General features: G+C 66.7%; 113 protein-coding genes and 1 pseudogene (2 of these 114 cut by a window edge). 52 read left to right on the forward strand and 62 right to left on the reverse strand.

Annotated elements, in window-relative coordinates; translation table 11 throughout:
• The 3 genes from rho to hemE all read right to left on the reverse strand — a co-directional run.
• A protein-coding gene (gene rho / locus PRN20_RS01655) for a transcription termination factor Rho (protein ID WP_273955253.1) crosses the window boundary here: on the reverse strand, positions 1-153 show its start. 1,113 nt of this gene lie to the left of the window's left edge; only the first 153 of its 1,266 coding nucleotides appear in the window; the start codon lies at positions 151-153; the stop codon falls past the left edge of the window.
• A gap of 304 nt (positions 154-457) precedes the next feature.
• Positions 458-883 (reverse strand): protoporphyrinogen oxidase HemJ, encoded by a 426-nt coding sequence (hemJ, locus tag PRN20_RS01660; RefSeq protein WP_273955255.1) that lies wholly within the window; start codon positions 881-883, stop codon positions 458-460.
• 2 nt (positions 884-885) lie between these two features.
• A complete protein-coding gene (gene hemE / locus PRN20_RS01665; protein ID WP_273955256.1) occupies positions 886-1,923 on the reverse strand; it encodes a uroporphyrinogen decarboxylase in 1,038 nt (345 codons plus the stop codon).
• Between the two features lie 426 nt (positions 1,924-2,349).
• Between hemE and PRN20_RS01670 the strand changes: the two genes are divergently transcribed.
• The 5 genes and pseudogenes from PRN20_RS01670 to PRN20_RS01690 all read left to right on the forward strand — a co-directional run bounded on the left by PRN20_RS01670 (position 2,350) and on the right by PRN20_RS01690 (position 5,978).
• Positions 2,350-2,859: a Maf family protein gene (locus PRN20_RS01670; protein ID WP_273955257.1), complete on the forward strand. Its 510-nt coding sequence runs from the start codon at positions 2,350-2,352 to the stop codon at positions 2,857-2,859.
• 83 nt (positions 2,860-2,942) lie between these two features.
• On the forward strand, positions 2,943-3,776 hold the full coding sequence (locus PRN20_RS01675; RefSeq protein WP_273955259.1) for a shikimate dehydrogenase: 834 nt from the start codon (positions 2,943-2,945) through the stop codon (positions 3,774-3,776).
• The gene (coaE, locus tag PRN20_RS01680; protein ID WP_273955261.1) at positions 3,773-4,375 is read left to right on the forward strand and encodes a dephospho-CoA kinase; all 603 of its coding nucleotides are present in this window, start codon (positions 3,773-3,775) and stop codon (positions 4,373-4,375) included. Before PRN20_RS01675 ends, coaE begins: the two co-directional genes overlap by 4 nt.
• A complete protein-coding gene (gene dnaQ / locus PRN20_RS01685) occupies positions 4,372-5,082 on the forward strand; it encodes a DNA polymerase III subunit epsilon (RefSeq protein WP_273955263.1) in 711 nt (236 codons plus the stop codon). Before coaE ends, dnaQ begins: the two co-directional genes overlap by 4 nt.
• A 239-nt stretch (positions 5,083-5,321) precedes the next feature.
• Positions 5,322-5,978 (forward strand): annotated as a pseudogene (locus PRN20_RS01690) (AraC family transcriptional regulator).
• A gap of 131 nt (positions 5,979-6,109) precedes the next feature.
• On the opposite strand, the gene secB reads toward PRN20_RS01690, so the two are convergent.
• Both secB and PRN20_RS01700 read right to left on the reverse strand, forming a co-directional pair.
• Positions 6,110-6,607, reverse strand: a complete 498-nt coding sequence (gene secB / locus PRN20_RS01695; protein ID WP_273955266.1) for a protein-export chaperone SecB — start codon at positions 6,605-6,607, stop codon at positions 6,110-6,112.
• Positions 6,608-6,681: 74 nt separating this feature from the next.
• The gene (locus PRN20_RS01700; protein ID WP_273955267.1) at positions 6,682-7,134 is read right to left on the reverse strand and encodes an FxsA family protein; all 453 of its coding nucleotides are present in this window, start codon (positions 7,132-7,134) and stop codon (positions 6,682-6,684) included.
• A gap of 171 nt (positions 7,135-7,305) precedes the next feature.
• Here PRN20_RS01700 and PRN20_RS01705 point away from each other — a divergent pair, with 171 nt between their 5' ends.
• The 5 genes from PRN20_RS01705 to PRN20_RS01725 all read left to right on the forward strand — a co-directional run bounded on the left by PRN20_RS01705 (position 7,306) and on the right by PRN20_RS01725 (position 11,567).
• A complete protein-coding gene (locus PRN20_RS01705; RefSeq protein ID WP_273955270.1) occupies positions 7,306-8,022 on the forward strand; it encodes a Tim44/TimA family putative adaptor protein in 717 nt (238 codons plus the stop codon).
• Between the two features lie 21 nt (positions 8,023-8,043).
• Positions 8,044-8,631 carry a Smr/MutS family protein gene (locus PRN20_RS01710; protein WP_273955272.1) on the forward strand — a complete coding sequence of 196 codons (588 nt, stop codon included), beginning with the start codon at positions 8,044-8,046 and terminating at the stop codon, positions 8,629-8,631.
• The gene (locus PRN20_RS01715; protein WP_273955273.1) at positions 8,628-8,987 is read left to right on the forward strand and encodes a helix-turn-helix domain-containing protein; all 360 of its coding nucleotides are present in this window, start codon (positions 8,628-8,630) and stop codon (positions 8,985-8,987) included. The genes PRN20_RS01710 and PRN20_RS01715 overlap by 4 nt, the downstream gene beginning before the upstream one ends.
• 129 nt (positions 8,988-9,116) lie before the next feature.
• Positions 9,117-10,481: an arylsulfatase gene (locus PRN20_RS01720; protein WP_273955274.1), complete on the forward strand. Its 1,365-nt coding sequence runs from the start codon at positions 9,117-9,119 to the stop codon at positions 10,479-10,481.
• A 165-nt stretch (positions 10,482-10,646) separates the two neighbouring features.
• On the forward strand, positions 10,647-11,567 hold the full coding sequence (locus tag PRN20_RS01725) for a SphA family protein (protein ID WP_273955275.1): 921 nt from the start codon (positions 10,647-10,649) through the stop codon (positions 11,565-11,567).
• A 57-nt stretch (positions 11,568-11,624) separates the two neighbouring features.
• Here the strand turns inward: PRN20_RS01725 and PRN20_RS01730 are convergent, their stop codons facing one another.
• Positions 11,625-12,023 (reverse strand): BA14K family protein, encoded by a 399-nt coding sequence (locus PRN20_RS01730; RefSeq protein ID WP_273955277.1) that lies wholly within the window; start codon positions 12,021-12,023, stop codon positions 11,625-11,627.
• A 335-nt stretch (positions 12,024-12,358) separates the two neighbouring features.
• Between PRN20_RS01730 and PRN20_RS01735 the strand changes: the two genes are divergently transcribed.
• Positions 12,359-13,300, forward strand: coding sequence for a DUF2092 domain-containing protein (locus PRN20_RS01735; RefSeq protein ID WP_337956204.1), 942 nt, complete (start codon positions 12,359-12,361; stop codon positions 13,298-13,300).
• A complete protein-coding gene (locus PRN20_RS01740) occupies positions 13,297-13,509 on the forward strand; it encodes a hypothetical protein (protein ID WP_273955278.1) in 213 nt (70 codons plus the stop codon). Before PRN20_RS01735 ends, PRN20_RS01740 begins: the two co-directional genes overlap by 4 nt.
• A 69-nt stretch (positions 13,510-13,578) precedes the next feature.
• Here the strand turns inward: PRN20_RS01740 and PRN20_RS01745 are convergent, their stop codons facing one another.
• On the reverse strand, positions 13,579-14,760 hold the full coding sequence (locus PRN20_RS01745) for a pyridoxal phosphate-dependent aminotransferase (protein ID WP_273955280.1): 1,182 nt from the start codon (positions 14,758-14,760) through the stop codon (positions 13,579-13,581).
• 143 nt (positions 14,761-14,903) lie between these two features.
• Positions 14,904-15,785: a lipid kinase gene (locus PRN20_RS01750; protein WP_273955281.1), complete on the reverse strand. Its 882-nt coding sequence runs from the start codon at positions 15,783-15,785 to the stop codon at positions 14,904-14,906.
• A gap of 269 nt (positions 15,786-16,054) precedes the next feature.
• On the opposite strand from PRN20_RS01750, the gene PRN20_RS01755 reads away from it, so the two are divergent.
• Together PRN20_RS01755 and PRN20_RS01760 are read left to right on the forward strand one after the other, a co-directional pair.
• Positions 16,055-17,206 carry an FIST signal transduction protein gene (locus tag PRN20_RS01755; protein ID WP_273955283.1) on the forward strand — a complete coding sequence of 384 codons (1,152 nt, stop codon included), beginning with the start codon at positions 16,055-16,057 and terminating at the stop codon, positions 17,204-17,206.
• Complete coding sequence (locus tag PRN20_RS01760; protein WP_273955284.1) at positions 17,203-19,125, forward strand: putative bifunctional diguanylate cyclase/phosphodiesterase; 1,923 nt, start codon at positions 17,203-17,205, stop codon at positions 19,123-19,125. The genes PRN20_RS01755 and PRN20_RS01760 overlap by 4 nt, the downstream gene beginning before the upstream one ends.
• Before the next feature lie 35 nt (positions 19,126-19,160).
• On the opposite strand, the gene hslU is transcribed toward PRN20_RS01760, so the two are convergent.
• The 4 genes from hslU to irrA form a co-directional block, all read right to left on the reverse strand.
• Positions 19,161-20,471: an ATP-dependent protease ATPase subunit HslU gene (hslU, locus tag PRN20_RS01765; RefSeq protein ID WP_273955286.1), complete on the reverse strand. Its 1,311-nt coding sequence runs from the start codon at positions 20,469-20,471 to the stop codon at positions 19,161-19,163.
• A gap of 7 nt (positions 20,472-20,478) precedes the next feature.
• Positions 20,479-20,988 carry a GNAT family N-acetyltransferase gene (locus PRN20_RS01770; RefSeq protein ID WP_273955288.1) on the reverse strand — a complete coding sequence of 170 codons (510 nt, stop codon included), beginning with the start codon at positions 20,986-20,988 and terminating at the stop codon, positions 20,479-20,481.
• Positions 20,985-21,548, reverse strand: a complete 564-nt coding sequence (gene hslV, locus PRN20_RS01775; RefSeq protein ID WP_273955305.1) for an ATP-dependent protease subunit HslV — start codon at positions 21,546-21,548, stop codon at positions 20,985-20,987. Before hslV ends, PRN20_RS01770 begins: the two co-directional genes overlap by 4 nt.
• Before the next feature lie 309 nt (positions 21,549-21,857).
• Positions 21,858-22,301: an iron response transcriptional regulator IrrA gene (gene irrA / locus PRN20_RS01780; protein WP_273955306.1), complete on the reverse strand. Its 444-nt coding sequence runs from the start codon at positions 22,299-22,301 to the stop codon at positions 21,858-21,860.
• A 159-nt stretch (positions 22,302-22,460) separates the two neighbouring features.
• On the opposite strand from irrA, the gene fabA reads away from it, so the two are divergent.
• On the forward strand, positions 22,461-22,967 hold the full coding sequence (fabA, locus tag PRN20_RS01785; protein WP_273955308.1) for a 3-hydroxyacyl-[acyl-carrier-protein] dehydratase FabA: 507 nt from the start codon (positions 22,461-22,463) through the stop codon (positions 22,965-22,967).
• 31 nt (positions 22,968-22,998) lie between these two features.
• Complete coding sequence (fabB, locus tag PRN20_RS01790) at positions 22,999-24,222, forward strand: beta-ketoacyl-ACP synthase I (protein WP_273955309.1); 1,224 nt, start codon at positions 22,999-23,001, stop codon at positions 24,220-24,222.
• Between the two features lie 35 nt (positions 24,223-24,257).
• Here the strand turns inward: fabB and PRN20_RS01795 are convergent, their stop codons facing one another.
• From PRN20_RS01795 to miaB, 4 genes are read right to left on the reverse strand one after another with little or no spacing between them, the layout of a single operon-like run.
• The gene (locus tag PRN20_RS01795) at positions 24,258-25,304 is read right to left on the reverse strand and encodes a hemolysin family protein (RefSeq protein ID WP_273955311.1); all 1,047 of its coding nucleotides are present in this window, start codon (positions 25,302-25,304) and stop codon (positions 24,258-24,260) included.
• A gap of 44 nt (positions 25,305-25,348) precedes the next feature.
• Positions 25,349-25,825 carry an rRNA maturation RNase YbeY gene (ybeY, locus tag PRN20_RS01800; RefSeq protein ID WP_273955313.1) on the reverse strand — a complete coding sequence of 159 codons (477 nt, stop codon included), beginning with the start codon at positions 25,823-25,825 and terminating at the stop codon, positions 25,349-25,351.
• Positions 25,826-25,827: 2 nt separating this feature from the next.
• Positions 25,828-26,850 (reverse strand): PhoH family protein, encoded by a 1,023-nt coding sequence (locus PRN20_RS01805; protein ID WP_273955315.1) that lies wholly within the window; start codon positions 26,848-26,850, stop codon positions 25,828-25,830.
• Positions 26,851-26,889: 39 nt separating this feature from the next.
• Entirely contained in the window at positions 26,890-28,302 is a 1,413-nt protein-coding gene (gene miaB, locus PRN20_RS01810; protein ID WP_273955317.1) for a tRNA (N6-isopentenyl adenosine(37)-C2)-methylthiotransferase MiaB, read from the reverse strand.
• Positions 28,303-28,444: 142 nt separating this feature from the next.
• Here miaB and PRN20_RS01815 point away from each other — a divergent pair, with 142 nt between their 5' ends.
• Positions 28,445-28,816 (forward strand): VOC family protein, encoded by a 372-nt coding sequence (locus tag PRN20_RS01815; RefSeq protein ID WP_273955319.1) that lies wholly within the window; start codon positions 28,445-28,447, stop codon positions 28,814-28,816.
• A gap of 63 nt (positions 28,817-28,879) precedes the next feature.
• Here the strand turns inward: PRN20_RS01815 and PRN20_RS01820 are convergent, their stop codons facing one another.
• Genes PRN20_RS01820 through tsaB form a run of 4 tightly spaced genes read right to left on the reverse strand, consistent with a single transcriptional unit; the run spans position 28,880 to position 31,229 of the window.
• Positions 28,880-29,680: a lysophospholipid acyltransferase family protein gene (locus PRN20_RS01820; protein ID WP_273955321.1), complete on the reverse strand. Its 801-nt coding sequence runs from the start codon at positions 29,678-29,680 to the stop codon at positions 28,880-28,882.
• Positions 29,677-30,114 carry a Fur family transcriptional regulator gene (locus tag PRN20_RS01825; protein ID WP_273955323.1) on the reverse strand — a complete coding sequence of 146 codons (438 nt, stop codon included), beginning with the start codon at positions 30,112-30,114 and terminating at the stop codon, positions 29,677-29,679. Before PRN20_RS01825 ends, PRN20_RS01820 begins: the two co-directional genes overlap by 4 nt.
• Before the next feature lie 36 nt (positions 30,115-30,150).
• Positions 30,151-30,627, reverse strand: coding sequence for a ribosomal protein S18-alanine N-acetyltransferase (rimI, locus tag PRN20_RS01830; protein WP_273955325.1), 477 nt, complete (start codon positions 30,625-30,627; stop codon positions 30,151-30,153).
• On the reverse strand, positions 30,624-31,229 hold the full coding sequence (gene tsaB, locus PRN20_RS01835; protein WP_273955326.1) for a tRNA (adenosine(37)-N6)-threonylcarbamoyltransferase complex dimerization subunit type 1 TsaB: 606 nt from the start codon (positions 31,227-31,229) through the stop codon (positions 30,624-30,626). Before tsaB ends, rimI begins: the two co-directional genes overlap by 4 nt.
• Before the next feature lie 144 nt (positions 31,230-31,373).
• On the opposite strand from tsaB, the gene PRN20_RS01840 reads away from it, so the two are divergent.
• From PRN20_RS01840 to PRN20_RS01860, 5 genes are read left to right on the forward strand one after another with little or no spacing between them, the layout of a single operon-like run.
• Positions 31,374-32,543 carry an MFS transporter gene (locus tag PRN20_RS01840; RefSeq protein ID WP_273955328.1) on the forward strand — a complete coding sequence of 390 codons (1,170 nt, stop codon included), beginning with the start codon at positions 31,374-31,376 and terminating at the stop codon, positions 32,541-32,543.
• A complete protein-coding gene (locus tag PRN20_RS01845; protein WP_443112519.1) occupies positions 32,543-33,727 on the forward strand; it encodes an MFS transporter in 1,185 nt (394 codons plus the stop codon). The genes PRN20_RS01840 and PRN20_RS01845 overlap by 1 nt, the downstream gene beginning before the upstream one ends.
• Positions 33,720-34,181 (forward strand): MmcB family DNA repair protein, encoded by a 462-nt coding sequence (locus PRN20_RS01850; protein WP_273955329.1) that lies wholly within the window; start codon positions 33,720-33,722, stop codon positions 34,179-34,181. The genes PRN20_RS01845 and PRN20_RS01850 overlap by 8 nt, the downstream gene beginning before the upstream one ends.
• Positions 34,171-35,214 (forward strand): GNAT family N-acetyltransferase, encoded by a 1,044-nt coding sequence (locus PRN20_RS01855; RefSeq protein WP_273955331.1) that lies wholly within the window; start codon positions 34,171-34,173, stop codon positions 35,212-35,214. Before PRN20_RS01850 ends, PRN20_RS01855 begins: the two co-directional genes overlap by 11 nt.
• Entirely contained in the window at positions 35,211-36,350 is a 1,140-nt protein-coding gene (locus PRN20_RS01860; RefSeq protein ID WP_273955332.1) for an MFS transporter, read from the forward strand. Before PRN20_RS01855 ends, PRN20_RS01860 begins: the two co-directional genes overlap by 4 nt.
• Before the next feature lie 19 nt (positions 36,351-36,369).
• Here the strand turns inward: PRN20_RS01860 and PRN20_RS01865 are convergent, their stop codons facing one another.
• The 3 genes from PRN20_RS01865 to PRN20_RS01875 all read right to left on the reverse strand — a co-directional run bounded on the left by PRN20_RS01865 (position 36,370) and on the right by PRN20_RS01875 (position 40,105).
• Positions 36,370-38,040, reverse strand: coding sequence for an MBL fold metallo-hydrolase RNA specificity domain-containing protein (locus PRN20_RS01865; protein ID WP_273955334.1), 1,671 nt, complete (start codon positions 38,038-38,040; stop codon positions 36,370-36,372).
• A gap of 160 nt (positions 38,041-38,200) precedes the next feature.
• A complete protein-coding gene (locus PRN20_RS01870; protein ID WP_273955336.1) occupies positions 38,201-38,752 on the reverse strand; it encodes an ActR/PrrA/RegA family redox response regulator transcription factor in 552 nt (183 codons plus the stop codon).
• A 51-nt stretch (positions 38,753-38,803) separates the two neighbouring features.
• Complete coding sequence (locus PRN20_RS01875) at positions 38,804-40,105, reverse strand: ActS/PrrB/RegB family redox-sensitive histidine kinase (RefSeq protein WP_273955337.1); 1,302 nt, start codon at positions 40,103-40,105, stop codon at positions 38,804-38,806.
• A 200-nt stretch (positions 40,106-40,305) separates the two neighbouring features.
• Here PRN20_RS01875 and PRN20_RS01880 point away from each other — a divergent pair, with 200 nt between their 5' ends.
• Positions 40,306-40,740, forward strand: coding sequence for a DUF2852 domain-containing protein (locus PRN20_RS01880; protein ID WP_273955339.1), 435 nt, complete (start codon positions 40,306-40,308; stop codon positions 40,738-40,740).
• Between the two features lie 95 nt (positions 40,741-40,835).
• Positions 40,836-41,579: a M48 family metallopeptidase gene (locus PRN20_RS01885; protein WP_273955341.1), complete on the forward strand. Its 744-nt coding sequence runs from the start codon at positions 40,836-40,838 to the stop codon at positions 41,577-41,579.
• Between the two features lies 1 nt (position 41,580).
• Here the strand turns inward: PRN20_RS01885 and PRN20_RS01890 are convergent, their stop codons facing one another.
• Both PRN20_RS01890 and PRN20_RS01895 read right to left on the reverse strand, forming a co-directional pair.
• On the reverse strand, positions 41,581-41,958 hold the full coding sequence (locus PRN20_RS01890) for a DUF4189 domain-containing protein (protein WP_273955342.1): 378 nt from the start codon (positions 41,956-41,958) through the stop codon (positions 41,581-41,583).
• 2 nt (positions 41,959-41,960) lie between these two features.
• Positions 41,961-44,129 (reverse strand): transglycosylase domain-containing protein, encoded by a 2,169-nt coding sequence (locus tag PRN20_RS01895; protein WP_273955343.1) that lies wholly within the window; start codon positions 44,127-44,129, stop codon positions 41,961-41,963.
• A 285-nt stretch (positions 44,130-44,414) separates the two neighbouring features.
• On the opposite strand from PRN20_RS01895, the gene PRN20_RS01900 reads away from it, so the two are divergent.
• Together PRN20_RS01900 and PRN20_RS01905 are read left to right on the forward strand one after the other, a co-directional pair.
• Positions 44,415-44,927: a hypothetical protein gene (locus PRN20_RS01900; protein WP_273955345.1), complete on the forward strand. Its 513-nt coding sequence runs from the start codon at positions 44,415-44,417 to the stop codon at positions 44,925-44,927.
• Positions 44,924-45,820 carry a hypothetical protein gene (locus tag PRN20_RS01905; protein ID WP_273955346.1) on the forward strand — a complete coding sequence of 299 codons (897 nt, stop codon included), beginning with the start codon at positions 44,924-44,926 and terminating at the stop codon, positions 45,818-45,820. Before PRN20_RS01900 ends, PRN20_RS01905 begins: the two co-directional genes overlap by 4 nt.
• Here the strand turns inward: PRN20_RS01905 and gyrB are convergent.
• From gyrB to PRN20_RS01950, 9 genes are all read right to left on the reverse strand, one after another.
• On the reverse strand, positions 45,817-48,273 hold the full coding sequence (gyrB, locus tag PRN20_RS01910) for a DNA topoisomerase (ATP-hydrolyzing) subunit B (RefSeq protein WP_273955348.1): 2,457 nt from the start codon (positions 48,271-48,273) through the stop codon (positions 45,817-45,819). The genes PRN20_RS01905 and gyrB overlap by 4 nt on opposite strands.
• A gap of 160 nt (positions 48,274-48,433) precedes the next feature.
• Positions 48,434-49,558, reverse strand: a complete 1,125-nt coding sequence (recF, locus tag PRN20_RS01915; RefSeq protein WP_273955350.1) for a DNA replication/repair protein RecF — start codon at positions 49,556-49,558, stop codon at positions 48,434-48,436.
• Entirely contained in the window at positions 49,555-50,142 is a 588-nt protein-coding gene (locus PRN20_RS01920; protein WP_273955352.1) for a HEAT repeat domain-containing protein, read from the reverse strand. The genes recF and PRN20_RS01920 overlap by 4 nt, the downstream gene beginning before the upstream one ends.
• A complete protein-coding gene (dnaN, locus tag PRN20_RS01925) occupies positions 50,139-51,257 on the reverse strand; it encodes a DNA polymerase III subunit beta (RefSeq protein WP_273955354.1) in 1,119 nt (372 codons plus the stop codon). The genes PRN20_RS01920 and dnaN overlap by 4 nt, the downstream gene beginning before the upstream one ends.
• Before the next feature lie 141 nt (positions 51,258-51,398).
• Complete coding sequence (locus tag PRN20_RS01930) at positions 51,399-51,596, reverse strand: hypothetical protein (protein WP_273955355.1); 198 nt, start codon at positions 51,594-51,596, stop codon at positions 51,399-51,401.
• Positions 51,597-51,711: 115 nt separating this feature from the next.
• Complete coding sequence (gene dnaA, locus PRN20_RS01935; protein ID WP_273955358.1) at positions 51,712-53,169, reverse strand: chromosomal replication initiator protein DnaA; 1,458 nt, start codon at positions 53,167-53,169, stop codon at positions 51,712-51,714.
• 857 nt (positions 53,170-54,026) lie between these two features.
• Positions 54,027-54,293, reverse strand: coding sequence for a 30S ribosomal protein S20 (gene rpsT / locus PRN20_RS01940; protein WP_273955360.1), 267 nt, complete (start codon positions 54,291-54,293; stop codon positions 54,027-54,029).
• A 161-nt stretch (positions 54,294-54,454) separates the two neighbouring features.
• The gene (locus PRN20_RS01945; protein WP_273955362.1) at positions 54,455-54,976 is read right to left on the reverse strand and encodes a hypothetical protein; all 522 of its coding nucleotides are present in this window, start codon (positions 54,974-54,976) and stop codon (positions 54,455-54,457) included.
• A 94-nt stretch (positions 54,977-55,070) separates the two neighbouring features.
• Entirely contained in the window at positions 55,071-55,685 is a 615-nt protein-coding gene (locus tag PRN20_RS01950; RefSeq protein ID WP_273955363.1) for an HD family hydrolase, read from the reverse strand.
• A gap of 205 nt (positions 55,686-55,890) precedes the next feature.
• Between PRN20_RS01950 and PRN20_RS01955 the strand changes: the two genes are divergently transcribed.
• The gene (locus PRN20_RS01955; RefSeq protein WP_273955365.1) at positions 55,891-58,083 is read left to right on the forward strand and encodes a heavy metal translocating P-type ATPase; all 2,193 of its coding nucleotides are present in this window, start codon (positions 55,891-55,893) and stop codon (positions 58,081-58,083) included.
• 27 nt (positions 58,084-58,110) lie between these two features.
• On the opposite strand, the gene PRN20_RS01960 is transcribed toward PRN20_RS01955, so the two are convergent.
• From PRN20_RS01960 to PRN20_RS01975, 4 genes are all read right to left on the reverse strand, one after another.
• Positions 58,111-58,497: a hypothetical protein gene (locus PRN20_RS01960; RefSeq protein ID WP_273955367.1), complete on the reverse strand. Its 387-nt coding sequence runs from the start codon at positions 58,495-58,497 to the stop codon at positions 58,111-58,113.
• Positions 58,498-58,675: 178 nt separating this feature from the next.
• The gene (locus PRN20_RS01965) at positions 58,676-58,876 is read right to left on the reverse strand and encodes a hypothetical protein (RefSeq protein ID WP_273955369.1); all 201 of its coding nucleotides are present in this window, start codon (positions 58,874-58,876) and stop codon (positions 58,676-58,678) included.
• A gap of 88 nt (positions 58,877-58,964) precedes the next feature.
• Positions 58,965-59,636 (reverse strand): response regulator transcription factor, encoded by a 672-nt coding sequence (locus PRN20_RS01970; protein ID WP_273955370.1) that lies wholly within the window; start codon positions 59,634-59,636, stop codon positions 58,965-58,967.
• Complete coding sequence (locus PRN20_RS01975) at positions 59,633-61,066, reverse strand: ATP-binding protein (protein ID WP_273955371.1); 1,434 nt, start codon at positions 61,064-61,066, stop codon at positions 59,633-59,635. The genes PRN20_RS01970 and PRN20_RS01975 overlap by 4 nt, the downstream gene beginning before the upstream one ends.
• Positions 61,067-61,236: 170 nt before the next feature.
• Between PRN20_RS01975 and mutS the strand changes: the two genes are divergently transcribed.
• The 6 genes from mutS (at position 61,237) to PRN20_RS02005 (ending at position 70,521) form a co-directional block, all read left to right on the forward strand.
• Complete coding sequence (mutS, locus tag PRN20_RS01980; RefSeq protein WP_273955372.1) at positions 61,237-63,912, forward strand: DNA mismatch repair protein MutS; 2,676 nt, start codon at positions 61,237-61,239, stop codon at positions 63,910-63,912.
• Positions 63,893-66,691, forward strand: coding sequence for a [protein-PII] uridylyltransferase (locus PRN20_RS01985; RefSeq protein ID WP_273955373.1), 2,799 nt, complete (start codon positions 63,893-63,895; stop codon positions 66,689-66,691). Before mutS ends, PRN20_RS01985 begins: the two co-directional genes overlap by 20 nt.
• A 193-nt stretch (positions 66,692-66,884) precedes the next feature.
• The gene (gene murJ, locus PRN20_RS01990; protein WP_273955374.1) at positions 66,885-68,447 is read left to right on the forward strand and encodes a murein biosynthesis integral membrane protein MurJ; all 1,563 of its coding nucleotides are present in this window, start codon (positions 66,885-66,887) and stop codon (positions 68,445-68,447) included.
• A gap of 60 nt (positions 68,448-68,507) precedes the next feature.
• Positions 68,508-69,551, forward strand: coding sequence for a tryptophan--tRNA ligase (gene trpS / locus PRN20_RS01995; RefSeq protein WP_273955375.1), 1,044 nt, complete (start codon positions 68,508-68,510; stop codon positions 69,549-69,551).
• A 68-nt stretch (positions 69,552-69,619) separates the two neighbouring features.
• A complete protein-coding gene (locus PRN20_RS02000) occupies positions 69,620-70,096 on the forward strand; it encodes a universal stress protein (RefSeq protein ID WP_273956759.1) in 477 nt (158 codons plus the stop codon).
• Positions 70,096-70,521, forward strand: a complete 426-nt coding sequence (locus PRN20_RS02005) for a DUF6869 domain-containing protein (protein ID WP_273955376.1) — start codon at positions 70,096-70,098, stop codon at positions 70,519-70,521. The genes PRN20_RS02000 and PRN20_RS02005 overlap by 1 nt, the downstream gene beginning before the upstream one ends.
• On the opposite strand, the gene PRN20_RS02010 is transcribed toward PRN20_RS02005, so the two are convergent.
• Entirely contained in the window at positions 70,518-70,835 is a 318-nt protein-coding gene (locus PRN20_RS02010; protein WP_273955377.1) for a DUF3817 domain-containing protein, read from the reverse strand. The genes PRN20_RS02005 and PRN20_RS02010 overlap by 4 nt on opposite strands.
• Before the next feature lie 103 nt (positions 70,836-70,938).
• Here PRN20_RS02010 and PRN20_RS02015 point away from each other — a divergent pair, with 103 nt between their 5' ends.
• Positions 70,939-71,496 carry a NifU family protein gene (locus PRN20_RS02015; RefSeq protein ID WP_273955378.1) on the forward strand — a complete coding sequence of 186 codons (558 nt, stop codon included), beginning with the start codon at positions 70,939-70,941 and terminating at the stop codon, positions 71,494-71,496.
• 178 nt (positions 71,497-71,674) lie between these two features.
• Here PRN20_RS02015 and PRN20_RS02020 read toward each other — a convergent pair whose 3' ends face one another.
• Together PRN20_RS02020 and PRN20_RS02025 are read right to left on the reverse strand one after the other, a co-directional pair.
• Positions 71,675-72,199, reverse strand: coding sequence for a hypothetical protein (locus PRN20_RS02020; protein ID WP_273955379.1), 525 nt, complete (start codon positions 72,197-72,199; stop codon positions 71,675-71,677).
• Between the two features lie 64 nt (positions 72,200-72,263).
• On the reverse strand, positions 72,264-73,151 hold the full coding sequence (locus tag PRN20_RS02025) for a LysR family transcriptional regulator (RefSeq protein WP_273955380.1): 888 nt from the start codon (positions 73,149-73,151) through the stop codon (positions 72,264-72,266).
• A gap of 206 nt (positions 73,152-73,357) precedes the next feature.
• On the opposite strand from PRN20_RS02025, the gene PRN20_RS02030 reads away from it, so the two are divergent.
• The gene (locus PRN20_RS02030; protein WP_273955381.1) at positions 73,358-73,507 is read left to right on the forward strand and encodes a DUF1127 domain-containing protein; all 150 of its coding nucleotides are present in this window, start codon (positions 73,358-73,360) and stop codon (positions 73,505-73,507) included.
• Positions 73,508-73,541: 34 nt separating this feature from the next.
• The gene (locus PRN20_RS02035; RefSeq protein WP_273955382.1) at positions 73,542-74,519 is read left to right on the forward strand and encodes an aldo/keto reductase; all 978 of its coding nucleotides are present in this window, start codon (positions 73,542-73,544) and stop codon (positions 74,517-74,519) included.
• 61 nt (positions 74,520-74,580) lie between these two features.
• On the opposite strand, the gene rhaI is transcribed toward PRN20_RS02035, so the two are convergent.
• Entirely contained in the window at positions 74,581-75,873 is a 1,293-nt protein-coding gene (rhaI, locus tag PRN20_RS02040) for an L-rhamnose catabolism isomerase (RefSeq protein ID WP_273955383.1), read from the reverse strand.
• Between the two features lie 168 nt (positions 75,874-76,041).
• Positions 76,042-78,141 (reverse strand): bifunctional rhamnulose-1-phosphate aldolase/short-chain dehydrogenase, encoded by a 2,100-nt coding sequence (locus PRN20_RS02045; protein ID WP_273955384.1) that lies wholly within the window; start codon positions 78,139-78,141, stop codon positions 76,042-76,044.
• A gap of 171 nt (positions 78,142-78,312) precedes the next feature.
• Between PRN20_RS02045 and PRN20_RS02050 the strand changes: the two genes are divergently transcribed.
• Both PRN20_RS02050 and PRN20_RS02055 read left to right on the forward strand, forming a co-directional pair.
• A complete protein-coding gene (locus PRN20_RS02050) occupies positions 78,313-79,116 on the forward strand; it encodes a DeoR/GlpR family DNA-binding transcription regulator (protein ID WP_273955385.1) in 804 nt (267 codons plus the stop codon).
• A gap of 26 nt (positions 79,117-79,142) precedes the next feature.
• On the forward strand, positions 79,143-80,510 hold the full coding sequence (locus tag PRN20_RS02055; protein WP_273955386.1) for an FGGY-family carbohydrate kinase: 1,368 nt from the start codon (positions 79,143-79,145) through the stop codon (positions 80,508-80,510).
• Between the two features lie 3 nt (positions 80,511-80,513).
• Here PRN20_RS02055 and PRN20_RS02060 read toward each other — a convergent pair whose 3' ends face one another.
• Together PRN20_RS02060 and PRN20_RS02065 are read right to left on the reverse strand one after the other, a co-directional pair.
• The gene (locus tag PRN20_RS02060; protein WP_273955387.1) at positions 80,514-80,723 is read right to left on the reverse strand and encodes a hypothetical protein; all 210 of its coding nucleotides are present in this window, start codon (positions 80,721-80,723) and stop codon (positions 80,514-80,516) included.
• A 449-nt stretch (positions 80,724-81,172) separates the two neighbouring features.
• Positions 81,173-81,808 carry a hypothetical protein gene (locus PRN20_RS02065; protein WP_273955388.1) on the reverse strand — a complete coding sequence of 212 codons (636 nt, stop codon included), beginning with the start codon at positions 81,806-81,808 and terminating at the stop codon, positions 81,173-81,175.
• 193 nt (positions 81,809-82,001) lie between these two features.
• Here PRN20_RS02065 and PRN20_RS02070 point away from each other — a divergent pair, with 193 nt between their 5' ends.
• Positions 82,002-83,000, forward strand: coding sequence for a LacI family transcriptional regulator (locus tag PRN20_RS02070; RefSeq protein WP_443112538.1), 999 nt, complete (start codon positions 82,002-82,004; stop codon positions 82,998-83,000).
• A 163-nt stretch (positions 83,001-83,163) separates the two neighbouring features.
• Here the strand turns inward: PRN20_RS02070 and PRN20_RS02075 are convergent, their stop codons facing one another.
• The 7 genes from PRN20_RS02075 to PRN20_RS02105 form a co-directional block, all read right to left on the reverse strand.
• Positions 83,164-84,195, reverse strand: coding sequence for an aldo/keto reductase (locus PRN20_RS02075; protein WP_273955390.1), 1,032 nt, complete (start codon positions 84,193-84,195; stop codon positions 83,164-83,166).
• A 64-nt stretch (positions 84,196-84,259) separates the two neighbouring features.
• Entirely contained in the window at positions 84,260-86,068 is a 1,809-nt protein-coding gene (locus tag PRN20_RS02080; RefSeq protein ID WP_273955391.1) for an ABC-F family ATP-binding cassette domain-containing protein, read from the reverse strand.
• Positions 86,069-86,429: 361 nt separating this feature from the next.
• Entirely contained in the window at positions 86,430-86,906 is a 477-nt protein-coding gene (gene rirA / locus PRN20_RS02085) for an iron-responsive transcriptional regulator RirA (RefSeq protein WP_273955392.1), read from the reverse strand.
• A gap of 101 nt (positions 86,907-87,007) precedes the next feature.
• Positions 87,008-88,117, reverse strand: coding sequence for an aldo/keto reductase (locus PRN20_RS02090; protein ID WP_273955393.1), 1,110 nt, complete (start codon positions 88,115-88,117; stop codon positions 87,008-87,010).
• 101 nt (positions 88,118-88,218) lie between these two features.
• Complete coding sequence (locus PRN20_RS02095; RefSeq protein ID WP_273955394.1) at positions 88,219-89,316, reverse strand: ATP-dependent DNA helicase; 1,098 nt, start codon at positions 89,314-89,316, stop codon at positions 88,219-88,221.
• Complete coding sequence (locus PRN20_RS02100; RefSeq protein ID WP_273955395.1) at positions 89,316-90,002, reverse strand: fumarylacetoacetate hydrolase family protein; 687 nt, start codon at positions 90,000-90,002, stop codon at positions 89,316-89,318. Before PRN20_RS02100 ends, PRN20_RS02095 begins: the two co-directional genes overlap by 1 nt.
• Positions 90,003-90,070: 68 nt before the next feature.
• Complete coding sequence (locus PRN20_RS02105; protein WP_273955396.1) at positions 90,071-90,964, reverse strand: dihydrodipicolinate synthase family protein; 894 nt, start codon at positions 90,962-90,964, stop codon at positions 90,071-90,073.
• A 149-nt stretch (positions 90,965-91,113) separates the two neighbouring features.
• Here PRN20_RS02105 and PRN20_RS02110 point away from each other — a divergent pair, with 149 nt between their 5' ends.
• From PRN20_RS02110 to PRN20_RS02125, 4 genes are all read left to right on the forward strand, one after another.
• Positions 91,114-92,148 (forward strand): proline racemase family protein, encoded by a 1,035-nt coding sequence (locus tag PRN20_RS02110; RefSeq protein ID WP_273955397.1) that lies wholly within the window; start codon positions 91,114-91,116, stop codon positions 92,146-92,148.
• Positions 92,148-93,404 carry an NAD(P)/FAD-dependent oxidoreductase gene (locus PRN20_RS02115; RefSeq protein WP_273955398.1) on the forward strand — a complete coding sequence of 419 codons (1,257 nt, stop codon included), beginning with the start codon at positions 92,148-92,150 and terminating at the stop codon, positions 93,402-93,404. The genes PRN20_RS02110 and PRN20_RS02115 overlap by 1 nt, the downstream gene beginning before the upstream one ends.
• 114 nt (positions 93,405-93,518) lie before the next feature.
• Positions 93,519-93,707 (forward strand): DUF4089 domain-containing protein, encoded by a 189-nt coding sequence (locus tag PRN20_RS02120; protein ID WP_273955399.1) that lies wholly within the window; start codon positions 93,519-93,521, stop codon positions 93,705-93,707.
• The gene (locus PRN20_RS02125; RefSeq protein ID WP_273955400.1) at positions 93,704-95,116 is read left to right on the forward strand and encodes an AtzE family amidohydrolase; all 1,413 of its coding nucleotides are present in this window, start codon (positions 93,704-93,706) and stop codon (positions 95,114-95,116) included. Before PRN20_RS02120 ends, PRN20_RS02125 begins: the two co-directional genes overlap by 4 nt.
• Here PRN20_RS02125 and PRN20_RS02130 read toward each other — a convergent pair.
• Complete coding sequence (locus PRN20_RS02130; protein WP_273955401.1) at positions 95,113-95,844, reverse strand: SDR family oxidoreductase; 732 nt, start codon at positions 95,842-95,844, stop codon at positions 95,113-95,115. The genes PRN20_RS02125 and PRN20_RS02130 overlap by 4 nt on opposite strands.
• A gap of 137 nt (positions 95,845-95,981) precedes the next feature.
• Between PRN20_RS02130 and PRN20_RS02135 the strand changes: the two genes are divergently transcribed.
• On the forward strand, positions 95,982-96,743 hold the full coding sequence (locus PRN20_RS02135; protein WP_273955402.1) for an IclR family transcriptional regulator: 762 nt from the start codon (positions 95,982-95,984) through the stop codon (positions 96,741-96,743).
• Between the two features lie 3 nt (positions 96,744-96,746).
• On the opposite strand, the gene PRN20_RS02140 is transcribed toward PRN20_RS02135, so the two are convergent.
• Complete coding sequence (locus PRN20_RS02140) at positions 96,747-97,940, reverse strand: penicillin-binding protein activator (RefSeq protein ID WP_273955403.1); 1,194 nt, start codon at positions 97,938-97,940, stop codon at positions 96,747-96,749.
• A gap of 131 nt (positions 97,941-98,071) precedes the next feature.
• Between PRN20_RS02140 and rsmI the strand changes: the two genes are divergently transcribed.
• From rsmI to gshB, 3 genes are read left to right on the forward strand one after another with little or no spacing between them, the layout of a single operon-like run.
• Entirely contained in the window at positions 98,072-98,953 is an 882-nt protein-coding gene (gene rsmI, locus PRN20_RS02145) for a 16S rRNA (cytidine(1402)-2'-O)-methyltransferase (protein ID WP_273955404.1), read from the forward strand.
• Positions 98,922-99,326 carry a YraN family protein gene (locus PRN20_RS02150; protein WP_273955405.1) on the forward strand — a complete coding sequence of 135 codons (405 nt, stop codon included), beginning with the start codon at positions 98,922-98,924 and terminating at the stop codon, positions 99,324-99,326. The genes rsmI and PRN20_RS02150 overlap by 32 nt, the downstream gene beginning before the upstream one ends.
• Positions 99,327-99,329: 3 nt before the next feature.
• The gene (gshB, locus tag PRN20_RS02155; RefSeq protein WP_273955406.1) at positions 99,330-100,274 is read left to right on the forward strand and encodes a glutathione synthase; all 945 of its coding nucleotides are present in this window, start codon (positions 99,330-99,332) and stop codon (positions 100,272-100,274) included.
• A 13-nt stretch (positions 100,275-100,287) separates the two neighbouring features.
• Here gshB and PRN20_RS02160 read toward each other — a convergent pair whose 3' ends face one another.
• Entirely contained in the window at positions 100,288-100,854 is a 567-nt protein-coding gene (locus tag PRN20_RS02160) for an SH3 domain-containing protein (RefSeq protein ID WP_273955407.1), read from the reverse strand.
• A 92-nt stretch (positions 100,855-100,946) separates the two neighbouring features.
• Between PRN20_RS02160 and PRN20_RS02165 the strand changes: the two genes are divergently transcribed.
• On the forward strand, positions 100,947-101,963 hold the full coding sequence (locus tag PRN20_RS02165; RefSeq protein WP_337956205.1) for a 2-hydroxyacid dehydrogenase: 1,017 nt from the start codon (positions 100,947-100,949) through the stop codon (positions 101,961-101,963).
• Positions 101,964-101,969: 6 nt separating this feature from the next.
• On the opposite strand, the gene PRN20_RS02170 is transcribed toward PRN20_RS02165, so the two are convergent.
• Positions 101,970-103,214, reverse strand: a complete 1,245-nt coding sequence (locus PRN20_RS02170) for an RNA polymerase sigma factor (RefSeq protein WP_273955408.1) — start codon at positions 103,212-103,214, stop codon at positions 101,970-101,972.
• Positions 103,195-103,569: a YciI family protein gene (locus PRN20_RS02175; protein ID WP_273955409.1), complete on the reverse strand. Its 375-nt coding sequence runs from the start codon at positions 103,567-103,569 to the stop codon at positions 103,195-103,197. Before PRN20_RS02175 ends, PRN20_RS02170 begins: the two co-directional genes overlap by 20 nt.
• A 255-nt stretch (positions 103,570-103,824) precedes the next feature.
• Between PRN20_RS02175 and PRN20_RS02180 the strand changes: the two genes are divergently transcribed.
• On the forward strand, positions 103,825-105,564 hold the full coding sequence (locus tag PRN20_RS02180) for a GGDEF domain-containing protein (RefSeq protein ID WP_273955410.1): 1,740 nt from the start codon (positions 103,825-103,827) through the stop codon (positions 105,562-105,564).
• Here the strand turns inward: PRN20_RS02180 and PRN20_RS02185 are convergent, their stop codons facing one another.
• Positions 105,565-105,852 carry a hypothetical protein gene (locus tag PRN20_RS02185; RefSeq protein ID WP_273955411.1) on the reverse strand — a complete coding sequence of 96 codons (288 nt, stop codon included), beginning with the start codon at positions 105,850-105,852 and terminating at the stop codon, positions 105,565-105,567.
• Between the two features lie 36 nt (positions 105,853-105,888).
• Positions 105,889-106,944 (reverse strand): LacI family DNA-binding transcriptional regulator, encoded by a 1,056-nt coding sequence (locus tag PRN20_RS02190; protein ID WP_273955412.1) that lies wholly within the window; start codon positions 106,942-106,944, stop codon positions 105,889-105,891.
• 159 nt (positions 106,945-107,103) lie between these two features.
• Between PRN20_RS02190 and PRN20_RS02195 the strand changes: the two genes are divergently transcribed.
• A complete protein-coding gene (locus tag PRN20_RS02195) occupies positions 107,104-107,289 on the forward strand; it encodes a hypothetical protein (RefSeq protein WP_273955413.1) in 186 nt (61 codons plus the stop codon).
• A gap of 45 nt (positions 107,290-107,334) precedes the next feature.
• On the opposite strand, the gene PRN20_RS02200 is transcribed toward PRN20_RS02195, so the two are convergent.
• The 3 genes from PRN20_RS02200 to hrcA all read right to left on the reverse strand — a co-directional run bounded on the left by PRN20_RS02200 (position 107,335) and on the right by hrcA (position 109,689).
• Entirely contained in the window at positions 107,335-107,757 is a 423-nt protein-coding gene (locus PRN20_RS02200; RefSeq protein ID WP_273955414.1) for a YciI family protein, read from the reverse strand.
• Between the two features lie 127 nt (positions 107,758-107,884).
• Entirely contained in the window at positions 107,885-108,511 is a 627-nt protein-coding gene (gene grpE / locus PRN20_RS02205; protein ID WP_273955415.1) for a nucleotide exchange factor GrpE, read from the reverse strand.
• A gap of 92 nt (positions 108,512-108,603) precedes the next feature.
• A complete protein-coding gene (hrcA, locus tag PRN20_RS02210; protein ID WP_273955416.1) occupies positions 108,604-109,689 on the reverse strand; it encodes a heat-inducible transcriptional repressor HrcA in 1,086 nt (361 codons plus the stop codon).
• Positions 109,690-109,800: 111 nt separating this feature from the next.
• Here hrcA and rph point away from each other — a divergent pair, with 111 nt between their 5' ends.
• Together rph and PRN20_RS02220 are read left to right on the forward strand one after the other, a co-directional pair.
• On the forward strand, positions 109,801-110,514 hold the full coding sequence (gene rph / locus PRN20_RS02215; RefSeq protein WP_273955417.1) for a ribonuclease PH: 714 nt from the start codon (positions 109,801-109,803) through the stop codon (positions 110,512-110,514).
• Positions 110,514-111,124 carry the 5' portion of a non-canonical purine NTP pyrophosphatase gene (locus PRN20_RS02220; RefSeq protein WP_273955418.1) on the forward strand. Its footprint extends 52 nt past the window's final position, so the window shows 611 of its 663 coding nt (coding positions 1-611); it begins with the start codon at positions 110,514-110,516; its stop codon lies beyond the right edge, outside the window. The genes rph and PRN20_RS02220 overlap by 1 nt, the downstream gene beginning before the upstream one ends.

A 111,124-nucleotide genomic window follows, 5' to 3' on the forward strand; every position in this document is an offset into this window, starting at 1 on the left:
GTCCACTTCGCGCGCCGCCAGTTCCTTGAGGATGGCGAACATCAGTTCCTGCTTGCGCAGCGTCGAGGCGCTCTCGACGTCATAGGTCTCGGCGAACTCGAGCAGTTCGGCAGGCGTCTTGGCCTTGAGTTCGCTGAGCTTGATACTTTCCATTGCGCGTACGGACCCTTGGGGATGCGAAGTGACAGAGATGTCAGGAAGGGGAAGAGGGTGCCCGGAAAGCGCCGGGGAGGCGCCCATCGATCAGGCGGTGCCATGAGATAGCTAAAACTACGGTTACATTCAAGAGCGGAACGGATTCACGTGGAACAGTTCGGTCGTGGCGGGGTGAAAACCGGCACCCGCGGATGCAGGTATCGAAGGCACCGCCAGTGCTGGCGGCGAGATGGTCCCCTGCTTTCGCAGGGGTGACACCGAGCAGGAGGGAAGGCCCGCCAACGGGCCCACCTCATTGGTCTCAGAACGGCTTCACCACCACCGAGATCACGATGATGATGGCGACGACGAACGGGATCTCGTTGATCGCCCGGAAGAACTTCGAGCTCCTGGTGTTCCGGTCGTTGGCGAAATCCCTGAGGATCCGGCCGTACCAGCCGTGGATGCCGCTGAGGACGATGACCATCAGCGCCTTCACCCACATCCAGCCCTGGCTGAAATCGACGATGCCGAAGCCGAAGGCGAGCCACAGGCCGAAGATCCAGCTCGCGATCATCGCCGGCGTCGTGATGCCGCGATAGAGCCGGCGCTCCATGACCTTGAACGTCTCGGACTGCACCGAGCCCTTCTCGGCATCGGCGTGGTAGACGAAGAGGCGCGGCAGGTAGAGCATCCCCGCCATCCAGGCGATGATGCTCAGGATGTGCAGCGCCTTGACCCATTCCATTTTCAGTAAGCTCCCCGCGCCACCGCGATCAGCCGCTCGACATGCGCGATCGGCGTTTCGGGCACGATGCCGTGCCCGAGGTTGAAGATATGGGGCCGGTCCCGGAATGCGGCAACGATCTCGCGGACCCGGACGTCCATCTGCTCGCCGCCAGCGAGGAGCCGTAGCGGATCGAGATTGCCCTGGACGCCGAGGCCGGCCGGCAGCTCACGGGCAAAGCCGAGCGGCGTCCCGTAGTCGAGGCCGAGGAGGTTCACGCCCGTCTGCCGCGCATAGGCCGGCAGGTTCCCGGCGGCACCACGCGGGAAACCGATCACCGGGGCGTCCGGGATTTCTCTCCGCAGCCCTTCGACGATCCGGCGGTTGGGTTCGATCACCCAGTCGCGGAACGCCACTTCGTCGAGATTGAGGGCCCAGCTCTCGAACAGCTGCACCACATCGGCGCCAGCCCGGAACTGCGCGGCGAGATAATCAATGCTCGCCTCGATGAGAATGTCGATGAGACGCGCGAATGCCTCGGGCTGCGTCAGGGCGAACACCCGCGCCGCTGCCTGGTCGGAGGAGCCGCGCCCGCCGATCATGTAGGTGGCAACCGTCCAGGGCGAACCGCAAAACCCGATCAGGGTCTTTTCCGAACTGAGACCCGCACGAACCCGGCGAACGGTCTCGATGACCGGGCTGAGCTTCTCCAAAGCCCTCTTCGGATCGAGCCGCCCGATGCTATCGGGGGTCACGGGCTCGAGTCGGGGACCTTCACCCACCTCGAAGCGCACGGATTGTCCGAGCGCATCGGGAATGACCAGGATGTCCGAAAACAGGATCGCAGCATCGAGATCGAAGCGCCGGAGCGGCTGGAGGGTCACCTCCGAAGCCAGTTCCGGATTGTAGCAGAGATCGAGGAAGCTTCCCGCCCTGGCGCGAAGCTCGCGATACTCGGGCAGGTAGCGACCGGCCTGGCGCATGATCCAGATCGGCAGCCGCTCCTGGCGCCGACCGAGCACTGTCTCGAGCAGGGGTTTGGTCACCGGCGTAGCGGTCATGCCCCCACCCAATCCAAGAAAGATTCTAGATTCTTCATCTTTATTATCATGGCGGTGTTTTGCAGGAATTCACGACTGCCCACAACGCAATAGGCGGCGACAGAAGCGCACGGGCCGTGGTGTCCCGGAGGCTGTGAATCCGCGACGGGTGGAAGGCCGGGACGACAGCCGGAGTCGGCTGGATTAACGGGGCGTTAACCATGCCACATTCGTTGACGTTTCGTTAATGGAGGTGTGGATGACCCACCCGTTCGCGCAATGGGTTATCCCCACAACTCACCTTAATCGTTTGTTAACCCGTGGGCCGCCTCGGCCTGTTGATGGATCGGGACCGAGCGGGGAGAACTCGGCCTCACCGGCTCGGCAGACGGTTTTCCACGGCCCGGGAACTTGAGTGAACAAGGACAGTGTGGAAAACGAAGGTCCATGCTGATCCTTGCCTCCCAGAGCCAGGCGCGAAAGGCCCTGCTTGCGGGCACCGGGCTCCGATTCGAAACGAGTCCAGCGCAAATCGACGAGCGTAGGCTCGAAGCCGAAGTGCTGGGGAAAGGCGGCGATGCCGCCGCGGTAGCCATGCGGCTGGCGGAAGCCAAAGCCTTGACCGTCGCGCAGAATCGGCCGGGCGATGTCGTCATCGGCGCCGACCAGGTCCTCGCCTCGGAGGGTGAGTTGTTCCACAAGCCCGGAACGATCGCGGAGGCGGCCGAACAGCTCGACCGGCTGCGTGGACGAACCCACGCCCTCCATTCCGGGCTCGCGCTGGCCCGGGGCGAGGTGATCCTGTGGTCGGGGACGGTGACGGCCCGGCTGACCATGCGGGCGTTCGAGCCGACCGAGCGCGACGCCGTCCTGGCGCTCGAGGGTGAGGACGTGCTGGGATCGGTCGGCGGATACCGGCTCGAGGGGCCGGCGATCCGGCTGTTCGAAGCCATCTAGGGCGACTATTTCACCATCCTCGGCCTGCCGCTCTTGCCTTTGCTGGCCGCGTTGCGGCTCCATGCCCCCGACGTTTTCGAGAAATGATTCACGTGAAAAAAGCCTTCGTCATCGGCCACCCGATCAAGCACTCGCGCTCTCCGCTCATCCACGGCACCTGGCTGGCGGCGCACGGCATTGCCGGCAGCTATGAGGCGATCGACGTGGCGCCGGCGGAGCTGACGCAGTTCGTCGAGCGCATCCGCGCGGGCGAGTTCGCCGGCGGCAACGTGACGATCCCCCACAAGGAGGCCGTGTTCGGTCTCGCCGACAGCGTCGATCCGCTGGCGCGGACCATCGGGGCGGTGAACACCCTGGTCCGTGAGGGCGACGGCCGCATCCACGGCTTCAATACCGACTACATGGGCTTTCTCGGCAATCTCGACCAGAACGCACCGGGCTGGAGCAATGGGCTGGAGCGCGCCATCGTGCTCGGGGCCGGCGGCGCTTCGCGCGCTATCCTCGTCGCGTTGCGCGAGAGGGGGATCAAGGAGGTCGTCCTTCTCAACCGCACCGTCGACAAGGCCGGGGCACTGGCCCGGGAGATCGCCGGACCGTTCATTCCGGGCCCACTCGCCGACTACGCCCGCTACGCGCCGACGGCCGGCCTCGTCGTCAACACCACCTCGATCGGCATGCACGACAGCCGCTTCGAGGATCTCGATCTGTCGCTGCTGCCCCGGACGGCGCTCGTCACCGACATCGTCTATGTGCCGCTGGTCACTCCGCTCCTCGCCGATGCGCGGGCGCTTGGCTTGAAGACGGTCGACGGGCTGGGCATGCTGCTCCATCAGGCCGTGCCCGGTTTCGAAGCCTGGTTCGGCGTCAGGCCGGCAGTGACGCCCGAGCTCAGGGCGAAGGTAGAGGCGACGTTGTGACGATAAAGCTCGGACTGACCGGCTCGATCGCGACAGGCAAATCCAGTGCCCTGCGCGCCTTTGCCGATCTGGGCATCCCGACCTTTTCCTCCGACGACTACGTGCACGAACTCTACCGCGGCGAGGCGGTGGCGCCGGTCGAGGCGGCTTTCCCCGGCGTGACCGTCGAGGGCGTCATCGATCGCGAAAGGCTCAGCCGGCATGTGGTCGGCGACCCCGTGCGGATCCGGCAGCTCGAAGCGATCGTCCATCCGTTGGTGCGGGCGGGGATCAGGCGCTTCCTCGCCGGGGCCGAGGCGAGCGGGGAGGCAATCGCCGTCGTCGACATTCCGCTCCTGTTCGAGAACGGCGTCGACTGGGGGCTCGACGGGGTGGTTGTCACCACGGTCGACGAGGCCGAGCAGCGCCGCCGTGCCCTGGCGCGACCCGGCATGACGGTGGAAAAGCTGGACGCCATCCTTGCCCGGCAGATGCCGCAGGCTGAAAAGGTGAAGCGCGCCACATACATCCTCGACACCTCCGGCCCCATTGCAGCGACGCGAAACGACGTTGCCGCACTGGTGGCAAAGCTCAGGGCAGAAGCCGAATCCCGCCGATGAACCGTGAAATCGTCCTCGATACCGAAACCACCGGCCTGTCGCCGGTGACGGGCGACCGCATCGTCGAGATCGGCTGTGTCGAGCTGCTCAACCACATCCCGACCGGCCGGCACTTCCACGTCTACCTCAACCCCGAGCGGGACGTTCCGGACGAGGCCTTCCGGGTGCACGGGCTGTCGACCGAGTTCCTGCGCGACAAGCCGCTGTTCTCCGCCGAGGCCGACGCTTTCCTCGAATTCATCGGCGATGGCACGCTGGTCATCCACAACGCGCCGTTCGACATGGGCTTTCTCAACTTCGAGCTCGAAAGGCTTGGCAAGCCCAGGCTCACCAACAAGGTGATCGACACCGTGATGGTGGCGCGCGAGCGGCATCCGGGCGCGCGCGTCAGCCTCGATGCGCTGTGCAAGCACTACGGCATCGACAATAGTAAGCGCGTGCTGCACGGCGCGCTGCTCGACAGCGAGATCCTCGCCGACGTCTACCTGGAGCTGATCGGCGGCCGCCAGGTGGCGCTGGCGCTGGTCGCCGACATCCACGCCGAGGCCCGCTCCGCCGTGGCCTTCGCGCCGGCCCGGCAGCGCCCGGTCCCGCTCGCGCCGCGGCTGAGCGATGCCGAACTCAAGGCGCACGCGGTCATGGTCGGCACGCTCGGCGCCGACGCGATCTGGGTGAAATACTCGGAAGTGTCGGTGGCGGCCGAGTAGGGCTCCACGGTTGCGCGTCCTGCGTCTCTCTTCCCCCGAGGGAGAGATCGAGGGAGAGGGTGGTCCGGTGATCACCGATGGACCCCCACCCCCAGCCCCTCCCCGCAAGGGGGGAGGGGAGCCGACCGGGGACTTGGTGCCGGCTTCAGTTCCACTCCCGCTTCAAGAATCGCAAGATCGGTCGAGCACGGTGCCGTTCCTGGCGGCTAGATCGCGTTGCCACGGAGAACGAGGGAACGGTGACGACGGCGCGGCAGAAGCATGATGACCGGATGCGGAGGGTGCTGGACCATATCGACCGGCACCTCGACGACGATCTGGCCTCGAGGCGTTGAGCCGGATCGCCGCCTTCTCGAAATACCACTTCCACCGGCAGTTCACGGCGACCTTCGGGCTGTCCGTCTATCGCTATGTCCAGCTGGCCCGCATGAAGCGGGCGTCACACCAGCTGGCCGCCGCTGCCGGTGGCGATCCTCGAGCATCGGGGCGAGCGGACGCTGATCGCGGAGACACGGGGGCGGTTGATGGCCTGGAGCAAGGCTGCGGGCCTCGCCGCCGGGAGCAGCCCGACCTACATGGTCTTCCGGTCGGAGAGACAGCCGGCGAACCCGGCCGACTACAGCATGGATCTGTGCGTGGAGACGGACCTGCCTATCGCGGCCAATGACCAGCCGGTGCAGGCCGGCGTGATCCCCGGCGGACGCTGCGCGGTGCTGCGCTATCCCGGCAACACCAACAATCTCGAACCGGCAGCGCTCTATCTTTATCGCGACTGGCTTCCGGCCAGCGGCGAGGAGGCTCGGGACTTTCCGATCTATTGCCGGCGGCAGTTGGCGCGCATCCCCCAGGTCGAGGCGCACGAAGTCGTCGTGGAGCTGTTCCTGCCGCTGAAGTAGCGCCTGGCGCTTCCCTCCCCCTCTGAGGGGAGGGATAGAGGGTGGGGATGGTTCAGTGGTCCGCTGATGGACCCCCACCCCCTGCCCCTCCCCTCAGGGGGGAGGGGAGCCCGTCGGGGCTCGTCTTAGTCTCAGTTCGGCTGCGGAGCCGTGCCGCCCTGCTGGGCCTGCATGCTCTTCATGTTCTGGACGTATAGCGCCATGAAGTCGACCGGCTCCATCATCAGCGGCGGGAAGCCGCCGAGCTGGACGACGGTCGCCAGCACGTGGCGGGCGAACGGGAAGATCATGCGCGGGCACTCGACCATCAGCAGCAGCGGCAGCTGCGCCTCGGGCACGTTCTTGACGCGGAACACGCCGCCATAGACGAGCTCGACGTTGAACAGGACGTTCGTCTCGCGCTGGGCCTTGGCGTTGAGGCTGAGCTCGACCGCATAGAGGTCGTCGGCCTGCTTCTTCACACCGACATTGATGCCGACGTTGAAATTGGGGTTCGGGCCACCGAGCAGCACCGAGGCCGGCGCGCCGGGGTTCTCGAAGCTCAGGTCGCGCGTGTACTGGCCCACCAGGCTGTAGCTGGGCTGGGCGGCAGCAGTCGGGGCCACACCGGCCGGGGTCTCGTCAGCCATAATCGAAATTCCTCGAGCTTTCGGTCGGCGCGCTGGCTAGCACCTTTGGCCCCTTGCCACAAGCTCGGGCATGCTCAGCGCGGCCGCCACTCGTCCGAATCGAGGTCGATCGTGCCATCTTCGACGCGGCGCGGGCCGGAGGTGAACCCGCTGGCGCCGGTCGCCGTCGCCACGACCTTCACCCGCGAGCGCAGGTACGCGTAGATTGCGCTCCGCACCGGCGGGATGAGGAGGAGCAGGCCGAGCAGGTCGGTGAAGTAGCCCGGCGTCAGCAGCAGGATGCCGGCGAGGCCGATCATCATCGCATCGGCGAGCGCCCGGGCGGGCAGCTGGCCGTGGCCGACGCTCGAGCGGATCTCGTTGATGATCGACAGGCCCTGCCAGCGCAGGATCAGCGAGCCGGCCACCGCCATGATGAGGACGCCCGCAAGGGTCGGCCACAATCCGATGGCCCCGCCGATCACCACGAAGAAGGCGATCTCGATCAGTGGAACAAGGAGGAACAGCAGAAACAAAAACCGGCCCAACGGCGTAACCCTTTCGAAAGCGCTGCGTCATAAAGGCCCGTGCAGCGTGCCTCAGCCAAACGTGAACTGGTTTCTGGCTGAGCGTTTCCCTATATATAGGACACGATCGTCGGCTTCCCAGCGATCCGACCCGACCCGGACCCCATTTCTTCCTCGCGAGACCCCTGCCTGATGGACGAATTCCTCGACATTCCCACGCTCATCGTGATCGGTCTCGCGATCGTGGTGCTGTTCCGCCTGCGCCAGGTGCTGGGCACCCGGACCGGTCGCGAGCGCACGCCGCTCGAGCGCCAGCGCGAGGCTGCAGCGGCCAAGGGCGCAGAGGAGAACGTCGTGCAGATGCGCCCACGTCCGGTGAACCCGAGCAACGAGGACCAGGAGCGCCTGCAGCGCAGGCTCGAGACCGAGATCACCCAGCTCTCGAACGGCGATGCGAATATCGCCGAGGGCCTGAAGGCCATCGCCGAGGCCGATCCGAGCTTCTCGCCCAAGACCTTCATGGAAGGCGCCAAGGCCGCCTACGAGATGATCGTCACCGCCTTTGCCTCCGGCGATCGCCAGACGCTGAAGAACCTGCTCGAAAAGGACGTCTATGACGGCTTCGAGCGCGTCATCCGCGAGCGCGAGGCGGCCGGCCGCACGGTCGACTTCACCTTTGTGGGCCTGCCCAAGGTCGATATCTCGGAAGCCGAGCTCGACAAGCGCAATGCGCTCGTCACCATCCGCTTCCATGCCGAGGTGGTGTCGGCCACCCGCGACAAGGACGGCACCCTCATCGAGGGCAATGCCGACCAGGTGACCAACATCGCCGACGAATGGACCTTCGCGCGCAGCACCAAGTCGCGCGACCCCAACTGGAAGCTCGTCGCCACCAGCCAACTCGAATAGGGCCGGGTCGGGGGCGATGTCATGGCCAAGCGCCGTTCGGACGGGAAGGGCCAGCTCCCTGACTGGCACCTTTGGCACGCGGTCAAAGAGACCGTCTCGCCCCTCCACCCGCCCAAGCGGCCGCTCGTGAACCTCGAGAGCGAGCCGCTGCCGATCCCCGCCGCCCCCGTGGTGAAGCCGCACCGGCTGTTTCCGGCGATGCCGGCCTACCAGTCCAGCGGCCGGCCGCAGCAGCAGAAGGCGCCGCGTCCGGGGATCGAACCCAATCTCAAGCAGCGCCTGCAACGCGGCCGCGTCGAGATCGACGGCACGATCGACCTGCATGGCATGCGCCAGGTCGAGGCCCATGCCGCGCTCATTCGTTTCATCTATGCCCGTGCCGCCCGCGGCGACCGCACGCTCCTCGTCATCACCGGCAAGGGGCTGAAAAAGGTCGGCGACGATGCCGCGGTGATCATCGAGCGCGGCGTGCTGCGCGCCATGCTGCCGATCTGGCTCACCGAACCGGATCTCGCCCCGCTGGTCGCCGGCTGGGACACCGCCGCCCAGGGCCATGGCGGCGATGGCGCCTTCTATGTCCGCCTGCGCCGGGAGCGCGACTATCGATGACGCCGCTGGGGATGAAGCTGCGCGCCATGCGCGATGAACGCGGCATTACGTTGAAGCAGATGGCGCGGGCCCTAGACGTGTCGAGCGCCTATCTCAGCGCGCTGGAGCATGGCCGGCGGGGCAAGCCGACCTTTGCGCTGCTCCAGAAGATCATCCAGTATTTCAACGTCATCTGGGACGATGCCGAGGAGCTGCAGCGCCTCGCCGAGATGAGTGATCCGCGCATCACCATCGACACCGCCGGCATGCCGCCCGAAGCGACCGAGCTCGCCAACCGCCTCGCCCGCGATATCGGCAAGCTCGAGCCCGAGGATCTCGTCTTCCTCCGCACCGAGATGATGCGCCGGCTGAAGTAAGCCGCGGCTCCGCCGCCAATTTGGCTAAAACAGCAGGCCGGGCCTGAAGGGGAGCGCAACCGGGCGGCGCGAAAGTGCCGGTGGCCTCACTCCGGTGGCGCGTCACGGCGCCCAGCTTCGAGTGCCGCCATGTCCCCGCGTCCGCCCAACATCCTCTACTTCCTCGTCGACAATCTCGGCTATGGCGAGCTTGGCTGCTATGGCGGCGGTGTGCTGCGCGGCGCCGACACGCGGCGGATCGACGCCTTTGCCGCCGAAGGAACGAAGCTCCTCAATTTCGCGCCCGAGGCGCAATGCTCGCCCTCGCGCGCCGCGCTGATGACCGGCCGCTACGCTATGCGCTCGGGGAACCACACCGTCGCCCTGCCGGGCGATGAAGGCGGGCTCGTCGCCTGGGAGAGGACGCTCGGCGATATCCTCTCGGAAGCGGGCTATGCGACGGCCTGTTACGGCAAGTGGCACATCGGGGCCTCCGAAGGGCGCTGGCCCACGGACCATGGCTTTGACGAGTGGTATGGCCCGCCGCGCACCTGGGACGAGAGCTTCTGGCCCGAGGACCCCTGGTACGTTCCCGACCGCGACGGCGTGACCAACATGCTCGAGGCGCGCCGGGGCGAAGTCCCCGCGGCGGTGCGGCAGCTCGATCTCGAGACCCGGCGCGAGGTGGACGCCGAGTTCCTCGCTCGCGCCGAGGCTTTCATCCGGAGGAGCGCCACAGCGGGCCAGCCCTTCTTCGTCTATTTCAACCACTCGCTCATGCATATGCCGACCATCCCCCGGGCCGCGTTTCACGGGCGGTCTGGCGCCGGGGACTGGGCTGACTGCCTGCTCGAGCTCGACGCCGATTTCGGTACCCTGCTCGACCTCCTGGGCGAACTCGGCATCGCCGACGACACCATCGTCGTCTTTTCCGGCGATAACGGTCCCGAACAGGCCGAGCCGTGGCGCGGCACGCCCGGGTTCTTCGATGGCTCCTACTTCACCGCCATGGAGGGCTCGCTCCGCACGCCCTGCCTCGTGCGCTACCCCGGCGAAGTCCGGGCGGGACGGCAGAGCAACGAGATCGTCCACATCACCGACATGTTCACGACGCTCCTCGGCTGGGCCGGAGTGCCGCCTCCCGCCGACCGCGAGATCGATGGGCTCGACCAGCGCCGGTTCCTCTCGGGCGCGAGCGAGGCGTCGGCGCGAGACGGCTTCCCGTTCTGGATGGGCTCGACGCTGCACGGCGTGAAGTGGCGGAACTTCAAGCTGAAGCTCTACCTGCAGCAGAACTCGTTTGCGCCAGCGCTGCCGCTCGCAACCCCGCACATCATCAACCTGATCACCGACCCCAAGGAGCAGAACGCCATCGACCTGCCTTACATGCACTCGTGGACGGCCGCTCACTTCGGCCGCATCCTCAAGGACTATGCCGAGAGCATCCGGCGCGAGCCTCTGGTCCCCGCCGGCGCTCCGCTTGATTTCGTACCGAAGCGTACAAATAACGCTTAAGTCATCTGCGAAGTACGATTGCGTACAGACTGATCGTGTATTCAGCGTTGCTGCAATAGGAGGCATGCACGAAAGCAACTAGCCGAATCAGATCCGAGTAATGACACTGACTGCGGCCGGTGTGGTCTTGGCAAGCGGTTCCTTGCGGGGGAGGACAGAGTGCGCATGAAGTTTCTCGCCATCTGGCTGGCCCTTGCGGGGGTCTCCGGCCCTGCGCTCGGCGCCGAGGCGGGATTCAGCGTCTATGCGCTGGGCGGGTCCGGCTTCAACGCCGGCATCACCCCGCCGGCAGGCACCTATGTCACCCCGCTCGTCGGCTATTATGCCGGCTCCATCGATGGCACCGTCACGCTGGGCGACGTCGACCTCGCGGCGGGCGCCGATGTCGGCTTCTTCCAGTCCGGCATCAACTTTCTCTATGTGCCCGAGTTCGAGGTGCTGGGCGGCACGCTCGGCCTCAGCATCACGCCGATGATCGGCCATATCGACCTCGAGGCCAACGTCTCGGTCGGCGGTGGGCCGGGCATCAACCGCGAGGTTGCCGGCTGGGGCCTCGGCGATACCTGGATAAAGGCCCAGGTCGGCTGGTCCGAGGGCACATTCTTCTACACAGGCTACGTGCAGGGCCTGTTGCCGACCGGGACGTACGAGACGGGCTTTTTTCCAAGCACCGGCCTCAATCGCCCGGCTATTGACGTCGGCGGGGCGTTCACCTGGATCGAGGCGACCTCCAAGATTCAGCTGAACGCCCAGGCCGGCTTCACCTTCAACTTCGAGAACCCCGCCACCGACTACCAGTCGGGCGCCGAGTTCCACCTCGATTGGGCCTTCGGCAAGGATTTCGGCAATGGCCTGACGGCGGGCATCGTCGGCTACAACTACCGCCAGCTCACCCCCGATACCGGCGACGGCGCCGTGCTGGGCGATTTCATGGGCCGCGTCGATGCCGTCGGCGTCGGTGGGCAGTACAGCACCAAGCTGGGCGAGACGCCGAGCACCTTCGCGCTGCGCTACTACCACGAGTTCAACGCCGAGAAGCGCTGGGAAGGCAGCACTACGCTCGCCACGGCGACGTTCGCCTTCTAGGACGCGAACCGCAAGACAGGGCGAGGGGCGCCACAGCGGGCACCCCTCATCTTCGTCCTAGAGGTTGCACCGGTGGTACTGACCATCATAGCCGAGGAACATGTCGGTCTGGGCATTGTAGGACCGATACTTGGCTTCGCAGGCCGCCACATGGTTGTCGTCGATCACGACCATGTTGTTGTTGTAGTAGCGGTCATTCGCGATGGCGGCGCCCACACCGAGCCCGACCGCGCCGGCCCCTATCCCCCAGCCGTAGGGACGGTAGCCCCAGCGGTTCATGTATCGGTTGCCGTTCCAGTAGTTGTTGTATCGCCGGTTGTTCCAGCCTCCATCCCAACGATTGCCCATCCCGGGACTGTAACCGTACCCGAGGCGTCCTTGCGCCTGGGCCGGCATCGAGGTTGCCATCAGTCCCAAAACTGCGGCCGCGACGGCTGCAAGAGCGAGCTTTCGCATCGCCTTCTCCCTTCCAAGTGAAGTGAGGCACAACGGAAATCCTCCACCCGCGTCATGGTTGCGCGCAGCACACCTGCGGGCACCGTCGCAGTCGAGGATATCCCTCGAACATGCGGGGCTCGGCCGCCAGCCACGACAGTTAACTCCCGCGGCGCATTCTCATCAAACTGGATGCGTACAGGACCGAGCTGGAAGAGGGGGGGAGTGCGTGGGCTATCTGCTTGATAGCCTTGGGATCGGTCCGCGAGTTTCCTGGAATGTCACGGGAGGAATCTCTCACGGGCGACCCTGCAGAGTTGACGTGAATAGACCGATCGAGGGTCCGGATTTGTTAAATGTCGGGACCGATTGCCTGTGTACCGCCCCGGGACATCAGCCGTAGCTTGGTTCGACCTGGCGGCGTTTTGGCGACGCAGGCTGGGCCGTTTCCAGGAGCCGGAGGCAAGACGTTCAACCTTATCCAGGAGGACAGATTGTCAGCAAAGTTCACGTTGAAAGTGACCTCCAGAACGGTCGCCATTGCCGGAATTGCCGCGTTGGCCGGACTGGCCGGCGCCATACCGTCGCAAGCCGACGAGGCTGATGCCAAGACGCTGCTCAAGCAGATGTCGGACTACCTGGCGGCCCAGAAGGCATTCTCGTTTGACTACGACAGCGACCTGGAGGTCGTGACCAAGGATCAGCAGAAGCTTGCGTTGGCGAGCTCGGGCAACATGGCCGTCGAGCGGCCGGACAAGCTGCGGGCCGAACGCGTTGGCGGCTTCACCGATGTCGAAGTCGTCTATGACGGGAAAACGCTCTCGATCCTGGGCGACCAGAAGAGCGCCTACAGCCAGGCGGAACTGCCCGGGACCCTCGACCAGCTATTCGACACCCTGCGCGACAAGTACGGCCGCCCGATCTCTGGAGCCGATCTGCTCTTGTCCGACGTCTACGATGCGCTGATGCCGGAGGTGAAGGATGTGAAGGACCTGGGGAGCGGCGTCATCGGCGGTGTCGAGTGCAATCATCTCGCGTTTCGAACGGACGAGGTCGATTGGCAGATCTGGATAGCCACCGGAGCCGATCCCTATCCATGCCGCTATGTCGTCACCAGCAAGGAGGTGCCGGGCTCTCCGGAGTACCGGGTCGACCTGAGAAACTGGAAGGCGGGCGACAAGGTGGCGCAGGCCGATTTCGGGTTCCAGCCGCCTGCCAACGCCAAGAAGGTCGAAATGTCCGATCTCCCGGAGACGGATGAGCTACCGAAATCGTTCGCGGTCGGAGGCACGAAATGACACTCAGTCGAAAGCTCGGAATAGCAGTACTGGCCACGGTGATTGGCATTTGCGGCCTCGAGATCGGAGTGAGCATTGGTGTACCGGGCGTGCCCGGGGTCGTGTCGGAGGCCTATGCCAAGGTGGGGCGGCCGCTGACACCGGTCAGCGCTGCCGGGGCGGCCCGGCGTACGGCCCGTCGGTGCGCGACAGGCGTCTACGCCTGCTAGCCCTCATCGCTCCCTGAACCCCGTACCTCCGGCGGCCTGTTGCTGTCTCAAGGATTCACGTGGAACATCTCACGCGAGGAAGGTGCGCAACCGCCTTGTGCCTTCGCGCAGCTTCTCCGCGCTGACGGCATGGCACCAGCGCAGCCAGCCGTCGCCCTCGGGGCCGAAGGCGCCGCCGGGGGCGAGGCCGAGGCCGGCTTCTTCGACGAGGCGCCTGGCGAGTTCGAGCGTATCGTCCTGGCCTTCGATGCGGAAGAAGACATACATCGCGCCGCCGGCATCGGGCACGACCACGCCCGGCATGGCGGCGAGTTCATCGACGAGGAGGCGGCGCGTCGTGGTCAGCTGCTGCCTGAGGCGGGCGACTTCGGCTTCGCCCTGATCGAGCGCCACCGTCGCGGCGCGCTGGATGGGCTCGAGGATGCAGGACGTGTTGAACTCGATGATCTTGCCCAGGTCCGTCGCCAGCGCCTCGGGGGTCACGATCCAGCCGACGCGCCAGCCCGTCATCGACCAGGCCTTCGAGAAGCTGTTGACCGAGAGGATCCGGTCGCCCGGCTCGTAGCGGCGGAGGAAGGACGGCGCCGATGGCCGGGCGGGGTCGTGCACCAGCCGCTCGTAGACATCGTCGCTGAGGACCCAGATGCCGTGCTTGCGGCAGTGGGAGAGGATGGCGTCGACCTCGTCTTCCTCGATGGTCCAGCCGGTCGGGTTGTTGGGCGAGTTGATGATGACGAGGCGGGTGTCGGGCGTCAGCGCCGCAAGCAGCCGGTCGAGGTCGAGCCCCCAGCGGCCGTCCGTCACCGCCAGCGGCACGCGCGTCACTTCGGCCCCGAGGATGCGCGGGATCTCGACGATGTTGGGCCAGAGCGGGGTGACGGCGACGACCTTGTCGCCGGCCGAGACGATGAGCTGCATGGCGAGCATCAGGCCCGAGACGCCCGAGCCGACCGCGGCGATCCGCTCCGGCCCGACCGGGCGGCCATGGAGGCCGGAGAGGTAGCGCGCGATCGCTTCGCGGAGGTACGGCCGCCCCAGGTTCTGCGAATAGAAGGTCTCGCCCGAGCCGAGCGATGCGATCGCCGCCTCGCGGATGAACTGCGGCGTCGGCTGGTCGGATACGCCGAACCAGAAGGCCAGCACGTCGTCCCGTCCCATTGCCGCATTGGCAACGTCGCGGATCAGCGAACTCTTGAGATCGCGTACCGCGTCGCGCGCGGCAATGGGGAAGGGGAGGGTGGAGAGGTCCATGGCGGGCTCGGCGTTCGGGATAACCGTTCGTAGAGCATTGGTGGCCGTTGAGCCAGCTGGGGACGGGCTCCCGGTTCCCGAGCCGCACCACCCCCACCCACGGTCCGTCCCCTCAGGGGGGAGGGAGGCGATAGGGGATGGCCCTACGGCGCGAACACTTCGATCGCGGCCGGGCGGATCAGGAAGTGCGCCGGGGTGTAGGTGACGATGTCGCCGTCGGTGTTCACCGGCATCGGCTCCCTGGTGCGGATGTCGAACTCGACCGATTTGTCGGTGCGGACCTCTTCCCAGGCCCCGTGCGTGCCGCGCCGGAAGTGGCCGAAGAGCAGCAGGAGCTTGAACACATTGTCCTGCTCGAGGCTGTAGAGGTCGAGGTGCCCGTCGTCGATCGCGGCATTCTCCTCGATCACCGTGCCGCCGCCATAGTGCCGGCCATTGCCGACCGCGATCTGCAGCGTCTTCACCTTCTCCTCGCCGCGCGCCGAAATGATCGTCGCCCTGAACGGCCGCGCCCGCGCCAGCACCTTGAGGGCTGCCAGCGCATAGCCGAGCTTGCCCCAGCGGCGCTTGGCCTCGCGGGTGAGCCCGTTTGCGAGGTCGGCGCTGAGCCCGATGCTTGCGACGTTGAAGAACGGGTGCCTGTTGACCTCGCCCAGGTCCACCCGCCGCGTCCTGCCGGCGATGATCACGTCGGCGGCGCTGAGCAGGTTGTCCGAGATCTCGAGGGTGCGGGCGAGATCGTTGGCCGTCCCCATGGGGAGGATGCCCATCGGCAGGCCCGTCGCCAGCACGCCCCTGGCCGCCGAGTTGAGCGTGCCGTCGCCGCCGCAGACGATGACGAGGTCGAAATCGTCGCCGCGCCGGATGATGTCGCTGCTCACTTCGTCAGCCGAGTTGAAGCGCTCGACCGAGACGCTGATTCCGCCTGCCTGCAGGCGTTCGATCACCGGCTCGAGCGCCGCCGTGCCGCGGCGCGCATTGGGATTGACCAGCATCAGGGCGCGTCTGGTGCGAGGTTCGATCATCGGCGGTCGGTATCCCCAAACTGGGCATCACATGGGGCAGAACGCAGCCGGGCGCAACAGCGACCGCGTTAACTCTTGGCGAGGTTCGTGACGTGGGCCGTCGCGGCCGAGATTTGCGCCAAAAGGCACAAATCTCGGCGGAGAAGCGGGAAGACGTGGCCCGTCGCCTAAGTCTGGCTTGCAAGCAAACGCATAGGCCTGTCTCGGCAGAAAGTTAAGATTTACTGCTCACAATGAGTAGATGAGCTGGAGCGTGGAGAAAAAGTTTCGTGCGTGCCTCGCGACTGTTCTGGGATGAGACTTCGCACTGGTCGATGGAGGGGGCCCAACTCGACGACGCAGGACTGGTGCTTTACTTCGGCACGCGCCGGATGCTCGCTGGTGGCCAGCTCTACGAGGCATTGCAGGAGCGCTTCCCCGAGGCGCATGTACTCGGGTGCTCGACCGGCGGTCAGCTGTCGGGCCTCGATGTCAGCGATGACCGGCTCAGCGCCGTCGCCATCGCCTTCGACGATACGCACCTGCGCGCCGCCACGGCCCCGATCGAGGGCGCCGCAGGCTCGCGCGCCGCGGGCGCCGCCATCGGTGAGGCCCTCAAGGCCAGGAACCTCGCGGGCGTGTTCGTCCTGTCGGACGGCATCAACGTCAACGGCAGCGCCCTCGTCGAGGGTATCGCCGGCGAGGTCGGCAGCCATGTGCCGGTGAGCGGTGGCCTCGCCGGGGACGGAGAGGCCTTCGTCGCGACGCTGGTCGGCTGCAATGGTCCGCCGGTATCCGGCCAGGTCGCAGCCATCGGCTTTTATGGCGGCGCGATCCGCCTGGGCTACGGCAGTGCCGGCGGCTGGGACGTGTTCGGCCCCACCCGGCGCATCACCCGCTCGGTCGGCAACGTCCTCTTCGAGGTCGACGGCAAGCCGGCGCTGGACCTCTACAAGCTCTATCTCGGCCCCGAGGACAGCCAGAACCTGCCCGGGTCGGCACTGCTGTTTCCGCTCCGCATCTTCAATTCGCGCCGCCCCGAAGAGGGGGTAGTCCGCACCATCGTCGCCGTCGATCACAAGGCGGCCTCGATGACCTTTGCCGGCGATATGCCGGAGGGCTGGTCGGCGCAGCTGATGCGCGGCAGCTTCGATCGCCTGAGCGCCGGCGCCGCCAAGGCGACGCATCTCGCGGTCACCGGGGCACGGCTGCAGCAGGATACGCCCAGCGTCGCCATCTTCGTTTCCAGCGTCGGTCGCCGCCTGCTGATGGGGCAGCGGATCGCCGATGAGATCGAAGCGGCCAATTCCGAGCTCACGCCGAACTGCCTGTCGGTGGGCTTCTACTCCTACGGCGAGTTCTCGCCCAACGAGGTTTCGGGCTTTGCCCAGCTGCACAACCAGACCATGACCGTCACGGTCCTCGCCGAAGAGGTGGTGTGACCGTGCGCAGACTGTTCGAGAGGCAGCTCAGAAAGGCGACCGATGACGATGGCAACATCGACATCGAGGCCCTGGGTCGCCTCGTCAGTGCTGCCTATGAAGAAGCCGAGCACGACCGGACGCGAACGGATCGCTCGATCGAGCTGATGGTCGAGGAACTCACCGCCTTCCAGGCCGGCCTCGAGGAGGAGATCGGCAAGCGCACGGCCCAGCTGCGGCTCAGCCAGCAGAAGCTGCGGACGCAGAATACCCGCTTCTTCACGGCGCTCGAGAACATGTCGCAGGGCCTTGCCATGTTCGACCGCAACCAGCGCCTGCTGATCTGCAACCAGCAATACCTCAACATGTACGACCTGCCGCGTCGCTACGGCCGGCGGGGCACCACCCTGACGGCCATCATCAAGGCCCGGATTGCGGCGGGGACCGCACCCGATATCGATCCCGGCGCCTATATCGAGGAGCGTCTCTCGACCGCCGCCGAAGGCCTCGATTCGAGTATCACCCACCATTTGAGGAACGGTCGCGTGATTTCGGTCAGTCATCGCGCCATGCCCGATGGCGGCTGGGTCACCATGCACATGGACATCACCGAGCTGCACCGCATGCAGGCCGAGCTGGCCTACCAGGCCTATCATGACGTACTGACCGGCCTGCCCAATCGCAACAAGCTCCACCAGGAGCTCGAAACCGCCTTCGAGAGCCTCGACACCGACGACTGCTTCGCCGTGCTCTGCCTCGACCTCGACAGCTTCAAGGCGATCAATGATACGATGGGGCACGCGGCCGGCGACGAACTGTTGCGGCAGGTCGCCAACCGGCTGCGCCGTAGCGTCGGGGACCGGGGGATCGTCGCCCGCATGGGGGGCGACGAGTTCGCCATCATGCTGCGCGATGCCGGCGAAGAGCAAGCGGCAGGGCTGGCGACGACCGTGCTCGACGCCATCCGCCAGCCGCTCGACATCGAGGGGCACTCCGTGCTCGTCGGCGCCAGCGTCGGCGTGGCGGTTGCGCCGCGCGACGGCAATACCCCGGACCGGCTGCTCAACAATGCCGACCTGGCGCTCTATTCGATCAAGCGCGGGCGGCGCGGCGGCTATCGCCTCTACGAGCCCGGCCTCGCCGGCTCGACCCGCGGGCGCGTCCAGCTCGAGAACGACCTGAGGCGGGCGCTTCCCAATGGCCAGCTCGAGCTCTGGTACCAGCCGATCCTCGATCTCGAATCGGGCGCGCTGAGCGGCTTCGAGGCGTTGCTGCGCTGGCAGCACCCGACGGAAGGCACGATCCTCCCCTCGCTCTTCATACCGCTCGCCGAGGAGACGGGACTGATCGGGCCGATCGGCGAATGGGTGATCCGCGAGGCCTTCGCCGAAGCCGCCAGCTGGCCGCATCCCCTCGGCATCGCCGTCAACGTGTCCTCGAGCCAGTTCGATCGCGGCAACCTTGTCGGCATCGTTGCCAACGCCCTGGGGGCGAGCGGCCTGGCGCCCGGTCGGGTCGAGATCGAGATCACCGAGACGATCTTCCTCGAGAACAACTCGGCCAACCTGAGCGTCCTCCACCAGCTGCGCGAACTCGGCCTCAAGATCGCGCTCGACGATTTCGGCGTCGGCTACTCGGCCCTGAGCTACCTGTTGGCGTTCCCGTTCGACAAGCTCAAGATCGACGGCTCGTTCGTCCGCGCGCTGGACCACAATCCGGGGGCGGAGGCCATCCTCAAGGCGGTCGCCGATGTCGCCGCTCGCATGGGCATCGTCGCGACGGCCGAGGGCATCGAGACCGACGCGCAGTTCAGCAAGGTACGCGAGCTCGGCTACGGCGAAGGCCAGGGATTCCTGATCTCGCGACCCCTCAACCGCAAGGGGGTGTACGAGCTTCTGCACTCGGACGCGGCCCCCGACCTGCGCAAGGCGGGGCCATAGGCAAAGGGCCGGGATCGCTCCCGGCCCTTCAAGCTTCAGAGCACGAAGCGGCTGAGGTCGGTGTCCGCCGCCATCTTGCCGATGCGGTCATCCACATAGGCTTTGTCGATGGTGATCGTCTGGCCTGACCGGTCGGGCGCATCGAACGAGATGTCCTCGACCAGCCGCTCGAGGATCGTGGCGAGGCGCCGCGCGCCGATATTCTCGATCGTGGCGTTCACATGCACCGCCGCATCGGCGATGGCCTCGATCGAGTCGGGGGTGAAATCGAGCGTCAGCCCCTCGGTCTTCATCAGCGCCACATACTGCTTGATGAGGCTCGCGTCGGTATCGTTGAGGATGCCGATGAGGTCCTCGCGCGTCAGCGCCTTGAGCTCGACGCGGATCGGCAGGCGCCCCTGCAGCTCGGGGAGGAGATCGGAGGGCTTGGCCACGTGGAAGGCGCCCGACGCGATGAACAGGATATGGTCGGTCTTGACCGGCCCGTACTTGGTCGAGACGGTCGTGCCTTCGATGAGCGGCAGGAGGTCACGCTGCACGCCCTCGCGCGAGACGCCGCCGCCATAGCCGCCTTCGCGGTTCACGATCTTGTCGATCTCGTCGATGAAGGCGATGCCGTGGTTCTCGACGAGGTCGACCGCTTCCTTGGCGAGCGCATCCTGGTCGACCAGCTTGTCGGCCTCCTCGGCCATCAGCGGGGCGTGCGCGTCCTTGACCTTGACCTTGCGCTTGACCCCGCGCCCGCCAAAGGCCTTGCCCAGCATGTCCTGGATGTTGATGACGCCGATATTGGCGCCCGGCATGCCGGGGATCTCGAAGCCGCCCGGATTGCCCGCCGGCTGCATCTCGATCTCGATCTCCCGGTCGTCCAGCTCGTTGGTCCTGAGCTTGGTCCGGAAGCTGTCGCGGGTCGAGGGCGAGGCGGACGAGCCGACCAGCGCGTCGAGCACGCGCTCCTCGGCATTGTGGTGGGCCTGCGCCTGCACCTCGGCGCGCTTCTTGTCGCGCAGCAGCGAAATGCCGGCTTCCACCAGGTCGCGCACGATCTGCTCGACGTCGCGGCCGACATAGCCGACCTCGGTGAACTTGGTGGCCTCGACCTTGACGAACGGCGCCTGGGCCAGCTTGGCGAGACGCCGGCTGATCTCGGTCTTGCCGACACCCGTCGGCCCGATCATCAGGATATTCTTGGGCGTCACCTCGGCGCGCAGGTCGTCCGAAAGCTGCTGCCGCCGCCAGCGGTTCCTCAGCGCCACGGCCACCGCGCGCTTGGCGTCGTGCTGGCCCACGATGAACCGGTCGAGCTCGGAAACGATCTCGCGCGGCGAAAAATTGGTGTCAGTCATTGGTTCATCACTTTCCGCTGCCCTCATCGAGGCGCAGCACCATGAGATAGTCATCGTAGAAGAGCCCATCGACCCTGAGGCCGCGGGGATCTTCGCCGTAGATCGTGAAGCCGTGCCGCTCGTAGAGCCGGCGGGCCCGGTCATTGTCCTGCGTGACCGCGAGGTGCAGCTGCAGGACGTGGTTGCGCGCTTCCGCGATAACCGCGCCGACGAGGAGGTCGGCGCCGCCCCGGCCGCGGGCGGCGGGACGCAGATAGACCCCGACGAGGTGCCCGCGATGCGCCGACTTGAGGATCGCCTCGCGGTAGAACCCGGCCGCGCCGACCAGCGCCCCGGTTTCGAACAGGCCGAACACGAAGCCCTTGTCGAGCCGGTCGACCCAGGCCGCAGCCGGCTTGTCGATCTCCTCGGCGAGACTCGAGCCGAACGAGGCGGGCGAATCCGCGAGCCCCTCGATCCGCAGGGCCCGGTAGGCCTCCGCGTCGGAGGCGATCAGCCGCCGCGCCGCGAACGTCACTTGTCCGTCTCGATGATTTCGACGGTCACGTTTTCGTTAGTGTAGATGCAGACCTCGGCGGCGATCTTCATCGCCTTGCGGGCGATCTCTTCGGCATCGAGCTCTGTGTTCTCGCTCAGCGCCAGGGCGGCCGAATAGGCATAGTTGCCGCCCGAGCCGATGGCGATGCTCGCGTGGTCCGGGGTCAGCACGTCGCCCGTGCCGGTGAGCACGAGCGTGTCATCCTTGTCGGCGACGATCATCATCGCCTCGAGGCGGCGCAGGTACCGGTCGGTACGCCAATCCTTGGCGAGTTCGACCGCGGCCCGCATCAGCTGGTCAGGATACTGCTCGAGCTTGTTCTCGAGCCTTTCGAACAGGGTGAAGGCATCGGCCGTGGCGCCGGCGAAGCCGCCGATCACCTTGCCGCCGGCGAGGCGCCGGACCTTCTTTGCCGTGTGCTTCATCACGGTGTTGCCGACCGAGACCTGACCGTCTCCGGCGACCACCACCTTGTTGCCCTTGCGGACCGCCACGATCGTCGTGCCGTGCCAGCCGGGGAAGCTATCGTCTTGCGACATGGGGGAAAACTCCGAGAAGTGTCCCGCCCTATTTAGGCGCGCGCGCGCCGATTTCAAACGGGGGGTGGTTCTGGTCCAGTCGCCGCTCCTGCGCTCAACCACCGTCATCCCCGGGTCAAGCCCGGGGACTCATGAATGTTGCGGCCAACAAATTGGTCTATGTCTGCGCGCGGAGAGCGCGGCAAACGCTGGTGCGGAGGAGAGATCGCTGGGTCCCCCGGTCAAGCCCGGGGATGACGGTGCGTGTGTGGCGCGTTCGGTGCGTGGATGGAGACTGGCGCGCGCCCATGCTGGCTCGCCCGAAACCGCTCAGCGGCTCTTCTTGACCCGCACCACCACGTCGACATGCGTGATGTCCATGCCCTTGGGGGGCTCGGGCAGGTTCTGGATGACGATCGAGGAGGAGGGGATGTCGATCACCCGCTGCTCGTCCTCGAGGTAGAAATGGTGGTGGTCCGAGGTGTCGGTGTCGAAATAGGACCGCGACGCGTCGATCGCCACTTCGCGCAGCAGCCCCGCTTCGCGGAACTGGTGCAGGCTGTTGTAGATCGTCGCCAGCGACACGTTGACCTTGGCGATGGCCGCCTCGTCATGCAGCTGCTCGGCGCTCACGTGCCGGTGCGGGCCGCCGAACAGCAGCTCCGCCAGCGCCACGCGCTGCCGCGTCGGCCTGAGGCCCGCCATGCGCAGGACGGCCGTCAGGCACGGTCGGCGCGACGGAATCGGACGGCTCTGGAGGCTGCGGTCGGTCATATGGTCCTTTGGTGACAGGCCGTGTCAGGTTCCGACGCTTATAACTTCCGCCACTTTAGCACACAAGCGGCGCTCGGTCGCGGGACCGCGCCGCTTGACCCCTTTACGCCCGCTCTCTAGTAACGAACCCCAAAGTAGGAACGGAGAAAGCCCCTGCCCATGGCGGAGCGCAAGAACGCATACGGATATGACGACCTCATCCTGAGCGGCAAGGGCGAGCTGTTCGGCCCTGGACGGGCCCAGCTTCCCGCCCCGCCGATGCTGATGTTCGATCGCATCACCCGGATCGATTCCGACGGCGGCGCCCACGGCAAGGGGCAGGTGCGCGCCGAACTCGACGTCAATCCGGACCTGTGGTTCTTCAAGTGCCACTTCATCGGCGACCCGGTGATGCCGGGCTGCCTCGGCCTCGATGCGCTGTGGCAGATGCTCGGCTTCTTCCTGTGCTGGGACGGTTCGCCCGGCAAGGGCCGCGCACTGGGCGGTGAAGTAAAGTTTACCGGCCAGGTCACTGATGATGTCAAACTCGTCGAGTATGGCATCGACCTGAAGCGCGTGATGAAGTCCAAGCTGGCGCTCGGCATCGCCGACGGCTGGGTCAAGGCCGACGGCAAGGTGATCTACGAAGCCAGCAGCTTGCGCGTCGGTCTGTTCACGGAAGTCTGATCGGCTCTGCCGGTCCTGCCAAGGAGGCAATATGAGGCGCGTCGTCATCACCGGCATGGGGATCGTTTCCTCTATCGGAAACAATCTCGATGAAGTGGTCGTGAGCCTCAGGGAGGCCAAGTCCGGCATCGTCTTCGCCGAGGACTATGCCAAGTACAACTTCCGCTGCCATGTGCACGGCGCGCCCAAGATCGATCCGTTCGAGGTGCTCGACCGCCGCACGACCCGCTTCATGGGCAAGGGCGCGGCCTGGAACTACCTCGCCATGCAAGAGGCGATCGCCAATTCCGGGCTCGAAGAAAAAGACATCAAGAACCCGCGCACCGGCATCATCATGGGCTCGGGTGGTCCGTCCACCCGCACCGTGATCGAGGCCGGCGACATCACCCGCGAAAAGGGCCCCAAGCGCATCGGGCCGCTGGCCGTGCCCAAGGCGATGAGCTCGACCGCTTCGGCGACGCTGGCAACGCCGTTCGGCATCCAGGGCGTGAACTATTCGATCACCTCGGCCTGCGCCACGTCCAAGCACTGCATCGGCGCCGGCTACGAGCAGATCCAGTGGGGCAAGCAGGACATCGTCTTTGCCGGCGGCCACGAGGATCTCGACTGGAGCCTGTCGAACCTTTTCGACGCCATGGGCGCCATGTCCACCGACTTCAACGCGACGCCCGAAAAGGCCTCGCGCGCCTATGATGCCAAGCGCGACGGCTTCGTCATCGCCGGCGGCGCAGGCGTGGTGGTGCTCGAGGAATACGAGCACGCCAAGGCGCGCGGCGCGACCATCTACGCCGAGCTGATCGGCTATGGGGCCACTTCCGACGGCTACGACATGGTCGCTCCCTCGGGCGAAGGCGCCATCCGCTGCATGCAGCAGGCGCTGGAGACGGTGAAGGGCAAGATCGACTATATCAACCCGCACGCCACCTCGACGCCCGTTGGCGATCTCAAGGAGATGGAAGCGATCCGCGCCGTCTTCGGCACCGGCGACGATTGCCCGCCGATCTCGGCCACCAAGTCGCTCACCGGCCACTCGCTGGGCGCCACCGGTGTCCAGGAATCGATCTACTGCATCCTCATGATGCGGGAGCGGTTCCTGTGCGAAAGCGCCAATATCGAGGAACTGGACCCGGCCTTCGCCGACATGCCCATCCTCCGCCAGCGCCGCGACAACGTCGATATCGGCATTGCGCTGTCGAACAGCTTCGGCTTCGGCGGCACCAACGCGACGCTCGTCTTCAAGCATCCCGACGCCTGATACGTCAGCGGGGCCTTTCGGCCCCGCTGGATCTGCTACTCGGCGGCCGGAGCCGTCGTATCCTCGGGCGCGCTCGGCGCCGGAGGCTTGGGCGGACGCGGCTTGGGCTGCTTCTGGCGCTTGATCTTGACGCGCTTGACCTGCCGGCTGTCGGCCTGCAGCACCTCGAACTCGAAACCCTTGATGCCATTGACGTGCTCGCCCTTTGCCGGCACGTGGCCAGCGAGCTCGAAAACGAGGCCGCCCAGCGTATCGACTTCGTCGGCATGGCTGCCCGGATCGAAATCGGGGCCGATGACCTCGCGCACTTCCTTGAGCTCGGCCCGGGCCGAAGCGATGAAGACGTTCGAATTGACCTTGCGGACCAGCGCGACGTCGTCGTCATGCTCGTCCTCGATCTCGCCGACCACGGCCTCGAGCAGGTCCTCGATGGTGACGAGCCCGTCGGTGCCGCCATACTCGTCGATCACCACGGCCATGTGCACGCGCTTGAGCTGCATCTGCTGCAGCAGGTCGCCCACCGGCATCAGCGGCGGCACGAACAGCACCTGGCGGGCAAGATCGAGCTTTTCGATCCTCGAGCGCAGCGGGGTCGAGACGAGCTTGACCGGCTGGGTGGCCTCCGGATCGGTCGCCGGCTCGGTGATCCGGCGCAGCGCGTCCTTGACGTGGATGAAGCCGGTGATGTTGTCGAGGCTGTCGTTATAGACAGGCATGCGCGAATGGCCGACCTGGCGGAAGCGGGACACCAGCGTCCCGAGTGTCTCGGTCGATTCGATCGCCTCGATGTCGGCGCGCGGCACCATCACGTCCTCGACACGCTTCTCGGCGAGATCGAGCACGTTCTTGAGGATGGTGCGTTCGGATTGGCTGAAATCGGCGGTGCCGCCGGATGCCTCGTTCTCGAGCGCGACCTCGAGGTCGTCGCGCAGCGAAACGGTACGCATGGCGAGCAGGCCGCGCACGCGGTTCCAGATTTTCTGCCCCCACGTCAGCGTGGGGGCGGTACTAGAGGGAGGCTCGCCGCTGGGTTTCGGAGCCGGCTTCTTGGCCGGGGTAGACTGACTGTCGGTCTCGTTCATCAAATTGGCCGCATCGCGGCCTTCCATGGATCGGAGCGCGTAATTTAGCTGTCGGCATAGGGATCGGCAATGCCGAGGGTGCGAAGGATCTCGGTTTCGAGCCCTTCCATTTCCTCGGCCTCGTCATCATCGAGATGGTCGTAGCCCAGAAGATGCAGGAAACCGTGCACCATCAGGTGGGTGAAATGGTCATTGAAGCTGATGCCCATCTCGTCCGCTTCGCGCTGGACCGTGCCCAGGGCGAGGGTGATATCGCCCAGCAGCCCCCCGACCGGACCAAACGGCTCGATCTGCGGGAAGCTCAGGACGTTAGTCGATTTGTCGAAGCCGCGCCACTGCCTGTTGAGCTCGCGCTGCTCCTCGTCGTCGGTGAGCACCACCGAGACCTCGGCAACGCCCGTGACCTTGGCTTCCGACTGCTTCAGCGCCTCGAGGATGGCGCGTTCGGCCACGGCCTCAAGACCATCGGGCCAACCGTCGGCGTTCACCGAGAAGGCGATGGAAAGCGGAGATTTGGGCAAGTTCAGGCCTTGTTGTTCTGTTCCGCGAGCCGACGCTGCGTGTCGGCCTCGTAGGCGCGGACAATACGCCCGACCAGCGCGTGGCGCACCACGTCCTTGTCGGAAAAGCGCGAGATGTGGACGCCCTCGACGCCGTCGAGCAGTTGCACCGCCTCGATCAGGCCGGATTTCTCGCCGCGCGGCAGGTCGACCTGGGTCGGATCGCCCGTGACGATCATCTTGGAGTTCTCGCCCAGGCGGGTGAGGAACATCTTCATCTGCATCGAGGTGGTGTTCTGCGCCTCGTCGAGGATCACCACGGCATTGGCGAGGGTACGGCCGCGCATGAAGGCGAGCGGCGCCACCTCGATGATGCCGGAGGTGATGCAGCGCTCCACATGCTCGGGGCGCATCATGTCGTAGAGCGCGTCATAGAGCGGACGGAGGTACGGATCGACCTTGTCCTTCATGTCGCCGGGGAGGAACCCCAGGCGCTCGCCGGCTTCGACGGCCGGACGGGACAGGATGATGCGGTTGATGTCGCCGCGCTCGAGCAGCGTCGCCGCATGGGCAACCGCGAGATAGGTCTTGCCGGTGCCGGCCGGGCCGACGCCGAAGACCAGCTCCGAGCGGTCCATGGCACGCATATAGGCGTCCTGCGCCGGCGTGCGGGCAACGATGGTGGCCTTGCGGGTCGCGATCTGGGCCATGCGCACGCGGCCCTTCTTTTCGAGGGTTGGAAGCGTGAGCTGGCTGTCTTCGGTCTCGATCATGCGGATGACGCCGTCGACGGTGGCGACATCGATCGACTGACCCTCGTCCAGCTGCTCGTAAAGCGATTCGAGAACGCGCCGCGCCTGGTCGACCGAACTGGCGCCGCCCTTCAGCATGACGTGATTGCCGCGCGGCGTGGCCTGCACGGAAAGACGCTGCTCGATCAGGGCGAGGTGCTGGTCGAAATCGCCGTAGAGTTGTGCGGCGAGCTTGTTGTCTTCGAAGGCGAGTTCAAGCTGTGAGGATGGGCCTTGGTCAATAGACGGGGGCAAATGCCTGCTCAAATCTCTGTTGGCTCCGTTGTTGCAGCCTCAGATATGGGCCGCGCTGGCTCGAGACTCAATCACGCTAGCAGGATTCGGTTCCGCCACTGTGACAATCTTGCCAGTCAGTGAATTATTCCCGGCCGCGACGATCTCGACCGGGACGATCTGCCCGATGAGCCGCGTCGGCCCGTCCATGTGCACGGCCTGCAGGTAAGGCGAGCGCCCGCCGACCTGTCCCGGCTGCCGCCCCGGCTTCTCGATCAGCACCGGCAGGGTACGGCCGACGACCGAGCGGCCGAAGTCGCGCATCTGGGTGGTGATGAGCGCGTTGAGGCGCGCGAGGCGCTCCGCTTTCACCGGCTCGGCGACCTGGTCGTCCATGGCGGCGCCGGGCGTGCCGGGGCGGATCGAGTACTTGAAGGTGAAGGCCGAGGCATAGCCGATTTCGGCGACGATCTGCATCGTCTCCTCGAAATCGGCATCGGTCTCGCCGGGGAAGCCGACGATGAAATCGCCCGAAAGCGCCATGTCGGGCCGCGCCGCCTTGATGCGCTCGATCACCGAGCGATACTCGGCCACCGTGTGCCGGCGGTTCATGGCCTTGAGGATGCGGTCGGACCCCGACTGGATGGGCAGGTGCAGGTACGGCATCAGCGCATCGAGGTCGCGATGCATCTCGATCAGCTCGTCCGTCATGTCGAGCGGGTGCGAGGTGGTGTAGCGGATACGGGCGATCCCGGGGATCAGCGACAGCCGGTAGCAGAGCTCGCCCAGCCCGACCGTACGGCCCCTGGCATCGAGCCCGTGGTAGGCGTTGACGTTCTGGCCGAGCAGCGTCAGCTCGCGCACACCGGCCTCGGCGAGCGTCTGCGCTTCGCGCAGCACCTGCTCGAGCGGGCGCGAGGTTTCCGAGCCGCGGGTGTAGGGGACGACGCAGAACGAGCAGAACTTGTCGCAGCCCTCCTGCACGGTGAGGAAGGCGGTGAGCCCGCGCGCCAGCGTCACTTCCTTCCGGGCCGCCGGCAGGTGCTCGAACTTGTCTTCCTCGGGGAAGTCGGTGTCGACGACCTTGCTGCCATTGTGGGCGCGCGCGATCAGCTCGGGCAGGCGGTGGTAGCTCTGCGGGCCGAAGACGAGGTCGACGGCAGGGGCCCGGCGCACGATCTCGTCGCCCTCGGCCTGCGCCACGCACCCGGCGACGCCGATCATCAGGTCCTGCCCGTTGGCCCGGCGCTCTTCGCGCAGGTCGCGCAGCCGGCCGAGTTCGGAGAACACCTTCTCCGAAGCCTTCTCGCGGATGTGGCAGGTGTTGAGGACGACGAGGTCGGCGTCTTCCATCACCTGCACCGGCTCATAGCCGTGCGGCGCCAAGGCATCCGCCATGCGGTCGGAGTCGTAGACGTTCATCTGGCACCCGTAGGTCTTGATGAACAGCTTCTTGGGCGTGTGCTCGGTCATGGGGGCGGGAAATACACCGAACCGGCCGCGAGTGCAAAAGTTGGGGAGCGGTGGAAGGCGGAAGCCCAACCTCCGCACCGTCATCCCTGCCTTGACCCGCGGACCCGTGGGGCCACACGCTGCGGCCGAGGGAGATCAGCAAATGGCCGGACTGCTCAAGGAGATCGTGTTCGACTGCCATCGCGCGGCGCCGCTGGCGCGGTTCTGGGCCGGCCTGCTCGAGGGCTATGCGGTGCGGGCCTATGATGACGAGGAGATCGCGCGGCTGGCCGCGCTGGGATTCACGCCCGAGACCGATCCGGTGGTGATGGTCGATGGGCCAGGCCCGACGCTGTGCTTTCACGAGATCGAGCGCGGGCGGGTGCAGGGGCGGATCCACCTCGACGTGAAGGTGGTCGATCGGAACGTTGAGAAGGCCCGGCTTCTGGCACTGGGGGCTTCGGTGGTGCGGGAAGCTGAGGGGTATACGGTGATGGCGGACCCGGAGGGGAACCACTTCTGCCTGGTGGACTGACCCCTCATCCGGCGCTACGCGCCACCTTCTCCCCGACGGGGAGAAGAATCCCGATAGTCCGGGTTACTCCGCCGCGATCGGCAGTGGCGTGCCGCGGTTGAGGGCGACCAGCATGCGGCGCACTTCGTTCTCGGTTTCCCGGGCGAGGAGCTTGCGGTCGGCGCCGGCAGACAGCGGGCGCGGCGTGCCGAAGGCGAGGGTCACCTCGCGGGTGCCGCCGGTGAGGATTTCCTTGACGTTCTGCTTGACCGACTTTGACTTGATCCAGGCGATCAGCGAGCGGTCGGTCCGGCCGACCGGCAGGCCCTGGAGCTTGGTATAGGCGATGGTCAGCGGCTGGATCATCACTTCGCCCGCGCCCGCCTCTTCCATTGCGTGCTGGGCCGCGCCGATCAGGGCCGAGCGGAACGGCAGGACGTGCGTGCCGATATCCGACTGGCCTTCGCCGAAGAGCAGCACCGCGCCGCCCGAGGCCATGCGCTTGCCCATTTCCTTGCTCGCCCGGTGCGCATCGGAACGGCGCTTGCGGTCGACATAGAGGGTGCGCTGGAGCGAAGCCATGAAGCCGACGAAGGGCCACTTGGCGATCTCGGACTTGGCGACGAACGTGACGTCGGCCTTCGAGCCCACCGCGACGATGTCGGTCCACGAGATGTGGTTGGAAACGATCAGCGTCGCCCGGTCGTGCGAGGGCTCGCCGATGACCCGCACCCGCATGCCCAGGAAGATGCAGCCGAGGGTATGAAACCAGCGCGGGATGGCGTTCCAGTCCAGCCCCAGCCGCGTGATGATGAACTGCAGCGGGACGAAGACGACGAGGAACGGGAGGTAGATGAAGATGAAGAACAGGGTGCGCTGGATCATTTGTCCTTGCCCTCGGTCTTGAGCGGCACGGCGTAGAGTTCGAGCCGGTGGTCGACGAGCTGGTAGCCGAGGCGCTTGGCGATCACTTCCTGGATCGCCTCGATCTCTTCGTTGCGGAACTCGATGACCTTGCCGGAGCGGATGTCGATCAGGTGGTCGTGGTGCTCGTCGGGAATGAGTTCGAAGCGGGCGCGCCCGTCCTTGAAATCGTGCTTGGTGACGAGGCCGGCTTCCTCGAACAGGTTGAGCGTGCGGTAGACCGTCGAGAGCGAGATGCGGGCGTCGATCGCGCTGGCGCGGCGATAGAGCTCCTCGACATCGGGGTGATCGACCGCCTGCTCGATGACCTGCGCGATGACGCGACGCTGGTCGGTCATGCGCATGCCCTTCTGGGCGCATTGCTCTTCGAGGGTCAGAACAGCGGGCTTGCTCATCGGGCGTGTCCCGTCTGCGTTGCGAACAAAACCGGGTTAGCCAAGATCGCGGGCCATGACAATAGCGGTGGCGGGCGTGCCGTCCGGGCGGGGATAGTAGCCCTTGCGCTCGCCGACCTTTTTGAAGCCGAGCTTCTCGTAGAGGCGCATGGCCGCGGCATTGTCGGTCGCGACCTCGAGGATGAGGCGCTTCGCCGGGCTCATCAGCAGGTCGTCGAAGAGGGCGCGCATCAGCGCGAGGCCCACGCCCTTCTTGCGCCACTTCTTGTCGACCGCGATGGTGATGAGCTCAACGTCCTCGCCCAGGTGCCGGATCATCGCGAAGCCCGCCACCCGGCGCCTGGCGTCGCAGGCGACGTAGATCGGCGTGCGCTCATCGAGAATGTAGGCGGCGAATTCCTCGCGCGACCAGCCGCGGTAGAAGCCCTGGGCATGGAGCTTGGTGATCGCATCGGCATCCTGGGTCCGTGCCGGTTCGATATGGAGCCCCGCCGGGGCGAGCCAGAGTTTCATTGCGGGACCCTCGCGACGCGGAACTTCTCCTGCGGCTTGGCATCGGCATCGCGGATATAGGCGGCTTCCGGCGGATAGCCGGCCGGATCGGCGGTGGCGGCAAAACGCGCCAGCGCCGCGATGTCGACGAAGGGCGAGGTCAGCACCTCGGCTCCGGGCGGGATACGGCGGCGCGCCTCGTCCATGGCAAGCACCGCCGGCTCGCCGACGGGAATCGCGGGACCCGAAAACAGCTGGAAATAGGCCTCGTTCCGCCGCGCATCAAGCAGCACGGCCATGGCGTCGCAGCGGCAGGCGAGCGACAGGGCGAGAAGGCTGGGAACACCGATGACGGGGATGCCGAGGGCGAGCCCCAGCCCGCGTGCGGCGCTGAGGCCGATGCGAAGGCCCGTGAACGAGCCCGGCCCGGTCGTCACGGCGATGCGGGCGAGATCCTTGTAGGCTGCGCCATTGCGCTTGAGCAGCTCGTCGATCGCCGGAAAGATCCGCTCGGCCTGGCCCTGCGGCATGTCCTCGACCAGCGTATCGGCGTCATCGCCCGTGAGCAGCGCGAGCTGCAGGCGCGGCGCGGCGGTATCGATGGCAAGCAGGCGCAGGGACATGGCCGACAGATAGGCTGCGCCGCCCGGAGCGGCAAGCGCTGTTGCTCGCTTGCGCCAATGCCGAACATCGAAAGGCCCGGACTTGCCCGGTTGAAACGATTTTATTAGGGTCGCCAGCCTTTCCCAAGCTGGTTCCTCTTCGACATGAGATTCGGTATCGAGCTGCCGCCGCAGCAGCGGGTCTATGGCGGCTTTTTCATCTACTCATTCTGCATGGGGAGCCTGCCGCCGCGCCTGCCCGATATCCAGCACGCCATGAATATCGGGGAAGGGGCGCTCGGTTTCGGGCTGATCGGCGCCGCCGTCGGCACGCTGATCTCGCTGAGTTTTGCCGGCCCGCTCCTGGAACGCTTCGGCTATCGCCGCGCGCTGCTGATGCTGATCCCGCTGCTGGCGCTCGGCTATGCGCTGGCGACATTCGCCCCCGATCCGGTGGCCTTCTTCCTCCTGCTGGTGCCCGTGGGTCTCGTGATCGGCGGCATCGAGATCATCCTGAACCTCGAGGCCGATCGCACCGAGCACATGATCGGGCGGCGCATCATGAACCGCTCGCACGCCTTCTGGAGCTTCGGGTTCTTCTCGGCCGGCATCATCAGCGCGGTGATCGCGCAATCAGGCCTCAGCCCGCAACTGCACCTGCTGCTGATGATCCCCGTGGTGGTGCTGGGCGTGGCGCTGATCCTCGGCCGCTTCGAACCCGCTCCGCATCGCACCGGCGGCTCGACCGAGGAGGCGCCGCGTTTCGCCATGCCCACCCTCGCCATCATGGTGCTGGTGGTGGTGACGCTGTCGGCGGTGCTCATGGAAGGCGCCGGCATCGACTGGTCGGCGATCTACATGAAGAAGGAATTCACGGTGGAGCCGTTCATCGCCGGCTTTGCGGTGGCGCTCGGCGCCTTCACCCAGGCGGTGACGCGGTTCTTTGCCGATCCGTTCGTCGAGCGCTACAGCCCCACGATCGTGTCGCGCTTCCTGCTCTCGATCCTGGGCGTCGGGGCGACCATCGTGTTCTTTTCACCCAGCGACTGGCTGGCGCTGGTCGGCTTCGGGCTGATGGGCGTCGGCACTTCGGTGATCTTCCCGCTCGCCATGTCGGCGGCGGCGCAGCGCACCGATCGCCCTGCGGCGACCAATGTCGCCTCGCTGGCGCAGATCTCGTTTTCCGCTTTCCTCCTCGGGCCGCCGCTCCTGGGCTATGTTGCCGAACACTTCGGCATCCGCTGGTCGTTCGGCATCGGCATCCCGCTGGTCATTTTGAGTCTGGTTTTCGCCGGGGCGCTGGGCGCCAAGCCGATCCGGCATGAGGTAGATTGATGTTTAGTCTGAAGCCGCATCAGCGGATCTATGGCGTTTTCTTCGTGTTCTCGCTCTCGATGGGCGCCCTGCTGTCGCGGCTGCCCGACCTGCAGCATTCGCTGAAGCTCACCGAAGGCCAGTTGGGCCTCGTGCTGATCGCCATGTCGGTGGGTGCCCTCTGCGGGCTGACCTTCTCGAGCCCGCTGATCGAGAAATACGGCGCCCGCACCACGGCCTTCGTCACCGTGTTCGGCGCCTCGACCATGTATGCGATCGTGCCGTGGGTACCGACGGCGCTGATGCTGGCGCCGGTGTTCTTCATCGCCGGCCTCTTCGCGGGCGCACTGGAGATCAACGTCAACCTCGAGACCGACCGGCACGAAGCCCAGCTCGGTAGCCGCATCATGAGCCGGGCACACGGCATGTGGAGCCTCGGCTTCTTCGTCACCGCCTTCATTTCGGCCGGTGTCCGCCAGCTGGGCATCTCGGTGCACCTGCACACCTTCGTCGCCCTCATCGTCGTCGTGATCTTCGGCATCATCGTCTTCTCCAAGATCGAGAACGCCCCGGCTCGCGTTGAAAGCCATGAAGGCAAGATGCCGCTCGTTGCCTTCCCCACCATCGGCTTGCTGCCTCTCTGCCTCATCGGTGCGGCCCCGCTGCTCGTCGAGGGCGCGGGCATCGACTGGTCGGCCATCTACATGCGCGACGTGTTCAAGGTGGAGCCGTTCATCGGCGGCCTGTCGATCACCATCTTCTCGCTGTTCATGGCGCTGGCGCGCCTGTTCATGGATCCGGTGGTCGAACGCTACAGCCCGCGCGTCGTCGCCGGGAGCCTTCTCGCCGTCGCCGCCGTCGGGCTCATCATCGTCGGTTTTGCGCCGCATCCCTATGTCGCGCTGTTCGGCTTCATGCTGATGGGGCTGGGCTGCTCGTCGGTCTATCCGCTGGCCGTCTCGGCCGCAGCGCAGCGCACCGACCGGCCGGCCTCGGTCAACGTCGCCTCGCTCGGCCAGATGACGTTCGTCGTGTTCTTCCTCGGCCCACCGCTGCTCGGCTTCGTGGCCGAGGCCTTCGGCATCCGCACGTCGTACTTCGTCGTCGTGCCGCTGGTGATCGCCGCGCTGCTGGCGATCCGGGCGCTGGCGGCCAAGCCTGTGCCGGTGCTGGCCGAACCGGAGCCCATCACACCCCATGGCTGAGTTGCCGCAGATCGTTGATCTCAGGCAATCGCCGACGGCGCTGCGCGTCCAGCGCGGCGTCATGCGGTTCCTGCGTGCGGCCCACGATTTCTGCTGCTTCGCCGAGGTGCCGCTCGCCAATGGCCGGCGGGCGGACGTGCTGGCGGTCGGGCCCAAGGGCGAGATCTGGATCGTCGAGATCAAGTCCTCGCTGGTCGACTTCCAGGTCGACCGCAAGTGGCCCGACTACAAGGATTTCTGCGACCGCTTCTTCTTCGCCAAGCCGCCCGAACTCGACCCCGACATCTTCCCCGTCGAGGAAGGGCTGATGGTGGGCGACGGGCATGACGCAGCGATTCTCAGGATTGGGCCGGAAACCCCGCTCGCCCCGGCTCGGCGCAAGGCCATGCTGCTGAAGCTCGCCCGCCTCGGCGCCGACCGCATCCACGTCCTGATGGACCCCAATGACCTCTGACCGGCCGGCTGAGGGCGAGGGGCTGACGGTCACGGTGTTGAAGTCGTTCCGGGCGTTCTGCGCCATCGAGGCCGAGTGGCGCGAGCTCTTCGCAGCCGCGGTTCACCCCACCACCTTTCTCCGCCATCGCTGGCTTCGCCTCTCGTGGGAGCTGCGCTGGCGGCGCTTTCCGAACCGGTTGCGGGTGATCCTCATCCGGCAGCACGGCCGGCTGATGATGGCGGGCGCGTTCGTCCTCGGCATGCGGCGGCTGAAGCCGAAGTTCGAGTTCCTCGCTTCGGGCACGCCGCAGTATCACGATGTGCTCTGGCGCCCATCGGACAGCACCAGCCGGCAGGCCGAGCTGCTGCTCGACACGCTGCTTTCCGAGACCGTGCTCCAGGCCAAGATCGCCACACGCTACCTGCGTGACGTCTCGCCGCTGCGGGCAGCGGTGCAGGCCCGGGGCCTCGAACAACGCGTTCGCCACCAGTGGCCGAGCCCGTATGTTGCCCTGCGCGAGCACCGCGATTTCGAGGGCTACCTTGCAACGCTCTCGCCCAGGCTGCGCTACGATCACCGGCGGCGGCTGCGCCGCTTCGCCGAGATCGGGGTCGGGTACGCGCATGAGACCGGCACGGCGGCCCGCGAGGTCGTGCAATGGTGCTTCGAGCGCAAGCGCGACTGGCTCGATCGTACAAACCAGAAATCCGAGTGGCTGAGCAGCGGATATGTGGATCGCTTCTTCGCCACCTTCCTCGAGGGTGAGAGCGACGTGCCGGACACCTGGGTGGCGTCGCTCCGCAGCGCGGGCCAGGTCTTCGCGGCCTCCATAGTCTTCATCGAACGCGATGCCGCGTTCTTCTCCAAGATTGCCCATGACCCGGCGTTCAACCGGCACTCGCCGGGCCGCACGCTGACGCTGCTGCTGATCGAATCCGCGTTCCAGCGCGGGCTCGCCGAGTTCGATCTCGGGGTCGGTACGCTCGAGTGGAAGCAGCGGCTGCAGCCGACCATGCGCACCTCCACCATCGAAAGCATCCGCCTCAAGTGAAGCTGCCCCAACCCATCGTCCTGGTATTCCTGCTGCATGCGCTGTCCCAGGGAGGGCTGTTCACCCGCATCCCCGATCTTCAGAGCGGTCTCAACCTGACCGAGGCCGAGCTCGGCCTTGCGCTCCTCGGCCAGCCCTTCGGGGCCATCCTGATGTTCCTCGTCTCGAGCACGCTGGTCGAGCGGCTCGGCACCCGGCTCGTGATCCTCGTCACCATCCCGGCGCTGGCCATCGCCATGGTGCTGACGGCGCTGGCGCCGAGCCTTCCCCTGATGTGGCTCGGCTTTGCGCTCTGGGGCAGCGTCTTCGCGCTCTCCAATGTCGCGATCAACGTCGAGGCCGACCGGGTCGAGGCGGCGAGCGGCAAGCGGCTGATGAACACCTGCCACGGCGTCTGGAGCCTCGGGCTGCTGATCTCGGCGCTGGTCGGCACCGCCATGCGTGGGGCCAACGTACCGCCGGCGCTGCATTTTGCCATCATGGCAGCCGTGGTCGTCGTGGGGATCCTCGTCGTCGCGCTGCCCATGCAGGCTGCGTCGCCGCGGGCCCATGCGCAGAGCGGCGGCAGCAAGCGCGTCCGCATCGCCCTGCCGACGACGATGACGCTGCTGCTGGTCGGCTACGCCTTCGGCTCGGCCCTGCTCGAGGGCGGGTTGCGCAACTGGTCGGTGATCTTCATGCGCGACAGCTTTGCCGCCCCCGAATGGGTGGATACGCTGACGCTGCCGGCCTTCATGGCGGCCCAGTCGATCGGTCGCCTGCTCGCCGACCGCGCCGTGATGCGCTGGGGCCCGGTGCGCCTGGCCCGCGGGCTCGGCGTCACTGCGCTCATCGGGCTGCTGCTCGTCATCTTCTCGCCCAACCTGGTGGTGGCGCTTGTCGGCTTCACGCTGATCGGGGCGGGCGTCTGCGTCGCCTTCCCGCTCTCGGCCTCGGCGGCGGCCCGGCTGGGCGACCGGCCGGCCTCGCAGAACGTCGCGGCACTGACGATGAGCCAGCAGGTCCTGCTGCTGGGAACGCCGGCGATCCTGGGGTGGATCGCGACGACGGCATCCATCCGGGTGACGTTCGCGGTGATGGTGCCGCCGCTGCTGCTGGCGATTTGTCTGGCGCGGTATCTGGCGCCGAAGGAGTAGGGGCCGGAACGCTGCCTCGCTACTCCCCGCTCGGTTCCCCGTGCAGCACCGGTGCGGCGCCGGCCTGGGTCTTCATCGGCAGGGGTGGGGTCACCGGCCCCTTGCTGGCGAGCGTCGCCTTGAGGGCATTCATCACGGCGATCCGCTGGGCGTCGTTGGGCGCGCTCTGGAGCTGGTGGCTGAGGTCGATGATGAAGCTCGCATAGGCATTGTGCCAGTCGAGCGTGACCTGCGAGAGGTCGACGCGGCGCTGAACCGGACGCTCGACCCCGGCAATGCCCTCGGCGCGGAGCTCGAAGGCATCGTCGAGCAGCGGCATCAGCACCTGGTCCGAGGCGAGGCCGTCATCGTGCATCAGCGCGGCCCTGAGCGCAGCGCGCTCCTCGTCCTCGCCATGGGTGAGGAAGATGGCGCCGTGCGCCGGCAGCCGCTTGGTCACCCAGTTGACCAGCTCGGAATGGTCGGCATGGGCAGAGTAGTTGCCGAGGCTGCGCACCTGCGCCCGCACCGGCACGAGCTCGGAATGGATCCGTACTTCCTTGGCGCCCGACTGGATGATCTGGCCCAGCGTGCCAGGCGCCTGGTAGCCGACGAACAGCACCGTGGCGTTGGCGCGCGGCAGGTTGTTGCGAAGGTGATGCTTGATGCGCCCGGCATCGGCCATGCCGGAGGCCGACATGACGATGGCGCCGCCGCGGATCGAGTTGATCGCCTTGCTCTCCTCGACGCTCTCGACGATGCGGAAGCGCGGATCGTTGAACAGTTCGTCCGCGCTGAGCTCGACGTCTTCGAACATCGACGCGTACTTGCGGTAGACACCGGTCACCTTGCTGGCGAGCGGGCTGTCGAGGAAGACGAGGCTGGGGCTGATCTCGCCGGTCTTGATGAGGTAGCCGATGTCGTGCAGCAGCTCCTGGCTGCGCTCGACGGCGAAGGTCGGGATCACGAGGTTGCCGCCGCGCGACAGCGCCTCGTTGATCTCCTTTTTCAGCGCGTCCTGGCGCTGCCTGAGCGTGTAGTCCTCGCGCTCGCGCCCGCCGTACGTGGATTCCGAAAGGATGTAGTCGTAGCCCGAGGGCGCATCCGGAGCGTCCCAGAACACCTTGATGTCGGGGCCGAGGTCGCCGGAAAAGAGAATACGGATCGACTTGCCGTTGCCGTCCGAAACCTCGACCTCGATCGAAGCTGAGCCGAGGATGTGGCCGGCGTTCCAATAGCACGCACGCACGCCCGGGCCGGGCTCGATCCACTCCTCGTACTTGACGCCCTTGCGGTGCCTCAGCACCTCGTTGGCGTCTTCCATGGTGTAGAGCGGCTGGAACGGCGGCTCGGCGCGGCGGCTGCGCTTCAGCGTCTCGCGGTCGGCCTCGCTCTCCTGGATGCCGGCGGCATCGGGGAGCAGGTACTCGAGGAGGTTATTGGTCGGCTCGGTCGCCCAGATCGGCTTGCGGTAGCCCTGCTTGGCGAGCTTGGGTAGTAGCCCCGCATGGTCGATATGGGCGTGCGTCAGCAGCAGGAAGTCGATGGCGCGCGGGTCGAACGGGAAGGGCTTGTAGTTGAGGTCGCGAACCGTCTTGTTGCCCTGGAACATGCCGCAATCGACGAGGAACTGCCCCTTGGGGTGCACCACGCGGTAGCACGAGCCGGTGACGGTCCCCGCCGCCCCGTGGAAGTAAAGCGTGACGGTCATCGGCGGTCTCCGGAATACCTTCGCGAATAGATGAAGGCCCCCTCACCCGCCGCTTCGCGGGTGAGCATGGGGCAGTATCGTGCCGAGCCACCACCTCTCCCTCCGGGGGAGAGGTCGGCCGAAGGCCGGGTGAGCGGGCCTTCGGTCTGGCTGAGTTCATTTACTTGGGGGCGCGCTTGGCGAGAATGCGCTGCAGCGTGCGGCGATGCATGTTGAGCCGACGCGCCGTCTCCGAGACATTGCGATCGCACAGCTCATAGACGCGCTGGATATGCTCCCAGCGGACGCGATCGGCCGACATCGGGTTTTCCGGCGGCTCCGGCGCCTTGTCGCCGGTGGCGAGCAGGGCGTTGATCACATCCTCGGCATCGGCGGGCTTGGACAGGTAGTCGACGGCGCCGAGTTTCACCGCGGTCACCGCCGTCGCGATGTTGCCGTAGCCGGTGAGGACCACGGCGCGGGCATCCCCGCGCTTCTGGTGGAGGGCCGCGACGACGTCGAGCCCGTTGCCGTCCTCGAGTCTCAGATCGACCACGGCATAGGCCGGGGGCGCTTCGGCCACGGCGGCGAGACCGCCCGCCACCGTATCGGCTATGCGGACATCGAAGCCGCGCTTCTGCATCGCCCGCTCGAGGCGGGTGAGGAAGGTTTTGTCGTCATCGACCAGCAGCAGGCTGCGGTCACCGGCGAGGAGTTCGTCGACTGTGCTCATCGGCGCCTGATGTAGGGGGTTTTGGGCAAAAGGTCAAAAAGGAGGCAGACTTCAGCCTCTTTCGATGGCGGCGCGCGGCCAGACGAGGCGAACCCGGGCATGGCCGTCGGCCGCCTCGTTCTCGAATCTGAGCCGGGCGCCGGTCCGCTCGAGCAGCGTCTTGGAGATGAAGATGCCGAGCCCCAGCCCGCCGGGCTCCGGACTGTCGGCGTCGCGCGGGCGCGTGGTGAGATAGGGCTCGCCCAGCCGGGCGATGAGATCGGCCGGAAAGCCCGGGCCGTCGTCGGTGATCGTTACCGTCAGCGCCGCCTTGTCCCAGCTCGTCTCGACGAGCACGGTGCGGTGCGCGAACTGGGCCGCGTTCTCGATGAGGTTGCCCAGCCCATAGAGAAGGCCGGCGTTGCGCTGCACCACCGGCTCGGGGCCGGCGCCCTTGTCGGTGCGGATCGAGATCGATTTGCCCATGCCCTCCAGCGGCTTGATTACCTCGGCGAGGAGCTCGCTCACCGGCACCGCGGCGAACGGGTCGCCCGGCGTGTCGCGGAGGCTGCGGAGCTTGCCCAGGATCTCGCGGCAGCGCGCCGCCTGCGACATTATGAGCTCGGCGTCCTCGCGCACTGGTCCTTCGGGCACCTCGTCGCGCATCTCGCGCGCGACGAGTGCGATGGTCGAGAGCGGCGTGCCCAGCTCGTGCGCCGCGGCGGCAGCGAGCCCGTCGAGTGCGTTGAGCTGCTCGTGGCGGGAGAGCGCCAGTTCGGTAGCGGCGAGGGCATCGGCCAGCTGCCGCGCCTCGTGCGCCACGCGGTTGGTGTAGGCGGCGATGAAGATGGTGCCGCACAAGATCGAGACCCAGATGCCGATCACATAGACGCGGTCGAAGACGATGCGCTGGTCCGGATCCCAGGGCAGGTCGAGGTGGAAGACCGAGAGGAGCGAGGCGAGGACGATCGCGAGACCCGCGAGGACGATCGTCGCCCGGGCCGTCAGCGTCGTCGCCGACACCGATACCGGGGCGAGCAGCAGCAGCGAGAACGGGTTCTGCAACCCGCCGGTCAGCGCCAGCAGCGCGCCGAGCTGGCAGAGGTCCCAGCCGAGGTGCACCGTCGCAACGGTCGGGCTCAGCCGGTACCCTTCGCCCAGGCGGAACCCCAGCCACAGGTTGAGCAGCACGGACAGCCCGATGAGCAGCAGGCACTGGGTGAGCGGTAGCGGGAAGCCGAGCCCGAACTCGACGAAGAAGACGCCGATCGTCTGGCCCACGATGGCCAGCCAGCGCAGGCCGACCAGCGTTCCGAGCCTGAGCGGCCGCCAGTTGCCGCCGACAACGGCCTGCGAGCTATCCGCCAATGCCATGAAATGGTCCTTTCCGGGCAGGTTCTTGCTGCCCGCATGGGGACTTTAGCACGCCATTTCAAGGCTAAAAATGCGCGCGGCCGCGCTTGATCCCGAAACGGACGGGACCACATCCGATCCTGTTCGTGACCTGTAATGTGTCGCGGGATCGGACCGGGGTCCCAGACCTCTCCCGACCCCGCCGTCTTGGGAGAAGTCCAATGCACACTGCGATTATCAAGCCGCAATGGGGCCCCCTCACCATCGCTTTGATGGTCCTGGGCTTCATTGTCTGGTGGCCGCTCGGCCTCGCCGTTCTCGCCTACATCCTGTGGGGCGAGATGTTCGGTGGTTCGGCGGAAAAGGCCCAGGGGTTCGTCAATCGATCCCGCGCCTGGGCTGACAAGAACTGCGGCCCGCGCGGCCACTCCTTCCGCGGCTTCGGTTCGACGAGCGGCAATGCCGCTTTCGACGACTACCGCTCCGAGCAGCTCCGTCGGCTCGAAGAGGAGCGCCGCCGCCTCGATGAAGAGGTCCACGCGTTCCAAGAATACATGCGGAACCTCCGCATGGCCAAGGATCGCGAGGAGTTCGACCGCTTCATGCGCGACCGCAATGGCTCCAAGCCCAACTACGGCGACGGGACGAGCGTCTAGCCCCGTCGCATTTCCTCCCTCCTGACGACTGCGCGCCCCTTCGGGGGCGCTTTTTTTGTTGCCGGGATCGCGCTCGAATCGGCGAGTATTGCCCCATGAATCTGCTGTTCTCAAAGGCACAGAAGGTGCCGGCGACGACCGTGCTCGACATCGACGGCGAGCCGGTGACGATCGACGTCAAGGTGAGCGCGCGAGCTCGCAGCTACCGCCTGACGGTTCCCCATCACGGGGCTCCCGTCCTGACCCTGCCCAGTACCGGCAGGTGGAGCGAGGCCGAGGGCTTTCTCGGTCGCCACCGGGGCTGGCTCGCGGCGCGGCTGAAGCGCAGCGCACCGAGGACGTCCTTTTCTGATGGCGAGCTTGTCCCGCTGCGCGGCGTACCCCATCGCATCCATGCCACCGGTCGGTTGCGCGGCCGGGTCGAGGTTTCCGAGATCGACGGCGAGCTGAACCTGCTGGTTCCGGGCGAAGCCATGCATATCCCCCGCCGGCTCACCGAGTGGCTGAAGGGCGAGGCCCAGCGCGATCTCCTCGAGCGCTCGAATGTCCATGCCGCGACCCTGGGCGTCGTCGTTAAGTCGGTCGCCATGCGCAGCCAGTCGACGCGCTGGGGCTCATGCTCCTCGTCGGGGCGGCTCAACTACAACTGGCGCCTCGTCCTCGCGCCGCCCTTCGTGCTCGACTATGTCGCGGCGCACGAGGTCGCCCACCTCGTCCACATGAACCACTCGCCCAGCTTCTGGAAGGCGGTGGAGGCGGCTCTGCCGGACATGACGAGGGGCAAGGCGTGGCTCAAGGCGCACGGCAAGGTGCTGATGGGCTACGGGCTCGCCGAATAGGCTACTGCCCGCGCACGATGCCCTCGGTCCAGCGGGCGACGATCTCGCAGCCGGTGCGCTGGCAGTAGCCCAGCGCATCGCGATCGGCTTCCGCCTGGCTCTGCCCGGAAGCCGCGCCCCAGCCGCCGCCACCGACCGCCAGCGCGTAATGGCCCGTCGGCTCGCTCTGCAACCCGATCGCGCAGGTCTGCGGATCGGAGGCACTCTGCTGGCAGTAGCGCATGGCGCATTCCGTCGCCTCGCCGAGCGACTGCATGTTGTTGCAGTAGCCATAAGCGAGGCTCTCGGAGAGGGCGACGGCCGTGTAGGCCATCGCGCCGGGCGCGGTCGCGAGCGGCAGCGCCAATGCGAGGATGCTGCCCAAGAGGGCCCGCCGCATCGTCAGTTCCCGCCGAAGATGTCGCCGAGCAGGTCGACCAGCGTGCGCTTGGGCCGCTCCACCGCCGGCTGCTCCATGGGCTGGAGCGCCTGCTGGTCGAGCCCCGGCTGCGTCGTGCCACCCGGCAGTTCGGCGACCGGTATGCCCTCGTGCGCCTTGGTCATGAACTGGCTCCAGATCTCGACCGGCACGTTGCCGCCCGAGAGCCTTGTGCCCACGTCGTCGTCGTTACCGAGCCAGACGCCCGCCACCATGCGCGAGGTATAGCCAACGAACAGCGCGTCGCGCGACTTCTGCGACGTACCGGTCTTGCCGGCCATCGGCCAGCCGTTGAGCTGGGCGCGCTTGCCGGTGCCGATCTCGACGGCGGCATGCAGCATGTCGTTCATCTCGGCCACGACATTGGGCTCGATCACGCGGCCCGGGCCGGACGGAACGGCGTCGTACAGCACCTTGCCGTCGGGGGTCTCGATGCGGGTGATGACATTGGCGATGACGCCGATGCCGCCATTGGCGAAGGGCGCATAGGCGGCCGTGAGCTCGAGCAGCGAGACTTCCTGCGTGCCGAGCGCGATCGAGGGCACGGCCTGCAGCGGAGAGGAAATGCCCATCCGCATCGCGGCCTCGACCACCTTCTCCGGCCCCACGTCGTTGGCGAGCAGTGCCGCGACGGTATTGCGCGACAGCGCGAGCGCCGTGCGCAGGGTCATCTCGCCGCCATACTTGCCGTCGGCGTTCTCGGGGGCCCAGCCATTGATGTCGATGGGACCGTCATTGGCGACGGTGTCAGGCGTGTAGCCCTTCTCCATGCCGGCCAGGTAGACGAAGGGCTTGAAGCTCGATCCGGGCTGGCGGCGCGCCGTGACGGCACGGTTGTACTGGCTCTGCTGGTAGTCGACGCCGCCGACGAGGGCCCGCACCGAGCCGTCGACATCCATGGCGACCAGGGCGCCCTGGGCGAAGCCACGCTCCTTGCCGTGCTTGGCGACGGCTTCCTTGACCACGAACTCCGCCTCCTTCTGGAGGTCCCAGTTGATCGTGGTGTGGACGATGACGTCCTCTTTCACCTCGCCCAGATAGGCGGTCATCAGGCTTTCGACCCAGTCGGCGACATAGGACTCGCCGCCCGTCACCTTGGTGCGGATGGTCTGGCTGGGATCGATCGCGGCGGCCTTGGCTTCGGCCTGGTTGATATAGCCTTCCTTGGCCATCGCCGAGAGGACGAGCCCCTGGCGCGCCTTGATCAGCTCGGCCTTGCCCCTGGGGTTGAGGCGCGAGGGCGCCTGCAGCGAGCCGGCGAGGATGGCCGCCTCGCTGAGCGACAGGTTGCGCGCCGACTTGCCGAAATAGAACTGGGCCGCGGCCTCGATGCCGTACTTCTCGTGCCCGAAATACATGCGGTTGAGATAGAGATCGAGGATGTCGTCCTTGGAGTAGTTCTGCTCCAGCCACACGGCGAGCAGCGCTTCCTGCACCTTGCGGCCGAGCGTCTGGTCCGGGGTGAGGAACAGGTTCTTGGCCACCTGCTGGGTGATGGTCGAGGCGCCGCGGGTGACTTCGCCCGCCTGGATCGATTCGAGCGCCACCGAGGCAAGGCCGACGACGTCGACGCCGAAGTGATCGTAGAAGCGCCGGTCCTCGATCGCGACGAACGCGGCCGGCACGTAATAGGGCAGTTCGCGCAGCGACACGGCCTCGCCGCCGGACTTGCCGCGGTTCGAGATGAGCTGGCCGTTGGCGGCGACGATGCGGATGTTGGCGGCGCGGTCCGGTACCTTCCAGGTATCGGCCGAAGGCAGCTGCACGGCGTAATAGACGATGACGGCTGCTGCCGCGAGGCCACCCCAGATCCCCAGGATGAAGAGCCAGGAGATGAGCTTGCCGATGACGCCGAACAGCGTCAGCGGACGCTTCTCGCGCCGGCCGCGGCCCTTCTTGGCCTTGGGCGCCCGTCCACGCGGCTGCTTGCCGCGCGGGGCGCGCTGGGAGCGTTCGTCGTCGACATAGATGGCGCCTTCGTCGAAGCCGGGTTCGACCCGGGCGCCGCGCGCCGTCTTCTTCGCTGGAGCGGTCCGTTCGGAGCGAGAGCCCTTCTTGGGCGCGCCACCGACGCGGTCTTCCGGCGAAACGTGAAAATCCATGAACAGGGCCCCGGCATTCTTCTTGCGCATGGCGTTTGATCCGGCTGCAATCCCGTTCGGGGCAGTGCGGTCGCCATGGGGCAATCCGACCGTCTCGCTAGCCCTGCCAAACCCGGATTCTTCCGGGCCCCTGACTCGCGCGGTCCCCTCGGCTATCCAAGGTAAATGTGGCCGGTTTATGTGGGATTAAGCTGGGCGGAGCCTGTGTGTTGCGGGTGGGAGACAGGGAGATCACCCCGCAGAACTGCGCACGTACAACCCCTAACTTCCGTCCACCCGGTTCGCGCTAACCTGATCGACGGGGAGGGGCATGGGTTGGCGCTCGACAGCACACCGACGGATACCGACCGGCTGGCGCATCTGCAGTCGCGCCAGCAGCTGGTCGTACTCGCGGTCCTCGTGACCCTCTATGCGGCACTTCCCGTCGCCCTCGCCCTCGATTTCCTGTGGCAGGTCCCCTTCGGCCTCGCCTCGTCCATTGCCGCGCCCAAGATCGATTCGGACGCACTGGTGCAGTTCATGGTGCCGCTGGCCAGCGCCGACGGCAGCGTGCTGGAAGCCCTGCACAAGCTGATTCTTCCCCTCGCCGCCCTCTTTCTCGGTGCGAACTTCGCCATGTTGAGGAACGGCCGGCTGGCGCTCTGGCTCTTCCTCGTTCCTCTCCTCGGAACCGTCGCCGCCCTGCTGGCCGCGAGCCTGATCGACGCCTACGGTTCGAGCGCGATCAAGGGAGCCGCGGGACTTCCGATGCTGCTTCGCGACATTGCCAGCAATCTGGGGGTCGTCCTGATGCTGCTGGTCGGCCAGAACATCGGAGGGGCAAGGTGAGGGCTGCATTCGTCGCATTGCTGGCCTGCCTCGTGGCGGGTCCGGTCTGGGGGCAGGCCGTCGAGGCGCAGCTGATGGTCTATGTCGAGCCGTCGGGCGTCGCCAGTGCCGCGGTTCTCTCGACGGGCGGAGAGGAAATCTCGCTGGCCCTCGGCACCGACGCGGACGAGGGGCCCATCGCCTTCAAGCCCGGTCCGGTCGATGACCTGCCCGGAAACCTGACCATCGAATGGAATGATCACAACAGCACGAGCCTGCCCGCCTTCGTCTTCGCCCCGTATTCGGGCATGAAGATTCCGGTGCGCGTCTACCGCTACAACTACACCCTCGCCGACTGGCAGCAGGCCGAGCAGCGCTGCTGGCATACCCGCCCCAGCGATGTGAGGAGCGCCTTCCGGGCCCTGTTCGGCTGCCAGGAGTGGGTGAAGCTGCTCGAGGTCAACGGTGAGCGCTGGACCAGGTCGCACCTCAAGGGACTGCGCGGCTGGTTCGACGGTTCGTACTACCTGTTCGCGCGAGTGCGTCCGGTCGACGGCCTCGGCCTCAGCCCCTGGGGCTTGCAGGACGAGCTGGTCGAGCGGTTGCGCGAGATCGTCGAGGCGGTGGATGGCGGACGCAAGCAGGCGAGGGAGTTCGAGCCGTTCCTGCGCATTGCGGACGTTCGCACGGCGCTCAACGAGTTCGACCGCTGGGAGCTGCGCCTGTTCGGGGTGATCCCGCGTCTCATTGCCCAGGGCGACTATCTCGGTGCCCTGAGCGTCAATGATCGGGTGCGCGCCGCCTATGCCCGATATGTCGGCCCGCTTGCGACCGAAGCTATCGACGGCGTCAGCCGCGACAACCTCGATGGCAACGAGGCGCTGATCCGGGAGCGGCTGTCGGCCAGTCCCTAGACGTCGAGGTTGGCGACGTTGAGGGCGTTGTCCTGGATGAAGATCCGGCGCGGTTCGACGATGTCGCCCATGAGCTCGGAGAACAGGATCCCGACTTCGCTGTCGTCTTCCTTCTGCTCGACCTTGAGCAGGGTGCGGGCGTTGGGATCGAGCGTCGTCTCCCACAGCTGCTCCGGATTCATCTCGCCCAGGCCCTTGTAGCGCTGCAGCGAGATGCCCTTGCGGCCGGCATCCGACACCGTCTTGAACAGCGAGTAGGGGCCGAAGATGTCGAAGCTCTGGTCCTTGCGGGTGAACTTGGCGACGCCGCCATAGAGATCGCCCAGCTTTTCCACCGTAGCGCGGATGCGGCGCACGTCGGCCGAGGCGAGGAGCTGGGAATCCAGCGCATGCGTCTCGGCCACGCCGCGGACGGTGCGGGTGAACACATAGCCGCCCTGGCCGTCGAGCTCGCCCTGCCAGCCGCGCTCGAACTCGTCGGCCAGCCGGTCGAGCCGGCGCACCACGCGCTCGATGACGGTGCGGGCATGGTCGGGATCGTTTGCCGCATCGGCGAGCCCGCCGACGATGGCCGCCTGCTCGATGATCGAGCGGTTGTACCTTGTGTTCAGCCCCTCGACGGCGTGCACGATATCGCGGGCCTGCCGTACGATCTGCAGCAGGTCCTGGCCGCTATGGGCGACGCCGTCGCGGGTGGTCAGCACTGCATCGTCGGTGCCGGCGGTAATCAGGTAGTCCTCGAGCGCGCGTTCGTCCTTGAGGTACTGCTCGGACGAGCCACGCTTGATTTTGTAGAGCGGCGGCTGGGCGATGTAGATGTGGCCGCGATCGATCAGTTCGCGCATCTGCCGGTAGAAGAAGGTCAAGAGCAGCGTGCGGATGTGGGCGCCGTCGACATCGGCGTCCGTCATGATGATGATCTTGTGGTAGCGCAGCTTGTCGATGTTGAAGTCTTCGCGCCCGATCGAGGTGCCCAGCGCCATCACCAGGTTGCCGATCGTCTCCGAGCTCAGCATGCGGTCGAAGCGCGCGCGCTCGACGTTCAGAATCTTGCCACGGAGCGGCAGGACGGCCTGGTTGCGCCGGTCGCGGCCCTGCGTGGCCGAGCCACCGGCCGAGTCGCCCTCGACGATGAAGATTTCCGACAGCGCCGGGTCCTTCTCCGAGCAATCCTTGAGCTTGCCGGCGAGGAAGTTGATGTCGAGCGCCGACTTGCGGCGGGTCAGCTCGCGCGCCTTGCGCGCCGCTTCACGCGCGGCAGCGGCCTCGGCGACCTTGCCGACCACGGACTTCGCCTCGGCCGGATGCTCCTCGAGCCATTGCTGCAGCTTCTCGTTGACGCCGTTCTCGACCACCGGCCGGACTTCGGACGAGACCAGCTTGTCCTTGGTCTGCGATGAGAATTTCGGATCGGGCACCTTCACCGAAAGCACGCAGGTCAGGCCCTCGCGGATGTCATCACCGCTGACTTCGACCTTCTCGCGCTTCAGGATGCCGCTCTCTTCGGCATACTTGGTCACCTGCCGGGTGAGCGCCGCGCGCAGGCCCGCAAGGTGCGTGCCGCCATCGCGTTGCGGGATGTTGTTGGTGAAGCACAGCACGTTCTCGTGGTAGCTGTCGTTCCACCACATCGCCACTTCGACAGTGATGCCGTCGCGTTCCGAGTTCAATAGGATCGGCGCACTGATCAGCGGGGTCTTGGCGTTGTCGAGATAGCGCACGAACGCCTCGAGGCCGCCCTCGTAGTGCAGATCGATCTCCACCGGCTCGGGGTGGCGCAGGTCGCGCAGGATGATGTGGACGCCGGAGTTGAGGAAAGCCAGCTCGCGCAGGCGATGCTCCAGCGTCTTGAAGTCGAACTCGACCATCGTGAAGGTCTGGGGCGAGGGCAGGAACGTGACTTCCGTGCCCGAGCGGCCTTCATAGGTGCCCGGCTGCATGTCGGGCACGTAGGTGCCGGTCTGCTTCAGCGGCGCCACGGCATCGCCGTGCGAGAACTCCATCTCGTGGATCTCGCCGTCGCGGCGGATCCGGAGCTTCAGCGAGACGGACAGCGCGTTCACCACCGAGACGCCCACGCCGTGCAGGCCACCCGACACCTTGTAGGAATTCTGGTCGAACTTACCGCCGGCATGCAGCTGGGTCATGATGACCTCGGCCGCCGACACGCCCTCTTCCTTGTGGATGGCCGTGGGGATGCCGCGCCCGTTGTCGTTCACCGACACCGAGCCATCGGCATTGAGCTGCACCGTCACGAGATCGGCATGGCCGGCCAGCGCCTCGTCGATGGCGTTGTCCACCACCTCGTAGACCATGTGGTGCAGGCCCGAGCCGTCATCGGTGTCGCCGATATACATGCCGGGGCGCTTGCGCACGGCATCCAGGCCCTTGAGGACCTTGATGGAATCGGCGCCATATTCGTTCGGATCGGAGGGGGTTTCGGAGGTGCTCAAGGGGGTCCCGAATCAGGTCAGCAGGTCCGCTGCGATGGGTCTAGCGGATGGGGCTCGGTTACCCAAGGGAAATGGCTATTTTGAGCCCGTTTTGCAAGGCTTTGCGGCACCTTCTTGTGACATCGGCTCTGAACGGGAAGCCCGGGACGCCTGAGGCGCACTAGACCCCGTCCGCCAGCCTGCCGTCCCGCACCGTGACCCGCTGGGCATCCTCGCCCAGCGCTTCGAACAGCATCGGGTCCGTGCCCGTCATGAAGCACTGGGTGCCGAGCCCGTCGAGCGCGGCAAACAGCGCGGCCCGGCGGCTGGGGTCGAGATGGGCCGCCACTTCGTCGAGAAGGAGAAACGGCGCAATCCCGGTCGAGCGCTTCACGAGGCGCGCATGAGCGAGGATCAGCCCGATCAGCAGCGCCTTCTGCTCGCCGGTCGAGCCGAGCGCCGCCGGCATGTCCTTCTGCGCGTGCCGCACCTCGAAATCGATGCGGTGCGGGCCGACGAGCGTCCGGCCTGCGGCGCGGTCCTGGTTGCGTCCGCGCCGCCAGGTCTCGCGCAGCTCGGCCTCGAGCGCGCTCGAGGACTGCGGCTCGTGCCGATCCTCGAACAGCGGCGTCAGCGCCAGCCGCGCGGCAGGAAAATTCGCTTCGTCCACCCCGGCAAGGATCAGCGCCTGCAGCTCCTCGAGGCTGTCGGCGCGGGCGAAATGGACCGCCGCCGCGGCGCTCGCCATCTGCGCCTCGACCGCGTCGATCCAGATCGGATCGGCATCCTCGTCGACCAGCCGGTTGCGCTGGCGCATGGCCTTTTCGAAATCGGAGACGGCGGCCGAGTGGCCGGGGATCAGTGTCGTCACCAGCCGGTCGAGGAAGCGGCGGCGATCGCTGGCCGGCCCGGTGAAGAGCCCGTCCATCGCTGGGGTGAGCCAGAGGACGCGCAGGTACGCGCTCATCTCCTCGATGGTGCGGGCGTTGGCCCCGTTGATGCGGACACGCCGCCCGCCCTCCGGTCCGCCGGAGCCGGTGCCGATATCGACCGGACCCTCCGGCGTCTCGATCGTCGAGGCCACGGCCCAGAGCCCGTCCGAACCCTGCGCCGCCACCTCGTCGAAGGCGGCGCCGCGCAGGCCCCGTCCGGGCGAGAGCAGCGACACCGCCTCGAGCAGGTTGGTCTTGCCCGCGCCGTTCGGCCCCACCAGCACCAGGTGCCGCCCGTCGAGATCGAGGGCGGCCGAGGCGTAGTTGCGGAAGTGGCTGAGGCGAAGCCGGGAGATGTAGCGGGAGGGGTTCATGGTTCGCCCTCCGCGAGAACGTGCGCGGCAGCCTTTCGAACGTGACCGTCGTGGTCACTGAGCAGCGGTCGCAGGGCCTCGCGATCGGCTGCATCGCCGAATTTTCTGACGAGTTCGCATGCCAGCTGGCGATGCCGCGGAACATCGCCGGCTACCAGCAGCTCAAAGCTGCTGCGCCAGGTGGATGGTCCTGCAACCGCGGCCAACGCCCAGGCTGCGGCATTCCGAACGTCACGATTGGCGTCGCGCGACAAAACCTTCATCAGCAGCTCAGCGTCCGCCTCGGACCCGAGGTCCCGTAGCGCCTCAAGCGAGATGCGACGAGTCAGGGGATCTGGATCGCCCGCAAGATCGCGCAGACGAGGAGCAGCATCAGCCAGCCCCCACCCGCGAGCAATCTCTACCGCAGTTCTCACAACGTATCCTGACGGATCATGCAGCGACGCAAGAACGAGAGCGGCAGTTTCGGCGTCCTTGGGGAGCCTTCCCAAGGCTTCAAGCGCCGAGCGACGACGGAAGGCGTCGCCACCTGCGAGTGCAGAAATCTGCTCGTGTCGATTGCGAGGTGCCGGTGCGGCAGTCACACCCGCATCGGCATCAGCACATAGAGCGCCTTGGCGTCGCCGTCCTCGCGCACCAGCGTCGGCGAGCCGGCGTCGTTGAACATGAAGACGGCATTTTCCGAGCGGATCTGGCCGATGATGTCGAGCAGGTACCGGGCGTTGAAGCCGATCTCGAAGCTCTCGGGCTCGAACTCGACCGCCAGTTCCTCGCTCGCCGTGCCGTGGTCCGGGTTGGTGACGCTGAGCTCGAGCTGCCCTTCCTTCATCGACAGCTTGACGGCCTTGCCGCCGCGATCAGAGGCGATGGTCGAGACGCGGTCGACGGCAGTGGCGAAGCTCGCCTTGTCGACGTTCATCTGCTTGTCGTTGTTTTTGGGCGTCACCCGGTCGTAGTCGGGGAAGGTGCCCTCGATGAGCTTCGAAAGCAGCACGACGCTGCCCAGCTTGAAGCGGACCTTGGTATCGGAGAGCTCGACCTCGACGTCGCCTTCGGCGCCTTCGAGCAGCTTCTGGACTTCCGACACGGTCTTTTTGGGCACGATCACGCCCGGCATGCCCTTGGCGCCGTCAGGCGCGTCGGTTTCGGCCCGCGCCATGCGGTGGCCGTCCGTGGCCACGGCGCGCAGCGTCGTCGTGCCATTGATGTCGAGTACATGCACGTAGATGCCGTTGAGGTAGTAGCGCGTCTCCTCGTTCGAGATGGCGAACTGGGTGCGCTCGATCAGCTCGCGCAGCGCCTGGGCCGGCATCGAGAAGGTGTGGGTGAAGGTGCCCGACTTGAGATCGGGGAAGCTGTCGGGCGACAGGCAGGCGAGGGTGAAGCGCGAGCGTCCCGAGCTCACCAGCAGCTGCTCGGAGCCATCGTTCTCGAGCCGGACCTCGGCGCCGTCGGCGAGCTTGCGCACGATCTCGTAGAGCGTATGCGCCGGCACCGTGGTGGTTCCGGCCTGGCCCACCATCGCGGGGACGCTCTCGGTCACCTCGATGTCGAGGTCCGTGGCGCGCAGGTCGAGCTTGCCGTCGGCGGCCTTGAGCAGGACGTTGGCCAGAATGGGGTAAGTGTTGCGGCGCTCCACCACGCGGTGGACATGCCCCAGCGACTTGAGCAGATGGTTGCGCTCGAGAGTGACTTTCATAAAACTCTAAACCCCTGCGGCATGCGTCCGTAAAGCCCGGCGGAGCCGGGCAGCGACATTTGCAAGCGAGGGCGAAAAAGGCAAGTGCAGCCGGGGCCGCAGCCCCGGATTCCCTCGGGAAAATGGCGCTGGGGCGCGAATTCAGCCCTGACGCCCCATTCCTCCGTTGAGGGCGGCCTCCATGGCCTCGAGTCGGCGCTCCGCCTCTTCCGCATCGAGCCGGGCCAGCATCTCATGCCAAGCCCGGTCGGGCGACGTCGGTTGCAACTCGGGCCGCGCCCCGAAATCGAGGCGGCGCAAACCCTTCCTGATCCGCAGCATCAGCCGCGGCGGCTTCATACGCGATGTCTGCAACGCTACTACTCACACAAGAGACCCTACTGGGTCGGAACTCGCAGCGCCGGCCATCCAGCCAGCTGGGCCCCCTCCGCCGGAGAGGGCCGGAAATCGCGACTTATTCTTCGAGCATGCGCTTGAGGAGTTCGATCTCCTGCGCCAGCTCGCCGTCATCCTTGATCATCTGCTCGACCTTGCGGACCGAGTGGAGAACCGTTGTGTGGTCGCGCCCGCCGAAGCGGCGGCCGATCTCGGGCAAGGAGCGCGAGGTCAGCGCCTTGGCGAGGTACATCGCGATCTGGCGCGGCCGCACCACATCGCGCGACCGGCGCGACGAGAGCAGGTCGTTGCGCGGCACCTTGTAGTGGCGCGAGACGATCCGGAGGATGTCCTCGATCCGCACCCGGCGGGCATCGCGCTGGCGGACGAGGTCGGCGAGGGTGCGCTCGGCGAGCGCAACGGTGATCGGCTCCTTGGTCAGCTGGTTGGCAGCGAGGAGGCGGTTCACCGCCCCGTCGAGGTCGCGGCCGTGGCTCACCACGACCCGCGCCACATAGTCGAGCACCGGTGCCGCGAAATGGGCATCGGCAAAGCGCTGGCTCGCCTGCTCGGCCCGGCGCGTGACGATCGCGCGGCGCAGGTCGAGGTCGAAGGGGTTGATCGGCACGACCAGGCCGCCCGAGAGGCGCGAGCGCACGCGCTCGTCCAGCATTTCGAGATCGCGCGGCGGCGCGTCGCCCGCCACCACCACCTGCTTGGCACCCGTCAGGAGCGTACCCAGCGTGTGGCCGAACTCGGTTGCCGACTTGCCCTGCAGGAACTGCATGTCGTCGATCAGCAGCAGGTCGACCCGGCGCAGCCACTCCTTGAAGCCGAGCGCCGACTGGCGCTGCACGGCCGTGATGAAGTGGTACATGAAGTGGTCGGCTGTCAGGTAGACGATGTTGCGGCCCGGCTCGGCCGCACCGGCGGCCCAGGCGATCGCATTGAGCAGGTGGGATTTGCCCAAGCCTACGCTCGAATGGATGTAGACCGGGTTGAAGCTCACCGTGTTGTTGGCGGCGGCGTGGGCGACCTGCTTGGCCACCTGGAGCGCCATCTCGTTGGCCGAGCCGACGACAAAGCTGTCGAAGGTCATCTTGGGGTCGAGCGCCGAGCCCGACAGCGCATCGCCGCGCGGCGCCGCCGTCGAGGACTGCAGATCGCGGACCGGGCGCGCCGCGACGGGCGCTGCACTCGCCGGAACCTGGGCAGGAGCCGGCTCCGGGGCGGGTTCGGCATGGTGGAGGCGCGGCCTGGCCTGGCCGTTGACGCGCACCGTGAAGTGCAACCGGCCGAGGTCGGCGGATTCGGCGCGGAACGCATCGAGGATCTTTTCGGCGTAGTTCGACTGTACCCAGGAGCACAGGAACCGCGTCGGCACGCTGAGGTGAGCGAGGTCGTCGACGACTTCCTCAAGCTCGAGCCGGGCGAACCAGGAGTTGAAGACATCTTCACCGACAGCGGCGCGCAGACGAGCGCGCACACGCTGGAACAGTTCGCTCGAGCTCAGTGACTGGCTGTCTTTGCCGATCATCACAATACCCCCCGCCGTACCGTCCGTTCCCTTTCCCTTGTTCGTTTCCAATGCCCAGTCAGCACGACTTGCCGCCGCGTTTGTCGCCATCGTGATAGCCCCAATCCTGTTATACAGCCGCCCCTTTCTGGGCACGGCTCCGCCAACCACGCCTGTCCTTTTCTCGGACAAGCCTTTTCTGTCCGCGAACTGTGCCGCGGTTCAGTCTACGCAACTATTTCATTTGGACCGGGCTACCGAGGCGCCCGGGCTACCGCAAAAGTCCTACGCACGCGCAAGACAAACACCAGGTACTAGTCAATCCAGTCCACGAATGGAGTTCCCCAAGATTGTCGGCTGCGTCCCAAACCAACTCATCAGCCACATCTCAAGTCAGCATTCTTGTACAAAACACGGGCTCGTTGTTCGGTTCTGCCGCCGTTTGTCCTGAGCCAGTAGAGGCATCTTAGTGGGGGGCTATTTGCCAATCAACGGGGGTTTTTCGCCTTGAGGGGGTTGACTCGCAACTCTCGCAAAATCCTTTCCGGGACTCGGTTGGACGGGCGCTTTTTAAGGCGCTGTGACTCCACACTGAATCCGGTCTCCATCGCCATTTCGGGCCTTTGCCACAATTGTGACGGCCAAGGCCTGGATGCGACATTTCGTTTCAAATCCGGGGGCGGATTCAGCTGCCGTCCCATGCCAAGCGCTGGAAAACGCTGGGCTTTCAGCGTTGGAAAATGAGTCTTCGAAAGTGTCGCAAACCGGTCACACTCGGGGCAGATCAGTTGCGTACCAGTCGCGTCCGCGAGCGCACAAAAGCACAGGGCCCCCGCGAGGGAGCCCTGTGCCGGAATGAAACAGATCGGGTGCGGCTGTTAAGCCTGCAGCGCCTTCACGCGGGAGTTGAGGCGGCTCACCTTGCGGGCGGCCACGTTGGCGTGGACGATGCCCTTCTGCGAGGCGCGGACGATCTCCGGCTCGGCTGCCTTGAGGGCCGCGAGCGCAACGGCGTGGTCACCGGCAGTGATGGCTTCCTCGACCTTGCGAACGTAAGTGCGCATGCGCGAGCGGCGCGACTTGTTCACTGCAGTGCGGGCTTCGATCTTGCGGGTGGCCTTTTTGGCCGAGGCGGTATTGGCCATGAAATCCTCTTGGCGCTTCAACCCGCCGGCGCAGCAACTGAGCCGCAAAACCCGGGGGCGATGAAATGAAATCGGCGGCACCGAGCCGCCAAGTTGGGCGCTGTATAGTCGGGGCGGGCGGGTGCGTCAACTGGATTCACCGGCGCGGCCGCCCCGGCGCCTCAGCAATAGATGCTGTCCTTGCGCACCACGCAAGTGCCGTCCTCGGTAACGACGAGGGCGCCGCCGTCTAAGGGAGCAATGCTGAGGAACGAGCTCCCCGAAAAGGCCATGGCGGTGCCCCAGCGCCCGCCGCCCCACAGCCACAAGAGCTGAGGCGCTCCAGGCTTGGGTTCCTTGGTGATGCCGGGATACTCGACATTGGGACTGGCGAGCCCATCGGTCGAATAGGTGCCCGACGCCGTCTCCATGACGGAGACATAGGTGGTGCGCCCGTAACCGATCTTCCTGATCGTCGTGTCCGCGACCGCTTCGGAAGCGACCCCGGGCTCGACGTAATAGTCCCATTTCATGAGCTTGTCGGGATCGAAGGCCGGCGGCCAGAGCTCGCCGGGCGTGCTCAGCAGGGTCCGGATCGGTTCCTCCCCGGCGACCGCCGGCGGCAGCATGTCGGGCAGCGCCAACAGGAATGCGGCGCCAGCCCCCATGGCTCCCACCGCCATGATCGTACGTGTCGCGTCCATGGCCAACCTCCGCCTCACGGACCAAAGTTAACCACTTATCAACCATGTCCGATTCGTGCGTGTCAAAATGGAACACGCGTCAGGGTTAAGTTAACTATCGGGGAAGTTCGGCTGCCAGCTTCTCGACCGCCTCGACGAAGCGGTCATAGGCCTCGCGGGTGGGCCAGGGGCGGATGAGCTTTTCGAACGGCTCGAATTCGAAGACCGGAAAGCTGGGCTCGCCGAAGAAGCGCCGTGCCTCCTCCGGCTCGAAGCCGGCGAGATGCGTGGCCTCGAGGAAGGCAGCCTCGCGGTCGGCGCGCTTGATCTGCCGGGTGAGTGCCGCCGGCGGCATCGCGGGCAGCGAGAAGCGGAGATAGACCGCGCCCAGCAGCCGGTTCTCCACCTCCTTGTAATTGCCGCCCATCGCCGCCTTGAACGGGGAGATGATGTCGCCCATCACGTACTCGGGCGCATCGTGGAGCACGGCATAGAGCAGCGCCTTGGCGTCCGCCTCGCGATTGAGGGCCCGGAAGAGCTCGAGCACGAGGATCGAGTGCTGTGCCACCGTGAACGGATAGTCGCCCACCGTCTGCCCGTTCCAGCGCGCGACGCGCGCCAGCCCGTGGGCGATGTCGGAGAGCTCCACGTCGAGCGGGGAAGGATCGAGAATGTCGAGTCGCCGCCCCGACAGCATCCGCTGCCATGCCCGCTCCCTTCCCTTCGCCATGGATCGTCTCTCCCTCGTGCTGCGTACCGGCCGATGTTTCGGCGGAACGGATGGCCCCGGACGGTATTTCGCCAGACCATGATTCGCCAAACCGGCGCACCATCCCGTCTGGGCTCGCTCCCTCTCGCACAATGTTGCCTCACCCTCTTGATCCTCTAGTGGCTAGAGGTCCTATCTCAGGTGCCGTGACGCGAAAGGACAGGACATGGACCAGGCGGCAGGCAAGCTCAGATACCGGATCGGCGGCATGGACTGCGCCGCCTGCGTCACCAAGATCGAGAATGCCGTAGGGCGCCTGCCGGGTGTCGAGACGGTCGGCGTGTCGCTGGGCGCCGGAACCATGACGGTGACCGGCGAAACCTTCCACGGCGCAGCCGTCGAGCGGCAGGTTCGGGCCCTGGGATACGCCATCGCGCCCGCCGATGCGTCTGCCAAGGTCGAGGCCGCCCCTGACCATGCACATGACCATGACCATTATCAGGACCATGGTCACGACCACTCGCATGGCGGCCATGGCGCCGCCATCGACGGGCCCTGGTGGAAGACGCGCAAGGCGGTGCTGACGCTGCTGAGCGCCGCCGCTCTGGTCGTCGCCTATGCGGTCGGGCTCGTCATGCCCGACCTCGCCCCGTGGGCCTTCTTCATCGCGATGGCCGTCGGCCTCGTGCCGGTGGCGCAGCGGGCCGTCGTCGCGGCGATGACCGGCACGCCGTTCTCGATCGAGACGCTGATGACCATCGCCGCCGTCGGCGCCGTGTTCATCGGCGCTACCGAGGAGGCGGCCATGGTGGTTCTCCTCTTCCTCGTCGGCGAACTGCTCGAAGGCGTGGCCGCCGGCCGGGCCCGCGCCAGCATCCGAGGCCTGGCCGACCTTGTGCCCAAGACCGCACTTCTCGAGGCGGGCGGCACGACCACCGAAGTCCCGGCCGAAACGCTCGCCGTCGGCGCCATCATTCTTGTCCGGCCCGGCGACCGCATCCCGGCGGACGGCGTGATCGTCGATGGGCAGTCGGCGATCAACGAAGCGCCTGTCACCGGCGAGAGCGTCCCCCGCAACCGGGGCCCGGGCGAGCCCGTCTTTGCCGGCACGATCAACACCGATGCCGTGCTGCGCGTCCGCGTCACCGCCGCGGCGGCCGACAACACCATTGCGCGCGTCATCCGCCTCGTCGAGGAAGCCCAGGAGAGCAAGGCGCCGACCGAGCGCTTCATCGACCGCTTCTCGCGCTACTACACGCCCGCCGTCCTCCTCGTCGGCGCCCTCGTCGCCGTCGTGCCGCCGCTCATTTTCGGCGCCGAATGGAGCGAGTGGATCTATCGCGGGCTCGCCATTCTCCTCATCGGCTGCCCCTGCGCGCTGGTGATCTCGACCCCGGCTGCCATCGCGGCGGGCCTGTCGGCCGGCGCCCGGCGCGGCCTGCTGCTCAAGGGCGGCGCCGTGCTGGAGACTCTACGGCGCGTGACCCGTGTCGCCCTCGACAAGACCGGGACGCTGACCGAGGGCCGGCCGCGCGTGACCGACATTGTCGCCATCGGTCGCTCCGAGGCCGACGTGCTCTCGCTGGCTGCCGCGCTCGAGACCGGCTCGAGCCACCCGCTTGCTGTTGCCATTCTCGAGCGGGCAGCGGCCGACCGCGTTCCGGTGCCGCCGGCCGCCGCGGCCCGCGCCCTCGCGGGCAAGGGCGTTGCCGGCAAGGTCGGGGGCGTCGAGGTCTTCCTCGCCTCGCCCGATGCAGCGGGAGAGCGTGTGCCGCTCGAGCCTGGCCTGCTGGCGCGGATCGCCGCGCTCAACGATGCGGGGAAGACCGTCTCGGTCCTCGTCGCCAACGACACCGTCGCCGGCCTCATCGCCATGCGCGACGAGCCGCGCCCCGACGCGGCAGAGGGCCTGGCCCGGCTGCATGAAGCAGGGATCCGCACCATCATGCTGACCGGCGACAACGAGCGCACCGCGCGCGCCGTCGGGTCCGGCCTCGGCATCGACGAGATCCGCGCCGGGCTCCTCCCCGAGGACAAGCAGCGGATCGTGGGCGAGCTGATGGCTGACGGTCAGGTCGTGGCCAAGGTGGGTGACGGCATCAACGATGCCCCCGCGCTCGCTGCCGCCGATATCGGCATCGCCATGGGCGGCGGTACTGATGTCGCACTCGAGACCGCCGATGCGGCAGTGCTGCACGGTCGCGTCACGGATATTGCAGGCATGATCGAGCTGTCGCGCGCCACCATGGGCAATATCTGGCAGAACATCACGGTGGCGCTCGGCCTCAAGGCCGTGTTCCTCGTCACCACCATTCTGGGGATCACCGGCCTGTGGCCGGCCATTCTCGCCGACACCGGCGCCACCGTGCTGGTGACGCTCAATGCGATGCGGCTGCTCGCCTGGCAGCCGCGGCAGTAGCGATGTCTGGAGATGGCTTGCGCGAGGCTAGTAGCAGCGCTCGGGCAGGCCGTTGTCGATATGGGTGTCGGAGATGGGATCGTAGGTCGCGTAGCGGGCCTGGCAGCGGATCTGGTGATCGGCCCAGGAGCCGGTCGAGTAGGCCAGCCGCGAGGCCAGGCTGATATTGACCGGAAGCGTGCGCAGCCGGGGATGGGTCACCATCCAGGCATTGATGGCCATCGCCGCCGGGTCGAAATTCGGGTTGTTGGGGTTCTCGGGCCAGCCGTAGACATAGTCGTCGCCGTCCGGCAGATAAGTTGGCAACGGGCTGGGCGTGCCGCCGCGGACGATGATCTCGAGAGGCTGGGCGAAGGCGGGAGAGACGGCCGCAAGCGCTACCGTCGCAGTCAATACTGTAAGCAGAGTCTTCACGGCGTCCTCCACTAAACTGTGACGATTCCGATATTATCTCAAATAGTCACCATTGACCATGAGCGCCCCGGGACAAGTCTGGGGCGCGGTTAGTCGAACGTTTCGTGCTTGAAATGAATTGGTGCTGCGATGCTCACGGATACTGCACGTAACCTTGAGCGAAAGCGTACCGGACCGGTCAGGCGACCGCGGGAAGGACCGTGCCGTCCTGCAGGGCGACGAGACGCCGCTCCATCCGCTCCGCCGCCTCGCCCTCGTAGCGGCCGCGACGGAAGCCGTTGATGATGGTGACGATCTCCCCGCGCCGCGTCTCGTAGTGCGCGAGCGGCTCATCGTAGAAGCGTTCTACCTTGATGGCGGGCCAGAGTTCGTCGGACATGGCATTGCTCCGATGTGGAGCCGTCACGCTAGCGCAGTGATATTAGATGCCATTGAGGGCTTGGTTAGAATTTGGAGAGAAACGGCCCCTAGGGCGCCATCATGTAGCCCACGCCGCGCACCGTCTGGATCAGCGAGGGCCCGTCGGGAACGTCGATCTTGGCCCTGAGGTAACGGACGTAGACGTCGACGATCTTCGTGCCCGGGTCGTACCCGTACTCCCAGACGCTGCTGAGCAGGCGCTGGCGGCTCACCACCTTGCCGGCATTGACCATCAGGTAGCGCAGCAGGTCGAACTCGCGCACAGTGAGGGCGATCGGCTCCCCGTTCCGCGTCACCCGCCGCGATTGCGGGTCGAGCGTCAGCGGGCCGAAGCTCATCGGCGCCTCCGGTCCGGTTTCGTTGCGCCGGCGCGAGAGCGCCACGAGCCGCGCGAGCAGCTCGTCGAAGGCGAAAGGCTTGGTGAGGTAGTCGTCCGCCCCGCCCCTCAGGCCCTCGATCTTGTCGGCAAGGCTGTCCCGGGCCGTCAGCATCAGGATCATGGCCGGGCGGCGCTCTTCGCGCAGGAGCCGGGCGATCTCGACGCCGTCGACATAGGGCAGCATGCGATCGAGGATGATGATCTCGAACTCGTCCTGCCGCGCCCGCTCGAGGCCGTCGCGCCCGTCATGCTCGACGCTCACCTGGTAGCCCTCGGCGGCGAGGCCGCGCTCGAGGAAGGACGCAATGCGGCGGTCGTCCTCGACGACAAGGACCCTCATCTCCGGCTCCCCGCTGCCAGCGGCAGCTCGATCACGAGGACGGCGCCGCCTTCAGTGCCGTTGTCGAGCCGGATGATGCCGCCATGCCGCTCGACGATGTCCTTGGCGATGGCCAGCCCGATGCCCAGCCCCTGGTTCATGAGTTCCCCCTCACCCGCCCCCCGATAGAAGCGCTCGAACACGTGGGGACGGTCCGCTTCCGTCACTCCGGGCCCCTGGTCGGCGATCTCGAGCCGCACCTGCGCGCCCTGGCGGGCGGTCCGTACGGTGATGCGGGTTCCCGGTGGGGAGTGCTTGACGGCATTGTCGAGCCCGATCATCAGCGCCTGCCGCAGCCGGCGGAAATCCGCCTCGACCTCGGCGCCGGCATCGTCGCTTTCGGTGACGATCTCCACCTCGCGTGCGCCCGCGAGGACCCGCGCTTCATCGGTGGCCGCCGCAACGACCTCGTCGAGTTGGACGCGGGACGGCTGGTGCTGCTGCGCCTCAGAATCGGTGCGGGCGAAGGCGATGAGGTCGTCGAGCAGGTGGGACAGTTCCGCCGCCTGGCCGCGCACCCGTTCGAGCGACAGCCGCAGTTCCTCGGCGTCTGGTTTGCCGCGCAGGGCGACGTCCGCCTCGCCGCGCAGCACCGTCAGCGGCGTGCGCAGCTCGTGACTCACCTCGGCCAGCAGCTGCGTCCGCTTGACGTCGATGGCGCGCAGCTGGGCATTGGCCTCGCTGAGTTCGGCCGTGCGGGCGGCGATCTGGGACTCGAGCCGCTCGCCCGAACGCCGGACGGCCCGATAAAGCAGCACGCCCAGGAGCGTCAGCACGATCAGCGCGACCAGCGCCAGTATGCCGGCCACCGTGACGATCACCGCCTGCGTGCGCTCGACCCGCGCCAGCTCGGTCGCGACTTCGTTGCGCTCGTCGGTAAGCGCGCTGTCGATCAGCGGCTGCAGCTCGTTGGCGAGGCGGAAGGCGATGTCGCGGCCGTAGAGCTCGGTCGCGCGGGCCGTATCGCCGTCGCGCGATGCCGCGAGAGCGCGCGCCGCCGTCATGTCGATGGCGTGGTAGAGCTCGATCATGCGCCGCACGTCCTCAAGCTCGACGAGCTCGCTCTCCATGTCGGGCCCGCCGCCCATGGCGGCAATCTCGTCGCGCGTCGCCCGGGTCAGCCGGGCGAAGGTTCGCTCGGTGGCGATGCGCGCCGCCTGGACATTGGGCAGGTTGGCGCGCCCCAGCAGCAGCGCCGAGGCAACCTCCCGGCCATAGGCATTGATGCGCCCGTCGAGCTCCGCCATCACCTCGAAGCGGCGATGCACGGCGTCGACACGCTTGACGTAGTGATCGGCAAGCCCGAGCCCGATCGCCATGACGGCGATCATCGCGGCGAGCGACAACAGGCTCGCCAGCGCCAGCCCCACGATGCGCCAGCGCACGGTCACTGCCAAAACGCTCCCGAAATCATGCGGCTATCTCTAGTCGCGCGCGCCCGGACTGAAAAGCGCCGCCGCTCAATGCTGCTCATTGGGGGCAAGGGATATTGCGGGGCAACAGTTGCCCGCCGGGGCCAAACCCCATAACGTTCTGTCTTCCCCTTCAGTCCCGCGAGCCCATGGATCAAGCGCCCCTTTCCGCCCCGAGCGCCAGCGATGCTTCGCCCATCACCCCGATGATGAGCCAGTTCCTCGAGATCAAGGCGGTCAATCCGGGCTACCTGCTGTTCTACCGGATGGGCGACTTCTACGAGATGTTCTTCGAGGACGCCGAGATCGCGTCGCAGGCGCTCGGCATCGTCCTTACCAAGCGCGGCAAGCACCAGGGCCAGGACATCCCGATGTGCGGCGTGCCGATCCACGCCGCGCAGGATTACCTGAAGAAGCTGATCGGGCTCGGCCACCGCGTCGCCATCTGCGAGCAGATGGAGGACCCGGCCGAGGCCAGGAAGCGCGGTTCGAAGTCGCCGGTCCGCCGCGATGTCGTGCGCCTCGTGACCCGTGGCACCATCACCGAGGACGATCTCCTTCCGACGCGCGGCTCTGCCTATCTCGCGGCGCTCGCCATGGTGCGCCACGGCGAGACCGACTTTGCGCTGGCCTGGGCCGATGTCTCGACCGGCGAAACAGCCGTGCTCGATGTCTCGGCGGCGGCGCTGGGTGATGAGCTGGCCCGCATCGCGCCTGCCGAGCTGCTGCTGACCGAGGCTGCAAGGCTCGCCCTCGCCGAGGCGCGGATCCCGCTGCCCGACGCTGCGCTGGTCAAGCTCGATGGCGGCCAGTTCGACAGCGAGCAGGCGGCGCGCCGCCTCGCCGACACCTTCCCTGCCGGCACTGTCGATCCGACGGCTTTCTCGCGCGCCGGTCGCGCGGCGCTGGGGGCGCTCTGCGATTATGTGCGTGACAGCCAGAAGGGCGTGCCGGTGGCGCTGCGTCCGCCGACGGCCGAGCGCCTCTCCGCCCACATGGCGATCGACGCGGCGACGCGCGCTTCGCTCGAGCTGCTCGAGACGCAGCGCGGGCAGGAAAAGGGTTCGCTCCGCCACGAGATCGACCTCACCGCCACTCCGCCCGGCTCGCGCCTTCTTGCCCGCCGGCTTGCGGCGCCGCTCTGCGATGCCGCCGCCATCAATGCGCGCCTCGATGCCGTCGAGTGCTTCGTCGCCGATGGGCTGATCACCCAGCGCCTGCGCGGTGAGCTGAAGGCCGTGCCGGACCTGACCCGCGCCGTGACCCGCCTTGCGCTCGGGCGTGGCGGGCCGCGCGACCTCCGCGCTATCGGCGGCGCGGCCGCGGCCGCCATCGCCCTCTCCGAACGGCTGGCAACGATCGCCCAGCCGCCTGCGGAAGTCGTTGCCATCGCCGCGCGGCTCGCCGATGCCCCCGCGGCACTCGCCGCCGAACTCGCCGATGCCATCGACGAGGAGCCGCCGCTGCTTGCCCGCGACGGCGGCTTCGTCAGGCGCGGCTATGATGCGACGCTCGACGGCGAGCGGGCCCTTGCCTCCGAGACTCGCGCCGTCGTTGCCGCCCTGCAGCAGCGGCTGATCGATACGACCGACGTCAAGTCGCTGAAGATCCGGCACAACGGCGTGCTCGGCTATTTCGTCGAGGTTCCGGCCGGCCATGGCGGCAAGCTGCTCGAAGCGCCGCACCGCGAGACCTTCATCCACCGCCAGACGCTGGCCAATGCCATGCGCTTCACCACCACCGAGCTCGCCGAGCTCGAGGGGCGCATCGCCAAGGCGCACGATGCGGCGCTGGCTATCGAGGCCGCGATCTTCACCCGGCTGTCGGAAGCGGTTGCGCTAGAGGCCGAACGCCTGCGCGCCATCGCCGATGCGCTCGCCGAGCTCGATGTGGCGACAGGCCTCGCCCACGTTGCGGCAACCCGCAAATTCTGCCGCCCGACCATCGACGACAGCCTCGCCTTCTACATCGAGGGCGGCCGCCACCCGGTGGTCGAAACCAATGTCCGGGCCCAGCACGAGGTCTTCGTCGAGAACGGCTGCGACCTGACCGGCGGCGCACTGTGGCTCGTCACCGGCCCGAACATGGGCGGTAAGTCCACGTTCCTGCGCCAGAATGCGCTTATCGCCATCCTCGCGCAGATGGGCAGCTACGTGCCCGCCTCCGCCGCCCATATCGGCGTCGTCGACCGCGTCTTCTCCCGCGTCGGTGCTTCCGACGATATCGGCGGTGGCCGCTCGACCTTCATGGTCGAGATGGTCGAGACCGCTGCCATCCTCAATCGCGCCACGCAGCGCTCGCTCGTCATTCTCGACGAGATCGGCCGCGGCACCGCCACCTTCGATGGCCTTTCCATCGCCTGGGCCGCCGTCGAGGCGCTGCACGACGACACCGGCTGCCGCGCCCTGTTCGCGACGCACTTCCATGAGATGACCGCGCTTTCCAAGACGCTGAAGCGCGTGACGAACCACACCATGAAGGTGCGCGAATGGGAGGGGGAGGTCGTCTTCCTGCACGAGGTGGCCGACGGCGCCGCCGATCGCAGCTACGGCATCCAGGTGGCCCGCCTCGCCGGGCTGCCCGAGAACGTGCTGGCTCGGGCCCGCCAGGTGCTCGGCGTGCTGGAACAGCGCTCTTCCGGAGGCAAGGGGGCCGTGCTAGACGATCTGCCGCTCTTTGCGCATCAGCCGCCACCGCCTAAGGTGGCCGTTAATCCGATACATGACATGCTCGATCAGGTGCGCCCCGACGATCTGACTCCGCGTGAGGCCATCGACCTGATCTACGAGCTTAAGAAAATCCGTGATGCAGCTCGCCGAACTTGATGCCCGGCCGCGAAAACCGGCCTTCCAGCTGACGACAGCCGAGACCATTCTCGAAGACGTCCGGCGTCTCGCCGCCGGACAGGATCCAAAGGCCGCGGCCACCCGCGCCATCGTCCTGCAGCACATGCGCTCCGTGCTCGCAGATGCCCGCAAGAGCGCCGAGGCCGAACTGATGGCCACCGGCAAGGGCACGCGCTGCGCCATGAACCTGAGCGCCGCCGAAGACGAGATCCTCCGCGCCATCCACCGCTACGCCGTCAACGACGTCTACCCGGTCGACAATCCGTCGGGCGCCGAAATGATATCGATCGCAGCGGTGGGCGGTTACGGCCGCGGCACGCTGGCGCCGGGCTCCGACATCGATCTGCTCTTCATCCTGCCCTACAAGCAGACGCCCTGGGGCGAGCAGATCACCGAGTACATCCTCTACATGCTGTGGGACCTCGGCCAGAAGGTCGGGCACGCCGTTCGCTCGGTCGACGACTGCATCCGCATGGCCCGATCCGACATGACGGTACGCACCGCCACCCTCGAGGCGCGTTACCTTACCGGTGACAGGAAGCTCTTCAACGAGCTGGTGCATCGGTTCGAAACCGAGATCATGCCCAAGACGGGCCCCGAGTTCATTGCCGCCAAGATGGCCGAGCGCGACGAGCGCCACCGGCAGATGGGCAATACCCGCTACGTGGTCGAACCGAACATCAAGGACGGCAAGGGCGGGCTTCGCGACCTCCACGCGCTGTTCTGGATCGGCAAGTACTTCTACCGCGTCAAGTCGAGCGCCGAGCTGGTGGGCAAGGGCGTGCTGAGCGCCGAGGAATACCGGCTGTTCCAGCGCGCCGAGGACTTCCTCTGGGCCATCCGCTGTAACCTGCATTTCCTCACCGGACGGGCCGACGAGAAGCTGACGTTCGACGTGCAGCCCGATCTCGCCGAACGCCTCGGCTATCACGACCGCGCCGGCATGCTCGGGGTCGAGCGCTTCATGAAGCGCTACTTCCTCGTCGCCAAGGACGTCGGCGACCTGACCCGCATCTTCTGTACGTCGCTCGAGTTCGACCACGCCAAGCCGCTCGACATGGTCGGGCGCGTGCTGGCGCCGTTCAAGCGCGGCAAGGTGGCCATCAAGGGCGAGACCGATTTCGTCATCGATTCCGGCCGGCTCAACATCGCCGGTCCCGACGTGTTCCAGAAGGACCCGCGCAACCTCATCAAGGGGTTCATGCTGGCCGGTCGCCACGACCTCCACTTCCACCCCGACGCCATCAAGGCGATCCGCCGCTCGTTCAAGCTGATCGGCCCCGAACTGAGGCATGACCGGCAGGCCAATACCTGGTTCCTCGAGATCCTCACGGCCCCGACCTATGTCGAGCGCATCCTGCGCCAGATGAACGAGGCGGGCGTGCTCGGCCGCTTCGTGCCCGAGTTCGGCAAGATCGTCGCGCTGATGCAGTTCAACATGTACCACCACTACACGGTGGACGAGCACCTGATCCGCGCCGTCGGCGTCATGGCCGACATCGCCAATGGAGGCCTGCGCGAACAGCTGCCGCTGACGCATGAGCTGCTGCCGCACCTCAACGATACGCGGCTGCTCTACGTGGCGCTCTTCCTCCACGACATTGCCAAGGGCCGCCCCGAGGACCACTCGATCGCCGGCGCCCGCATTGCGCGCAAATTCTGCCCGCGCCTCGGCCTCGATCCGGCCGAGACCGATACGGTCGCCTGGCTGGTCGAGCATCACCTGGTGATGAGCGAGATCGCCCAGAGCCGCGACATCCAGGATCCCGAGACGGCGCGCAGCTTTGCCGACATCGTGCAGTCGCCCCAGCGCCTCGCGCTGCTCATGATCCTCACCGCCTGCGACATTCGCGCGGTCGGCCCGGGCGTCTGGACGGGCTGGAAGGGTTCGCTCCTCCGCTCGCTCTACTACGCCACCGAGCCGCTCCTCTCCGGCGGCCATAGCCAGGTCACCCAGCGCGACCGCATCGAGGCGGCCAAGACCGTCTTGCGCCCCGAACTCGCCAGCTGGCCGGCTGCCGAGGTGGATGCCTATCTCGGTCGCCACTACGATCACTACTGGCTGCGCGCCGAGCCCGAGCTGCAGGTCGCGCACGCCAAGATGATCCACGCCGCCGACCAGGCCGGCCAGATGTTCTCGGGCTCGATCCGCGTGAAGTCGTTCGAGTCGATCACCGAGGTCAGCTTCTACACGCCCGACCACCCGCGCCTGCTCTCGCTCATCGCCGGCGCCTGCACCATGTGCGACGCCTCGATCATCGGCGCCCAGATCTTCGGCACCCGCGACGGGCGCGCCGTCGACACCTTCCGGCTGCGCCGCTCCTTCACCTCCGACGAGGACGAGAAGGTACGGGCCACCCGCATCATCGATACGGTGAAGCAATTGCTCCAGGGCAAGCGCCACGTGCTGATCGACCTCGGCAAGGAGAGCCGCCACAACAAGCGGCTCAGGCCCTTCTCGCTGCCGGCCCAAGTTTCGGTGTCGAACACCATCTCGGAGAAGTTCACCGTCATCGAGGTGATGGGCCTCGACCGGATGGGCCTCCTCCACCAGCTCACCCGCGCCATTTCCGACCTCAACCTCACCATCGGCTCGGCCCATATCGGCACCTATGGCGAAAAAGCCGTGGACGTCTTCTACGTCACCGACCTCACCGGCCATAAGATCGAGTCCAAGTCGCGCCAGAAGAAGATCCACGACGAACTGCTGGCCGTCTTCCAGCCGGGCGAGGAGAAGGCCAAGGTGGTCAATGGGTAGCGTGCCGGGTGGATGGGACGGCGCTGAAAGATACCCCCCACCCTGTCCCTCCCCCGCAAGGGGGGAGGAGACGAAGGAGTCGCGGCCCTGGTGTAGAGCCAGATTCCGCAGTCGGGTCTCCCTCCCCCTTGCGGGGAGGGGACAGGGGTGGGGGTATTCTTCCCGCGCCGAACTCTCTTGACGGGGAACCAAGTTGAGCCTCTACCGCAACTTTCTCTCGGTCGGTGGGCTGACGCTCGTCTCGCGTGTCTTCGGCTTCGTGCGCGATGCGCTGATGGCGGCGGTGCTGGGCATTTCGCCGGTGTCGGACGCGTTCAACGCGGCGTTCCGGTTTCCCAATCTCTTCCGCCGGCTCTTTGCCGAGGGCGCGTTCAATACCGCTTTCGTGCCGATGTTCTCGGGCGCTCTCGAGACACAAGGGGCCGAGGGGGCCAAGGAGCTCGCGAGCCGCATCATGAGCTGGCTCGTGGTCGCGATCCTCGTCGTGACGCTCCTGGTCGAGCTCTTCACCCCGCAGATCATGGTGGTGTTCGTCCCCGGCTTCGTGGGGGACCAGGAGAAGTTCGACCTCACGGTCTTCTTGACCCGGATCATGTTCCCCTATCTCGCCTGCATGTCGCTGATGGCAGCCTATGCGGCGATCCTCAATTCGATGGGCCGGTTCGTTGCCGCCGCCTTCGCGCCGATCGTGCTGAACATCGTCAACATCGCCGCCCTCGTACCGCTGGCACTGATGACGCTGGCGGCGCCGGAAACGGCATTCTGGGTGGCGGTCGCGACCATGCTGGGCGGCGTCGCGCAGCTCGCGCTGGTCTACTGGGCCATCCGCCGCGCCGGCATGGTGCCAACCATCCGCCTGCCGCGGCTCGACCCCGAGGTGCGGCGCTTCTGGGTGCTGGCGGTGCCGGCGATCATTGCGGGCGGCATCACCCAGATCAACATCTTCGTCGGCACCGTCATCGCCTCGGGCGCCAACGAGGTGATGTCGATCATCTACAATGCCGACCGGCTCTACCAGCTGCCGCTGGGGATCATCGGCATCGCCATCGGCACGGTGCTGCTGCCCGAACTCAGCCGGCATCTCAGCGCCGGGCGCGATCTCGAGGCGCGCCAGAGCCAGAGCCAGTCGCTGTTCCTGTCGATGTTCCTCTCGATGCCGGCAGCCGGTGCGCTCATCGCCCTTGCGCTGCCGGTCGTCCGCGTCCTCTTCGAGCGCGGCGCCTTCGGTCCCTCCGACAGCGTCCTCGTCTCGCAGGCGCTTGTCGCCTTCGCAGTCGGCCTGCCGGCCTTCGTCCTGATCCGCGTGCTCCAGCCCGGCTTCTTCTCGCGCAAGGACACGAGGACCCCCACGATCTTTGCCGGCATCTCGCTGGTGGTGAATGTCGTGCTGTCGCTCGCCCTGTTCGAGAGCCTCAGGCATGTGGGCATTGCGCTCGCCACCTCGGTCGCCGCCTGGGTGAACGTGGTGCTGCTCGCCGCCTTCCTCGCCCGCCGCGGCCACTTCACCATGACCGGCACCGAATGGCGCCAGCAGGCATTGATCCTGCTCCTCACCCTCGTCATGTCCGGAGCCCTCTGGGGCACGGTCGTGCTGCTCGGCCCGGTCTTCGACCCCGGCTATTTCTTCCCGGTACAGGCCCTCGCGCTCCTTGCCCTCTGCATCGTGGGCGCCGCGCTCTACTTCGCGCTCGCCCATGTCACCCGCGTTCAGCCGCTCGGGGGATTGCTGCGTCGCCTGCGCCGGTCGCGGCGCTAGGCTTGCCACCCCCCAAGCAGATGGGCGATAAGCCCAGCCGCAAACTCCAGGACTTTCCCCATGGCATTCACCCCGCGCGTCTTTTCCGGCATCAAGCCGTCCGGCGACCTGCACCTCGGCAACTATCTCGGCGCCATCCGCCGTTTCGTGCCGCTGCAGGAAACGCATGAGACGATCTACTGCGTCGTCGACATGCACGCGATCACGGTGTGGCAGGACCCCGAGGACCTGAGGCGCTGGACCTACGAGATCGCCGCGGCCTACATCGCCGCCGGCCTCGATCCCGACAGATCCATCATCTTCAACCAGAGCCAGGTGGTGGAGCACGCCGAGCTCGCCTGGATCTTCAACTGCGTGGCGCGCGTCGGCTGGATGACGCGCATGACCCAGTTCAAGGACAAGGCCGGCGCCGAAGGCGGCGAGAACTCCGAAGCGGTATCGCTCGGGCTGTTCGCCTATCCCTCGCTGATGGCGGCCGACATCCTGCTCTACAAGGCGACCGGCGTGCCCGTCGGCGACGACCAGAAGCAGCATCTCGAGCTTACGCGCGACATCGCCAAGAAGTTCAACCACGATTTCAAGAAGCAGATCAAAGGCCAGGGCTTCAAGGGCGACTTCTTCCCCCTGACCGAGACGCTCTCCACCGGCCCTGCCATGCGCGTCATGTCGCTCAAGGACGGCAAGAAGAAGATGTCGAAATCCGACGCTTCCGACATGTCGACCATCTACATGATGGATGACGCCGACACGATTGCGAAGAAGATCAAGCGCGCCACCACCGACGCCGATGCGCTGCCGGGCGAGGCCAAGGGCCTCGAAGGCCGCGCCGAGGCCGAGAACCTCGTCGCCATCTTTGCCGCGCTCTCCGACCGGTCCGTCGACGACGTGCTGGCCGAGTTCGGCGGCCAGGGCTGGGGCACGTTCAAGCCGGCGCTCGCCGACCTTGCCGTTTCCGTCCTCGCGCCGATTGCCACCGAGATGAAGCGCCTCGTCGCCGACAAGGGCGAGATGGACCAGATCCTGCGCCGCAACGCCGATCGCGCCCGCGCCATCGCCGTGCCGGTCATGGACGACGTGCGCAAGATCGTCGGCTTCGTGCGCTGACTGGACGCGGCCTCACCCATTTGGGACAATGGCAACATTGAACCGGTGGGTGCGGCGCCTTGGCTGACATGAACGAATACAAGCGCAAGTTCCTCGTCGTCGTCGACGAGAGCAAGGAAACCGACCGCGCCATCACCTTTGCCGCCCACCGCGTGAACCGAACGGGCGGCACGGTGCTGCTGCTCTCGGTCATCGATAGCCAGGACTTCACGCAGTTCCTCGGCGTCGAGGATGTCATGCGGGCCGAGGCGCGCGAGGAGGCCGAGCGTCTGCTCGACGCCAAGCGCGCCCGCATCGACCAGATCGGCGAGGGCGTGCGGACCGAGACGGTGATCCGCGAAGGCGACCTCGTCACCGAGATCGAAGGCCTTATCCGCCAGGATCCCGGCATCGCCATCCTCGTCCTCGCCGCTTCCGCCGCCAAGGAAGGCCCGGGCCCGCTGGTCGGGGCCTTTGCCGGTCGCGCCGGCCAGGCGGCCCTGCCGGTCATCATCACCATCATTCCCGGTTCGATGACCGACGAGCAGATTGTCGCGGTGACCTGATGCAGGGCTTTGCCGATGTCGAGTGGGGCAACCAACTCGACAGAGTGCCTTCCGACATGGACGAGTTGGCCGACGCCTGGATACGCGACGATGTCGCGGCGCGCCGCACCGACGCGGGCCGGGATACCGATCGACCCGACTTCTGGGCCTGGGAGGCGGCCGACTATCTCGCTCGTCATCACCCGGATGGTGCCTTGTCCTTCATTCTGGCGGCGATAGACAGGCCGATCAGCGAAGAAACGCGATTCAGTCTTGCCGCCGGTCCTCTGGAAGACCTGCTCGTCCATCACGGGCCATCCGTGATCGCTGAAGTGGAGCGGCTGGCGCGACAGCGGCCGGAGTTCCGCAACACCCTTGTAGGCGTGTGGCAAAACGCAATGGGCGAGGACATCTGGCGTCGCGTGTCATTGGCTGCCGGGCGCTAGACCACGGCCTCGGCCGACAGTTGCTTCCGCTTCAGCATCGGGTCGTTGAGGAACGTGCCGAACGGGAAGAACGCGGCGACCGTGGTGCGCGTCCATTCCCATGCGGTGAGGCCACGGCCGGTGAGGCACACGAGCATCGCGCCGAGATAGGCGAGGAACGCAAAGCCGTGGATCAGGCCCACGGGCGGCACGAGGTCGGGAAAGCCGAACCAGTACTTGGCCGGCATGGCAACAAGGAACAGCGCCAGCGTTGTGAAACCCTCGACGAGTCCGATATATCTGAATGTGCGGATCATGATTTTCGATATGTGCATATCTGCCTCCGCCGCGACATGCGGCCGGAGGTCGCGAAATGGCTTGTAAACTGGGCACCAAGACCCTATTTTAGAACCGTTCTAACACGAGATTTCCGGCGCAATGTTCATCCAGACCGAAGCGACGCCCAACCCGGCGACCCTGAAATTCCTGCCTGGCCGCGATGTGCTGGTGGGTGAGCCGCGCGATTTCCGTGGCCCCGAATCGGCGGTCATCTCGCCGCTGGCGGCCGCGTTGTTCGAGGTCCCGGGCGTCGAAGGCGTGTTCCTCGGTTCCGACTTCATCTCGGTGACCAAGGACAGCGCCGAGTGGAGCCACATCAAGCCGGCGATTCTCGGCGTGATCATGGAGCACTTCCTCTCCGGCAAGCCCGTCCTCGCCGACGGCACCGCCGAGGTGGTGGCCGGCGAAGAGTTCTTCGAGGAGTCCGATGCCGAGACCGTCGAAGTGATCAAGGAGCTGCTCGCCACCCGCGTGCGCCCGGCCGTCGCCATGGATGGCGGCGACATCACCTTCAAGGGTTTCAAGGAGGGCACCGTGTTCCTCCACATGCAGGGCGCCTGCTCGGGGTGCCCGTCCTCGACCGCGACGCTGAAGTCCGGCATCGAGAACCTGCTCCGCCACTTCGTCCCCGGCGTCGAAGCCGTTCAGCAGGTCTGACGCGCACGCACTGCGGAATCTTACAATCGCCCGGCATTGCGCCGGGCGATTTGCTTTTGGACCATCCTCGTTGAGGTGAGGGGCCCGGGGGTGGGCGTCGGCGACAATCGGACTACCCCCTCCCTCAATCCCTCCCCTCAAGGGGGAGGGAGGCACGGAGATCGGGATTGCTCTGCGCCTAGTGCGCCGGCTGCATGTCGTCGCGCATCACGTTCACCCCGGCCATGACCGTGCGGATGATCTCGAGGCGGCGATAGAGTCCGCCTGCCGTCTGGCGCAGCCCGCGATCCGGGCCGAGATAGCCCGCGGTCTCGTAGTAGACCTGCGTGCGATCGACCAGCCGGTCGAGGCGGCCCGAGACGCGCTGGGCGGTGAAGGGCAGGGTGATGACGTCGTCGAACCCCATCTCGACGCAGGTCCTGATCGCCTCGAGCTGGGGGCTCTCGGAGAAATAGACCATCGGCGAGAAGCGGATGCGGCGGCCCGGTGAAAAGCGGATCGCGTCGGCGGCTGCCTTGAGCGTGGTGACGTCATCGACGGCGGCGAACAGGAAGAACAGCAGCGGCGTCTGCTGCGCCTGCGTCTCGGCGGCGGCGATCGAGGTGTAGTGGTGCACGCCGGCGAAGCCGAGGCCATTGGCGAGGTCGGCCAGCGCCGCCCCCGGTCCATCCGCCGGACCGACGATGTAGGCGCATGCGCGCATGCCGAGGCACTCCCAACCGTTGCATTCCCGTGCCTGAGTATCGCCGCTGGCGCTTGCGGCGAGGTTAAGAGGGCGGCCGCCGCCGCTCGCCACGGAACAGCGGACCATGCTCGCGCATCAGGGCGGCGATCCGCTCGGCGACCAGCCGGACTTCCGGGCGATGCCGGTCCTCGTGATGCGTCACCAGCCACTGCTCGGTTTCGAGCTCGGTGATCGGCATCGCCACGCGGACGAGCCGAGCGTCGCTGTCGCCGACGAAACACGGGAAGACGCCGAGCCCGGCGCCCGCCGCCACCAGTTCGCGCACGCTCTGCACGTCGTTGCCGCGCACGCTGATGCGATCGCCGTGATGCGCCATCAGCCAGCGCGCCGAGGCGATGTTGGCGGCCTCCCCGGTGACCCCCACGAACAGCCCGGCCTCGATGCCGTTGATCAGGTTCAGGCCCGAATAGAGCGCGTGCGCCACCCGGCCGATCTGCCGGCCGGCGAGGTTGGGGTCGAGCGGCCGCTCGGACCGCACCCCGATATCGGCGGCGCGCCGGCCGATATCGAGCTTGCCATAGGCGGTGGCGAACTCGATCCGGATATTGTCGTCGACGTGCCAGAGCTCGCCGATATGCCGGGCGAGAAAGACGGAGGTCCAGGTGCCGGCCGAGATGCGGACGATCTGCTCGCCCACCGCGCCGTCGCGCCAGCGGGTCAAGGCCCGCATCGCCGCCTCGACATCCTCGGCCCGGGCGAGGAGTTCCTCGCCCGCCGGGGTGAGCTGGTAGCCGGTCTGCCGGCGCACGAACAGCGGCTCGCCGATCTGCTGCTCGAGCGCCGTGACCCTCCGGCCCAGCGTCGCCGCGCTGAGCCCGGTGGTGGAGGTCGCGGCACTGAGGCCGCCGAGCCGCGCCACGTCGAGGAACAGCCGCAGGTCATCCCAGGAGATCGCGTCGCCGGCGCTCATCTTTTCATTCCTGCAAAACGCGTTGCGGACATGGTTGTATCGCTTCAAGCGCGAGACGGGCAAGTATGCGGCTGTCCGGAACGCGCTCCATCGCCGCTGGTTCGGCCCGCAGCGCCTCCGCTCAGCACAGCGTCATCATAGGGAATGTCCGGCCCCATCACGGGAGCGGAGACGGTGTCGCTTTGCGTGGTTGAAAGGAGACCAAGATGTTCAAGACCCTGACCCGACGCTTCAACGAGTGGTCGCGCATCCGCCGCGACATCCACCGGCTGCGGCAGCTCGACGACAACCTGCTGGCCGACCTGGGCATAGAGCGCGAGCGCATCGCGTCGTCCGTGCGCCGGGGCAGGAAGTGACCGCAACGGTCCGTTGAACGAGAGGAGCATCAAGATGGAAAAACGTCAGTTCGGCAGCATCGGCGAGGTCAGTTGCCTGACGCTGGGCGGTGGCGGTATCGGCCAGGTATGGGGCGAGACCAGCCGCGAGGAGGGGGTCGCCACCTTGAGGATGGCGGTCGACGAGGGCATCGACGTGATCGATGCGGCGCCCGGCCACAAGGTATGCGAGGCACTGATCGGGGAGGCCTTCGAGGGCCGCCTGCCGAAGGGGGTGAAGGTCACAACCAAATGCGGCCTCGGCACTGTCCCAGATGCCGAGGTCTACCCGCGCTTCCGCGCTTCGCTCGAGCACAGCCTCAAGGCCATGCGCCTCGAGCAGGTCGACCTGTTCTTCCTCCACAACCAGATCTGCCCGGACGACTTCGTCTACCCGGCCGAGAATGATCGTCGGGCCGAGATCGCCACGACCTGGTCGAGCTACCGCCATGCCGTCGTGCCGGCACTGCAGCGGCTGCAGCGCGAGGGGCTGATCGGCGGCTGGGGCATAACGGGGGTGAGCGTGCCCGCGACGATCCTCGATGCGCTCACCGAGGCGCCGCGTCCGCATGCGGTGCAGGCTGTGGCGAACCTCCTCGACAGTCCGGGCGGCCTGATCGGGTTCTCCACACCGTCCCGCGCCCGCGAGATCATCGCCGCGGCGCATCTCAACGGCGTCGGCGTGATGGCGATCCGCGCTGTGCAGGCGGGCGCGCTCACCCGACGTTTTGACCGAGCATCGCTGCACGATCGCGACACCGCCGACTTCCACCACGCCGCGCCGTTCCGGGCGCTCTGCGACAAGTGGGGCGCCGACCCGGCGATCATCGCCCATCGCTATGCGCTGGGCATGGCGGGCGTCGAGACGGTGGTGCTGGGGGTGAAGAACCGCGACGAACTGGCGGATGCGCTGGCCGCCGAGCGGCAGGGAGCGTTGGACCCTGCCGAGATCGCCGCCATCGATGCGCTGGCGCTGCGCGAAGTACCGGCCTGAACCCCAACGTCAGGCCGGACTGGCCGCCCCGCGCTCAAGGCGGGGCGGCCGTTTCGTCTGATCAGACGATGCCGCCGCCGCCGGCCGCGACCGCCGGACGGACTGCTGCGACGCGCTGCCGGTAGCCGGCCTTGCGATAGGCGGCGATCGGGTCGATGGCGCCGTTGGCGTCGAGGCGGGCCTTGGCGAGGATCGGCTCAACATCGGTACGGAAGGCGACCTTCAGCGTCTCCGACGCCATCAGCGCGTCGTCGTCCTGCTGGTAGCTCTCGAGCGCCTTGCGATCGACGAGCAGCGCCAGCGCATAGGCGCGGCGCACCTCGTTGGCCGAGCGGATCAGCGACTCGATCGGGTCGGTGACGTTGTGGCTCTGGTCGAGCATGTGCGCCGGGGCAAAGCCCTTGGCCTTGCGCAGTTCCGCATCGACCAGCTCGTTGAACACGAGGAACAGCCGGTAGGGGTCGATCGAGCCGGTATCGAGGTCGTCGTCGCCGTACTTGGAATCGTTGAAGTGGAAGCCGCCGAGCTTTTTGAACTGGATCAGCCGGGCGACGATCATCTCGATGTTGACGTTGGGCGCATGGTGCCCGAGGTCAACGAGGCAATAGGCCTTGTCGCCGAGTTCGGTGGCGATCAGGTAGTTCGTGCCCCAGTCCTGTACCACCGTCGAGTAGAACGCAGGCTCGTACATCTTGTGCTCGGTGAAGAGCTTCCAGTCGGCCGGGAGGTCCGCGTAGATCTCCTTCATCGCGTCGAGATAGTACTCGAACACCTTGGTGAAGTTGACCTGGCCGGGGAAGTTCGAGCCGTCGCCGATCCAGACCGTCAGGGCTTTCGAGCCGATGGTCTGGCCGATCTCGATGCACTCGAGATTGTGCTCGATCGCCTGCTGGCGGGTGTCTTTCGCATAGTTCGCGAGCGAGCCGTACTTGTACGAGTGCTTCTGGCCGACAGCATCGGAGAAGGTGTTGGAGTTCATCGCGTCGAACCCGAGGCCGAAGCGGGAAGCGGCCTGCTTCAGCCGGTTCGGATCGGCCTTGTCCCACGGGATATGCAGCGAGACGTTCGGCGTGGCGCGGGTCAGCTGGTTGATGACCGAGCAATCCTCGAGCTTGTCGAAGATATCACGCGGCTCGCCCTCGCCCGGGAACTTCGCAAAGCGCGTGCCGCCGGTGCCGACGCCCCAGGAGGGAACGGCGACGGTGTAGGCGGCGACCTTTTTCAGCACCGCGTCGATGTCGATGCCGCGGCGGCTGAGCTGCTCGCCGAGATGCGCGTAGTCGGCGTCGAGCGCCTTGCGGTTGGCGTCGTTGGTCTGGTCGACCACGGACTGGTCGATGAGTTGGTCGGTCATGGGTTCCTCCCCCGTTATGTCTGTGGCTTACCCCTCACCCGTCTCGCGCTTTGCGCGATCCACCCTCTCCCCGACGGGGAGAGGAACAGTGGGGGCCGCCGGCCTCTCCGAGTTTCTTCTCCCCGTCGGGGAGAAGGTGGCGCGTAGCGCCGGATGAGGGGTCAAGCCTCAGCGCGTAAAGCTCTGCGCGTTGCCCGCGTCGACATTGATGATGTTGCCGGTGGATTTGGCCGACATGTCGGAGGCGAAGAAGTAGATCGCCTCGGCGATATCCTCGGGGAACACGCTCAGCTTCAGCATGGAGCGCTGGCGATACATCTCCTCGAGCCCCTCCTTGTCGGTCTTGTACGTCGAGGCGCGCTGTTCCAGCCATTCGCCGGCCCAGATCTTGCTCCCGCGCAGCACTGCATCCGGGTTCACCACATTGACGCGGATCTGCTCGGATGCGCCTTCCAGCGCGAGGCAGCGGGCGAGGTGGATTTCGGCGGCCTTGGCGGTGCAGTAGGCCGCGGCATTGGGGGAGGCGGCGAGGCCGTTCTTCGACGCCACGAACACGACGTTGCCGCCGATCTTCTGCGCGCGGAACATGCGGAAGGCTTCCCGGCTGACGAGGAAATAGCCCGTCGACAGGATGTCCATGTTCTTGTTCCAGAGCTCGAGCGTCGTCTCCTCGATGGGCGCGGACGAGGCGAGCCCGGCATTGGAGACGAGGATATCGATGCCGCCGAACTCGACCGCCGTGTTGGCAAAGCCCGCGATCACCGCCGCTTCGCTGGTGACGTTCATCTTGACCGGCCGGACGACGTCCTTGCCGAACGCCTTGCCCAGTTCGTCGTTGGCCGCCTCGAGTGCCGTCTCGTCGATATCGGCCAAGACGACGCACGCACCTTCGCGCAGGAGGCGGATGGCCGTGGCCTTGCCGATGCCGCCAGCGCCGCCGGTGACGAGGGCGATCTGCCCGGCCAGCGCCTTGGGCTTGGGCATGCGCTGGAGCTTGGCTTCCTCGAGCGACCAGTACTCGATGTCGAAGGCTTCCTGCTCGCTCAGGCCCTGGTAGGTCGAGACCGCTGATGCGCCGCGCATCACGTTGATGGCGTTGACGTAGAACTCGCCCGAGATGCGTGCCGTCGCCTTGTCCTTGGCGAAGGTGAACATGCCCACGCCCGGCATCAGGTAGACCACGGCATTGGGGTCGCGCAGCGCCGGGCTGTCCGGGTGCTTGCAGCGGTTGTAGTAGCCCTCGTAGTCGGCGCGGTAGTCGGCCGTCGCCTTCTCGAGGCCGGCAACCACGGCGTCGATATCGGGCTTTGCCGGATCGAACGCGATCACCAGCGGGCGGATCTTGGTGCGCAGGAAGTGGTCGGGGCACGAGGTGCCGAGCGCCGCCAGCGGTCCGAGATTCCGCGAGTTCACGAACTCCAGCACCGCGGCGCTGTCGTCAAAATGCCCGAGCATCCTAGTCTCGCCCGAGATCAGCCCCCGGATCTTCGGCATCAGTCGCGCCGCGATGGCGCGCCGCTCGTCGGCCGGCAGAGACTTCACCGCCTCGCCGCCGAAGGCCGGCTTGCCGGCGGTCTTGCCTTCGAGCCAGGCCATCGCCTTGTTGATTGTGTTGATCGTCTGCTCGTAGCACTCCCTGGGCGTGTCGCCCCAGGTGAAGAGCCCGTGGCTCTCGAGGATCACGCCCTTGGCCTCGGGATGCTCCTCGCAGAACTTGCCGAGCCACAGCCCGAGCTCGAAACCCGGCCGCTTCCACGGCAGCCAGCCGATCTCGTCGCCGAAGATCTCCCTGGTGAGGGCCTTGCTATCCTTGCTCGCTGCGATGGCGATGATCGCGTCGGGGTGCATGTGGTCGACGAAGGCGTGCGGCACGTAGGCGTGGAGCGGGGTGTCGATCGAAGCGGCGCGCGGGTTGAGGTTGAAGGTCGCGTGCGGCAGGTAGCCGACCATCTCGTCTTCGTGCGCGAGGCCGCGATAGAGCCCCTTCAGAGCGCGCAGCTTGTCCATGTAGAGCGTCGCGAAGCCGTCGAGCTTGATCGAGGCCGAGTCGCCGCCCGAACCCTTCACCCAGAGGACTTCGACGTCCTCGCCGGTCAGCGGATCCTTCTGGATGATCTTGGACGAGGTGTTGCCGCCGCCATAGTTGGTGACGCGCTTGTCCGAGCCCAGAATGTTGGAGCGATAGACCAGCCGTTCGGGCTCCGTCAGGCCTGCCGCCCTCGCATCGTCCCACAGGTTCTGAAGGCGCTGAGGCGCGGTGCTGGACATGGACCCCTCCCGTGGAGATGTATGGCAGTTATTGTGCTTGGGACTAGCTCCCGGCACTGCCCAGTGTCAATCAGAAACAGTCAGAACTGGTCACGGAGCGCACGTATCGGCCGCCACGTGATTGACAGTGACCGGTTTTTGGTGAAATTGACTCCGCTCAGGGAGAGGACCTTGCACGAGACCGAAAGACATCGCGTGATCCTGGCTGCCGTGCAGGCGCGGCCGCTCGCGACCGTGGCCGAACTGGTGGATATCACCGGAACGTCCGAGGCGACGATCCGGCGCGATATCGCCGCGCTGCATGTGCAGGGACGGCTGCGCCGCGTGCGTGGCGGCGCCGAGGCGATCAACCCGCCCGAGCAGGGCGCGCTGATGGGCAGGCCCTTCTCCGTCAACGAAACGATCAATATCGCCGCCAAGCGCGCCATCGCGCGCGCCGCCGCCGACCTCTGCAAGGACGGCGAGCCGGTCATCATCAATGGCGGCACCACCACCTATCAGATGGTGCACTACCTGACGGGCCGCCGGCTCTCGGTCTTTACCAACAGCTTCGCCATCGCCGAGCACCTGATCCACAATTCGCGCAACTCCGTCGTCATTCCCGGCGGCACCGTCTATCGCGAGCAGAACGTGATCCTCTCGCCCTTCGGCGGCGTGGTGGCCTCGCACTTCTATGCCAAGCGCATGTTCATCGGCTGCCAGGGTCTCGGGCAGCATGGCCTGATGGAGGCCGATCCGATGGTGGTGCAGTCGGAACTGGCGCTGATCAACCAGGCCGAGGAACTGATCGTCCTCGCTGATTCCTCGAAATTCTCCGGCCGCTCGAGCCTCATCCTGTGCGGGCTCGATCGCATCTCGGCCGTCATCACCGACAACGGCATCCGCGAGGAGGATCGCGCCATGCTGGAAAAAGCCGGTGTCGGCCTGACGGTTGTCGAAGTCGGCGAGCAGGGTAAGTCCCAGTCGGTCGCCTGACCGGCTCGCAACAGGGTGATTTCCAGGTGACCATCAGCAAGGTCGGCGTCATCGACATCGGCAAGTCCAACGCCAAGGTGGCCGTGGTCGACCTCGATACGCGCACCGAAATCGCCGTGCGCAAGCGCCCCAATATGGTGCGTCACGGCGGCAAGTATCCGCATTTCGACGTCGACGGCCTGTGGCGCTTCGCGCTCGATTCGTTGCGCGAACTCAACGCCGAGTTTCCGCTGGATGCCCTGAGCGTCACCACCCACGGCGCCTCGGCGGCGCTGATCGATGAGGAGGGCTTTCTTGCCCTCCCCGTTCTCGACTACGAGTTCGCGGGGCCCGATGAGCTGAGGGTAGAATACGACCGGGTGCGCCCGGCTTTCACCGAGAGCTTCACCCCGCGTCTCCCCGGTGGCCTCAATCTCGGCGCCCAGATCTTCTGGCAGTCGCGCACCTTTGCCGATGACTTCGCGCGGACGCGCTGGATTCTGCCTTATCCGCAATACTGGTCGTTCCGCCTGACCGGCGTCGCCGCCGCCGAGATCACCTCGCTCGGCTGCCACACGGACCTGTGGGACTTCTCGACTGATCTCTACTCATCGCTGGTGATGAAGGAGGGCTGGCTCGATCGGCTCCCTGCCGTGCGCCCGGCCTCCGATGTGCTAGGACTCACGCTGCCGGAGGTCACCGAGGCGATCGGGCTCAGGCGCCCTCTGCCCGTCTACTCGGGCATCCACGATTCCAACGCTTCGCTCCTGCCGCACCTGCTCGAGCGCCAACCGCCCTTCGGCCTCGTCTCGACCGGGACCTGGGTGGTGGTGGCAGCGCCGGGCGGGGACATCGACCATCTCGATCCCAGGCGCGATTGCCTCGCCAATATCGATGTCTTCGGCCGGCCCGTGCCCTCGGCGCGCTTCATGGGCGGGCGTGAGTTCGAGATGCTGACGACGCCGCGCGAGCCGGACGAAGAGACCATCGAGCGCGTGCTCGGCCGCCGCATCATGCTCTCGCCCTCGGTCGTCCAGGGGTCGGGCCCCTTTGCCGACCGGCAGGCGCAATGGACGGTGCCGCGCGAGGAGCTCGACGACGACGAGGTCTATGTCGTCACCTCGTTCTACCTCGCCATGATGACGGCGGAGTGCCTGCGGCTTACGGGAGCCGAGAACCATACGGTGGTGGAAGGCCCGTTCGCCGGCAACCCGCTCTACCTGCGGATGCTGGCCTCGGCCACGGGGCGGCCGGTGGAGCCGGTCAAGCGCAGCGCGACCGGTACCTCGATCGGCGCGGCTTTGCTGGCGCGCATGGACAAGGATCGGCACGAACAGCGCGACGCGGCGCTGGTCCAGCCTGACGGGCGGGCCGCCGAATACGCGGCCGACTGGCAGGAGCTGGTCTGGAGCTGAGGCTCAGGCCTCGGGCCGCAGGGAATCGCGCACCGCCGCCTCGGCCGCAGCGACCGACTTGAAGATCTTGCCGTCCACGCCGAAGGCGTCGAGCTTGACCGCGAGGAACCTGAAGCCGTCCTCGTGTGCAACGAGGACGCCCTTTGGCTCGCCGTCGATATCGACCGCTATGGGCTTGGCGCTATGGGGCTTTTCGAAATGGGCATGCTGCATGGAGTACCTCCATTCGGCACGTCGCTAGCAACGGCCGGGGTGTTACCTGAAGTGTGAGACGAATAGGTGACAGCGGTCACATTCGTTTGGGTCGGCAACACCCGCTGGAGCGATCTACCCATTTACCGATGATCCCGGTTTGGAGAGTGGTGCGAAGTGCGAAGTGCATTTTCGTCTCCTTTCCGGAAGGGGCCATCGGGCCGTGGGTGATTCGATGAGGACCGATTGTGGTTCGACCCCCGCAGCTTTTCTGTGACGAACCAGAGTCCGCCACGCGACTCTTCTATGGCACCGTCCGCCGCAGGTCTATCCGGCTTTGGTCGATTCCAACGCGAAGCGATGCTCGGGAAGATAGGGTGCGGCCGGCCGTTTCGCCAGATCGCGACGTTCCAAACCACTAGGACCGAAGTGAAATTTCCTGCCCCCGCGCGTCGCAGCGACGGAAAATGTCAGAGCGTGGCGATGAGCGCCTCGCCGCGCGGCGATAAACGATAACCGACATCGAGGCTGATCGTCAGTCCGAGCGCCTTGAGCTTTCGCACGTTGTCCTTGAACTGCATGCGCTCGATTCCCGCCGCCTCGGCGAGGCTCGTGGAGACGATTCCCGGGCGCTCCGCGATCAGCTTGAGGGCCTGTTTCGTCCACGCGGCGCCGGCTGACTTGTCCAGCTTGGCGAGCTTTTGCGACAGCCGTTCGATCTCGGCCGCATCGGGCAGCGATTCGCGCAGCGCGTCGTGCGGGTCGGTTCCCTCGGGGTGAAGCCGGATGCGGTAGCAGGTGCCTTCCTGGCCCTCGAACATGGCGATGACCCCGGCGCGGTCGCGATAGCCGGCCGCCCGCGCTTCGTCCTCGGTGACGCTCCCGGGCTCGATGGCCTCGATCGCGTCGATGCCGACGAGGCCAAGCTGCGTCCGCACGGTTCCGCCCACCTTCACCGTCGGCTTCTTCCAGCGCCGGAAGGCCAGCGTGCGCTCGCCGGCAAAGATCGCTTCGAGGTCTGTCTTGCGGAACAGCATGGGCCATGATGGCGCGCCGCCGATCGGCCCGCAACGGGTCCCGACGAAAGTATGCCGGCTGTCGGACACCTGCGGGGTTTCCCTCTTGAAATCGATTGCATAGTCTGTTGAGGTGAACTCGAGCGGACCCAGAAGCTGCACCTACGGCGTTGGAAGACCTCGCGAGAAGGCCCCAACTGCTTGAGGGAGGACACCCTTGGCCGAGACTGATACGCGCGACAAGAAGCGCGGCAAGCCGCGTCCTGTCGAGGGCGCGACACCCTTGAAGCCCGGCCGCAGGCCGACGCTCAGAACCATCGCCGAAATGACCGGCTTCGCGATCACGACGATCTCGCGCGCCCTCAACAATGCGCCGGAGCTGAGCGAGGAGACGCGCACCCGCGTCCAGAAGGTGGCGGCCGAAGTCGGCTACGTGCCCGACCGCACGGCGCTGCGCCTGAAGACCGGCCGCACCCATGTCATCAGCCTGATCCTCGATCCGCACGACGAGATCCTCGGCTTCGGCCAGTCCATGGTCTCGGGCCTGACCGAGGCCCTGCGCGGCACGTCCTACCACCTCGTCATCACGCCGATGTTCACCAACGGCGCGCCGATCGACCCGATCCGCTATCTCCTGCGCAACAAGGCGGCGGACGGCGTGATCTTCTCCCGCACCCAGCCCGACGACGACCGGGTGAAGCTGCTGATGGAGGAGGACTTCCCGTTCGTCTCGCACGGGCGCACGGCCTTTCCCTCGCCGCACCCCTATGTCGACTACGACAACTATGCCTTTGCGCATCACGCCGTGATGCGCCTCAAGGCCAAGGGCTGCCGCAAGGTGACGATCATCCTGCCGCCCATGCGCTTCAGCTTTGGCCATCACCTCAAGGACGGCTTCATGGCCGCGATCCGCGAGACCGGCCTCACCTTCGAGATCCTCGAGGGCGCCACGCTCGACAATACGGCCGATGATATCCGCCTCGCCGCCATGCGCCGCGCAGCCGAACCCGATTCGCCCGATGGCTTCATCTGCACGGGCGATGCCGCGGCGCTCTCGGTCATGGCCGGCCTGACCGATGCCGGCAGGAAGATCGGCGAGGACGTGCACGTCGTGGTCAAGCAGACCTCGGGCATCTTCAGCCAGGTCCGGCCGCGGGTGGACGCGATCTTCGAGGACACCGCCCTCGCCGGCCAGCAGATGGGCGAGCTGCTGCTGCGCCGCATCCAGGGCGAGCCGGCCGAAAACCTGCAGATCCTGCATGAGCCGGAGCTCTGGTACTGAGCCGGCCGGCGTGTTGGCGCGTGGGATAGTTGGGGCCGCGGGTCAAGCCCGCGGATGACGGCGGATATAGGGCGCGCACTGCCCCTTGCACCGCCTAGGCCAGAAGCACTCCGTCATCCCCGGGCTTGACCCGGGGACCCAGGCGTTGGTGTGGCGAGGCGCGTCAGCGTCCGCCTTCGACCTTCCGGTGCCGCTGGTCGACGCCGCCCTTGCCGTAGGGATAGTCCGCGACTTCCGGGGCACTCGCCTCGGTGAGGCGGGTGCGGATCTCGTCGGGCAGGACGAGGTCGGCGGCGCCGAGGTTGTCGGCGAGCTGCTCGCGCGTGCGGGCCCCGAGGATCACCGAAGTCACCGTCGGACGGTCGGCGACCCAGGCGAGGGCCACCTGCGCCATGGAGACGCCGAGTTCCTTGGCCGCCGCTTCGAGCGTTCCGATGATGCGCCAGGTCCGCTCCTGGGCGTTGCGCGGACCGTAGGACTCCTGGCCGCGATTGGGGTTCTCGCCCAGCCGGGTCGCACCGGTCGGCATCTGGTCGCGCCGGTACTTGCCGGTGAGCCAGCCGCCGCCGAGCGGCGACCAGGGCAGGAGCCCGATGCCGGCATCGGCGCAGGCGGGCACGATCTCGTGCTCGATGTCGCGGACGAGCAGGTTGTAGTGCGGCTGCAGCGTCACCGGCGGCGCGAGGTTGCCCATCCTGGCGAGGAACACCGCCTTGGTGATCTGCCAGCCGATGAAGTTGGAAAAGCCGTAATAGGCGATCTTGCCGTTGCGGATCGCGTCGTCGAGGAAGCGCAGCGTCTCCTCGAGCGGGGTCAGGGCATCGAAGGCGTGCATCTGGTAGAGGTCGATCTGCTCGACGCCCAGGCGCCTCAGCGAGTCATCGAGCGCGACGCCGAGGTGCCGGCGCGACAGGCCGAGGTCGTTCGGACCCTTGCCCATGGGAAAGCGCGCCTTGGTGGTGACCAGCACCTCGCGGGCAGCTTCCGGTCGCGCCTTGAGCCAGCGCCCCACGATCTCCTCGGACTTGCCCGCCGAATAGACGTCCGCCGTGTCGAGGAAGTTACCGCCGGCGGCGACATAGTCGTCCATGAGCGCAAAGGAGGTCGCCTCGTCGGCCTCGGCCCCGAAGGTCATGGTGCCGAGTGTCTGCGCCGAGATCACGGCGCCTGAATTGCCGAGCTTGCGATACTGCATGGTTCCCTCCGATTGAATCGCTTCAACCGGATTTAGCGCGTCAGGCAATTGTAGTCGAGAGCTCCTACCCCTCGATCTGCTCGCGCAGCGCCTCGAGCTCCAGCCATTCGTCTTCTGCCTTGCCGAGTTCGCCCTGCACCTTCTCCAGGATCTTGCCGGCATCGGTGAAGGCCTTGGGATCGCGGACATAGAGATTGGGGTCGGCCAGCACCTTGTTCAGGCGCGCGATCTCGGCCTCGAACTTCTCGATCTGCTTGGGCAGGGTCTCGAGCGCGTGCTTCTGCTTGAAGCTCAGCTTCTGCCGGGCCGCCGGTGGGGCGACAGGCGCGGCGGCCGACTTTTCCGCCTTGGCCTTGGCCGGCGCCTCGGGCGCGGTCACGCCGTAGCCGCGCTGCGTCACCATGTCGGAATAGCCGCCCGGATACTCGGTCCAGCGTCCGCCGCCATCGGCGACGATGACCGAAGTCGCGACCCGGTCGAGGAAATCGCGGTCGTGGCTGACCACGATCACCGTGCCCGGGTAGTCGCCCAGCATCTCCTGCAGCAGGTCGAGCGTCTCGAGGTCGAGATCGTTGGTGGGTTCGTCGAGGACGAGGACGTTCGAGGGCAGCGCGAGGACGCGCGCGAGGACGAGCCGGCCGCGCTCGCCGCCCGAGAGCTTGGCGACGGCCGTGCCGGCCTGCTCGGGGGCGAACAGGAAGTCCTTGAGATAGCCCATGAAGTGCTTGGGCTGCCCGTTGATCACCAGCGTATCCGAACCGCCGCCGGTCACCGCTTCCTTGAGCGTCATGTCTGCCGACAGCGAGGCGCGGCGCTGGTCGAGCGATGCGAGCTCGAGATTGGAACCGAGCTTCACCGTGCCGCTGTCGGGCGCAAGCTCGCCCGTGAGCAGCTTGATCAGCGTGGTCTTGCCGGCGCCGTTGGGGCCGATGATGCCGACCCGGTCGCCGCGGATGATGCGGGTCGAGAAATCCTCGACGATGACGCGCTCGCCGAAGGCCTTGGAGATCTCCTTGGCATCGACCACGAGCTTGCCGGACGTCTCGCCTTCGGCCACCGAGATCCGCACCTCGCCGACCGATCGCTTCAGGTCGCGCCGCTCCTGGCGCAGGTTGAACAGGCCCTCGAGCCGGCGCACGTTGCGCTTGCGCCGCGCCGTCACGCCATAGGTGAGCCAGTGCTCCTCGCGCACGATCTGGCGGTCGAGCTTGTGGCGGGCAGTTTCCTCCTCCTCGAGCACCTGGTCGCGCCATTCCTCGAAGCCGCCGAACCCCTTGTCGAGCCGGCGCGTCGTGCCGCGATCGAGCCAGACGGTCGAGCGCGTGAGGTCGGAAAGGAAGCGCCGGTCGTGGCTGATGATCACGAGCGCCGAGCGGATGCTCATCAGCTCGTTCTCCAGCCACTCGATCGCCGGCAGGTCGAGATGGTTGGTCGGCTCGTCGAGGAGGATGATGTCGGGCTCGGGCGCCAGCACCCGCGCCAGCGCGGCGCGGCGGGCCTCGCCGCCCGAGAGGCGCCTGGGGTCTTCTTCGCCGGTGAGCCCCAGGTGGTTGAGGAGGTAGGTCGCGCGATAGTGGTCGTCGCCGGCCTGCATGCCGGCTTCCACATAGGCCAGCACGTTGGGAAAGCCCGAGAGGTCGGGCTCCTGCTGCAGGTAGCGGATCGTGGCGCCGGGCTGGATGAAGCGCCGTCCGCCATCCGGGTCGATCTCGCCTGCCGCGATCTTCAGCAGCGTCGACTTGCCCGAGCCGTTGCGACCCACCAGGGCCACTTTCTCGCCCGGCAGCAGCGACATCTCCGCGGCCTCGAGCAACTGGGTCGAGCCGATGCGGAGGCTGATCTCCTGCAAGGAAAGAATGGGCGCGGCGGCCATGGGCGACAGTCCGGTGTCCTAGGGGGTCGGGCGGCATAGAGCATGCCGGGGCGGCGAGATCAACGCGGGGCCAGTAGCGCGCTGCTCTGCCACAAAGATGAATGAACCGTGGCTAAACGGCCGGATCACAAACGGTTCAAAGAACGAGGCGCAAAACCGCGCTGTTTCGTGAACGACACGTTCACCCGGCGCGCGTTCGAGGGCCCGCTGGCCTGGCCCTTACACGCTCGCCGATCGCGTATCCCGGAGAGAGACTCCGCCGCACAGGTTGAAAGCGCCCCTCCGGGTCGGGGCGTGTGCGGCGAAGAGAGGCGGATGCCGGACTTTTGGAGTCAGTCCGGTATCCGCCTTTTTCGTCGGCTCAGTGCGCGGCCTGCGCCACCAGCACCGGCTCCATGTCCTCGTAGTTGAGGCCCAGGCGCTGGCGCAGCGACCGGCGCTTGGACGCGAGGTCGGCGATGGTGTGGCTCTCGAGCACGCTGAAGAACGCACCCAGCGCTTCGCGCAGCGCCGCATTCACGTCGCAGCTGTCGGCGAGGGGGCACGTGATGTCCGTGTCCTCGAAGCACTCGGCCATCGAGAAGCTCTCCTCGGTCAGCCGGACGGTGTCGAGCAGCGTGATTTCCTCGGCCGGGCGGCCGAGCTTGATGCCGCCGCGACGGCCGCGCACGGTCTCGATGAGGCCGTGCTCGACCAGCGGCTTGATCAGCTTGAACAGGAAGAGCTCGGAAATGCCGTGCGCCTTGGCGATGTCGGCGACCCGGCTCAGTCCGGGGTCGTTCACCGCGCAGTAGATCAGGGCGCGAATGGCGTAGTTGGATTGACGTGTCAGTCGCATCAGGGGCTCCGGTCAAGGGCGGGATGCTGCCCCGCCCTTCCTTTGCCAGGGATGCGGCCGATCGCTGGGAGATCGGCCGGAATCGCCTGGGTCATCTGCCCCTAGATTATAACAGTTCTAAACTTCGTCAAGTTAAGTTGACGAACGGGTTCAAGATAAATCGCTACTTCTGGCCCGCATAGGCACCGTGGAGCCAGGTCGGCCGCGCCCATGCGGTCCTGGGCGGTGAAGCTCTGGTGCCAGTAGGGATAGATCAGGTTGGGCTGGCTGACCTCGGTGAGGCGCGCGACGTCGTCGTCGGTGAGCTTCAGCTCGGCGGCCTTCAGGTTGTCCTCGAACTGGGCTAAGTTGCGCCCGCCCACGATCACCGAGGCGACGAGCGGCCGCTGCAGCAGCCAGGCCAGCGCCACCTGTGCGCCCGACACGCCGTGCGCGCCCGCCACCTCGTTGAGAACGTCGACGATCTTCCACAGGTGCTCCGCATCATAGATCGGCGGCTCCTTGAAGCCGCGGACCTGGCGCCCGTCGGTCGGCTTGGTGTCGCGCGTGTACTTGCCCGACAGCCAGCCGCCCGCGAGCGGCGACCACACGAGAACGCCGACACCCTGGTCAAGCCCGGCCGGCACGAGCTCGAACTCGGCCTCGCGCGAGTGGAGCGTGTAGTGAATCTGCTGGGAGACGAAGCGCTGGTAGTTGTGGGCGTCCGAGACGCCGAGCGCCTTCATCAGGTGCCAGGCCGAGTAGTTGGAGCAGCCGATGTAGCGGACCTTGCCGGAGCGGACGAGGGTATCGAGCGCGTCGAGCGTCTCCTCGAGCGGCGTCTGCCCGTCCCACTCATGCACCTGGTAGAGGTCGATGACATCAGTCTTCAGCCGCTTCAGCGAGTTCTCGCATTCGCGAATGATGTGCCAGCGGCTGAGGCCGCGATCATTGGGGCCGGTGCCGGTGGCGAAGCGCACCTTGGTGGCGATCAGCAGCTGGTCGCGGCGGCCGTCGCTGAGCGCCTCGCCGATGATCGTCTCCGAGATGGTCTTGGAATAGACGTTGGCCGTGTCGATCAGGTTGACGCCGTGGTCGATGCACAAGTCGATCTGGCGCTGCGCATCCTTGAGGTCGGTATCGCCCCACAGGCCATCGCCGCCGAATGTGGCCGTGCCGATCGAAAGCGCCGAAACCTTGAGGCCGGATCGGCCAAGCAAGCGATAGTCCATGATTTCCTCCAGCTGGATGCGTCTCGGGCGCGGACCCTAGACCAGCGCGCGTCCCAAGGGGAGGTCATATCGTCGAATGGCGATGAATCGGGGCACCGGCCTCAGGTGACGACGGTGATGCGGTCCGAAGCGCGGGTGACGGCGGTGTAGAGCCAGCGCGCCCGGTCCTCGCGGAAGACGAAGCTCTCGTCGAACAGATAGACATTGTCCCACTGCGAGCCCTGCGCCTTGTGCACGGTGAGGCAGTAGCCGAAGGTGAACTCGTCGTACTGGCGGCGCTCGGGCCAGCTCAGCGCATCCTCTTCGCCCGAAAAGAACGCGGCATGGGTCACCACCTTGGCCTGGCTGGCCTTGGCGCCGGTCACCTCGTCGGGGTCCAGCGTCATCGAGTAGCGCGCGTTGGAGCGCTTCTTGACCTCGGCGGCCGTCCAGATCTGCCCGTTGAGCAGCTTCTTGATCGGATTGTTCCTGAGGCAGACCAGCCGGTCGCCGGCAACGGGTTCGTGCGCCGGCAGGTTCTTGAGCTCTCGGATGCGGTCATTGTAGGCGACGCGCGTCTTGTTGCGGCCGGCGAGCACCTGGTCGGCAGCCATAACCGCCTCGCGGTCGACGTCGCCGCGCGGGATGACGAGGCTCTCGCCATAGCGGCCGTGCTCGAGGTAGCCGCCCTCGCGGATCTCCATGGACATCCGGATGATCGGATTGTCCGCCGCCTGGCGGTGGATCTCGGTCAGCATGTAGTCGGGCTCGTCGGCCGTGAAGAAGCCGGCACCCTGCACCGGCGGCAGCTGGAACGGATCGCCCAGCACCAGCACCTTGGTGCCAAAGCTGAGGAGGTCCCGCCCGAGGTTCTCGTCGACCATCGACACTTCGTCGATGACGATGAGGTCGGCGGTGATTGCCTCGCTCTCTGGATCGAGGGCGAACTTGGGCTCGCCCTCCTTGTCGGACACCAGCGTGTAGATGAGGCTGTGGATGGTCGAGGCGCCGCGCGCGCCGTACTTGCGCATCACCATGGCCGCCTTGCCGGTGAAGGCGGCGTACTTCACCGACTTGACGCCCTGGGCGAGGTGGCGGGCGAGCGTCGACTTGCCCGTGCCGGCCCAGCCGAACAGGCGGAACACCTGCTTGCCCGACTTGTCCTTGATCCAGCTCGAGACCGCCTGCAGCGCCTCATCCTGTTGTGGCGACCACTCCATCAGACGATGCGGCACTCCACGGTGCCGATGCCCGCGATCGAGCCCTCGAGCCGATCGCCCTTGACCACGGCGCCGACGCCCGCGGGGGTGCCGGTCATGATCAGGTCGCCCGGGAAGAGCTCGAAGTACTTCGACAGTTCGGCGATCACGTGCGGCAGGTCCCAGGTCATGTCCGAGATGTCGGCCGACTGCCGCGTCTCGCCGTTGACCCTGAGCTCGATCGCGCCCTTGAGCGGGGTTGTGATGCCCTCGGCCCGCACGATGGTGCCGATCGGGGCGGAATGGTCGAAGCCCTTGGACACTTCCCAGGGTTTGCCACCCTTCTTGGCCCAGGCCTGGAGGTCGCGGCGCGTCAGGTCGATGCCGACGGCGTAGCCCCAGACATGCGACATGGCGTCGGCGACGGCAATGTCCTTGCCGCCCGCGCCGATGGCCGCAACGAGTTCGATCTCGTGGTGGAAGTTCTCAGTCCGGGGCGGGTAGGGGACGTCCGCGCCATCGGTGACGACCGCGTCAGCCGGCTTGGCGAAGAAGAACGGCGGCTCCGCATTGGGGTCATGCCCCATCTCCCGCGCGTGTTCGGCATAGTTGCGGCCCACGCAGTAGATGCGGCGGACCGGAAAGAGCCCCCCGCCGGCAACGGGGACGGCGGCCTGCGGCGGCTGAGCAATGACGTAGTCGACCATTTGAAATCCCAGGCTGGAACGGGCGCAACTTACGCGAAAACCGCGCAAGTACAAAACAGGAACTGGCGCTAGAGCTGCGGCAGCTCCGGGCGGGTCGCGATGGCGTCGCGGATGATCTTCTCGGCGCGCGCGCGGACATCGCCCGCCAGGGGCATGCGCGGCATGCGGACCCGTTCGTTCGTGCCGATCGCGAGCGCCTCGGCAAGCTTCACGTTCTGGACGAGATAGCTCGACACGTCGAGATCGAGCAGCGGCCGGAACCAGCGGTAGATCCTGAGCGCCTCGTCGCGGCGACCGGCCCGGAACAGCTTCCAGACAGCCACGGTTTCGCGCGGAAACGCGGTGACGAGCCCCGCGACCCAGCCCACGGCGCCAACCGCGAAGGCCTCGAAGGCGAGGTTATCGACGCCGGTGAAGACGTCGTAGCGATCGCCCAACAGGTTGAAGATCTCGGTGGTGCGCCGGATATCGTCGGAGCTTTCCTTGATGGCGACGAAGCGCCGGTCCTCGGCCAGCTCGACCATCATCTCGGGCGTCACGTCGACGCGATAGGCGATGCGGTTGGAATAGATCATCACCGGCAGGTCGCCGGCCGCCGCGATGGCCTTGAGATTGGCGATCGTCTCGTCGCGGTTGGTGAAATAGATCGGGCTCGGGACGATCATCAGCCCTGAGGCGCCCTCCCTCGCGGCGCGTTCGGCGAGCCGGCAGGCTTCGCGGGTGCCGGGCTCGCAGATGGTGAGGAGCGTCGGACGGCCCGCGGCGGCCTGCTGCACGGCCTTCAGCACGTCGATCCGCTCGTCATGGTTGAGCATCGGACCCTCGCCGAGCGAGCCGCAGGCGATGAGCCCGTCCACGCCGGCATCGACGACGATCTTGAAGCAGCGCTCCATCTCTTCGAAATCGAGGCGGTCATCCTCGGTGAACTTGGTGGTCAATGCCGGGTAGACGCCCTGCCACATGCTCTGCTCGCTCCGTGATCCGTGGCTGGTTATGCCACGATGCCGGTCGCACGAAAGCGGGAATCTCGGTTTGCGCGCAGGGAACCGGATTTCCCGCTTCCGTGTCGACGATCCGGTGCGCTACGACGGTCGCCAGCAAGGAGCAGGCAATGCGCTGGCAGCGAACGGTGACCATGGTCGAGGCCCATGCCGAGGGCGAGGTGGGCCGCGTCGTCACCGGCGGGGTGATCGACGTGCCGGGCGCGACCATTGCCGACAAGCTGAACCATCTCAACGAGGTCGACGACAGCCTGCGCCGCTTCCTCGTGTTCGAGCCGCGCGGCGCCGCGGCCATGAGCACCAACCTCATCTTCCCGCCCACGCGGCCCGACGCCGATATCGGCTTCCTCGTCCTCCAGGGCGACAAGGCACATGCGATGAGCGGATCGAACTCGATCTGCCTCACCACGGTGCTGCTCGAGACCGGCATGCTGAAGATGACCGAGCCCGAGACCGTGGTGCGGATCGACACCGCCTCCGGCCTCGTCACGGCCCGCGCCCAGTGCCATGACGGCAAGTGCGAGCGCGTCACCCTGACGATGAACCCCTCCTTCGCCCACGAGCTCGACGTCGACATCGATGTCGAGGGGCTGGGCAAGGTCAGGGTCGATATCGGCTATGGCGGCATCTTCTACGGCCTCATCGACGCTGCCCAGCTCGGCCTCGAGATTCGGCCGGACATGGCCAAGCGCCTCGTCGAGGCGGGGACGGCCATCCACCGCGCCATCAACCGGAAGCTCGATATCCGGCATCCGGAGATCGAGGCTATCCGCGGCATCGCCTACACCATGTTCACCGGCCGCAACGAAAGGGGCGAGCTCAAGGGCGCCACCATCCTGCCGCCCGGGCGCATCGACCGCTCGCCCTGTGGCACCGGCAATTCCGCACGCCTCGCGGTAGCCGCCGCGCGCGGCGAGGCCAGGCTCGGCGATCGCTTCACGGCCCGCTCGATCATCGATTCGACCTTCGAGGTCACCTACGCCGCCGACACCACCGTTGCCGGCCGGCCAGCGATCGTCCCCACCATCTCGGGCCGGGGCTGGATCCACGGCATCCACCAGGTCGGCTGGGATCCGTCCGATCCCTACCCCAATGGCTATTCCGTCGCCGACACCTGGGGCGACGCGTTCGACCTGCTCAACTGATGCGCCCGCTCCCGCCCAACGCGACCATTGCAGTCATCGGTGCCGGCATCGTCGGCACCAGCGTCGCCTTCGCGCTGATGGAGCGCGGCTATCGGGTGACGCTGTTCGACCGGGCCGAGCCTGGGCGCACCGGCCCGAGCTTCGGCAATGCCGGGCACGTGGTCGGCTCCGGCATCTTCCCGCTCGCGGAGCCGGGGATCGGGTTGACCGGGCTGCGAATGCTGATGGACCCCGAGGGTCCCCTCAAGATCCCGGCGTCCTATCTCGGCAAGGTGACGCCGTGGCTCTGGCGCTTCTGGCGTTCGAGCTATGGCGAGGCCTATGAGCGTGGCATCCGGGCGCTGATCGGCATGAACCGCGGGGCGGTCGACGACGCCGAGGCGCTGTGGACCCGCGCCGGCATCGGGCACATGCTCCGTCGCGCGCCTGCCCTCTATCTCTACGAGAGCGAAGCGAGCTGGATGTCGGTGCGCAGCCACTGGAAGCGCCGCATCGACGAGGGCTTTGCCTCCCATTTCGTCGGCGAGGCTGCCATTCGTGACCTCGAGCCCAACCTTGCGCCGGTCTTCGCTCGCGGGGTGATCTCGGACGATTGGGGCATCGTCACCGATCCCTTCGAGGTCGTGACCGGCCTGTTCCGGGCCGGCCAGCAGCGCGGCATTGCCTTCCGCGAGGCGGCCGTGACCGCCCTGGTGCCGGAAGGCGAAGGCGTTGCCGTCATCATCGATGGCGAGCACCAGAGCTTCGACGCGGCGCTGGTTGCGGCGGGCGTCTGGTCCCGGCCGCTGGCAGCGGCGCTCGACGAGAAGCTGCCGGTCGAGGCGGAGTGCGGCTACAACATCACCTTTCCCGGTCGCTCCGGGTTGATCAACCGTCCGCTGGTCTTCGGCGACCGCGGTGTCGTCGCGACGCCGCTGAGCCCCGGACTGCGCGTCGGCGGCTGGACCGAACTCGGTGGCACCGAGCTGCCGCCCAATCCCGCCCGCTGGCGCAAGATGGCCGAGATCAGCTCGGCGGTGCTGCCGGAACTCACGGGCGCCGACGGCGCGCAATGGATGGGGCATCGGCCGTCGATGCCGGACTCGGTTCCCGTGATCTCGCGCTCGGGCCGGCATCCGGCCGTATTCTACGCTGTCGGCCACGGCCACTATGGGCTCAGCCAGTCGGCCAAAACCGCGAAGATGATCGCCGAGCTCGTGGCGGAGGCTACGGACGAGCGCTACTCGGCTTACTCTATTGGCCGCTTCGCGGACTAGGCGACGGCCGCGCGGCTTGCCGCACGGGCCTGATCGTGCTGGGATAATCGGCAATCGGGCATGAGCGGTCGGGGCGACCGCACATTGCACCAGAGACTGGGAGCGTCACCCGCCATGGCCTACAAACCCTTCGATGCCGATGCGCTGATCGACGCGACGGCGCCTCTCCTGCAGCTGCAGGTCGCGCCCGAGCACCGCGCCGGGATCAAGGCGAACCTCAAGACGGCGGGCAAGATGGCGGCGCTGGTCGAGCAGATGAAGCTCGAGGACGACGCCGAGCCCGCGCCGGTCTACCGCGCATGAAGGCAAGCGCGACCGCAGCCGAGATCGCCGGCGACGTAAAGGCTGGCCGGATCAAGGCCCGCGCCGTCATCGAGGCGGCCCTCAAGCGCATCGACAGGCACAATCCCATGCTGGGCGCCTTCACCGAGGTGACGGCCGAGCGCGCCCTCGAAACGGCCGACAGGGTCGATGCGAAGCTCGCCGAAGGCGGCGATCCCGGGCCGCTGGCGGGTGTCCCCTTCGCGGTCAAGAACCTCTACGACATTCGTGGCCTCGTCACCCGCGCCGGCTCGAAGATCAACCGCGACAACGCCCCGGCGACGTCCGACGCCACCCTCGTCACCCGCCTCGAAGCGGCAGGGGCGGTGCTCGTCGGAGCGCTCAACATGGGCGAGTACGCCTATGACTTCACTGGCGAGAACGCCCATGACGGCCCCTCGCGCAACCCCCATGCCCTCGACCGGATGACCGGTGGCTCGTCGGGCGGTTCGGCGAGCGCCGTCGCCGGCGGGCTCGTTCCGCTGAGCCTTGGTTCGGATACCAATGGCTCGATCCGCGTGCCCGCCTCGCTGTGCGGTCTCTTCGGCCTCAAGCCCACCTATGGGCGCCTGAGCCGGGCCCATACCTTCCCCTTCGTCTCGAGCCTCGATCACCTCGGACCGTTCGCGCGCTCGGTCGAGGACCTCGCCCTCGTCTATGATGCGATGCAGGGCTTCGACGAGGCCGATCCGGCCCAGAGCAAGCGGGTCAACGAGCCAACGGCCGCGCGCCTCAAGCACCCGGTTCCCGGGCGCCGCATAGCCGTCGCGGGCGACTATTTCACCGGCTCGACCGAGGCCCAGGCCCATGTGCAGAAGGTCGCCAAGGCCCTCGACGCCACCAAGGTCGTGACCATTCCCGATGCCCAGGCGGCGCGGGCGGCGGCCTTCCTCATCACCATGGCCGAAGGGGCGGCGCTGCATCTCGACCGGTTGCGCTCGCGCCCTGATGATTTCGATCCCGAGGTTCGCGACCGGCTGCTCGCCGGCGCCATGCTGCCCGCCGTCTGGATCGAGCGGGCGCAGAAGTTCCGCCGCGCCTACCGCGACAAGGTACTGAAGCTGTTCACGGAAGTGGATGTCATCCTCGCGCCTTCAGCGCCGATGACGGCGCCGCTGATCGGCCAGAAGACGGCGAGCTTTGGTGGCGTCGAGATGCCGCTGCGCCCGCACATGGGCATCTTCACCCAGCCGATCTCGTTCATCGGCCTGCCGGTCGTCTCGGTGCCGGTGTGGCTCGAGGACGGGGCGCTGCCGCTCGGCGTCCAGGTGATCGCCGCGCCCTGGCGTGAGGACATCTGCCTCAGGGTCGCGCATCAGCTCGAGGCGAGCGGCACCTGTGTGGCGCCGGTCGCACGGGGCTTTGCCGAAGCAGAGGTGGGGTCGGCTTAGGCCGTCCAGCCACCGTCGATGATGTGGGTCTGGCCGGTGGTGTAGGTGGCCCCAGCGAGATAGACGGCGAGGTCGGCGACCTCTTCCGGCTGGCCGATACGGCCGATCGGCTGGCGGGCGATGAAGGCCTTCCTCGCTGCATCGAAATCGCCGGTGGCGCGCCAGCGGTCGTGCAGCGATGGCGATTCCACCGTGCCCGGGCAGATGGCGTTCACGCGGATGCCCTTGTCGGTATAGTCGGCGGCCATCGACTTCGTGAGCCCGATCACGGCGGCCTTCGAGATGGTGTAGGCGGCGCGGTTCGGCACGGCGGTGACCGACGAGGCAACCGTCGCCATGTTGATGATGCAGCCGTCGCGACGCTCCAGCATCTGCGGCAGCACGGCCTTGATGGCCCGGATCTGCGCCCAGACGTTGAGGTCGAAGGCGAACTCGAGGTCCTTGTCGGGCATCTCGAGGATGGTGCCCGACTGCACCACGCCGGCGCAGTTGAACAGCACGTCGATACGGCCGATTTCCTTGACCGCCTGGTTGACTGCATCCGTGTCGAGAACGTTCAGAATGCGGGTCGTGACGCCCGGGGTGCCGTCCAGTTCCTTGAGCTTGGCCTCGTTGACGTCGGTGGCGATGACCTTGGCGCCGGCCTTCACGAAGGCGTGGACGGAGGCGAGGCCGATGCCCTGCGCCGCTGCGGTGATGAGGACGATCTTTCCGCTGAGGTCGGCCATGGAATTCTCCCTAGAAGTCGCGCGTGGGTTCTGAACCCGGCGCCCCGGCTGATGCCGCTTGTTGTGCATATGTGAAGAGACTATTCGTGAGTAAGCACGCAGTCCGCGAGGCGTCAATTGCGCCGAAGGGAGGGGGCTTGTCCGAGGCCGACGAACTGGAGAAGTACCGCGCCCCGGCCCTCGACAAGGGCCTGGATATCCTCGAGCTGCTGGCCGGCACCGAAGAGGGACTGAGCCAGGCCGAGATCGCCAAGTCGCTCGAACGTTCTCCCAACGAGATCTACCGCATGCTCGACCGGCTGGTCCGTCGCGGCTACGTGCGACGCACTGCGGCCGACCGCTATGAGGTCACGCTCAAGCTGTTCGAACTCGCCTATGCCCGTCCGCCGCTCCAGCGCCTCCTGAGCCAGGCCCTGCCGGTCATGCGGCGCTTCGCCCGCGATGCCCAGCAGGCCTGCCACCTCGCAACCTATGATCGCGGCGCCCTCGTCGTCGCTGCGCAGGTTGATGGACCCGGATACTGGAACGTCTCGATCCGCGTCGGCTCGCGCATCGGCCTCGTCGATACCGGCTCCGGCCACGTGACGCTCGCCTTCGCGTCACCCGAGGAACGCCGGCTGATGCTCGAGGAACAGGATCCGCCCGAAACGCTGACCGCGGCCCTCGATGCGCGGCTGAGCCGTGTGCGCGAGCAGGGCTACGAGAACATGCAGAGCCTGCAGATCGCCGGCGTCAACAACCTGTCGGCCCCGATCCTGGGGCCGATGGGCCGGATCCTCGCCGTGTTCACCTGCCCCTATTCGGAGCGCCTCGACGTGCGCTCGGCACCCGACTGCGACGCCGCGCTGCGCATGGTGATCGCCTGCGGCCAGGAGATCTCGCAGTCACGTAGCGTCTGAGGCCTAGAGCTTGGCGGCTTCCGCCACGCTGGCGCTGCCGATCGCCACCTGCTTGATCACCAGTGCATACTCGCTGCGCCCATCGGCAAGGAAGCGGAACACGCCGTCGCGACCGTTGAAGCCGGCCGGCAGCGTCAGCTGCGCCCGGTCGTAGCGCGGCGTGCCATTGGCGAGCGAGCCGGCATTGGCGAGGATCGTCGCCGTGTAGGCGACCGTTGCGAGCTTGTGCGGCGCCGAGCCGAACTTGCTCTGGTACTCGGGCAGCAGCGCATTGTAGCCGGCATCGTCGACGGCCGGGAAGATCGCCCCCGCCAGCGTCGTGGTGTTGAGGACCGAGGGGTCGCCGTCCCAATCGGCTGAGCCGACAAACTGGACCTTGCCCGGAGCAATCCCGGCTTCGTTGAGGAGGTTGGCAAAGCTCGGCGCCGTCGCCCGGTCGGGGATGAAGATCGTGTCGATCTGGCCCGACTGCAGCATCGGCACGATCTGCGTCACGACGTTGCGGGCCTCGGCCTCCGAGGAGAAGTTGTAGACGGCCCGCACGTTGAGCCCGAGATCGGCGCCGGCCTGCCGGAAGGCGCCTTCCTGGATGCGGCCGAAATCGGTGGTCGGGAAGATGCCGGCAAACGCCTTCTTGCCCAGCTTCTTGGCGTAGCCCATCGAGCGCTTGACCTCGCTCTCGGGCAGGACGTTGAGGAGGTACACGCCCGGGCTCGCGGCGCCTGAGTTGTTGGAAAAGCCGATCACCGGCACGCCGGCGGATTTGGCTACCTGGCCGACCGCCGTCACCTGGTCGGCGCGCAGGGGTCCGAGGATCAGGCTCGCGCCTTCGCCGAGCGCCTGTTGCGCCGCCTGCGTCGCGCCCGCTGTCGAAGCTCCAGTGTCCTTGAGGACGACGGTGATATTCTCCCCGATATTGGGGTTGGTCTCGACGAACTGGATGGCGAGTTCCGACGCATTGGCCAGCGATTGGCCGACGCCTGCGAGGTTGGGATCGCCCGAGAGCGGCAGCAACAAGGCGACGTGCACGGGGCCGCGACCGAAGCTCTTGCCTGCCGCGGTCGGCATGGTCTGTGCGCCGCCCCCAGTTCCCGGGCCAAAGCTGAAGCTGCCGGGCGAGCAGGCGGAAAGCAGCGCCGCAGCAGCAAGACCCAGCCCGACCACCCTGAGTCCTGACAGCGCCTGCGCGCTTTTCATACTTCTCACTTGCCCAACCTTCGCGAAGTCCAGCACTCTTGCGCCCGGTGCCGCCATTGGGCGTCTATACAGAATCGGGCCCGGCTCATAAAGGCCGAGCTTAACCTTGCCTTAAGTTTCGGGGGCGCGCGTTGGAGCGGCCGCACAGTTTTTTCATCGCCGGCAACGAGTTCGCCGCGCCACCGCTTGCGGCCGGGCTCTATGTCGTTGCGACTCCCATCGGCAACCTCAAGGACATCACCGTGAGGGCGCTCGAGACCCTTGCCGCCGCCGACCTGATCCTGTGCGAAGACACGCGCCATTCGGCGACGCTTCTTGACCACTACGGTATCCGCACGGCGCGTCGCTCGCTGCACGAGCACAATGAGCGCGCCCGCATCGGCGAGGTCGTGGCGGCGATCGGCGAAGGTCGGGCGGTTGCCCAGATATCGGACGCGGGAACGCCACTGCTCTCCGATCCGGGTTTTCCGCTGGTCCGCGGTGTACGCGAGGCCGGGTTGCCGGTCTTTGCCCTGCCGGGCCCGTCGGCGCTCCTCGCGGCGCTGGCCATTGCGGGGCTGCCCACCGATGCCTTCGGCTTTTTCGGCTTCCTGCCGGCCAAGGCGGGCGCGCGGGCCAACGCCATCGCGGCGCTCAAGGGGCGAACCGATACGCTGGTTTTCTACGAATCGCCGCGCCGGGTCGCCGACACGCTCGCCGCCATGGCGGAAATCCTGGGCGAGCGGCCGGCAGCGGTCGCGCTCGAACTGACCAAGCGCTTCGAGCGCGTGGAGACCGGCAGCCTCGCTGAACTCGCGGCGCGCTTTGCCGAAGTCGAGACCAAGGGCGAGGCGGTGATCCTCGTCGGTGGCGGCGCCGGCCTCGTCGTCGAGGAAGCCGATTGGCAGGCCGCGCTCGCGGAGGCGTTGGCGGCGCAGCCATTGCGGGCCGCCGTTGACGAGATCAGCAGCCGCTATGGCCTAAAGCGCAAGGAAGTCTACGATGCGGCTCTCGCCCTCAAGGCCGAGGAATAACCGGACCCGGACCGAACGGCTCGGTGCCGAAATCTTCGGGCGCCGCGGCGAGGCATTGGCGGCCTGGTACCTGCGGCTCAAGGGCTACCGCATCGTCGAGCAGCGCGTGAAGTCACCGGTGGGTGAGATCGACCTCGTCGCCCGCCGCTTCGGCACGACCGTTTTCGTCGAGGTGAAGGCCCGCAAGACCCCGGGCGAACTGGGTCTGGCGCTCGAGGCCGTCAACACGCGCCGCATCGCCCGCGCCGCCCAGCACTATGTTGGCCGCCATCCCGGACTGGCCGCGGCGCCCCTCCGCTTCGACGTGATTTTCCTTGCGCCCTGGGCGTGGCCGCGCCATGTGAAGGGCGCCTTCGACGCCAGCCAGGAATAGGGCATGTCTCTCAAGATCGCCGTGCAGATGGACCCCATCGAGACCATCAATCCGAAGGGGGATTCGACCTTCGCGCTGATGCTCGAGGCGCAGGAGCGCGGGCACAGGGTCGACTACTACGTGCCCCAGTCGCTGGCCCTGCGCGACAACAAGGTCTCGGCCGAACTGGCGCCGATCAAGGTGTTCGACAAGCCCAAGGGCGAGCACTTTGCGCTCGGCGAGTTCGCCCGGGCCGACCTCTCGGCCTACGACGTGGTCCTGATGCGCCAGGACCCGCCGTTCGACATGAACTACATCACGCTCACGCACCTGCTCGAGCGCATCCACCCGCATACTCTCGTCGTCAATCCGCCGGCGGCGGTGCGCAACGCGCCCGAAAAGATCCTCGTCACCGAGTTCCCGGAACTGATGCCGCCGACGCTGGTGACGCGCGACCGCGCGCTCATCCGCGATTTCCGGCGCGAGCACGGCAACATCATCCTCAAGCCGCTCTACGGCAACGGCGGCGCCGGCGTCTTCCTGATCCAGGAGGGCGACCAGAACCTCAACTCGCTGATCGAACTTTTCGAGCAGAGCTTCCGCGAGCCCTTCATGGTGCAGAAGTACCTGCCCGACGTGCGCAAGGGCGACAAGCGCATCATCATCGTCGATGGCGAGCCCGTAGCCGGCCTCAACCGCGTGCCCGCCGAGGGCGAGGCGCGCTCGAACATGCATGTCGGTGGCCGGCCCGAACTTTCGGAGCTGACGGCGCGCGAGCGCGAGATCTGCGCCACCATCGGCCCGGCGCTCAAGGCCCGCGACATGATCTTCGTCGGCATCGATGTGATCGGTGATTACCTGACCGAGATCAACGTGACCTCGCCCACCGGCATCCGCGAAATCAAGCGTTTCGGCGGCCCCGACATCGCGGTGCTGATCTGGGATGCGATCGAGCGGCGCCGGAGCTGACGGCCTGGTGCCGTCAGTCGAACGATTCGCCCTTGTAGACGCCCCAGAGTTCCTCCTGGCGCAGGTAGCCGTCGAAGCTCTGCGGGTTGCCGGTGACGGCGGGGGCCGTGGCGACCACCTTGCACCACTGGCCGTCGCATTCCTTGATCGCGACCCGGAAGTTGGGCGTGAGCCAGGCGCGGACGCCCGAATCATCGCCGGCGCTGCGCCTCAGCGCCACCTGCTCGCCGGCCGGCTTCCACGGCGCGACGACGCCGGCACGACTGCCGACGAGGAGGTTCTGGTGCAGCCAGCCCTCGGAGCCGTCGACGTCGCGGATTTTCCGCCACGTGTCGAACTCCTGGATGATCTCGACCGGCGTTCCGGACTTCACGTAGACCCAGGCCACGTCATACTTGGTGCCGGGGCCGACGCGGACATTGATCGGGTTGGAGCGCGTCGTGACGAAACGCGGCAGCGGCAGGCCACTGGGGCCTTCCGCGGCGAACGAAACCGGCGCCGGAAGGGCGAGAAGGGCGACGACGGCGGCGCGCAGAATCAGCTTGATCTGCCGCCCGGTGAAGCGCCTCGAGAGGAGCATGGAGCTGACTGTGCCGAACATGACTTTGCAGGGGTGTGCTTTTTTCCTATCACTAGGCAAAAGACCTTAATGGTCGCTGAAAGGCAGCAGATTTGACCCTCAGCCGACCCAAGATTTTTGTCACCCGCCGCCTGCCCGAGCAGATCGAGGCGCGGATGGCGACGCTGTTCGAAATGACCTGCAAGCCTGTCGACGGCGTGCTGAGTGCCGATGCCATAATCGAAGGGGCCGAGGGCAACGACGTACTCGTCACCTCGATCAACGATCCCATCGATGCGGCACTGATCGCGCGGCTGCCGTCGTCGGTCAAGCTCATCGCCCAGTTCGGCAACGGCTTCGACAATATCGACATCGAGGCGGCCTATGCGGCCGGGCTGACCGTCACCAACACACCCTCGGTGCTGACCGAAGACACGGCCGATATGGCCGTGATGCTGATGCTGGCCCTGCCGCGCCGGCTCGTCGAGGGCGCGGAAGTCCTGCCCCAGACCGGCGAATGGCCCGGCTGGTCGCCGACCTGGATGCTGGGACGACGGCTGCGTGGCAAGGCCCTCGGCATCGTCGGCATGGGCCGCATCGGCACCGCCGTAGCTGCCCGGGCCCGCACCTTCGGGCTCAACATCCACTATTTCTCGCGCCACCGCCGCCCGCCGCAGGCGGAAGAGGCCGTGGGCGCGACCTACTGGGAATCGCTCGACGACATGGTGGCCGAGGTCGACATCGTCTCGCTCCACACCCCGCTCAGCCGTGCGACCCACCACATCCTCAACGCCGACCGCATCGGCCGGATGAAGCGGGACGCCTATGTGGTGAACGTCTCGCGCTCCGAGCTCGTCGACGAAGCCGCGCTGATTGCCGCCATCGAGACCGGGCAGCTTTCGGGGGCGGCGCTCGACGTGTTCGAGAACCGCACCGGCCTCAACCCGCAGCTGCTGCAACTGGCGCGCGACCACAAGGTGGTGCTCACCGCCCACATGGCCTCGGCCACCCTCGAGGCACGGCTCGAGATGGGCGAGATCGTCATCGTCAACATCCGCGCCTTCATCGACGGGGCCCAGCCGCCCCATCGCGTCCTGCCCGAGAGCCGCACCCGCGTCGCGCGGGCATAAAGCGGATCAGTGCAGGAAGGCCGAGAGCTCCCGCAACCGGCCTTCGATGAAGCGCCGCTCCGCCGCCTGCTGGGTGAGTGCGAGCGCGGTCTCGTAGGCCGAGCGCGCTTCCTCAGTCCGGCCAAGCCGGCGCAGCAAGTCGGCCCGAGCGGCATGGGTGTAGCGGAAACTGGCGAGTACGCCTGATTCGAGGAGGTGCTCGATCTCGAAGAGGCCCGCCTCGGGCCCATCCCGCATCGCGACCGCCACGGCACGATTGAGCGCCACCACGGGTGAGGGATCGGCCCGCCGCAGCAGGTCGTAGAGGTGCACGATCTCGCCCCAGTCGGTCGCCTCGCCACTGGGGGCGGTGGCATGGACCGCCGCAATGGCGGCCTCGATGACATAGGCCGTCAGGGGAGACCGGGACATCATGTGCTCGACGAGCCTGACGCCCTCGGCGATCTCGGTCCCGTTCCAGCGCGAACGGTCCTGGTCGGCGATGAGGACGATGTTGCCCTCGCTGTCGGTGCGGGCGGCCTGGCGCGCATGTTGCAGCAGCATGAGCGCGAGCAGCCCCTCGACCTCGGGCTCCTCCTGCCGCAGCAACTCACGGAGGAGCCGCACCAGCCGTATGGCCTCGCGGCAGAGATCGGCGCGGACAGCGCTCACCCCGTGGCTTGCCGAATAGCCTTCGGAGAAGATGAGGTAGATCGTCCGCAGCACCGCATCGATGCGCGGCAGCAGTTCGGCCGCCTCCGGCACCTCGTAGCGCAGGTCCAGCTCGCGGATGCGGGATTTGGCACGCACGATACGCTGCGCGATAGTCGCGGGCTTGGTGAGGAAGGCCGCCGCGATCTCCTCGGTCGTGAGCCCACAGGTCTCCCGCAGGGTGAGCGCCACCTGCGCATCGGGCGGCAGCTCCGGGTGGCAGCACACGAAGATCAGCCGCAGCTGGTCGTCGGCAATGGGTTCGGCCTCGGGTGCCATTTCCGCCTCCTCGTCGGGCAGGGAGAGTTCCGCGGTGATCGCGGCAAGCTTGGCCCGCCTGCGCATCTTGTCGATCGCCTTGAAGCGGCCCGCAGACACCAGCCAGGCGCGCGGGTTGGCGGGGATGCCCTGGCGCGGCCAGTGCTCGGCGGCCGCGAGGAAAGCATCGTTGAGCGCTTCCTCGGCCCGGTCGAAATCGCCGAGCAGGCGGATCAGCGTGGCCAGCACGCGGCGCGATTCTTCCCGCCAGATGCGCTCGATTTCAGTCGGGCTGCTGGTCATGTCGCGGAATCTCGTACATGGCGCGCACCTCGATGGTGCCGTGCTTGGCGAGGGGAATGCCGGCGGCGATCCGGATCGCGTCGTTGAGGTCGCGCGCCTCGATCAGGATGAAGCCTGCGAGCTGCTCCTTGGTTTCGACGAAAGGCCCGTCCGTCGTCGACATGCGCCCGTCGCGGACCCGCACCAGCACCGCCTCCTCGGGCGGCTGCAGCGCCTCGGCGACGACGAGGTTGCCGCTCGCCTCGAGTTCTTCGTCATAGGCGAGAGAATCGGTATCGAGCTGCGCGCGCTGGGTTTCGCTCATGCCGGCGAATGTCGCCGCAACATCGAAATGCACGAGGCAGATATATCTCATCGGGCCAGCTCCTTTGGTTCGCATCAGCTGGTCGAGCGGCAGCGGGCACGTTCGACATCGCGGCGGAGAAATGAGCCAGATTTTCGTAACGTAGTCGAACGGCCCCGCCGATCCGAGACTTTTTAGCGATTCGGTAACCGCATGCTTCACCACGCGCCTTCACCCGTCGCTAAGCGATTCTCCCGATGGCGGTCGCAATGGATCCGATCTCGGGCATCATCGCTGGATACGTGAGGCGCCTGGGGGCTCCGAGTCATGTTTGCCAGCTTCGACAGCAAGACTGAGCGGACCGCGCCACCCGTGCGGCATCGTTCGCGCGTGCTTTCGCTGGCGACGATCGTTCTCGTTTTCACGCTGGTGGCCACCGCGATCTTCGGGTTTGCCCATGTCAGCTCGCAGCAGTTGACCATGGCCGAGCTGCGCGCCCATGGCCAGCGGCTGAAGACGGTGCATCAATCGATGGTCGCGGCCGACGGTGCCGTGCTGCATTACCTTGCCGGCGAAGTGAACGCCCTTCGCCTCCACCTGGCCGAGGTCGCGCGGCTGACCGGCGGCGCAACCGACATTCTCGACGATCTGCCCCCGATCATCCTCGGCATCGAGGCCGGGCGCTCGGCGAAGGTTCTGGCCGAGGAGCTGATCGCGACCTGGAGCGAGGCGATTGCGCTGGCCAGCGAGGGGCGTGCAGAAGCAGGGCGGACCCTCATCGCCACCAACCGCACCAGCTTGGTGCTCGAGAGGATCGGCGAGGAAGTCAGGCGTGTGCTGTTGCGCTCCGACAGCCTCCTCGCCATGCATGACGATCGCATCAAGGTCGGCACTCTCATGGTGCTGCTCATGCAGCTTGCCGCCGGCCTTCTGGCCATCCTTGGTCTGCTCTATGCCTTCCGCTCCAGCGTCAGCGAGGCCGACAAGCGCGCCGCCGCGGTGGCGTCGGCCGATCGCTCGCGCGTCCAGGTGGCGCGCCTGTTCGAGATGGCGGACGTGTTGCAGAGCGCTTCGGACCACGCCGATGCCAACGCCGTGCTCAAGGCCACGGCCGCCGACCTCGTGCCCGGCTTCTCCGGTGCGCTCTACGTCTTCAACAATTCGCGCGACCGGCTCGTCCTCTCCACCACCTGGGGCCGTGCCGAGAACGACGGCCTGCCCGAGACGATCAACCCGACGAGCTGCTGGGGCCTGAAGCGCGGCAAGCCGCACCTCAACCATGGCGACGGCAGCAAGCTGTGCTGCGCCCACCATGTCGGGACCGAGACGACGCTCGAGATCCCGATGATTGCCCGTGGCGAGATTGTCGGGCTGCTGCAGCTCTTCGCTTCGGGCGTCAGTGCCCTCGACCGCCTCGATCATGTTACCGGGCTGGGCTCCGCCCTGGCCGACGGCATGAGCCTCGCTCTCGCCAACATGGCACTGCGCGAGAAACTGAGGAACCAGGCGCTCCGCGATCCGCTGACCGGGCTCTACAACCGCCGCTACATGGAAGATTGCCTCCAGCGCTTCGTCCGTCTCGCCGAGCGCGAGAACCGCGAAGTGTCGCTGATCATGGTCGACCTGGACCACTTCAAGCGGCTCAACGACGAGCATGGCCACGCCTTCGGCGATCAGGTGCTGCGCGACACGGCGCTGACCATCACCGGCTCGCTGCGCGAGACCGACATCGTGTGCCGTTTCGGCGGCGAGGAACTGGTTGTCATCCTGCCCGATTGCCCGCTGGAGCGGGCTGCTGACAAGGCCGAGGTCCTGCGGTTGAGGATCGAGGAGCTGGGCAACACCCACGGCGCCGAGATCAGCGCGTCCTTCGGCGTCGCCTCGCTGCCCCACACCTCGCAAAGCGTCACCGATCTGCTGTCGGCTGCCGATGCGGCGCTTTACAAGGCCAAGCAGGGCGGCCGCAACCAGGTGGCCAAGGCCCCCCTCCGCCCATACCGGCTCGATCGGTATGTCGAGGAGACACCGCTGCTCGAGGACGACTTCGCTCGCGCCGCCGCCGAATAGCTAGGGCAGGAACGGTCGCCCGAGACCCGGCGGGTTGTAGGTCTGCAGCTGTTGCAGCATGAATTTCTGCTGCTGCATGTCGCGCTGCATCTTGCTGATCGCGGTATCGAGCTGGGTCTGCACGGCCCGATCATTGGTCGAGCGCTCCAGTTGGCGCTGGATGCAGACCGTGCGGTCCAGTCCGCGTTCGACATAGGAACTGCTGGCGTCATCGGGCACTGAATAGCAGTAGGCCTGTGCGCTGGTGGCAGTTGCTATGATGGCAAAGGCGACGATGAGCGTGCGCATGGGTGGAATCTGGGCGCGTGGGCGGCCGGATGCAAGTCACGATGCCGCGCGTGTCGATTCCCGGACGATCAGTTCGACCGGCAGGGTCTCCCGGTGCACGGAGCCGTCGCCCTCGAGGATGGCCTTCACCGCACGCCGCCCGATCTCGGCGATGGGCTGCGCCACCGTGGTTAGCGGCGGGATGCAAGTCGCGGCCTCCGGCACGCCGTCGAAGCCGACGATCGAGATATCCTCGGGGACCCGCAGACCGCGTGCCGCCAGTTCCTCGATGGCGAACATCGCCACCCGGTCCGACATGGCGAGAATCGCTGTCGGCCGTTCGGCCCCGGTGAGGATGTGGTCGAGCCCACGGCGTACGCTGTCCCGCGTGCTGCGCGTCTCGTAGACCGGGATCCGGTCCCGCTCGACGCCATAGAGCGCCAGCTCCTCGAGATAGCCCGTGGCGCGCTCGCGCGTGGTGGAATAGGTGGCGGCGGCCAGCTGAGCTTCGCCGACTGGGCCTTCATGCACTTCGTCGAGCTCGAGGGCGAGGACGCCGAAGCGCCGGTGCCCTAGTTCGGCGAGATGCCGCGCAGCGAGCTGGGCGCCGGCATAGTCGTCGATGCCGATGGCCGACACCGTCTCGTCGGGCTTGCCCAGCGCCAATGCGACGAAGGGCAACTGGCGCTCCCTCGTGAGCTCGACCAGCTTCTCGCCATTGTCGATGCAGAGCAGCACGAAGCCGTCGACCAGCGCGCTCTGGATGTTCCAGGCGAGGCGCTCCTCGTTCTGCGTCGAGACGAGGGCGAGTCCCGCGCCGTGCTTGTCGCAGGCTTCGGAGATGCCCTGCATGAGGAGGCGCGCGAAGGGATCCTCGAAGAAGTAGGAAAGCGGCTCGGCCGTGGCGACGCCGATGGCGTTGGACTTTCCCGCCCGCAGCAGCCGACCGCGCGGGTCAGGCCCGGCATAGCCCAGCTTCTTGGCCGTTTCCTTGACGCGCTCGCGTACCTCGGGGCGCACCAGGTCGGGTCGGCTGAACACGTTCGATGCGGTTCCCTGCGATACGCCCGCGGCTTTTGCCACGTCGCTCAGACGGACCAGATCACGCGCCATTGCCAGCCTTCCTGCCTTGTTTGCCTTATCATATAGCACCTCTCTTGTATCGGTTCAATTTCTGCTTGACTCGAGTGTGTATCGGCCTATCATTTGAACCGATTCAAGACGCAGCTGCGCCTGTCGTTTGAATCGGTTCAAGCCGAAAGGAGACTTGCTATGATCCCCGCGAGCTTTCTCTACAAGGATGCGTTCCGCCAGCACTGGGGCCGGGATTTCGAGCGAACCGAGAAGCTGATGCCGGATGAGCCCGTCGCCACGACCGAGTGGCCGCGGCCCTCCATCCTCCAGGCCGCACGCGACCTGTTCGGCCTTGCCCTCGGGCCGCAGCGCTCCAGTCGCTGAGAGCATAAGGGGCGGCCTGTTCACGAAGACGGACCGCCCGCCTGCTCAGCGGTTCTCCGGCCAGGCGCCGCTTTCGCGCTGGGCCTTCTCCCGGTCGAGGGCCTCGGCGGAGATGTCGTCATGGATGAAGTCCTCGACCTCCGACACACGGCGGACCTCGACTTCCTCGCCCTCGTTCCACATCGGGATCTTCTTCACCCAGCCCACCGCTTCCTCGAGCGAATCGGCCTTGATGATCCAGAAGCCGCCGATCAGTTCCTTGGCTTCGGTGAACGGGCCATCCCTGACGACGAGCTTGCCCCCCTCCATCTTCACCTTGGCGCCGCTCTTCGACGGCTGCAATCCCTCGCCGCCCAGCAGCACGCCGGCCTCGACCATCTCCTGGTTCAGCTTGCCCATGGCCGCCAGCATCTCCGGACTTGGCGGCGGGGAGGGCTCGGTCATTTTGACGATGATCATGTAGCGCATGGGGTTTTCTCCTCTGGTGGCGGGCAGTGAGCCAGAGCTCCTTCCGAAAAGAAAGCCGATTGCCATCGACCGAAACGAATAAAGGGCGCCCGATGGACGCCCTTTTTCAATTCCAGTGCCTGATGCCTCAGGCGCTCTTGTCGACGCTGCCTTCGGCCGGCTGGCCATTGGGCCCGCCGCCCTTGGAGACGCCGACCATGGCCGGGCGGAGCACGCGGTCGCCGATCGAGAAGCCGGACTGCACCACCTGCACGACGGTGCCGTCGGGGCGAGACGGATCGGGGACCTCGAACATCGCCTGGTGCTTGTGCGGGTCGAACTTCTGGCCTTCGGCCTCGATCGGCTTCACGCCGTGCTTGGCCAGCAGCCGCTGCATCTCCCGCTCGGTCATCTCGATGCCTTCGATCAGCGACTTGGTCGTGCCGTCGGCGCTCTCACGCGCTTCGGCCGGCAGGACCATGAGCGCGCGCGAGAGCGAATCGGTCGCCGTCAGCATGTCGCGGGCAAAGCCGGCGATGGCATAGGACCGCGTGTCGGCGATCTCGCGCTCGGTGCGCTTGCGCAGGTTCTCCATGTCGGCAACCGTGCGCAGGAGTCTTTCGCGCAGGTCGGCGTTCTCGGACCTGAGGGCATCCACAGGATCAGCCTCGGGCGCAGCGGCCTCTTCGGCCGGCTTGTTCGCCTCGGCGTTGATGTCGGTTTCGGCTGCGGTTGCAGCCTTCACGTCCTCGGGCTTGCTCGATTTGTCTTTCATTCGGACCTTGAAATGCTGTCGCTACTCGCGTTGCCCCGCATATCGGCCAATGAGTGAGAAGATTCAAGCCTTGGGAAAGGTTCCCGACAGGCTCAGCCTTTCCTCGCCATCATGGCCGAGACGACATTTGCGGTGTAGTCGACCACCGGAACAATGCGGGCATAGTTGAGCCGGGTCGGGCCGATGACGCCGAGCACGCCCACCACTTTCTGGTTGGCATCCTTGTAGGGGCTGAGGATCACCGAGCTTCCCGAGAGCGAGAACAGCTTGTTCTCCGATCCGATGAAGATCTTCACCCCCTGCGCCATCTCGGTATCCCCGAGCAGTTCGATCAGCCCGTCGCGGCTCTCGAGCTCGTCGAACAACTGGCGCACGCGCGTCAGGTCCTCGGACTCCATGGCGTCGTTGATGAGGTTGGCGCGGCCGCGCACGATCACGGTCGGCGGCTGCGCCGCGCCGTTCTTGCTGAGGGTGGCAAGACCCGCCTCGACGAGCTTGCGCGTCAGCTCGTCGAGCTCGTGCAGCGTCGCCTCGCGCTGGTCGCGCAGCGCCTTCAGCGTCTCGCCCACGGTCTTGCCGACCGCGAAATGCGCGAGGTAGTTCGATGCCTGAGCCAGCGCGCTCGCTGCGAGCCCCGGCGGCAATGGCATGATGCGGTTCTCGACCGAACCGTCCTCACCCACCAGCACGACCATCGCCCGCTCGGCGTCGAGCCGGATGAACTCGATATGCTTGAGGACGACATCGGCCTTGTGGGCGATGACGACGCCCGCGCCGTGGCTGAGCCCGCTCAGCAGTTGGCTCGCCTCGGTGAGCAGGTCCTCGACCTGGCCGAAGGCGGCCGGGCCCTGGATCTGCTTGGCGATCTGCGTCCGCTCGTCCTCGTTGACGGCGCCGACCTCGAGCATGGCGTCGACGAAGAAGCGCAGGCCCTGCTGCGTCGGCAGGCGCCCCGCCGAGGTATGCGGCGCAGCGATGAGGCCCAGATCCTCGAGGTCGGCCATGACGTTGCGCACCGAGGCGGGGCTGAGCCCCACGCTCAGCATGCGCGCCAGGTCGCGCGACGCCACCGGCGTTCCGGTATCGAGGTAACGTTCGACCAGCTTGCGGAAAATATCCTGGCTGCGCGCGTTGAGCACCGCGAGAACGTCTTCGGAGGGTTTGCTGCGCTCGGCCATGTTCACCATTTAGGCCGAAAGCGGTGTGACGCCAAGCCGGGCTGCCTTGTTCCCGACCCCAGCGAGGGTTAAGAGGCGGTTAACAAGAACCAAGAACGGTGATTTGAGCCTATGCGCCCTTCCGGACGCCAGCCAGACCAGATGCGGGCAGTGACGCTCGAGCGCAACGTGTCCCCCAAGGCCGAAGGCAGCTGCCTCGTCAGCTTCGGCGGCACGCGCGTCTACGTGACGGCCTCTGTCGAGACGAGCCTGCCCTCGTGGCGGCGCGGCTCGGGGCTGGGCTGGGTCACGGCCGAGTACGGCATGCTGCCGCGCGCCACCGACACGCGCACCCGGCGCGAGGCCGCGGCCGGCAAGCAGTCCGGCCGGACGCAGGAGATCCAGCGCCTGATCGGCCGGTCCCTGCGCGCCGTGGTCGACATGGCGGCGCTGGGCGAGAACCAGATCACCCTCGATTGCGATGTGCTCGAGGCCGACGGCGGCACCCGCACTGCCTCGATCACCGGCGCCTATGTCGCGATGGCTGACGCAATCTCCTGGCTCAAGGAGCGCGGCCTGACCAAGGGCGAGCCGCTGCGCGATTCCGTCGCCGCCATCTCCTGTGGCATCTATCGCGGCACCCCGGTGCTCGACCTCGACTATCTCGAGGACGTCGAGGCGCACACCGACGCCAACTTCGTGCTGACCGGTTCGGGCAAGTTCGTCGAGATCCAGGGTACGGCCGAGCAGGAGCCCTTCAGCCGGGCGGAGCTCGACCATCTCATGGAGCTTGCCGAGAAGGGTATTTCCGAGCTTACCATCATCCAGAAGGCGGCACTCTCCTGATGGCAGACAAGCTCACATTGCGGCGTGGCGACCGGCTCGTGCTGGCGACCCACAATGCGGGCAAGCTCAAGGAGTTCAAGGAGCTGCTCGACGGCTTCGGGCTCGACATCGTCTCGGCCGGCGAGCTCGGACTGCCCGAGCCCGACGAGACCGGCACCACGTTCATCGATAACGCCCGCATCAAGGCCCATGCCGCGGCCGTGGCTGCCGGCTGCATCGCGCTGGCCGACGATTCCGGCCTTGCAGTGGACGCGCTCGACGGCAAGCCGGGCGTCTACACCGCCAACTGGGCCGAAACCGCCAGTGGCCGCGACTTTTCGGTCGGCATGCGCCGCGTCGAGGATGCCCTGCAGGCCGCTGGCGCGCAGGGTCCGTCCGATCGCAGCGGCTCGTTCAACGCGACGCTCTGCCTCGCGCATCCCGACGGGCGCGACCAGCTCTATGTCGGCAAGATCGACGGCACGATCGTCTGGCCGCCGCGCGGCGTGCTCGGCCACGGCTTCGATCCGGTCTTCATGCCGAAAGGCTACGACATCACCTTTGGCGAGATGGCGCCCGAGGTGAAGCACTCCTGGGCTCCTGGCGAGGTCGGCCTTTCGCACCGCGCCAA

It is taken from the genome of Devosia sp. ZB163, assembly GCF_028613635.1.
Classification (GTDB): Bacteria; Pseudomonadota; Alphaproteobacteria; order Rhizobiales; family Devosiaceae; genus Devosia_A.

Bases quoted from the DNA above. Each gene is read 5' to 3' on its own strand.
- hemJ (WP_273955255.1), bottom strand. From the start codon at position 883: ATGGAATGGGTCAAGGCGCTGCACATCCTGAGCATCATCGCCTGGATG.
- hemE (WP_273955256.1), bottom strand. From the start codon at position 1,923: ATGACCGCTACGCCGGTGACCAAACCCCTGCTCGAGACAGTGCTCGGT.
- PRN20_RS01670 (WP_273955257.1), top strand. From the start codon at position 2,350: ATGCTGATCCTTGCCTCCCAGAGCCAGGCGCGAAAGGCCCTGCTTGCG.
- PRN20_RS01675 (WP_273955259.1), top strand. From the start codon at position 2,943: ATGATTCACGTGAAAAAAGCCTTCGTCATCGGCCACCCGATCAAGCAC.
- dnaQ (WP_273955263.1), top strand. From the start codon at position 4,372: ATGAACCGTGAAATCGTCCTCGATACCGAAACCACCGGCCTGTCGCCG.
- secB (WP_273955266.1), bottom strand. From the start codon at position 6,607: ATGGCTGACGAGACCCCGGCCGGTGTGGCCCCGACTGCTGCCGCCCAG.
- PRN20_RS01705 (WP_273955270.1), top strand. From the start codon at position 7,306: ATGGACGAATTCCTCGACATTCCCACGCTCATCGTGATCGGTCTCGCG.
- PRN20_RS01710 (WP_273955272.1), top strand. From the start codon at position 8,044: ATGGCCAAGCGCCGTTCGGACGGGAAGGGCCAGCTCCCTGACTGGCAC.
- PRN20_RS01715 (WP_273955273.1), top strand. From the start codon at position 8,628: ATGACGCCGCTGGGGATGAAGCTGCGCGCCATGCGCGATGAACGCGGC.
- PRN20_RS01720 (WP_273955274.1), top strand. From the start codon at position 9,117: ATGTCCCCGCGTCCGCCCAACATCCTCTACTTCCTCGTCGACAATCTC.
- PRN20_RS01725 (WP_273955275.1), top strand. From the start codon at position 10,647: ATGAAGTTTCTCGCCATCTGGCTGGCCCTTGCGGGGGTCTCCGGCCCT.
- PRN20_RS01730 (WP_273955277.1), bottom strand. From the start codon at position 12,023: ATGCGAAAGCTCGCTCTTGCAGCCGTCGCGGCCGCAGTTTTGGGACTG.
- PRN20_RS01735 (WP_337956204.1), top strand. From the start codon at position 12,359: ATGTCGGGACCGATTGCCTGTGTACCGCCCCGGGACATCAGCCGTAGC.
- PRN20_RS01740 (WP_273955278.1), top strand. From the start codon at position 13,297: ATGACACTCAGTCGAAAGCTCGGAATAGCAGTACTGGCCACGGTGATT.
- PRN20_RS01745 (WP_273955280.1), bottom strand. From the start codon at position 14,760: ATGGACCTCTCCACCCTCCCCTTCCCCATTGCCGCGCGCGACGCGGTA.
- PRN20_RS01750 (WP_273955281.1), bottom strand. From the start codon at position 15,785: ATGATCGAACCTCGCACCAGACGCGCCCTGATGCTGGTCAATCCCAAT.
- hslU (WP_273955286.1), bottom strand. From the start codon at position 20,471: ATGACTGACACCAATTTTTCGCCGCGCGAGATCGTTTCCGAGCTCGAC.
- hslV (WP_273955305.1), bottom strand. From the start codon at position 21,548: ATGTCGCAAGACGATAGCTTCCCCGGCTGGCACGGCACGACGATCGTG.
- irrA (WP_273955306.1), bottom strand. From the start codon at position 22,301: ATGACCGACCGCAGCCTCCAGAGCCGTCCGATTCCGTCGCGCCGACCG.
- fabA (WP_273955308.1), top strand. From the start codon at position 22,461: ATGGCGGAGCGCAAGAACGCATACGGATATGACGACCTCATCCTGAGC.
- fabB (WP_273955309.1), top strand. From the start codon at position 22,999: ATGAGGCGCGTCGTCATCACCGGCATGGGGATCGTTTCCTCTATCGGA.
- PRN20_RS01795 (WP_273955311.1), bottom strand. From the start codon at position 25,304: ATGAACGAGACCGACAGTCAGTCTACCCCGGCCAAGAAGCCGGCTCCG.
- miaB (WP_273955317.1), bottom strand. From the start codon at position 28,302: ATGACCGAGCACACGCCCAAGAAGCTGTTCATCAAGACCTACGGGTGC.
- PRN20_RS01815 (WP_273955319.1), top strand. From the start codon at position 28,445: ATGGCCGGACTGCTCAAGGAGATCGTGTTCGACTGCCATCGCGCGGCG.
- PRN20_RS01820 (WP_273955321.1), bottom strand. From the start codon at position 29,680: ATGATCCAGCGCACCCTGTTCTTCATCTTCATCTACCTCCCGTTCCTC.
- PRN20_RS01825 (WP_273955323.1), bottom strand. From the start codon at position 30,114: ATGAGCAAGCCCGCTGTTCTGACCCTCGAAGAGCAATGCGCCCAGAAG.
- rimI (WP_273955325.1), bottom strand. From the start codon at position 30,627: ATGAAACTCTGGCTCGCCCCGGCGGGGCTCCATATCGAACCGGCACGG.
- tsaB (WP_273955326.1), bottom strand. From the start codon at position 31,229: ATGTCCCTGCGCCTGCTTGCCATCGATACCGCCGCGCCGCGCCTGCAG.
- PRN20_RS01840 (WP_273955328.1), top strand. From the start codon at position 31,374: ATGAGATTCGGTATCGAGCTGCCGCCGCAGCAGCGGGTCTATGGCGGC.
- PRN20_RS01845 (WP_443112519.1), top strand. From the start codon at position 32,543: ATGTTTAGTCTGAAGCCGCATCAGCGGATCTATGGCGTTTTCTTCGTG.
- PRN20_RS01850 (WP_273955329.1), top strand. From the start codon at position 33,720: ATGGCTGAGTTGCCGCAGATCGTTGATCTCAGGCAATCGCCGACGGCG.
- PRN20_RS01855 (WP_273955331.1), top strand. From the start codon at position 34,171: ATGACCTCTGACCGGCCGGCTGAGGGCGAGGGGCTGACGGTCACGGTG.
- PRN20_RS01865 (WP_273955334.1), bottom strand. From the start codon at position 38,040: ATGACCGTCACGCTTTACTTCCACGGGGCGGCGGGGACCGTCACCGGC.
- PRN20_RS01870 (WP_273955336.1), bottom strand. From the start codon at position 38,752: ATGAGCACAGTCGACGAACTCCTCGCCGGTGACCGCAGCCTGCTGCTG.
- PRN20_RS01875 (WP_273955337.1), bottom strand. From the start codon at position 40,105: ATGGCATTGGCGGATAGCTCGCAGGCCGTTGTCGGCGGCAACTGGCGG.
- PRN20_RS01880 (WP_273955339.1), top strand. From the start codon at position 40,306: ATGCACACTGCGATTATCAAGCCGCAATGGGGCCCCCTCACCATCGCT.
- PRN20_RS01885 (WP_273955341.1), top strand. From the start codon at position 40,836: ATGAATCTGCTGTTCTCAAAGGCACAGAAGGTGCCGGCGACGACCGTG.
- PRN20_RS01890 (WP_273955342.1), bottom strand. From the start codon at position 41,958: ATGCGGCGGGCCCTCTTGGGCAGCATCCTCGCATTGGCGCTGCCGCTC.
- PRN20_RS01895 (WP_273955343.1), bottom strand. From the start codon at position 44,129: ATGCGCAAGAAGAATGCCGGGGCCCTGTTCATGGATTTTCACGTTTCG.
- recF (WP_273955350.1), bottom strand. From the start codon at position 49,558: ATGAACCCCTCCCGCTACATCTCCCGGCTTCGCCTCAGCCACTTCCGC.
- dnaN (WP_273955354.1), bottom strand. From the start codon at position 51,257: ATGAAAGTCACTCTCGAGCGCAACCATCTGCTCAAGTCGCTGGGGCAT.
- PRN20_RS01930 (WP_273955355.1), bottom strand. From the start codon at position 51,596: ATGAAGCCGCCGCGGCTGATGCTGCGGATCAGGAAGGGTTTGCGCCGC.
- dnaA (WP_273955358.1), bottom strand. From the start codon at position 53,169: ATGATCGGCAAAGACAGCCAGTCACTGAGCTCGAGCGAACTGTTCCAG.
- rpsT (WP_273955360.1), bottom strand. From the start codon at position 54,293: ATGGCCAATACCGCCTCGGCCAAAAAGGCCACCCGCAAGATCGAAGCC.
- PRN20_RS01945 (WP_273955362.1), bottom strand. From the start codon at position 54,976: ATGGACGCGACACGTACGATCATGGCGGTGGGAGCCATGGGGGCTGGC.
- PRN20_RS01950 (WP_273955363.1), bottom strand. From the start codon at position 55,685: ATGGCGAAGGGAAGGGAGCGGGCATGGCAGCGGATGCTGTCGGGGCGG.
- PRN20_RS01955 (WP_273955365.1), top strand. From the start codon at position 55,891: ATGGACCAGGCGGCAGGCAAGCTCAGATACCGGATCGGCGGCATGGAC.
- PRN20_RS01965 (WP_273955369.1), bottom strand. From the start codon at position 58,876: ATGTCCGACGAACTCTGGCCCGCCATCAAGGTAGAACGCTTCTACGAT.
- PRN20_RS01970 (WP_273955370.1), bottom strand. From the start codon at position 59,636: ATGAGGGTCCTTGTCGTCGAGGACGACCGCCGCATTGCGTCCTTCCTC.
- mutS (WP_273955372.1), top strand. From the start codon at position 61,237: ATGGATCAAGCGCCCCTTTCCGCCCCGAGCGCCAGCGATGCTTCGCCC.
- PRN20_RS01985 (WP_273955373.1), top strand. From the start codon at position 63,893: ATGCAGCTCGCCGAACTTGATGCCCGGCCGCGAAAACCGGCCTTCCAG.
- trpS (WP_273955375.1), top strand. From the start codon at position 68,508: ATGGCATTCACCCCGCGCGTCTTTTCCGGCATCAAGCCGTCCGGCGAC.
- PRN20_RS02000 (WP_273956759.1), top strand. From the start codon at position 69,620: ATGAACGAATACAAGCGCAAGTTCCTCGTCGTCGTCGACGAGAGCAAG.
- PRN20_RS02005 (WP_273955376.1), top strand. From the start codon at position 70,096: ATGCAGGGCTTTGCCGATGTCGAGTGGGGCAACCAACTCGACAGAGTG.
- PRN20_RS02010 (WP_273955377.1), bottom strand. From the start codon at position 70,835: ATGCACATATCGAAAATCATGATCCGCACATTCAGATATATCGGACTC.
- PRN20_RS02015 (WP_273955378.1), top strand. From the start codon at position 70,939: ATGTTCATCCAGACCGAAGCGACGCCCAACCCGGCGACCCTGAAATTC.
- PRN20_RS02020 (WP_273955379.1), bottom strand. From the start codon at position 72,199: ATGCGCGCATGCGCCTACATCGTCGGTCCGGCGGATGGACCGGGGGCG.
- PRN20_RS02025 (WP_273955380.1), bottom strand. From the start codon at position 73,151: ATGAGCGCCGGCGACGCGATCTCCTGGGATGACCTGCGGCTGTTCCTC.
- PRN20_RS02030 (WP_273955381.1), top strand. From the start codon at position 73,358: ATGTTCAAGACCCTGACCCGACGCTTCAACGAGTGGTCGCGCATCCGC.
- PRN20_RS02035 (WP_273955382.1), top strand. From the start codon at position 73,542: ATGGAAAAACGTCAGTTCGGCAGCATCGGCGAGGTCAGTTGCCTGACG.
- rhaI (WP_273955383.1), bottom strand. From the start codon at position 75,873: ATGACCGACCAACTCATCGACCAGTCCGTGGTCGACCAGACCAACGAC.
- PRN20_RS02045 (WP_273955384.1), bottom strand. From the start codon at position 78,141: ATGTCCAGCACCGCGCCTCAGCGCCTTCAGAACCTGTGGGACGATGCG.
- PRN20_RS02060 (WP_273955387.1), bottom strand. From the start codon at position 80,723: ATGCAGCATGCCCATTTCGAAAAGCCCCATAGCGCCAAGCCCATAGCG.
- PRN20_RS02075 (WP_273955390.1), bottom strand. From the start codon at position 84,195: ATGCAGTATCGCAAGCTCGGCAATTCAGGCGCCGTGATCTCGGCGCAG.
- PRN20_RS02080 (WP_273955391.1), bottom strand. From the start codon at position 86,068: ATGGCCGCCGCGCCCATTCTTTCCTTGCAGGAGATCAGCCTCCGCATC.
- rirA (WP_273955392.1), bottom strand. From the start codon at position 86,906: ATGCGACTGACACGTCAATCCAACTACGCCATTCGCGCCCTGATCTAC.
- PRN20_RS02090 (WP_273955393.1), bottom strand. From the start codon at position 88,117: ATGGACTATCGCTTGCTTGGCCGATCCGGCCTCAAGGTTTCGGCGCTT.
- PRN20_RS02095 (WP_273955394.1), bottom strand. From the start codon at position 89,316: ATGGAGTGGTCGCCACAACAGGATGAGGCGCTGCAGGCGGTCTCGAGC.
- PRN20_RS02100 (WP_273955395.1), bottom strand. From the start codon at position 90,002: ATGGTCGACTACGTCATTGCTCAGCCGCCGCAGGCCGCCGTCCCCGTT.
- PRN20_RS02105 (WP_273955396.1), bottom strand. From the start codon at position 90,964: ATGTGGCAGGGCGTCTACCCGGCATTGACCACCAAGTTCACCGAGGAT.
- PRN20_RS02110 (WP_273955397.1), top strand. From the start codon at position 91,114: ATGCGCTGGCAGCGAACGGTGACCATGGTCGAGGCCCATGCCGAGGGC.
- PRN20_RS02115 (WP_273955398.1), top strand. From the start codon at position 92,148: ATGCGCCCGCTCCCGCCCAACGCGACCATTGCAGTCATCGGTGCCGGC.
- PRN20_RS02120 (WP_273955399.1), top strand. From the start codon at position 93,519: ATGGCCTACAAACCCTTCGATGCCGATGCGCTGATCGACGCGACGGCG.
- PRN20_RS02125 (WP_273955400.1), top strand. From the start codon at position 93,704: ATGAAGGCAAGCGCGACCGCAGCCGAGATCGCCGGCGACGTAAAGGCT.
- PRN20_RS02130 (WP_273955401.1), bottom strand. From the start codon at position 95,844: ATGGCCGACCTCAGCGGAAAGATCGTCCTCATCACCGCAGCGGCGCAG.
- PRN20_RS02140 (WP_273955403.1), bottom strand. From the start codon at position 97,940: ATGAAAAGCGCGCAGGCGCTGTCAGGACTCAGGGTGGTCGGGCTGGGT.
- PRN20_RS02150 (WP_273955405.1), top strand. From the start codon at position 98,922: ATGCGGCTCTCGCCCTCAAGGCCGAGGAATAACCGGACCCGGACCGAA.
- gshB (WP_273955406.1), top strand. From the start codon at position 99,330: ATGTCTCTCAAGATCGCCGTGCAGATGGACCCCATCGAGACCATCAAT.
- PRN20_RS02160 (WP_273955407.1), bottom strand. From the start codon at position 100,854: ATGCTCCTCTCGAGGCGCTTCACCGGGCGGCAGATCAAGCTGATTCTG.
- PRN20_RS02170 (WP_273955408.1), bottom strand. From the start codon at position 103,214: ATGACCAGCAGCCCGACTGAAATCGAGCGCATCTGGCGGGAAGAATCG.
- PRN20_RS02175 (WP_273955409.1), bottom strand. From the start codon at position 103,569: ATGAGATATATCTGCCTCGTGCATTTCGATGTTGCGGCGACATTCGCC.
- PRN20_RS02180 (WP_273955410.1), top strand. From the start codon at position 103,825: ATGTTTGCCAGCTTCGACAGCAAGACTGAGCGGACCGCGCCACCCGTG.
- PRN20_RS02185 (WP_273955411.1), bottom strand. From the start codon at position 105,852: ATGCGCACGCTCATCGTCGCCTTTGCCATCATAGCAACTGCCACCAGC.
- PRN20_RS02190 (WP_273955412.1), bottom strand. From the start codon at position 106,944: ATGGCGCGTGATCTGGTCCGTCTGAGCGACGTGGCAAAAGCCGCGGGC.
- PRN20_RS02195 (WP_273955413.1), top strand. From the start codon at position 107,104: ATGATCCCCGCGAGCTTTCTCTACAAGGATGCGTTCCGCCAGCACTGG.
- PRN20_RS02200 (WP_273955414.1), bottom strand. From the start codon at position 107,757: ATGCGCTACATGATCATCGTCAAAATGACCGAGCCCTCCCCGCCGCCA.
- grpE (WP_273955415.1), bottom strand. From the start codon at position 108,511: ATGAAAGACAAATCGAGCAAGCCCGAGGACGTGAAGGCTGCAACCGCA.
- hrcA (WP_273955416.1), bottom strand. From the start codon at position 109,689: ATGGCCGAGCGCAGCAAACCCTCCGAAGACGTTCTCGCGGTGCTCAAC.
- rph (WP_273955417.1), top strand. From the start codon at position 109,801: ATGCGCCCTTCCGGACGCCAGCCAGACCAGATGCGGGCAGTGACGCTC.